Raw genomic sequence first — 115,343 nt, forward strand, 5'->3', positions numbered from 1 at the left:
GCGGTTTCGGCCGCGCCGCGCAGTGCCGCTTCGAGCGCAACCGGCTCGTCGCGCACGATGCCGAGGTCGATGGCGTCGACGTTCAGCCGGCGCAGCATCGCGCCGAGCGTGTAGCGGTTGCTGTCGTAGATCGCGCCGGGCGCGAGCGGCTCGCCGGGCGAGCGCAGCTCGTCGCCGGTCGAGAAGTACGCGACGCGCAGGCGTCGCCGCACCGCGACCTCGACGATGCCGAGCGACGCGAGCAGGCCGATGTCGGCCGCGCGCAGCATGCGGCCAGCGGCGAGCGCCGGGCGGCCGGCCGCGAGATCCTCGCCCTTGTGGCGGCGGTTCGCGCCGCGCGCGACCGCGTCGGCCGCGAACGACACCGCGTCGCCGGCGCGCTCGACGCGCTCCTGCGGGACTACCGTGTCGCAGCCGGCCGGCATCGGCGCGCCGGTCATGATGCGCACGCACGCATCCGGCGCGACGCCGCCGTCGAACGGATGACCGGCGAACGCCTTGCCCGACACGGTCAGCCGCAGCGCGCCGCCGGCGCCGGCCGACGCAAGCCGCGCGCCGTCGAACGCGTAACCGTCCATCGCGGCGTTGTCGTGCGCGGGCACGTCGATCGGCGATACGACGTCGTCCGCGAGCACGCGGTCGAGCGCGTCGCGCAGCGGCACCCGTTCGCTCGCGGCGAGCGGCGTCACCCACTGAAGCACGATGGCCTGGGCGGCGCTGACGGGTAAAGCCTGAGGGTCGAACTGGGCGACGCAGCCGTTGAGGTTGTTAAGCGTGGTCATTGATTGGAGAAGCGTCGCATCCGCACGGAAGGCGGTCGTCCTGATGGGGGTGCAATGCGAGCGACGGCTGGCGGGCCGGACGCGCTGTCAGGCACGGTCGAGGTCGGCGAGTTCCTGTAAGGAATTGATATTGTAAAACGCACGTCCATCGGCAAAGGCGACTTCGGCGGTCCTGTGGCGCGCGTACCACGCGCGGACCTTGCGTTCGCCCGCGCCGAGAAAGGCCGCGAGATCGGCGGCGAGCGACGTGCGCAGCAGCACGAACACCGGATGCAGCGACACCTCGCCGGACGCGTCCGGCGCGAGCACAGTCGCGATGTCGGCATGCTGTGCGACGGCTTCCGCGCCGAGTTTCGCGGCGAGGTCGGTGCGCAGGTACGGGGAGTCGCACGGCGCGGCGAGCAGCCATTCGGTGTTCGCCGCCTGAAGGCCCGCGAGCAGGCCGGCGAGCGGTCCCGGAAAGTCCGGCAGCGAGTCGGCGAGCACCGTCGCATGCCATCGCGCGCCGAGCGCCGCGTAGGCGTCGCGGTTGCGGTTCGCGCTGATCGCGAGCGCGCCGGTCTGCGGTGCGAGCCGCGCGAGCACGTGCGCGGCGAGCGGTTGTCCGTGCAGCTTCTGCAGGCCCTTGTCGACGCCGCCCATGCGCAGCCCGCGGCCGCCCGCGAGCACGAGGCCGGTGATCGACTGGATGGGGATCGTCATTGATGCAGTGGGACCTAGCCGCCGATGTACGACATCTCGACGCGGCGCTCGGCCGCCGACGGCGTCGTGGCCGCGCTGCCGCGCAACTGCGAGTAGCGGTCCGCGCGTCCTTCCCAGATTTGCGCGATCGCGGCGGAAATCCCTTCGTCGGTCGCGCCGTTGCGCACCAGCGCGCGCAGGTCGTAGCCCATCGACGCGAACAGGCACAGGTACAGCTTGCCTTCGGTCGACAGCCGCGCGCGCGTGCAGTTGCCGCAGAACGCGCGCGTCACGCTGGAGATCACGCCGATCTCGCCGGCGCCGTCCACGTACCCCCAACGCTGCGCGGTTTCGGCCGCGGTGTGCGCTTCGAGCGGCGCGAGCGGGTAGTGCGCGTCGATCCGCGCGACGACGTCGGCCGACGGCAGCACCTCGGTCATGTTCCAGCCGTTCGACGTGCCGACGTCCATGTACTCGATGAAGCGCAGCGTGACGCCCGAGTTCCGGAAGTGACGCGCCATCGGCACGATTTCCTGGTCGTTCGTGCCGCGCTTGACGACCATGTTGACCTTCAGCGGCGCGAGGCCGACGGCCTGCGCGGCCTCGATGCCGTCGAGCACGTCCGAGACCGCGAAGTCGGCGTCGTTCATCCGGCGGAACAGCGCGTCGTCGAGCGCGTCGAGGCTCACCGTCACGCGCGTGAGGCCGGCGTCCTTCAGTGCGCGCGCCTTGCGCGTCAGCAGCGAGCCGTTGGTGGTCAGCGTGAGGTCGAGCGGTTCGCCGTCCGGCGTGCGCAACGCGGCGAGACGCTCGATCAGGAATTCGATGTTCTTGCGCAGCAGCGGCTCGCCGCCGGTCAGGCGGATCTTGCCGACGCCCTGTGCGACGAAGAGTCGCGCCAGGCGCTCGATTTCTTCGAGCGTCAGCAGCGCGGCGTGCGGCAGGAACGGATAGTCCTTGTCGAACACCGCGCGCGGCATGCAGTACACGCAGCGAAAGTTGCAGCGGTCCGTGACCGAGATGCGCAGATCGCGCAACGGCCGCTCCAGCGCGTCGAGAACCAGGCGCTGCGGCTTGCGCACGCGAGCCGTCGTCGGGAGGGGCGGCAGCGAGCGGGCGTCGGTCAAGGGGATGATGCGTCGGGACATGATGATTCTGATCAATCGTTGGCCCTATTCTATCCGAACCCCCGATCGGGCACGGACAAGGGAGAACGCTGATATATCTGCGCAACGAAAAAAGCCCGCCTTGCGGGCGGGCTTTCGGGCAGCGTCGCCGGGCTTTTCACCCGGCGACGTTCGGACCGGGCCGTTACTGCTGCGGCTGACGGACCGTTTCGACCTGCTGCATCGGCGTCGAATCCGCCGGCGGCGGCGCCTTGCGTTCGCGCGGCGCATGCGCGGGTTTCACGACGCGGGCGGCGGCTTCCTGCGCGTCGCGCAGCTTGCTCTCGTCCGTGTTGACCCACACGAGACCCGCCGACTCCAGCATCGGGCGCAGCGTGTCAGCCGCCGGCGCAGTCGTGGCGGCCGGTTGTGCCGCCGGTTCTGCGGCCGCCGTTTCGACCGGTTGATACGCGGCGGCTTGAGCGACCGGCTCCGGCGCAGGCTGTGCGACCGGTTCGCTGACCGGCTGCGGTTCCGCTTGCGGCGCGGCGGCGGCTACTGCTGCTGCCGGTTCCGGCGTGGACGGCGCATCGACGCGATCCTCGCGGGCGACCGGCAGTTCGGCCGGATGTTCGTCGGCGACGACCACCGGAGCCGCTTCCGTTACGGACGGCGCAGCCGTTTCGACTGCCACCGGCGCTTCGACGGCGAGCGGCGCGGTGTCGACCGGAGCCGCCGGCGCTTCAGCCTTCGGCTCGACCTCGACCGGGGCCGGAGCGATGGTTTCGACCGGCGTTGCGATCACGGCGGCGGGCGCTTCGAACGTTGCCGCGGCGACCGGCAACGCGGTCACGACGACCGTTTCGCTGACCACCTGGGCGACGACTGCCTCGGCTGCTTCGACCGGCTGCTGCGCGGGCCGGGTTTCGATGGGCGCGGCGGTGGCTTCAGCCGGCGTTTCGACCGGCGCTTCGGCGGAGGCCGGCTCTTCGGTGCCGGTGCCGCCTTCGAGCACGTCGGCAGCCGACGTCACGGCGCCTTCACCATCGCGCTCGCGACGGCCGCCACGGCGGCCGCGACGGCGACGGCGGCGTTCCTCGCCGTCACGCGCGGCGGCTGCGTCGTCGCCGGTCGGCGGCAAGCCTTCCGCGACGTCGGTGGCCAGAGCCTCGGCGTTTTCCGGCGTCACGGCGTCGTTGCGGACGTCGAGCGCGTCGGCCGTTTCCGGCTGCTGGCGACGGCGTTCGCGACGCTCGCCGCGTTCCTGGCGCTCGGCGCGCGATGCGGCGGCTTCCGCCGACTCGACGCGCTCCTGGCCGCGTTCGACCCGCTCGATCCGCTGTTCGCGCGGCTCGCGGGCTTCACGATTGTCGCGGCCTTCGCGGGCCTCGCGCGGTTCGCGGTTGCCGCGCGGTTCACGCGGCTCACGACCTTCGCGGGTTTCGCGAGCCTCGCGCGGTTCACGGGCTTCACGCGGCTCGCGTTCGTCGCGGCGCTGCGACGGCTGGCCCTGGCGTGCGCCCGGTGCCGTTTCGCTGCGCGCGGCCGCGTCGCGGCCGTTGCCGCGGCGGTTGCGGTTGTTGCGATCGCCATTGCCGCCGCCGGTGCGCTCTCCGCGTTCGGCTCGCTCGCCGCGCGCTTCGCGCGCCGGGCGGGTCGCGGCCTTCTCGGGCTGCGCGGCCGGCGCCGGTGCGGGTTGCGGCGCCGGGCTGCCGCCGAACAGGTTCTTCAGCCAGCCGAAGAGGCCGCCGCTCGCGGCCGCCGGAGCGGCCACGGCCGGAGCCGGCGCGGCGGTCGCGGCGACCTCGACGGGCTTGACCGGTGCGCTCGGCGCCGGACGCTCGGGCGTGATGCCCTTGACCGCCGCTTCCTGCTTCGGCTTCGCGTCGGCGGCCGTGCGCTTGCTGTAGCCGGTTTCCGACTCCAGTTCGCGCGCGGCTTCCTCGGCCATCTTCCACGACGCGCGCGGATCGTCGAGGCGCGCATCGTCGTGACGCAGGCGTTCGAGCTTGTAGTGCGGCGTTTCGAGGTGCTTGTTCGGGATCAGCACCACGCCGACCTTGAAGCGCGACTCGATCTTGTTGATCTCCGAGCGCTTTTCGTTCAGTAGGAAGGCGGTCACCTCGACCGGCACCTGGCAGTGGATCGCCGCGGTGTTCTCCTTCATCGCCTCTTCCTGAATGATCCGCAGCACCTGCAGCGCGGACGATTCGGTGTCGCGGATGTGGCCGGTGCCGTTGCAGCGCGGGCACGTGACGTGGCTGCCCTCGGACAGCGCCGGACGCAGCCGCTGGCGCGACAGCTCCATCAGCCCGAAGCGCGAGATCTTGCCCATCTGCACGCGCGCGCGGTCGTGGCGCAGCGCGTCCTTCAGGCGCTGCTCGACTTCGCGCTGGCTCTTGGCCGACTCCATGTCGATGAAGTCGATCACGATCAGGCCGCCGAGGTCGCGCAGGCGCAGCTGGCGCGCGACTTCGTCGGCGGCTTCGAGATTCGTGCGCGCGGCGGTTTCCTCGATGTCGGCGCCCTTGGTCGCGCGCGCGGAGTTCACGTCGATCGCGACCAGCGCTTCCGTGTGGTCGATCACGATTGCGCCGCCCGACGGCAGCGGCACCGTGCGCGAGTACGCGGTCTCGATCTGGTGCTCGATCTGGAAGCGCGAGAAGAGCGGGACGTCGTCGTGGTAGCGCTTCACCTTGCTGACGTTGTCCGGCATCACGATGTCCATGAAGGCGCGCGCCTGGTCATGGATTTCGGTCGTGTCGATCAGGATTTCGCCGATGTCCGGCTGGAAATAGTCGCGGATCGCGCGGATCACGAGGCTCGATTCCAGATAGATCAGCATCGGCAGGCCGTTCTGCCCGCTCTGCGACGCGGCTTCGATCGCGCGCCACAGTTGCAGCAGGTAGTTCAGGTCCCACTGCAGTTCCTCGGCGCTGCGGCCGATGCCGGCCGTGCGGGCGATGATGCTCATGCCGTCGGGCAGTTGCAGCTGCGCCATCGTCTCGCGCAGTTCCTGGCGGTCGTCGCCCTCGATCCGGCGCGACACGCCGCCGCCGCGCGGATTGTTCGGCATCAGCACGAGGTAGCGGCCGGCGAGCGAGATGAACGTGGTCAGCGCCGCGCCCTTGTTGCCGCGCTCTTCCTTCTCGACCTGAACGATCAGTTCCTGGCCTTCCTTCAGCGCGTCCTGAATGCGCGCGGAGCGCATGTCGACGCCGTCACGGAAATACTGGCGGGCGACTTCCTTGAACGGCAGGAAGCCGTGGCGGTCCTCGCCGTAGTTGACGAAACACGCTTCGAGCGACGGCTCGATGCGGGTGACGATGCCCTTGTAAATATTGCCTTTGCGCTGCTCGCGCCCGGCGGTTTCGATGTCGATGTCGATCAGCTTCTGACCGTCGACGATGGCGACGCGCAATTCTTCCTGCTGCGTCGCATTGAACAGCATGCGTTTCATTGAACGGCTCCAGAGCGGCTTCGCGTGCTGCCCGCGCCGCGCGGACGGACCGCGGGCAAGTCGGGCAGCGGCGTACCGCGCCTTGTTGTGTTGTCACAAGCACGCTGGAGCAGGAACGATGGCGGGGAGAATTGCCTTCAGGGCGCCCGGTCCAGGTAATCCGACCATGGACGGGTCGCAGGGCACATGCGAAATACGGCTTCAGCGAGCGGCGCGACATGCCGCGGGAACGCGGGGCCTGGCCTTCCTGCATCTTCGATCCGCCTGCGGGCCGCGCGGCCGGGGCCACGGGCAGATCGCAGACGGCAGCGCCTTTATGCGCGCTGCCGGCGGAATCGAGACTCGCGGCCTGGCCGCGCACGGGAAGCTGTCAGTACGCCCGTCTTCCCCCTCGGGTGTCTCGCCACACTTTGACGTCGCCCCATACCCGCACGATGCTGCGGGACGTTTCGGGCGCTCGCCGTATTTTCGCCACCGGCGCGTTCCGGAACGGTCGCCTCGACCGCCCGGCGGAACTCGCCAGATTAAATTCTTTATACCAACCTTCCGTTACCGTCGAAGCCTGTGCCGACCGAACGTGCCTGTGGGCGCCGTCCCTGCCGGATAAGGGCTCCGTGCGTGCAACTCGTTGCTTCTCGTGATGCGGGGTGAGCAACCAGCCCCGGGCGCAAGTAAAATAACCGTTTATCGCTTGCAGCCTGCGCAAGCCACGCGGTTCCCGGTCCTCCGGGGCCGGCCAGCCGTTCGGCTGGTCGGCAGTTCGGTCAACCGCCGCGGTGCGCTCGGCAAATTATATTCAGAATGAAAGGGTTAGGCAAAATATCCCAGAATCAGGTCGCAAGCGACGAGGTTTCGTATGTCGAAATCGACGACGGAGCCGCGGGTCAGCGGATCGACAATTTCCTGCTGCGCGTCTGCAAGGGCGTGCCGAAGAGCCATATCTACCGGATCCTGCGCAGCGGGGAAGTGCGGGTCAACAAGGGACGCGTGGACGCGCAATACCGGTTGGCCTTCGGCGATATCGTGCGGGTGCCGCCGGTCCGCATCGCCCAGACGGGGCCGGATCAGGCCGCCGCGCCGGTGCCGGCCGCGCACTTCGACATCCTGTTCGAGGACGATGCGCTGCTCGTGATCAACAAACCGGCGGGCGTCGCGGTCCACGGCGGCAGCGGCGTCGCGTTCGGCGTGATCGAGCAGATGCGCGGAATGCGCCCGCAGGGCCGTTTCCTCGAACTCGTGCACCGGCTCGACCGCGAGACGTCCGGCGTGCTGATGCTCGCGAAGAAGCGTGCGGCGCTGGTCGGCCTGCACGAGCAGATCCGCGAAAACCGGATCGACAAGCGTTATTACGCGGCCGTGCACGGCGAATGGGCGAGCGACTGGGGCCGCCGCCGCGCGGTCAAGGAGCCGCTGCACAAGTTCTTCACACCGGACGGCGAACGGCGCGTGCGCGTGCAGCCGGACGGCATGCCGTCGCATACGGTCTTCAATCTCGTCGACCGCTGGCCCGGCTACGCGCTGCTCGAAGCCGAACTGAAGACCGGCCGCACGCACCAGATCCGCGTGCATCTCGCGCATCTGGGCCTGCCGATCGTCGGCGACGCGAAATACGGCGACTTCGCGCTGAACAAGGCACTCGCGCGCGCGAACGCGAACCCCGGCATCAAGCGGATGTTCCTGCACGCGCACCGGCTGAAGCTCGTGCACCCGCTGACCGGCGACACGCTGCAGTTCGACGCGCCGCTGCCCCCCGAGTGCCGCCGCTTCGTCAACGAGCTGAACGCGCTGCGCGACGCGGGCGGCGCGGTGGGCGAGGCCGTTGCCGGCCTGGATTGACCCGACAGAATCGAACCTACGTTTGGAGAAGGACCGCATGGCCCGACAGCAATTTGACCTGATCGTGTTCGACTGGGACGGCACGTTGATGGACTCGACCGCGCACATCACGCGCAGCATCCAGGCCGCCTGCCGCGACCTCGGCCTGCCGGTGCCGGCGGACGAGGCCGCGAGCTACGTGATCGGCCTCGGGCTGCGCGAGGCGTTGCAGATCGCCGCGCCGTCGCTCGATCCGGCCGGGTATCCCCGGCTCGTCGAGCGGTACCGGTTCCACTATCTGGTCAAGGACCCGGAGATCGAGCTGTTCGCCGGCGTGCGCGAGATGCTCGCCGAGTTGCGCGACGCCGGTTACCTGCTCGGCGTCGCGACCGGCAAGAGCCGCGTCGGGCTGAACCGCGCGCTCGACCAGGTGCATCTGACCAGTGTGTTCGACGGCACCCGCTGCGCGGACGAGACGTTCTCGAAGCCGCACCCGGCGATGCTCCACGAGTTGACGCGCGAACTGGGGCAGGATCTGTCGCGCACGGTGATGATCGGTGACACGACGCACGACCTGCAAATGGCGCTGAACGCGGGTGCGGCCGGGGTCGGCGTCGCGTACGGCGCGCATCCGTCGGATTCGTTGCAGGCGCTGACGCCGCGCTTCGTCGCGCCGGACGTCGCGTCGCTCGCCGGCTGGCTGCGGGAGCACGCATGACCGGCACGGCGCCCGCGCCGGTTCGCGTGTGCGCGTCCGACGAACTGGTCGATGGCGGCGCGGGGCGGCGGGTGGCCGCGTCGTATGCGGGCGGCGACGCGGTCGTGTTTTTCGTGCGCTTCGGCGGCGACGCATACGGCTACCTGAACCGCTGCGCGCACGTGCCGATGGAGCTGGACTGGGTCGAGGGCCAGTTCTTCGAGTCGTCCGGGCTTTATCTGATGTGCGCGACGCACGGCGCGATCTACGCGCCGGAAACCGGCAAGTGCGTCGGCGGCCCGTGCCGCGGCGGACGGCTGCGCGCGGTGCGTGTCGAGGAGCGGGACACGCCCGACGGCCGTGCGGTATTCTGGCTGCCGGACGCCGACCTGCGTCCGCTCGAACCCTGATTTCCGTCCCCCTTCCGCATGTCCGACAATCTGCCCCCTGAATCGAACGAGCCTTCCCAGACGCCACGCGCCGCCGGCAACGCCGCGGCCGCGCCGGGCTGGGAGCGCGACGCGCTCGAACGCATCGCGCTCGCCGCGATCCGCGAGCAGCGCGCCGCCCGCCGCTGGAAAATCTTCTTCCGCTTCGCGTTTCTCGTCGTGCTGCTGATCTTGGTGTGGGGCGTGTTCAGCGTGCTCGGCACGCGGGTCGAGAGCAGCGGACGCCATACGGCGCTCGTGTCGCTCGACGGCGAGATTTCGTCCGGCACGGGTGCGAACGCCGATGACATCGGCACCGCCCTGCAGAACGCGTTCGAGGACGACGGCACGGTCGGCGTCGTGCTGCACATCGACAGCCCCGGCGGCAGTCCGGTGCAGGCGGGCATCATCAACGACGACATCCGGCGGCTGCGCGCGAACCATCCGGCGATTCCGCTGTACGTGGTCGTCGGCGACATGTGCGCGTCCGGCGGGTATTACGTCGCGGCGGCGGCCGACCGGATCTACGTGAACAAGGCGAGCATCGTCGGCTCGATCGGCGTGCTGATGGACAGCTTCGGCTTCACCGGGCTGATGGACAAGCTCGGCGTCGAGCGGCGGCTGCGCACGTCGGGCGAGAACAAGGGCTTCTATGACCCGTTCTCGCCGGACACGCCGAAGATGGACGCGCATGCGCAGCAGATGCTCGACGAGATCCACCAGCAGTTCATCGACGCGGTCCGCGCCGGGCGCGGCAAGCGGCTGCACGAGACGCCGGACCTGTTCTCGGGGCTGTTCTGGACTGGCCAGAAGAGCGTCGACCTGGGACTCGCCGACGGTTTCGGCGATACCGACTACGTCGCGCGCGAGGTCATCAAGGCGCCCGACATCGTCGATTACACGGTGAAGCCGAGCCTGAGCGACCGGGTCGCGCGGCGTTTCGGCACGGCGGTCGGCACGGCGGCGGTGCATACGCTGATCAGCAGCGGGCGGGTCGCGCTGCACTGAGCCTGGTTTTCCCGCTTCGTCAAAACGGCGGCCGCCCGATGCCGGGCGGCCGCCGTTTCGTTTGAGGCTCGACGCTTTTTCAGATTGCGAGCAGCAGGAAAATCGCCGGACGCTTGTGCAGGTCTGGCACCGGCCCCTTTTTCCAGTCCGATGCCGCGCGGCTCACGATGGTCTCGGTCGGCAGCGTCAGGTCCGCGGCGACGCAAATCAGCGTCGACGGCGCGCAGGTCGCGAGCAGCGTGTCGAGCAGCGCGCGGTTGCGGTACGGCGTTTCGATGAAGATCTGCGTCTGCTTCGCCTTGCGCGACTGCTGTTCGAGGTCTCGCAGGCGCTTCGCGCGCTCGGCCGCATCGACCGGCAGATAACCGTGGAACGCGAAACTCTGGCCGTTCAGCCCGGACGCCATCAGCGCGAGCAGGATCGAACTCGGCCCGACGAGCGGCACGACGCGGATGCCGCGCTCGTGCGCGCGCCGCACGAGCAGCGCGCCCGGATCGGCGACGGCCGGCACGCCCGCCTCGGACACGAGGCCGGTATCGATGCCCGCGTGCAGCGGCGCGAGCAGCCGGTCGATCGCGGCCGGCGGCGTGTTCACGTTCAGTTCGTGAATCTCGATTTCCTGGATCGGCCGCGTCGTGCCGATGCGCTTCAGGAACGCGCGCGTGGTCTTCGCGTTTTCGCCGATGTAGCTCGCGAGCGTGCCCGCGCGCTCGCGGACCGGCACGGGCAGCACGGCTGCGAGCGCCGCTTCGTCGCCGTCGCCGAGCGTGTTCGGGATCAGGTAGAGCGTGCCTTTCATTGCGCCTCCAGCAGCGGATAACCGGCGGCGATCAGCATGTGCGTCAGCGCGATCAGCGGCAGGCCGACCAGCGCGGTCGGGTCGTCGGATTCGATTGCGTCGAGAAGGGCGATCCCCAAGCCTTCCGACTTCGCGCTGCCGGCGACGTCGTACGGTTCTTCGGCGCGCAGGTAGGCGTCGAGCGCGGCGTCGGACAGCGAGCGGAAGCGGACCTTCGTGACGACATCGACGGTATCCGTTCGGCCAGTAGCGGTGTCGAGCAGTGACAGCGCACTATGGAACAGCACTTCGCGGCCGCGCATCGCCTGCAGTTGCGCCAGCGCGCGTTCGTGCGTGCCGGGCTTGCCGATCTGCTGGCCGTCGAACGTCGCGACCTGATCGGAGCCGATCACGAGCGCGCGGCCGGCCTGCGGCGGCCGCGCGGCCGCGACGGCGCGCGCTTTCGCTTCGGCGAGGCGCTGCGCGGTTGCTTCGGGCGTTTCGCCGGCGTGCGGCGTTTCATCGATGGCCGGCACCGCGATGTCGAACGGAATGCGCAGCCGCTCCAGCAGTTCGCGGCGGTAGCGCGAGCTGGAAGCGAGAATCAGCGCGGGGCGGCCGTCGTTCGGGCGGTCGGCGGTAATGGAATCCTGCATGGTCGTCTGGAATGAGGCTAAAAGCGGGCGGAAAACGGCGGAATCCGGGGCTGTGCGGGCTGTTGCGCGCACAGGGTTAAGTGTTTGACTCGTAAAGACAAAGGCGATATCATCTCGGGCTTTTCATCGGCACGTTCTTTCGCGCGCGTGGGTTGGCGTGCGGTGGTTGCGGTGGGCGGGCTGGTTTGCGGCGGGACTGAAGTCGGGCCTGTGAGCCAGCGCGATGGGTGCCTGGGTGCCGTAATGCGGTACAAGCTACTTGCTACTTGCACGAACCACTGCACCGGTGCGGTACTCGCTGTTTTTCCGCGCGAACCCCGGAGCTGGCAGTTTCACTGTCTCACTGCCAGCCTCCACCGCCCGAAAGCGTAGCCGGCTTTTGCCGGCTTCCGCCCCGGAGCGGGCCGATCCGGCCAGACCCTTTGCCCCACGCAGGAGCGCACATGACTGAACATCCTGGCAAACCTGCTGGCGCCGTCGATCCGCGCGATCTCGACCTGTTCGAATTCGCGCGCAGCGGCCGCGACGCAGCGGGTGCCGTGCGCGTGTCGCAACTGCCGCGCATGTTAGCCGAAGTCCCGGCCGACGCGCCAGACCGCGATACCGCGTTCACCTGGCAGGCGGAAGGGGCGACGCAGCCGGAATTGCAGGACGATGGCACCGAAGGCCGTCAGCCGTATCTGCGGCTGGCGGTTCACGGTAGCGCGTGGCTCGAATGTCAGCGTTGTCTCGCTCCGTACGAGCAGGCGTTCGATGCCGACGCGGCCTACCGGGTCGTGGCCACGGAAGAAGAGGCGGACGAGTTTCCGCTTGACGACGATGAAGTCGAGGTGATCGTGGGCTCGCGCCATTTCGATCTCGTCGACTTGATCGAAGAGGAGTTGTTGCTGTCGCTGCCGCTCGTGCCGAAGCACGACGTTTGTCCGGAAATTCACGAAAGCCTCGCATCGGGTGCCGATGGCGCGGACGGCGTGGATTCCGTCGACGACGTGCCGGAGCAGGAAGTCGAGCCGGATCGCCCGAATCCGTTCGCGGCGCTCGGGTCGCTCAAGAAGGACGATCCCGGCAGCTCGCACTGATTCGCGCTCGTCGGGTTGCGCCTGGTGGGCTCGGCCCCGGTTTTGCCCATCGTACAGGTGGCGGAGGCCGGATCGGGCTGTGTTAGAATTCGGAAAATTTTCAGGAGTTAGTCATGGCTGTTCAACAAAACAAGAAGTCGCCGTCGAAGCGCGGCATGCACCGTTCGCACGATTTCCTCACCGGCGCGCCGCTCGCCGTCGAACCGGCTACGGGTGAAGTGCATCTGCGTCACCACATCAGCCCGAACGGCTACTACCGCGGCAAGAAAGTCGTCAAGACCAAGAACGACTAAATCGTTCCGTCGCGCCGCGCCTCAATGGCGCTGCGCCCGGCGATCCGTTCGCTTGACCCTCTCCCGGCTCGGCACAAAAGGCGGCATTCAACTGCCGCTTTTTTATGCCTGAAATCCGTCGCATTCCATGACTGTTACGCTCACGATAGATTGCATGGGAGGCGACCACGGTCCGTCCGTGACGGTGCCTGCCGCAGTCCATTTCGTTCGCTCTCACCCCGATGCGCACCTGCTGCTGGTCGGCATCGAGTCGGCGATTCGCGCCCAGCTGAAAAAGCTGAAGGCGCTGGATAATCCCGCGCTTTCCGTCGTTCCCGCGTCCGAGATCGTCGCGATGGACGATCCGGTCGAGATCGCGCTGCGCAAGAAAAAAGACTCGTCGATGCGAGTCGCGCTCAATCGCGTGAAGGAAGGCGAGGCGAAGGCCTGCGTGTCCGCGGGCAACACCGGCGCGCTGATGGCCGTGTCGCGCTACGTGCTGAAAACGCTGCCGGGCATCGAGCGTCCGGCGATCGCGTTCGCGCTGCCGAATCCGACCGGCTACACCACGATGCTCGACCTCGGCGCGAACGTCGACTGCGAGCCGCAGCATCTGCTGCAGTTCGCGGAGATGGGGCATGCGCTCGTCGCCGCGCTCGAAGGGAAGGAGCGCCCGACAATAGGGCTCCTGAACATCGGCGAAGAGGTGATCAAGGGCAACGAGACCATCAAGCGCGCGGGCGAACTGCTGCGCGCGAGCACGCTGAATTTCCGCGGCAACGTGGAAGGCAACGACATTTACAAGGGCGCCGTCGACGTGATCGTCTGTGACGGCTTCGTTGGTAATGTCGCGCTGAAGACGTCGGAGGGCCTCGCGCAGATGCTCAACGACATGATCAAGGAAGAGTTCGGCCGCTCGTGGCTGACCCGGCTGATGGCGCTCGCCGCGATGCCGGTGCTGCTGCGCTTCAAGAAGCGCGTCGATCATCGTCAATACAACGGCGCGGCGCTGCTCGGGCTGCGCAGTCTCGTGATCAAGAGCCACGGTTCCGCCGACGCGTACGCGTTTGAGTGGGCGATCAAACGCGGGTATGATGCCGTCAAAAACGGCGTGCTGGAGCGCCTCGCACGAGCGATGGACGAGAACGCCGGTTCGCTCGAACAGGCGGCGCGCGAGACCGGCGGCGGTCAGTCCGGCCCGCTTTCAGGTCCGCTCCCCGGCCCGCTGGCGGCGCCAGGCGCCACATTATCCTCGAAGGCATAATGGCTCAATCGACTCTCTATTCCCGCGTGCTCGGCACAGGCAGTTATCTTCCGCCCGAGCGCGTCACCAATCAGGACCTCGCAGATCGTCTCGCCGCCACGGGCGTGGAGACGAGCGACGAATGGATCGTCGCCCGCACGGGCATCCATTCGCGCTACTTCGCCGCGCCGGACGTGACGACGAGCGACCTCGCGCTGAATGCGTCGCAACGCGCGATCGAAGCGGCGGACATCGATCCGCAGTCGATCGACCTGATCATCGTCGCGACGTCCACGCCGGACTTCGTGTTCCCGAGCACCGCGTGCCTGCTGCAGAACAAGCTCGGCATCCGCAATCACGGCGCCGCGTTCGACGTGCAGGCGGTCTGCTCCGGCTTCGCGTACGCGGTGTCGATCGCGGACACCCTGATCCGCAGCGGCCAGCATCGCACCGCGCTGATCGTCGGCGCGGAGACGTTCTCGCGCATTCTCGATTTCAAGGACCGCACGACGTGCGTGCTGTTCGGTGACGGCGCCGGCGCAATGATCCTGTCGGCATCCGACACGCCGGGCGTATTGTCGAGCGCACTCCACGCGGACGGCAGCTACGCGCACATCCTGTGCACGCCGGGCAACGTGAGCGGCGGCGTGGTCGCTGGCAGCGCGTTCCTGCACATGGACGGCCAGGCCGTGTTCAAGCTCGCGGTCAACGTGCTGGAAAAGGTCGCGCTCGAAGCGATCGAAAAGGCGCAACTGACGCCCGACCAGATCGACTGGCTCATTCCGCACCAGGCGAACATCCGCATCATGCAGGGCACCTGCCGCAAGCTCGGGCTGCCGCAGGAACGGATGGTCGTGACTGTCGGCGAGCACGGCAACACGTCGGCCGCGTCGATTCCGCTCGCGCTCGACGTCGCGATTCGCGACGGCCGCATCAAGCGCGGCCAGAACGTGCTGATCGAAGGCGTCGGCGGCGGCTTCACGTGGGGCGCGTCCGTCATCCGCTATTGATGGGGCGTCGCGGCGCGCCGTCCGATGCAGCCACTGCGCCTGCGGATCGGCGCGGCGCGTGTCGCGCTCATGCATCAGCCTCTGAATTGATCGAAGTGGGGAAGTCATGAAATTCGCGTTCGTTTTTCCCGGGCAGGGCTCGCAGTCGGTCGGCATGCTCAATGCATTCGCCGACAACGCAGTCGTGCGCGAGACGCTTGAGGAAGCCTCCGACGCGCTCGGCCAGGATCTCGGCAAGCTGATCGCCGAAGGGCCGGCCGACGAGCTGAACCTGACCACCAACACGCAGCCGGTGATGCTGACCGCCGCCTACGCGGTGTATCGCGCATGGCAGCAGGCGGGCGGTCCGGCGCCGGCGATCGTCGCCGGTCACAGCCTGGGTGAATACACGGCGCTCGTCGCGGCCGGCGTGCTCGCGTTCCGCGACGCCGTGCCGCTCGTGCGTTTTCGCGCGCAGGCGATGCAGAGCGCGGTGCCGGTCGGCGAGGGCGGCATGGCCGCGATCCTCGGTCTCGACGACGACACCGTGCGCGCGGTGTGCGCCGAAGCGGCCGCTGCGGGCGGCGTGGTCGAGGCGGTGAACTTCAACGCACCGTCGCAGGTGGTGATCGCCGGTCACAAGGCGGCGGTCGAGAAAGCGTGCGAAGTCGCGAAGGCGAAGGGCGCGAAGCGCGCGCTGCCGCTGCCGGTGTCCGCGCCGTTCCATTCGTCGCTGCTGAAGCCGGCGTCCGATCAGCTGCGCGACCATCTCGCTGGCGTGACGCTCAATGCGCCCGCGATTCCGGTCGTGAACAACATCGACGTCGCGATCGTCAGCGATCCGGCCGCGATCCGCGATGCGCTCGTGCGCCAGGCCGCCGGCCCGGTGCGCTGGGTCGAATGCGTGCAGGCGATCGCCGCCCAGGGCGTCACGCACGTGCTCGAATGCGGGCCGGGCAAGGTGCTCGCGGGTCTCACGAAGCGGATCGACGGCAGCCTGACGGGCGTGTCGGTCGCCGATCCGGCGTCGCTCGACGAAGCGCTGAAGCTCGTCGCCTGACCCCAGCCGCAACGACGGCCGCCGCATCGACGCGGCCGCATACCACCGGATTTCAACGATGGAAAAGATTCTCGACAAACAGACCGCACTCGTGACCGGCGCTTCGCGCGGGATCGGCCGTGCGATCGCCCTCGAACTCGCGCGTCGCGGCGCGACGGTGATCGGCACCGCGACGAGTGAAGCCGGCGCGCAGGCGATCGGCGCGGCGTTCGAAGCCGAAGGCCTCGCGGGCCGCGGCGCGGTGCTCAACGTGAACGACGCGGCCGCGGCCGAGGCGCTGATCGACGGCATCGTGAAGGAGTTCGGCGGCCTCGCGATCCTCGTGAACAACGCGGGCATCACGCAGGACCAGCTCGCGATGCGGATGAAGGACGACGAGTGGGACGCGGTGATCGACACGAACCTGAAGTCGGTGTTCCGCCTGTCGCGCGCGGTGCTGCGCCCGATGATGAAGGCGCGCGGCGGCCGCATCATCAACATCACGTCGGTGGTCGGCTCGGCGGGCAATCCCGGCCAGGCGAACTATGCGGCGGCGAAGGCCGGCGTCGCGGGCATGGCGCGCGCGCTCGCGCGCGAGATCGGCAGCCGCGGCATTACCGTGAACTGCGTCGCGCCGGGCTTCATCGACACCGACATGACGAAGGACCTGCCGGAAGAGCAGCAGGCCGCGCTGAAGACGCAGATTCCGCTCGGCCGCCTCGGCAGCCCCGAGGATATCGCGCACGCGGTCGCGTTCCTCGCGTCGCCGCAGGCCGGCTACATCACCGGGACCACGCTGCACGTCAACGGCGGCATGTATATGTCTTAACCGGATTGAGGTAGTATCCGCGCGTCGCAGCACCCGCTCGGGGCGTCGCGCGGACTGCCGGTCTGGAACCTTGAGCGCCGCTTTTTTGCCGGAACAAACCTGATAAAATGCGCGCACTCGCATTTCTGAACTAACTTTCCCTTGGAGGGGTAATGGACAACATCGAACAGCGCGTCAAGAAGATCGTCGCCGAACAACTGGGCGTCGCGGAAGCGGAAATCAAGAACGAAGCGTCGTTCGTGAACGATCTGGGCGCCGACTCGCTCGACACCGTCGAACTGGTGATGGCCCTCGAAGACGAATTCGGCATGGAAATCCCCGACGAGGAAGCCGAGAAGATCACGACGGTTCAGCAGGCGATCGATTACGCGCGCGCGAACGTCAAGGCGTAACAGGCGTTCGCGTCTGTCCGGGCTGGCGTCGGCAATGGGCCGGCACCGCCCGCCAGCACATTCGCCAGTGAACCCGCGAGCGTCTGTTGCAGTTGCTGCACGCGCCCTCCGCCGGTTAACTAGCCACAGGGCTCACAGGAGCATTTCCTGTGGCTTCTGTGGCTTTTGCTTTTGTCATTCTATGGAAAAGGGGTTACCGTGAGCCGTCGTCGTGTTGTTGTTACAGGCTTGGGACTGATTTCGCCTGTTGGCAATAATGTTGCCGACGGGTGGGCCAATCTGGTCGCCGGTCAGTCCGGCATCGCCAACATCACCCGCTTCGACGCGTCGAACTACTCGACCCGTTTCGCCGGTGAAGTGAAGGGCTTCAATATCGAGGACTACATCCCCGGCAAGGAAGCCCGCCACATGGATACGTTCATCCATTACGGCGTCGCTGCCGGCATCCAGGCGATGCGGGACAGCGGTCTCGATATCACCGAACAGAATGCGGAGCGCGTCGGCGTCGTCGTCGGCTCGGGCATCGGCGGCCTGCCGATGATCGAGATCACGCAGACCGAACTGCTGAACCGGGGGCCGCGCCGCATTTCGCCGTTCTTCGTGCCCGCGTCGATCATCAACATGATTTCCGGCCACCTGTCGATCAAGTACGGCCTGAAAGGTCCGAATCTCGCGATGGTGACCGCGTGCACGACCGGCCTGCACTGCATCGGCGAGGCGTCGCGGCTGATCGAGTACGGCGATGCGGACGTGATGATCGCGGGCGGTGCGGAAGCGACGGTGTCGCCGCTCGGCGTCGGCGGCTTTGCCGCCGCGCGCGCGCTGTCGCAGCGCAACGACGATCCGGCGACGGCAAGCCGTCCATGGGACAAGGACCGCGACGGTTTCGTGCTCGGCGAGGGCGCGGGCGTGATGGTGCTCGAAGAGTACGAGCATGCGAAAGCGCGCGGCGCGAAGATCTACGCGGAAGTGTCCGGTTACGGGATGAGCGGCGACGCCTATCACATGACCGCGCCGGTCGAAGACGGCGACGGCGCGCGCCGCTGCATGCTGGCCGCGCTGCGCAACGCGGGTATCAACGCGGACGAGGTGCACTATCTGAACGCGCACGGCACGTCGACGCCGCTCGGCGACCTCGCGGAGACGACCGGCATCAAGCGCGCATTTGGCGACCACTCGAAGAAGATCGTCGTGAATTCGACGAAGTCCATGACCGGGCACCTGCTCGGCGGCGCGGGCGGTCTGGAATCGGTGTTCACGGTGCTGGCCGTGCACAACCAGGTGTCTCCGCCGACGATCAACATCTTCAACCAGGATCCGGCGTGCGATCTCGACTACTGCGCGAACACCGCGCGGGAGATGAAGATCGACGTCGCGCTGAAGAACTCGTTCGGGTTCGGCGGCACGAACGGTACGCTGGTTTTCAAGCGCCACGCTTGATTTCGTTGCCGCGGACAGCGGCCGCGCCGGCAGGTCCGGGCGGCGGCCGCGACTCCCTTTCTCCGGCGGGGCGCTCCGGCGCCCCGCGCATCTCTCTGCGTCCTTCCGCGACGCTCGTCGTTTTTCCCGTCGTTAGCCTGCTGGTCGCAGCCGCCGCGCTGTGGACCGCGCTCGCGCCGTGGCTCGGCGGCTGGCGTGCCGCGCCGGCAACGCTTGCATTCGCCGCTGCGGCCGGGCTCGGCGCCGTGGCCTGGTGCCGCAGGCAACCGCACAGCATCGAAATCGGGCCGGATGGCGTCGAGGCGTTCGCGCGCGACGGCGCACGCCTCGCGAGCGGCCGGCTGACCGGCTGCGCGCAGTGGGGCGGGGCGCTTCTCGTGCTGGCCGTCGGCGTTGGGCGGAGTCGTCGCACGCTGCTGGTCGCCGCCGACGCGATCGCGCCCGAAGCGTTTCGCGAACTGGCCGTCCGGGGCTGCTGCGCGTCCGGCCGGTGAGCGTCGCCGCCGCATTCCCGCGGCGCTGTAACGGCTGTAACCGCTGTTACGCGCGTAACGTGAGCCGATGACGGGAACGCTACAATGGTGCCCCCGCGTCCACTTACTAGCTAACGGATTCTCAGGTGAGCGAAAAAGAAATCGACCAGATTCTGGTCGAACGCGTGCAGAAAGGCGACAAGGCCGCGTTCGAACTGCTGGTCTCCAAATACCACCGCAAGATCATCCGGCTGATCTCGCGCCTCGTGCGGGACCCCGCGGAGGTCGAGGACGTGGCCCAGGACGCGTTCATCAAGGCTTATCGCGCGCTGCCGCAGTTTCGCGGCGAGTCCGCTTTTTATACGTGGTTGTACCGTATTGCGGTCAATACGGCGAAGAACTACCTTGCGACGCAGGGTAGGCGGGCGCCCACTTCCACCGAAGCGGATGCAGAAGAGGCTGAAACTTTCTCGGACGCCGATCAACTAAGGGATATCAATACGCCCGAATCGATGCTGATGAGCAAGCAGATCGCGGAGACGGTCAATGCCGCGATGGCGGTTTTGCCGGAAGAACTGCGCACTGCAATCACGCTTCGGGAAATTGAAGGTTTGAGCTATGAGGAAATCGCGGAGATGATGGGTTGCCCGATCGGCACTGTCAGATCGAGAATTTTCCGCGCTCGCGAGGCCATTGCGGCAAAATTGCGTCCGCTGCTGGACACACCGGAAGGCAAGCGCTGGTAAACCAGTGGCCGGCCGGGCACGGATGCGATTCACAGGGGTGGTTGGTGTCACTACGGGGCGTCTGAAAGGATTGGGGAGCATCATGGGGTCGATCTCGATGCAATCGGTATCAGGTTCGCGCGGCGAGCGTCTGTCCGCATTCGTGGACGGCGAGTTGTCCGGCGACGGGCAGCCGAACGGTATTTTTTCTGACTTGAATCGCGACGATCGCGCGGCGTGGTCGAGTTATCACCTGATTGGCGACGTGCTGCGCTCGGACGATCTGGCGCTCAGCCCGGCGGCGAGCAGCGCGTTCATGGCCGGCTTTGCCGCGCGCCTCGACGCCGAGCCGCACGTGCTCGCGCCGGCTGCGATCGCGCCGGCGGTGTCGACGACGCGCCGGCTGCTGAATCTGCGTCGCCGCGTCGTGCCGACGCTCGCGGTCGCCGCGGCGGCTGCGACGCTCACGTGGATCGTCGTGCCACAGATGCACGGCGTTGGCGTCGGCCAGAGCGGCGTGCAGGTCGCGTCGGTGCAACCGTCGCACGTCGACGCGATGCAGCGCGTCGCGATGCCGGCCGTCGCGACCCAGGACGGCAACATCATCCGCGACGCGCGGCTCGACGAATATTTCGAAGCGCACCAGCAGTTCGCGCAGCAACCGGTGATGTCGGACTCGATGCCGCTTATCCGCGCTGCGGCGCTTACCACGCAAGGCCAGTAAGTCTGATGCAGACACAGCGGTTGAATAAAACGACGATCTGGGGGCGGCTGCCGGCATTCCTGTACTGCGCAGCCGTGTTGTTAACCGCTCTGTCTGTCGCCCCCCGCGCGGATGCGCAGTCCGCATCCGCCGCCGATCCCGCGGCGCGCGAAACGGCCGCCCAATGGCTCGACCGGATTCACGTCGCAGCCCAGCAGCAGAACTACGAAGGAACCTTCGTCTATCAGCGCGGCGCATTCGTGCAGTCGTCGAAGATCGCGCATTATGCGACGCGCAACGACGGCGAATACGAGCAGCTCGAAAGCCTCGACGGCAAGCCGCGCAAGATGCTGCGGCATAACGACGATCTGTACACGTTCGTGCCCGAGCGGCATCTGTGCGTCGTCGAGAAGCGGCAGAACAAGGACTCGTTCCCGGCGCTGCTCGCGACGAGCGGCGATCAGGTGCTGTCGGTCTACGAGCCGAAGCTGCTCGGTTCGGACCGCGTCGCCGGCGTCGACAGCCAGGTGATCCAGCTCGATCCGAAGGACGCGTATCGCTTCGCGTACCGGCTGTGGGCGGACGCGAAAACCGGTTTGCTGCTGCGCGCGCAGACGCTCGATACGAACGGCCAGGTGCTTGAACAGATGGCGTTCACGCAGATCCGCATCGGCGTGCCGGCCGACAAAACCCCGATCGTCAGCGGCATGCGCGACACCGCTGGCTGGACGGTCGTGCGGCCGCCGCTGGAGTCGGTCGACATGGAAGCGCAGGGCTGGACGTTCCCGTCTGCCGTGCCGGGCTTCCGCAAGATTCGCGAGCTGCGCCGGCCGATGGCCGCGCGCGATGCGAACGAACCGCCGATTCCGGTCGATCAGGCGGTGTTCTCCGATGGCCTCGCCGCGATCTCGATCTTCATCGAACCGGTCGAGCACAACAGCCGCAAGGAAGGCGCGGGCAGCAGCGGCGCGACCCACGTGCTCGTGAAGCGGCGCGGCGACTACTGGATCACGCTGCTCGGCGAAGTGCCCCAGAGCACGTTGCAGCAATTTGCGTCTGCCATAGAATACAAGGCTCCCAGGTAACCCCCTTCGGCTGACTACGATATGACGATCTTCACGGTGCGCAAATTCTTCGCGGCCGCGGTGGTGGCGGTTTGCCTGCCGTTCGCCCCGCACATGGCGTCGGCGGCTCCCGCCGCCAATCTGCCCGACTTCACCGATCTCGTCGACAAGGTCGGGCCGGCCGTCGTGAACATCCGCACCACCGCGCGCGTGCCGACTTCGCAGCGCGGGCTGCCGCCCGGTCTCGACGACGGCGACATGTCCGAGTTCTTCCGCCGCTTCTTCGGCATTCCTCTGCCGCAGGGTCCCCAGGGACCGCAAGGCCAGATTCCGCGCGGCGCGCCGGACACGTCGCCGCCGGACGGCGGCAACGACACCGAACAGAACAGCGGCGTCGGCTCCGGCTTCATCCTGTCGGCGGACGGCTACGTGATGACCAACGCGCACGTCGTCGACGACGCGGACAGCATCTATGTGACGCTGACCGACAAGCGCGAATTCAAGGCGAAGCTGATCGGCGTCGATGACCGCACCGACGTCGCGGTCGTGAAGATCAACGCGTCGAACCTGCCGGTCGTCACGATCGGCGACTCGAACAAGGTGCGCGTCGGCGAATGGGTCGTCGCGATCGGTTCGCCGTTCGGCCTCGAAAACACGGTGACGGCCGGCATCGTCAGCGCGAAGGGGCGCGACACCGGCGACTATCTGCCGTTCATCCAGACCGACGTCGCGGTGAATCCCGGCAACTCGGGCGGCCCGCTGATCAACATGGACGGCGAGGTGATCGGCATCAACTCGCAAATCTACAGCCGCACCGGCGGCTTCATGGGGATCTCGTTCGCGATTCCGATCGACGAGGCGATGCGCGTCGCGGATCAGCTCAAGACGTCCGGCAAGGTCGTGCGCGGCCGCATCGCGGTCGCGATCGGTGAAGTGACGAAGGACGTCGCGGACTCGCTCGGCTTGCCGAAGGCGCAGGGCGCGATGGTCAGCAGCGTGGAGCCGGGCGGTCCGGCTGAAAAGGCGGGCATCCAGCCGGGTGACATCATCCTGAAGTTCGGCGGGCTGCCGGTCGAGGCGGCGACGGATCTGCCGCGCATGGTCGGCGACACGAAGCCGGGCACGAAAACGACGGTCACCGTGTGGCGCAAGGGCCAGACGCGCGACCTGTCGATCACCGTTGCCGAGATGCAGGCGGACAAGGCGGCGAAGGACGGCCAGAAGAAGGCGCCGGAGCCGAAGCCGCGCGCGTCGAACGCGCTGGGCCTTGCGGTCAGCGACATTCCGGCCGACCAGCAGAATGCGCAGAAGCTGCACGGCGGCGTGCAGGTGGACGCGGTCGAAGGGCCGGCGGCGCGCGCCGGTCTGCAACGCGGCGACATCATCATGCGGGTTGGCGATGTCGATATCACCAGCGCGAAGCAGTTCGAGGAAGTGACGTCGAAGCTCGATCCGCAGAAGATGGTCGCGGTGCTCGTGCGGCGCGGGGACAACACGCAGTTCGTGCCGCTGCGGCCGCGCACGCCAGGCCAGAAATAAATGGCCGGCGCGCAGGCCGCTGCGGGCGGCCCGGACCAGCGTGCCAGTCCGGGCGCACCGCATCTGGTGTTGTACGGCCGCGCGTGGTGTCATCTTTGCGACGACATGCGCGCGGCGCTCGAACCGATGCTGGCCGGGACCGGCGCGCGGTTCGACGTGATCGACGTCGACTCCGACCCCGCGCTTCAGGCCCGCTACGACGAACTCGTGCCGGTGCTGGTTTGCGACGGCGTCGAGCTGTGTCACTACCATCTGGACGAGGTCCGCGTGCGGGCCGCGTTGCTGCCCAGGCCGGCATAACCGCGGCGCGGCGGCTTTCAGCCTTCCGCAATGCGCCCGGCCGCACCCCTTTTCGGCTAAAATAGCCAGGTTTTTCATCTGCTTACAAGGCGTGCTCTGCATTTCGTCTGGGCGCGCCTTTTTGCTTGATCGGCACTGAATGGATCATATTCGTAACTTCTCGATCATTGCGCACATCGACCATGGCAAGTCGACGCTCGCCGATCGCATCATCCAGTTGTGCGGCGGCCTGTCCGACCGCGAAATGGAATCGCAGGTGCTCGACTCGATGGACCTTGAGCGCGAGCGCGGCATCACGATCAAGGCGCAGACTGCTGCGCTGAGTTATCGCGCGCGCAACGGCGAGGTCTACAACCTGAACCTGATCGACACGCCGGGGCACGTCGACTTCTCGTACGAGGTCAGCCGTTCGCTGTCCGCGTGCGAGGGCGCGCTGCTCGTCGTCGATGCGAGCCAGGGCGTCGAGGCGCAGACGGTCGCGAACTGCTACACCGCGATCGAACTCGGCGTCGAGGTCGTGCCGGTGCTCAACAAGATCGACCTGCCGGCCGCCAATCCCGAAAACGCGATCACCGAGATCGAGGACGTGATCGGCATCGACGCGACCGACGCGACGCGTTGCAGCGCGAAGACCGGCGTGGGCGTCGAGGACGTGCTGGAGGCGCTGATCGAAAAAGTGCCGCCGCCGAAGGGCGACCCGGACGCGCCATTGCAGGCCCTCATCATCGACTCGTGGTTCGACAACTATGTCGGCGTCGTGATGCTCGTGCGTATCGTCAACGGCACGCTGCGCCCGAAGGACAAGATCAAGATGATGGCGACCGGCGCGCAGTATCCGGTCGAGCACGTCGGCGTGTTCACGCCGAAGTCGCGCAATCTCGATGCGCTGTCCGCGGGGCAGGTGGGCTTCATCATCGCGGGCATCAAGGAACTGGCGGTCACGAAGGTCGGCGACACCGTCACGCACGTGACGAAGCCCGCCGCGGAACCGTTGCCCGGCTTCAAGGAAGTGAAGCCGCAGGTGTTCGCGGGCCTGTATCCGGTCGAGGCGAACCAGTACGACGCGCTGCGCGAATCGCTCGAAAAGCTGAAGCTGAACGACGCGTCGCTGCAATACGAGCCGGAAGTGTCGCAGGCGCTCGGCTTCGGCTTCCGCTGCGGCTTCCTTGGTCTGCTGCACATGGAGATCGTGCAGGAACGTCTCGAACGCGAGTTCGACATGGACCTGATCACGACCGCGCCGACCGTCGTGTACGAAGTGGTGCGCAGCGATGGTTCGGTGCTGATGGTCGAGAATCCGGCGAAGATGCCGGTCGACCCGTCGAAGATCCAGGAAATCCGCGAGCCGATCGTCACCGTGAACCTGTACATGCCGCAGGACTACGTCGGTTCGGTGATCACGCTGTGCACCCAGAAGCGCGGCAACCAGATCAACATGCAGTACCACGGCCGCCAGGTGCAGCTCACGTACGAAATCCCGATGGCGGAGATCGTGCTCGACTTCTTCGACCGGCTGAAGTCGGTGTCGCGCGGTTACGCGTCGATGGACTACGAGTTCAAGGAGTATCGCGCGTCGGACGTCGTGAAGGTCGACATGCTGATCAACGGCGACAAGGTCGATGCGCTGTCGGTGATCGTGCACCGGTCGCAGTCGCAGTATCGCGGCCGCGAGGTGGCGGCGAAGATGCGCGAGATCATTCCGCGCCAGATGTACGACGTCGCGATCCAGGCGGCGGTCGGCGCGCACATCATCGCGCGCGAGAATATCAAGGCGCTGCGCAAGAACGTGCTCGCGAAGTGCTACGGCGGCGACATCACGCGCAAGAAAAAACTGCTGGAAAAGCAGAAAGAAGGCAAGAAACGGATGAAGCAGGTCGGCTCCGTCGAGATTCCGCAGGAAGCCTTCCTCGCGATCCTCCGGGTCGAAGATAAATAAAACAGAACACTGGACCGTCTAATGAATTTTGCGCTGATTCTTTTTGTGCTCGTCGTCGTGACGGGCATTGCATGGGTAGCGGACAAACTGGTTTTCATGCCGCGCAGGCGGCTCGCAGCGGACGCCGCCGTCGACGAGTTCGACCGGCAGCAGGCGCGTGTCGGCGAGCGTTTCGCCGACGAGAACGCGCCGGTCACGCGGCAGCAACTGCGCAACGACAAGCTGCGTCAGCCGTGGTGGCTCGAATACACCGCGAGCTTCTTTCCGGTGATCCTGGTCGTGTTTTTCGTGCGCTCGTTCATCGTCGAGCCGTTCAAGATTCCGTCGGGCTCGATGGTGCCGACGCTGCTGGTCGGCGACTTCATCCTCGTCAACAAGTTTCACTACGGGATCCGGCTGCCGATCACGAACACGCGGATCACGCAGGGCGCGCCGGTGCAGCGCGGCGACGTGATCGTGTTCCGCTATCCGAAGGACGAGTCGGTCGACTACATCAAGCGCGCGATCGGCCTGCCGGGCGACGTCGTGGCGTACCAGGACAAGAAGCTGACGGTCAATGGCCAGCCGGTGCCGGAAACGCCGCTGCCCGATTATTTCGACGAAGAGCGCATCGGTTATGCGAAGCAGTTCGAAGAGACGATCGACGGCCGCAAGAACGCGATCCTGAACAACCCTGCGGTGCCGCCGTACGTGATCGGCGCGGAAGACTTCCCGTATCACGACAACTGCCAGTACAACGAGCGCGGCGTGATCTGCAAGGTGCCGCCGGGCCATTACTTCATGATGGGCGACAACCGCGACAACAGCGCGGACAGCCGCTACTGGGGCTTCGTGCCCGACGCGAACATCGTCGGCCGCGCGTTCTTCATCTGGATGAACTTCAGCAGTCTGCGGCGCATCGGCTCGTTCCAGTGATCGCAACAGCGAACCGGTCTGCCCATTGATCCCGACGGTGCTTCGCAAGCATCGAAGCACCGTCGGATCGCCATCGAAGAAACGGCGTCACGTCGCCGTATCAGGCTTTTTCACCGACCGCCCCGCGTTTTCGCCGGGGCTGGCCGGCGCGTTATACTCTCCCCATGCCCCAATCTCCGCTGGAAAGCCGTTTGCGCTACGAATTTCGCAATGCGGAATTGTTGCGCCAGGCTCTCACTCACCGCAGTCACAGCGCCACGCATAACGAACGCCTCGAATTCCTTGGCGATTCGGTCCTGAATTGCGCGGTGGCGGCCCTATTGTTTCAACGCTTCAGCAAACTCGACGAAGGCGATCTGTCGCGCGTGCGAGCGAATCTGGTCAAGCAGCAGTCGCTGTACGAAATTGCTCAGGCCCTGAATATCGCGGACGGCCTGCGTCTCGGCGAAGGAGAACTGCGCAGCGGCGGTTTTCGCCGTCCGTCGATTCTGGCGGACGCGCTGGAGGCGATCTTCGGCGCGATTTTCCTCGACGGCGGTTTCGAGGCTGCGCAGACGGTAATCAAGCGGCTGTACGTGCCGATTCTCGATCACATCGACCCGCGCACGCTCGGCAAGGACTCGAAGACGCTGCTGCAGGAATACCTGCAAGGCCACAAGATCGCGCTGCCGACCTACACGGTGGTCGCGACGCATGGTGCGGCGCACAATCAGCAGTTCGAAGTGGAATGCACGGTGCCGAAGCTGGACGTGAAGGTGTCCGGTTCCGGCGCGAGCCGTCGCGCGGCCGAGCAGGCCGCCGCGAAGAAGGCGCTCGACGAGGTGATGGCGGCCGCGCCGGCGCTCGTCGCGAAGCCGAAGCGGTCGAAGGGCGCGCGGGCGGCGAAGGCCGAGCCCGAAGTCGTGCCCGGCGTGACCGGCGTGCAGGGCGCGCTGGATCTGCGCTCGCCGGAACGGCGCGAACGCGCGGCGCGCGGCGAACGGGCGGCGTCTGGGCAGCCGCCGGCTGTGGTGGACGCGGGCGAACCGGCGACCGCGGCAGCCGCGCCGCTGGCGATGATCCGCGCGTCGCATGTCGAGTACAGCCCGGAGCGGGCACCGGCGGCGGGCGTGGACAAGGACAAGCCGGCGCTGGTCGAATCAGCGTCGGCGGAGAAGTCCGACGCGACTTCCCGAGCCGCCGTGGCCGAAAAGGGCGCTGCCCGACCGGCCGACAAACCCGACGCCGCCGGCACCGCCGCTTCTACCCAACGCCATCCGGCCGGAAAGACTGAACCCGCACTGCGCGCGGTCGAACGGGACGCGCCTTCGCAACCGGCCGACCGCTCGTCGCACCGCGGCCGCGATGCGGCAGCGAGCCCGTCCGAGCCGCCGGCATCGTCCGGCGACGGCACGGCGGAAACCGCTGCCGCAGCGGCCGTGCCGGTGCGCGCCGCCGATGCCGGCCATTGATTCAACCAGCGCACGCGACGCGTGCGCTTCCTCCATTCTTCGCGCGGTCCGATCATGAACGACGCTCTCACCCCCACTCCTGCCGGCTTCCGTTGCGGCACGGTCGCGATCGTCGGTCGTCCGAACGTCGGCAAGTCGACGTTGATGAACGCGCTCGTCGGCCAGAAGATCAGCATCACGTCGCGCAAGGCGCAGACCACGCGGCACCGGATCACCGGGATCAACACGGTCGATGACGCGCAATACGTGTTCGTCGACACACCCGGCTTCCAGACCCGCCACAGCACCGCGCTGAACCGCTCGCTGAACCGCGCCGTGACGTCGACGCTGACGTCCGTCGACGCAGTGCTGTTCGTGATCGAGGCTGGCCGTTTCGGTCCCGACGACCAGAAGGTGCTCGACCTGATCCCCCCGTCCGCGCCGACGATCCTGATCGCGAACAAGATCGACCGCGTCAGCGACAAGGCGACGTTGTACCCGTTCATCCAGCAGGTGCAGGCGCTGCGCGAATTCCGCGAGATCGTGCCGCTGTCCGCGAAGAATCCGGACGACATCACGCGGCTGCTCGCGACGCTGAAACCTTATCTGCCCGAGGGCGATCCGATCTACGGCGAGGATGACCTGACCGATCGCAGCGAACGCTTCCTCGCGGCCGAAATCCTGCGCGAGAAGGTGTTCCGCTGGACCGGCGACGAACTGCCGTACACGAGCACCGTGCTGATCGAAAAGTTCGAGACCGAAGGGCGGCTGCGCCGGATTTTCGCGACGATCCTCGTCGAGCGCGACGGCCACAAGGCGATGGTGATCGGGCAGAAGGGCGCGAAGCTCAAGCAGATCAGCACCGAGGCGCGGCTCGACATGGAGAAGCTGTTCGACGGGCCGATATACCTCGAAACCTTCGTGAAGGTGAGAAGCGGCTGGGCCGACAACGACGCCGGGCTGCGCGCCTATGGTTACGAGTGACGAGACGGTCACCGGTACGCGCGACGTGACGCTCGATGCGTCGGACGACGTCGGCGCGGCCTTCGGCGGCGGCGAACCCGCGCCGGACGATGCACCGCTCCCCGCCGCCGCGCCGCGGCGCGCCCGCGGCAAGTCGCGGCCATCGGCCGGCGAAGCCTCTGCCAGCGAAGCCCGAACGAAATCGGCGTCGCGCCGCGCGCCTCGTGCGCCGTCGGTGCCCGACTACCGGATCGCCGAGCAGCCGGCGTTCGTGCTGCACAGCTACCCGTATCGCGAGACCAGTCTGATCATCGACGTGCTGTCGCGCGATCACGGCCGCGTCGCGCTCGTCGCGAAAGGCGCGAAGCGTCCGCATTCGGCGCTGCGCGGCGTGCTGCAGACGTTCCAGCCGCTGTCGTTGTCGTGGACCGGCAAGGGCGAAGTCCGCACGCTGACCGGTGCCGAATGGGTCGGCGGGATGCGGCCGCTCGCCGGCGACGCGCTGCTGTGCGGCTTCTACGCGAACGAATTGCTGGTGAAGTTCCTCGCGCGCGAGGACGCGCATCCGCAACTGTTCCATCACTACGTGGTCACGCTGACTCGCCTCGCGTACGACGAGCCGCCGGTGCAGGTGCTGCGCTCGTTCGAACGCGTGCTGTTGCGCGAGACCGGCTACGCGCTCGCGCTCGACCGGACCGTCGCGCGCCGCGCGGTCGTGCCGGAGGGGCGCTACGTGTTCGACCCGGAGCGCGGCGTGCGCGACGCGTCGGACGAGTTTCCCGCGCAGTGGCCGGTGCTGTCCGGCCAGACGTTGCTCGACATGGAGCAGGACGATTACCATCGCCCGCAGACCGTCACGCAGAGCAAGGCGCTGATGCGTTTCCTGCTGAACACCTACCTTGGCGGCACGCCGCTCGCGACGCGCCAGATCCTGATCGACCTGCAGAATCTATGAGCTTCTTCCTGACCTCGCCCCACGTGATCGAACTCGGCGTCAACATCGACCACGTCGCCACGCTGCGCAACGCGCGCGGCACGTCCTATCCCGATCCGGTCCGCGCGGCGCTGCAGGCCGAGGAGGCGGGCGCCGACGCGATCACGCTGCATCTGCGCGAAGACCGCCGGCACATCGTCGATGCGGACGTGCGCACGCTGCGGCCGCAATTGCGCACGCGGATGAACCTCGAATGCGCGGTCACCGCCGAGATGCTCGACATCGCGTGCGAGATCAAGCCCCACGACGTGTGCCTCGTGCCGGAGAAGCGTCAGGAGTTGACGACCGAAGGCGGCCTCGACGTCGCCGGCCAGTTCGATGCGGTCAGCGCCGCGTGCCGGCAGCTCGCGGACGCGGGCATCCGCGTGTCGCTGTTCATCGACCCGGACGAGACGCAGATTCGCGCGGCGCACGAAACCGGCGCGCCGGTCGTCGAACTGCACACCGGCCGTTATGCGGAAGCGCACGACGCGGGCGAGCAGGAGCGCGAATACGAGCGCGTCGTGCGCGGCGTCGATTGCGGGATCGGCCTCGGCCTGAAGGTCAATGCGGGCCACGGGCTGCACTACACGAACGTCCAGCCGATCGCCGCGATCGACGGCATCGCGGAACTGAACATCGGCCATGCGATCGTCGCGCACGCGATCTTCGCGGGTTGGGACAACGCGGTCCGCGAGATGAAGGCGATCATGGTGGCCGCGCGTCTCGGCGCGCGCGCCTGAGCCGGACCGGAACGGACCCACGCGACAGGGAGCGGCATGGCGATCTACGGCATCGGCACCGACATCATCCAGATCAGCCGCGTCGCGGCCGTGATGGAGCGCACCGAAGGGCGTTTCGCGTCGCGCGTGCTCGGCCCCGACGAACTGCGCGTGTACGAGGCGCGCAACGCGCGCTCGGCCGTGCGCGGACTCGCGTATCTGTGCACGCGTTTCTCCGCGAAAGAAGCGTTTTCGAAGGCGATCGGCACCGGCATGCACTGGCCGATGACGTGGCGCGCGGTGCAGACGCTGAACGAGCCGAGCGGCCGGCCGGTGATGGTCGCGTCCGGCGAACTCGCGCAATGGCTCGACGCGCGCGGCATCAGCGTGCGCGTGACGATCAGCGACGAACGCGACTACGCGGTGTCGTTCGTGATCGCGGAGACGGTGGACGCCGCCAGTCCCGCCGCATGATTTCCCCCGCCGCGCGGCGACGTTCGCGCGGCTTCATTCCTCCTTGTTTCTCCCGATGAAAAACAGTCCCGGACCCGTAATGCTGGACGTGGTCGGCAAGACGCTGACCGACGACGACGCGCGCCGTCTCGCGCATCCGATGACAGGCGGCGTGATTCTTTTTGCACGCCATTTCGAGAGCCGCGCGCAGCTCGTTGCGTTGACCGATGCGATCCGCGAAGTGCGCGACGACCTGCTGATCGCGGTCGATCACGAAGGCGGCCGCGTGCAGCGTTTCCGCACCGACGGCTTCACGTTGCTGCCCGCGATGCGGCGCGTGGGCGAGCTGTGGGACAAGGACGTGCTGCTCGCGACGAAGGTCGCGACCGCGGTCGGCTACATCCTCGCGAGCGAACTGCGTGCCTGCGGGATCGACCTCAGCTTCACGCCGGTGCTCGACCTCGATTACGGCCAGTCGAAGGCGATCGGCGACCGCGCGTTCCATCGCGATCCGCGTGTTGTCACGCTGCTCGCGAAGAGCCTGAACCACGGGCTCGCGCTCGCCGGCATGGCGAACTGCGGCAAGCATTTCCCCGGACACGGTTATGCGCACGCAGACTCGCACGTCGCGGTGCCCATCGACGACCGGCCGCTCGACGCGATCCTCCGCGAGGACGCGATGCCGTACGACTGGCTCGGGCTGTCGCTCGCGGCGGTGATGCCGGGTCACGTGATCTACCCGCAGGTGGACCCGAAGCCGGCCGGCTTCTCGCGGATCTGGGTGCAGGAGATCCTGCGCGGCAAGCTGCGGTTTGGCGGCGTCGTGTTCAGCGACGACCTGTCGATGGAGGCGGCGCGCCAGGGCGGCACGCTGACCGAGGCGGCGCAGGCGGCATTGGCCGCCGGCTGCGACATGGTGCTCGTGTGCAACCAGCCGGACGAAGCGGAGAAGGTGCTGAACGCGCTGCACGTCGAGCCGACGAAGGCGTCGCGCCGGCGCATTCGCAGGCTGCGTCCGCGCGGCAAGGCGCTGCGCTGGAACAAGCTCGTTGCGGATCCCGCGTATCTCGCCGCGCAGGCGCTGTTGAGGGAAACGATGCCCTGAGCGGTTCGCGTGCACGCATCCGGCGGACTCATGATCCGCTTCCGCAAAGGCAAGGGCCGCTCGATGAAAGCGGCCCTTTGTTTTGCTGCCCGGTCGTCTCGATCTAGTTCGGCCGCATCCGTTGCAGCTTGTTGTACAGCGTCTTCGGGCTGATGCCGAGCAGCGACGCCGCGCGATGGCGCGTGCCGCCGACCGCGTCGAGCGTCGCGCGGATCAGCATCTCCTCGACGTCCGCGAGCGGCGTGCCGACCGTCACCTGCACGCGGCCGCCGTTCAGTTCGCGTGTGCCGTTGCTGGCCGCTTCGTCGGCCTGCAACGTCTCCAGCACGTCGCCGGACGCGTAATACGCGCGCTTCACGCGCTCCTGCAGTTCGCGCACGTTGCCGGGCCAGTCGTACGCGAGACATTCGCGGACGAACGACGGCGCGATGAGCCGCGTGGTCCCCGTGAGCCCGCGCGCGTGGGTGGCCTGATTCAGTTCGTCGACGCACGCGGTCGCGAGCAGCGCGGCGTCGTCGTCGCGCTCGCGCAGCGGCGGCAGCGCGAGCGCGGCCGCGTCGAGACGCAGCCACAGGTCCTCGTGCAGTTTGCCGTTGGCGACCGCGTCGCGCGGGACGGTGCGCGTCGCCGCGATCAGCCGGAAATCGGTGCCGACCTCGCTGCTGCCGCCGACGCGCATGAACGTCTGCGAATCGAGCGCGCGCAGCAACGCTTCCTGTTGCCCGCGGTCGAGTTCGGTCAGTTCGTCGATGAACAGCGTGCCGCCGCACGCCTGATCGACGAGTCCCGGCTCGCGCTGGTCCGCGCCGCTGAACGCGCCGCGCTCGTGGCCGAACAGCACGCTCGCGAGCGGCCGGCCGAGCGCCGATTCGTTGGCGACCAGACGCGTGTCGCAGACGACGAACGGTCCTTTGCGACGGCGGCTCAACTGATGCAGCGTGCGCGCCGCGACTTCCTTGCCGGTGCCGGACTCGCCGTGGACGAGGATCGCGGCCTCGGTCGGCGCGAGTTGCTCGATCGTGTCGTAGACGATCTGGACCGCGCCGCTGCGGCCGATCATCGGACCGAAACGGCCCAACTGGCGCAATGCGGCGCGCAGCGCGCGAACCTCTTCGCTCAGTTCGTAAGGACGCGGAATCCGCGCGAGCAGGCTGCGCAGGCGCGGGATGTTGACCGGCTTCAGCAGGTAGTCCCAGATGCCGTGCCGCAAGCCCTCGATCGCGCTTTCGACGGTCGCGTTGCCGGTCATCACGATCACCGGCAGCGAGCCGCCCGGCGGCTGCGCGGGCAGATGGTGCAGCAGGTCGAGGCCGCGGCCGTCCGGCAGGTTCAGGTCGACGAGCACCACGTCCGGAATGAAACGCGCCAGCGCGGCGCGGGCGTCGGTCAGCGTGGGCGCGGTGTCGACCGAAAAACCGTCGGCCGCGAGGATCGCGGACAGGCCGGACAGGCTGTTGGGATCGTCTTCGACAATCAGGGCGTGTGGCATGGCGGAAGCGGCTTTCGACAGGGTGATCGGGACAGGTCGCCGCGTCGCGCCCGGTGACCGGACGCGACGCGGCAAGGGGGTGATTCACCGTGCAGTTCAATGCATGTTGTTCCGGTCCTCGCAGATGCGGCGCCGGACCACGCGTGGCGGCGCCTTCAGACTCGTCCCGCGGCGGACGCCGCGGGACGCTTCATCTCCACATCGGGCAGAGGCCGGTTTTGCCGCAGGCCAGGCTAGTCGCGCGGACGGTTCGCTTCCATGAAGCGCCGCACTTCCAGCTCCGCCTCGTCACGCGTCTTGCCGTAACGTTCCTGGATCATTCCGGCGAGCCGGTCGGCGCGACCCTCGGCCTTGACGAGATCGTCGTCCGTCAGCTCGCCCCATGCGGCCTTGGCTTTGCCCATCAACTGCTTCCACTTGCCTTCAGCGATGTCGTTATTCATCGTGCATCTCCTGGTTCGGAAACAAAGGCCTCGCGAGGGGCTGAGCCTTGAACCAGCAGAAAGCGTGCCGCGGGAAAACGGTCGGCGGCCGGCTTTCATGCGCGCCGGATGGAACCGGCAGTACCGGTAAGTTTTTCCCGTGACAGTCCTAAACATACACGTTCGGCAAAAAAAGAAAAAGCGCCCCAGCGGGGCGCTTTCACGGGAGCCGCGCCAGCCGGGGCGGCGGCGCGAAATACCGGCTGCGCGTGTTATGCGCGGCTGCGGTATTCGTTGGTGCGGGTGTCGATTTCGATCTTGTCGCCGATGCTGCAGAAGAGCGGCACTTGGAGTTCGAAACCGGTGTTCAGCTTCGCGGTCTTCAGCACCTTGCCCGACGACGTGTCGCCCTTGACCGCCGGCTCCGTGTACGTGATTTCGCGGACGAGCGTGGTCGGCAGTTCGACCGAGATCGCCTTCTCGTTGTAGAACACGACTTCGCAGGCCATGCCGTCTTCGAGGTAGTTCAGCGCGTCGCCCATCATTTCCGCTTCGACTTCGAACTGGTTGTAGTCGGCGTCCATGAACACGTACATCGGGTCGGCGAAATAGGAGTACGTCACTTCCTTGCGGTCGAGCACGACGACGTCGAACTTGTCGTCGGCCTTGTACACGGTTTCCATACCCGCGCCGGTCAGCAGGTTCTTGAACTTCATCTTCACGACGGCGGCGTTACGGCCCGACTTGTTGTATTCGGCTTTTTGCACGACCATCGCGTCGCTGCCGATCATCACGACGTTGCCGGTGCGGAGTTCCTGTGCGGTCTTCATAAAAAAACTGTCCTGTCCAGATTAAGTAGCTTCGAGAGTGCTCGACGGCAAACGTCGCAAGCGGGTTCATGCGACGCGGCGATCGCACCACGCGCGCCGCGCCGGGCGTTGTCGCGCGGTTCAGAGCCTGCCGCGTTCGTTGCCGCGTTCGTTTTTCGCCGCGTTCGTTCGGAGCGAATCCGCCCGCTTTGAATCCGCTTTGAATCGCTTGAGACGGCTGCCGTCGGATAACCGCTTATTTTAACTGACTTTTTGCGAATTCCGCCAGATTTCCCGCGAGGTCGCCGATCGCGGCCAGTTCGGCCGCCCAGTCGCGCGCGCGGACGGCGAGTTGCGGCAGCGCACAAGCGAACTCGCTCCAGTCCGGCGCGCCGCGGCCGTTCCACGCGTGCCAGAAGCGGGCGAGCGCCGCGCGCGGCGCGGCCGGCAGCGCGCGCGCGTAGTGGTCGAGCGCCGCGTCGAGCTTCGGCAGATGCGCGTCGTCCGCCTGCGGGTAGATGTGCCACACGAACGGCCGCGCGGCCCACTGCGCGCGTACGAACGAGTCCTCGCCGCGCACGAAGTTCAGATCGCTCGCCCACAGCAGGCGGTCGTAACCCGCCTGATCGGTGAACGCGAGCCCATGCGCGCGCAGCGCGCTGCGTTCCGCGTGCGCACCCGCGCCGAACGACGGCATCCCGAAAAAGCGCGCGACCGCGCCGGAGATGCGGCCCTCGGGAACCAGCAGCACGACCGGCGTCGCGCTGTCGCACCATTGTGCGAGCAGGCCGTCCACCGCGGGGTTCTCGTAGGCGAACAGCGAGATCACCGTCGCATCGGGCGTGGGCGGCGGGCCGCCGGTCGCGCGCTGCCACCATTCGGCGCGCGCCTGTGGCGAGTCCTCGAACGCGGTCCGCGCGGCGTCGAGGCCGCGCTCCTTCAGCACGCCGCCGGTGCCGGCGCCGAGGCCAGGGAAAAAGAACGTCTTCGTCAGCGGATAACGCGGATGCGGCGATGGCCGCAGATGGAAATCGGCGACCCAGTCCTCGGCGCTCAGGTATTCGAGGTTCAGCCACACCGGCTTGCGCGCACGTTCGGCCATCGCCGCGACATAGGCGGGCGGCAGTTCGCACGCGAACGCCTCGATCACGACGTCCGCGATCCGCAGCGTGTCGCCCGCATGCGCCGGGTCGTGCCAATGCTCGACGACGATGCCGTCGACGGTCTGCGTCGCGCGCCCGATCGAGAGCGCCGGACATAGCCGCTGGAACGTATGCAGATCGTCGACGAACACGCGGACCTGCCAGCCGTGCTCGTCCGCGAGCTGGCGCGCGAGCCGCCAGCAGACGCCGATGTCGCCGAAGTTGTCGATCACCGCGCAGAAGAGGTCGCACGCGATCGGCGCGCAGAGGGGGGACACGTTGGCGTCGGACATGGCGGCTTCGCGCGGGCCTTCCGGCGAGCCGCCGGCGGGTCGGCTCAAGCCCGCGCGGTGCGCTGCGCGGGCGCTGGCGAGGCCGCGGCGGCAGGTTCGGACCCGCGCGGAATGATCTAAACTGGCGATTCTAAAGCACACCCTGCCGCCGCGTCCGCCGCCTGCGCGATTCCCGCGCGCCGCCGCGCGGCCGGCCCGAGCCTGGATGACCGATTCCGAAGTTTTCGACCCGAAGAAGGCGCTCGCGCAGTTGCCGCATTTGCCCGGCGTCTATCGCTATTACGACGCGCAGGGCGCGGTGCTGTACGTCGGCAAGGCGCGCGACCTGAAGAAGCGCGTGTCGAGCTATTTCACGAAGACGCAACTGTCGCCGCGCATCGCGATGATGATCACGCGGATCGCGCGCATCGAAACGACGGTCACGCGCTCCGAAGCCGAAGCGCTGCTGCTCGAAAACAACCTGATCAAGGCGCTGACGCCGCGATACAACATCCTGTTTCGCGACGACAAGTCGTATCCGTTCCTGAAGCTGACCGGCCACCCGTTTCCGCGGATGGCGTATTACCGGGGCGCCGTCGATCGGCGCAACCAGTACTTCGGGCCGTTCCCGAGCGCGTCGGCGGTGCGCGAGAGCATCCAGATCCTGCAGCGCGTGTTCCAGTTGCGGACCTGCGAGGACTCGGTGTTCAACAACCGCACGCGGCCTTGCCTGCTGCATCAGATCGAGCGCTGCACCGCGCCGTGCGTCGGCGCGATCAGCGAGGACGATTACGCGCGCGACGTCAGCAACGCGTCGCGGTTCCTGCTCGGCCGCCAGAACGAGGTGATGAAGGAGCTGGAGACGAAGATGCACGCGTTCGCCGGCGAGCTGAAGTTCGAGCAGGCGGCGGCGGTGCGCAACCAGATGAGTTCGCTCGCGACGGTGCTGCATCAGCAGGCGATCGAGACGGGCAGCGACAGCGACGTCGATATCCTCGCGGTCGTCGCGCTCGGCGGGCGCGTGTGCGTGAATCTCGCGATGGTGCGCGGCGGCCGGCATCTGGGCGACAAGGCGTATTTCCCGACGCACGTCGAGAGCGCGCTGACGGGCGAGGAAGGCGGCGTCGCGGAAGAGGTGGACAGCGAGACCGTGCTGGGGGCCACCGTGCTGTCCGGCGTGCCGTCGCGGGCGGCACGCGTGCATGTCGAAGCCGACGGGTACGACGTGTCGGCGGATGGAGCGGAGGACGGCGAAGAGGCGTCTTCCGATGCGGGCGCCGAGAACGGTCTGTCCGATGCGCTGGCGCTGGCGCGCGATCTGCCGCCGGAGGCCGATGACGGGGATGAAGCGGACGAAGCGGTCGAAGCCGAGGCCGTCGAAATCGAGACCGAAGCAGCCGAAGCGAACGGCCTGTCGACCACCGACGATCCCCCATCCCGCGCATCGTCCGCTCGCCGTCGCCCCGGCATCGAATCCGACGTGCTCGACGCGTTCATCGCGCAGCACTATCTCGGCAATCGCGTGCCGCCGGTGCTCGTCGTCAGCCATCCGCCCGCGAATCGCGAACTGATCGACGTGTTGAGCGAGCAGGCCGGCCACAAGGTCGCGCTGCTGCGCCAGCCGCAGGGCCAGAAGCGCGCGTGGCTCGCGATGGCCGGGCAGAACGCGCGTCTCGCGCTCGCGCGGCTGCTGTCCGAGCAGGGCTCGCAGCAGGCGCGCACGCGCTCGCTTGCGCAGTTGCTGTCGATCGAACTGGATGATCTTGCGCATCTGCGCATCGAGTGCTTCGACATCAGCCACACGATGGGCGAGGCGACGCAGGCGTCGTGCGTCGTTTATCACCATCACAAGATGCAGTCGGGCGAGTACCGGCGCTACAACATTACTGGGATCACGCCCGGCGACGACTACGCGGCGATGCGCCAGGTGCTCACGCGCCGCTACGAGAAGATGGTCGCGCAGTCCGCGCGCAACGAGGCCGACGAGGCGCAGACGCTGCAGACCGCCGACGCCGCGGACCCGAACGCGACGCCGGACGGCGCCGGTCCGGCCGCGGCCGGCGGCACGCTGCCGAACATCGTGCTGATCGACGGCGGCAAGGGGCAGGTCGAGATCGCGCGGCAGGTGTTCGGCGAACTGGGTCTCGATCCGTCGATGCTGGTCGGCGTCGCGAAGGGCGAAGGGCGCAAGGTGGGGCTCGAAACGCTCGTGTTCGCGGACGGCCGCACGCCGCTCGAACTCGGCAAGGAGAGCGCGGCGCTGATGCTGGTCGCGCAGATCCGCGACGAGGCGCACCGTTTCGCGATCACCGGGATGCGCGCGAAGCGCGGCAAGACGCGGCAGACGTCGCGGCTCGAAGAACTCGAAGGCGTCGGCGCGAAGCGCCGCCAGCGGCTGCTCGCGCGCTTTGGCGGGTTGCGCGGCGTGATGTCGGCGAGCGTCGAGGATCTTGCGAGCGTGGACGGCATTTCGCGCTCGCTTGCCGAGCAGATCTACCGGCAATTGCACTGACGGGCAGCGCTGGCGGCGCGCGTGCGGCGCCGGCCGCCTTACGGTTGCTTGTGGCGCTTGCGGCGACGCGGCACAATTGCATCTCCCTTGACAGCCAGCGCCCCGCCAATGCCGTTCAATTTTCCGATCTTCCTGACGTGGCTGCGGATCGTGCTGATCCCGCTCGTGGTCGGCGTGTTCTACCTGCCGGATACGATGCTGAGCCCGATGCAGCGCAACGTTGCGGCGATGCTGATCTTCGTGCTGGCGGCGCTGACCGACTGGTTCGACGGTTATCTCGCGCGCAAGTGGAACCAGACGTCGTCGTTCGGCGCGTTCCTCGACCCGGTCGCGGACAAGCTGATGGTGACCGCCGCGCTGCTGATGCTCGTGCAGCTCGCGCGCGTCGATGCGGCGATCGCGCTCGTCATCATCGGGCGCGAAATCGCGATCTCGGCGCTGCGCGAGTGGATGGCGCACATCGGCGCGTCGAAGAGCGTCGCGGTGAATTCGCTCGGCAAGTTCAAGACCGCGTGCCAGATGGTTGCGATTCCGATGCTGCTGTTCTACGCGCCGCTGACGGTCGCCGGCGTGACGCTCGACGCGCGTGTGTGGGGCGCGTGGCTCATCTACGTCGCCGCGTTCCTGACGATCTGGTCGATGATGTACTACATGAAGCTTGCGTGGCCGCAGATCCGCGAGCGTGGCAGCCTGTGAGTGCGCGGCCCGTGGCGGCTGAAAAGAGATGCGCGTGGGGGCTTGACACGATTCTGCACCTTATACATAATCTCACTTCTCCGGTGCACGCGGATTTGAGCGAAGCGCCGGATGGGGTAAAAAAGCAGTAAGCAGTAGCAAGGCAGCAGCAAACGCGGGAGTAGCTCAGTTGGTAGAGCGCAACCTTGCCAAGGTTGAGGTCGCGAGTTCGAGACTCGTCTCCCGCTCCAGATTTCAGGTGCGGCGTTTGCAGTAGAAGCAGTAACCGGCGCCGCGCCACAGGCAGGACCATGCGGGAGTAGCTCAGTTGGTAGAGCGCAACCTTGCCAAGGTTGAGGTCGCGAGTTCGAGACTCGTCTCCCGCTCCAGACATCCGGGGAAGCAGCGCTTCCCCTTTTGTTTGGCAGGCCGTGAGGCCATAGCACCAATCTGTCCGGTCGTGGTGGACGCAACGGGTTCGCGACGTATCGACAATCCGCTTCTGGCGCGATAGCAAAGCGGTTATGCAGCGGCCTGCAAAGCCGTCCAGGCCGGTTCGACTCCGGCTCGCGCCTCCAGACGAAAAGAAAAGCCACCTTCGGGTGGCTTTTCTTTTTTCCGCGCACGGTTTCGTGCACGCGGCTTGCCGCACGCCCGGTCGCGTTTGTCCGTTGCCGATACCACGCGGCATAATCGTTGCCTTCCCCGACCTTCCGATCAGGACTTCCGTGATGAACGAGCCGACTTCCACGCCGCACGCCATGAACTTCGACTGGCGCTGGAAGCCGTTCGCCGCGCTCGATACGAAAGAGGTCTATGAACTGCTCGCCGCGCGCTCTGCGGTGTTCGTCGTCGAGCAGAACTGCGCGTACGGCGACATCGACGGACTCGATCTCGACGCATGGCATCTGCTCGCGTATGCGACGAGCGGCGAGCGTGCCGGACTGGCCGGTTATCTGCGCGTGCTGCTGCCTGACGCGGCCGATGCCGACGTGCGCATCGGCCGCGTGCTGACCACCGACGGCTTTCGCGGCATCAAGCTCGGCAACGCATTGCTCGAACAGGCGCTCGCTCACATCGCGCGTCAGTGGCCCGGCGTGCCGGTGCGGTTGCATGCGCAGGCGCATCTGCAACGCTTCTATGGCGCATTCGGCTTCGAGCCGGTGTCGGACGTGCATGACGAGGACGGCATCCCGCACGTGTGGATGCGGTCGATACAGCGGACCGTTTAAACCGCTTTCGCAGCATCACTGCGCCTGCGCCGGGGACTTCACCGCGAACGGCGCATCGAGCACCGCGCCATCGGAGAAGTGCAGCTTCAGGTGAACCGTTGCGCCCGGCGCGACCTGATGCTTCGGCGCCTGAAGCATCAGGTGATAACCGCCGGGCGCAATCGACGCCGAACCGTGCGCCGGCACCGTCAGCCTGTCGGCCATCATCATCTTCTGCGTCGAACCGTTCGATACCGTTTGATGCAGCATCACGCTGCCGTAGTCGTCGCTCGTCACGCGCACGAGATCGACCGGCTGACTGCCTTCGTTCTTCAAGGTGACGTAGCCCGCGGCCGGCAGATCGCCCGGCAGCCAGCGCACCCATGCGTCGTGCGCGCTGACCGTCGTTTCCGCAGCATGCGCACCGGTCGCGAGCGCCAGCGAACAGAGGAGTGAGGCAGCGAGGGATTGAAGCTTCATCGTCGTGATGTTTCCGGTTGCGAGGGTTTCGAAATTCAGCGCGTCTCTTCGATCACGCGCCGCACGTCCTGGGCGATCACGTCGGGCGCATCGTTGTCGGTCGCGAGCAGCCGCGCGCGGCCGCGCGCATCGAATACGTAGACCGCCGAACTATGCGTGACTTCATAACCGCCGTCAGGGTCGCGCTGTTCCGTCTGATACGCCACACGGTAGCGTCTTGCGATCGACTCGATCTGCCGGTCGGTGCCGGTCAGCCCGACCGCGTGCTGCGGATCGAACGCGTCGACGTAGGCGTGCAGCGCCTGCGGCGTGTCGCGCGCCGGATCGACCGAGATGAACAGGATCCGCACGTTCTTGGCATCGGGGCCGAGCTTTGCTATCACCTGCATCAGGCGCGCCATCGTTTCCGGGCAGACGTCCGGGCAATGCGTGTACCCAAAGTAGACGAACGCGGTATGCCCGCTGAAGCTGTCGCCGGAGACAGGGCGTCCGTCGTCCGCGGTGAGCGTGAAATCGAGGTTCGGCAGATGGCCGCTGACGTCCGCGAGTCGATATGGGTGCGCGTCACGCGAGCACGCGCCGAGCAGCGCCGACACCGCGACGAACACGAGCGCCGCAGTCCGCCGCACGATGCGGCCGCGCGCCGTCATGCGTGACGCAGGGCGTGGCGAAGATGCGGGTCTGGGGAACAAAGGTCGTCTCGTTGACTCGGTTATCGGGCAGAGGGTCGTTGCGTGAGCGCGGTGCTTCGCAGCGACTGTAGCAAATAAACCGGCCGGGGCTGCGCCGGATCGTTCGATGCGGCCGGTGTGCGGTCGATCCGGCGCAACGTCCCGAAAACCGTACGGACGCGCGTCGCAGGCAGTCGGGCCGCCTCTGCGCGAATGCGCATGAATGGCCCCAAACAGGCCCGCCTGCCGTCACTTTCTCGAAAAAGTAGTGGAGGCGCGGTAAGATTCGCAGACTTCCCGGCGGCCGGCCGCACGTCGCCGGACCAACCCGGCCCGATGGCCGAGGGGCGAAAAACACGCAATGCAAGTACTTCCGGCAGTGCTGCCGCCTGATCAGACGGCATTTTTCTTCGACTTCGACGGCACGCTCGTCGAACTGGCGCCGACACCCGACGGCGTGCTGGTGCGCCCGGACATGCTGGCGCTACTGGGCGAGTTGCGGCGGCTCACGCACGGCGCGGTCGCCGTCGTGTCGGGGCGCGGGATCGACAGCATCGACGCGTTTCTCGGCATGCCCGATCTGCCGGTCGCCGGCCTGCATGGCGCCGAGCGGCGCGACGCGAACGGCGACACGCAGCGCATCGGCTTCCACGATCAGCGGTTGCTCCACATGGAGCAGGTCCTGGCCGAAGTGGTGCGCACGCATCCCGGCATGCTGCTGGAGATCAAGGGCGCGTCGCTCGCGCTTCATTACCGTAATGCGCCCGAGCACGAGGGCGTCGCACGCGAGGCCACGCAGAAGCTCGCGGCCGACTACGCGGACGCATACGTGCTGCAACCCGGCAAGATGGTCTACGAGATCAAGCCGAAGGACGTGGACAAGGGTCGTGCGCTGCGCGCGTTTTTCGACGAGCCGCCGTTCGCGGGGCGCCGTCCGGTGTTCGCCGGCGACGACCTCACGGACGAAAAGGGCTTCGCGGTCGTGAACGCGCACGGCGGTCTGTCGATCAAGGTCGGCGGCGGCGATACGATCGCGCGCACGCGGATCGAGTCGGTCGACGCGCTGCTCCAGTGGCTCGATTCGATCGTCGCGGCGATGCGCGGCGCATGATGGCGGCCGTTTTCGCACGGCGCAGCGCGCGCCGGCATCCAGTCTTGCGCGGAGCGGGGAATTCATGAGCCGATTGATCATCGTGTCGAACCGGGTGGCGCCGATCTCGGAAGGCGGCCCGGCCGCCGGCGGCCTCGCGGTCGGCGTGTACGACGCGCTGAAGGAAACGGGCGGCATGTGGTTCGGCTGGAGCGGCGACGTGCTGTCGAGCGGCCAGCCGCAGATCGCCGTCGAGGAGCGCGGCCCGGTGACGTTCGCGACCATCGGGCTGCTGCGGCGCGACTACGACCAGTATTACCGCGGATTCTCGAACGCGACGCTGTGGCCCGCGTTCCACTATCGCGCGGATCTCGTCCAGTACGATCGCCATGACTTCGAAGGCTACCGCCGCGTGAACGCGTGGCTCGCGCAGCAACTCGTGCCGCTGCTGCGCGACGACGACGTGATCTGGGTCCACGACTATCACCTGATTCCGTTCGCGCAGGCGTTGCGCGCGGCGGGCGTGCACAACCGGATCGGTTTTTTCCTGCACATTCCGTTTCCGGCGTCGCAGGTGCTGCTCGCGGTGCCGCCCCATCGCGAACTGGTCGAGGCGCTGTGTTCGTTCGATCTGCTCGGCTTCCAGACGAAGCCGGATCTGCGTGCGTTCTGCGATTACATCGTCAACGAGGCGGGCGGCTCCGTCGAGCGGCTCGACGACGGCCTCACGCGTATCGATGCGTTCGGGCAGACGCTGCGCGCGGGCGACTATCCGATCGGCGTTTATCCGGACGAGATCGCCGAACTCGCGAAGGCCGGCGAGCGCGGCAAGCCGGTGCGCACGCTGAAGGCGACGCTGCACGGCCGCAAGGTGATCATGAGCGTCGACCGGCTCGATTATTCGAAGGGGCTGGTCGAGCGCTTCCGCGCGTTCGAGCGGCTGCTCGACCAGGCGCCGTCGCAGCGCAACCGCGTGTCGTTCGTGCAGATCGCGCCGCCGACGCGCGCGGACCTGCATGCGTACCAGGACATCCGGCTGCGGCTCGAAGCGGAGTCGGGCCGCATCAACGGCCGTTTCGCGGAACTCGACTGGACGCCGATCTGGTACATCCACCGACAGTACGAGCGGGCGGTGCTCGCCGCGCTGTTCCGCGCGTCGCACGTCGGTTACGTGACGCCGCTGCGCGACGGGATGAACCTCGTCGCGAAGGAGTACGTGTCGGCGCAGGACCCGGACGATCCCGGCGTGCTGGTGCTGTCGTGCTTCGCGGGCGCGGCGCAGGAACTGACCGGCGCGCTGATCGTGAATCCGTTCGACACCGACGGGATGGCCGACGCGCTGGCGGTCGCGCTCGCGATGCCGGTCGCCGAGCGCCAGGCGCGGCATCGGGACATGCTCGCGCAACTGCGCCAGAACAACGTGTCGGTGTGGCGCGACCGCTTCATGCGGGATCTGTCGCGGGTCGGCAAGCGGGAGGCGGGTGCGTCGGCGGCGGCGGGCGTCGTGCCGATGCCGCTGGCGGACTGACCCGACCGGCCGGAGGTCAAGCCCGCTTCTGAACCATCGACCAATAAAAAAGCCGCTTCGGTCGACGAAGCGGCTTTTTCGTTTCCGACACAGCTCGGCTGGCTTATGCGACGTGTTTCTCGTCGCTCTTCTTGCTGCCGAGATGCAGCGTCGAGCCTTTGCCGTACTGCTTCGCGAGCAGCTCGCGATAAAGCCCCGGCCGGTTGCGCAGTTCGTCGGGGCTGCCGTCGTCGATCACCTTGCCCGTGCTCATCACGATGATGCGGTCGAAGTTCTGCAGCGTGGACAGCCGGTGCGCGATCGCGATCACCGTGCGGCCGACCATCAGCCGGTCGAGCGCCTGCTGGATCGCTTCCTCGGACGCGCTGTCGAGCGCCGACGTCGCTTCGTCGAGCAGCAGGATCGGCGCGTTCTTCAGGATCGCGCGCGCGATCGCGATGCGCTGGCGCTGGCCGCCGGACAGCTTCACGCCGCGGTCGCCGACGATCGTGTCGTAGCCTTCCGGCATCGCCTCGATGAAGTCGGTGCAACGCGCTTCGCGCGCGGCCGCGAGTACTTCTTCGCGGCTCGCTTCCGGGCGGCCATAGGCGATGTTCTCGTAGATCGTCCGGTGGAACAGCGAGATGTCCTGCGGCACCAGCGCGATCGCATGGCGCAGGCTGTCCTGGGTGACCGCCGCGATGTCCTGGCCGTCGACCTTGATCGCGCCGCCCTGGACCTCGTAGAAACGTTGCAGCAGCGCGAGCACGGTCGTCTTGCCCGCGCCCGACTTGCCGATCAGGCCGACGCGCTGGCCTGGCTCGATGCGCAGGTCGAAGTGGTCGAGGATCGGCTTGCGGTGCGGATACGCGAACGTGACGCCCTCGAAATCGACGCGGCCGCCTTGCGGCACGAGTTCGGTCGCGTCGGAGCGGTCCGGCATGCCGTGCGGCTCCAGCAGCGTCTGCACCGCTTCCGCGAGCCGCGCGATGTGCTGCGTGACGTCCACCAGCGCGACCGCGAGGTCGCGCGTGCCGTGCAGGATCGTGAAGCCGAGCGAGCTGACGAGCACGATGTCGCCGGACGTCGCCTTGCCCTGGTCCCACAGCCACAGCGCCCAGCCGAGCAGGCCGGCGGACAGCAGCGCGGTGATCACCGCGTGCAGCAGCCGCAGCTTTTCCAGATACAGCAGGCTCGCCTGGCGCGCGTCCATCTCGTGCTTCACGGTGAGGCCGAAGCGCCGCTGCTCGCGGAACGTCATGCCGAACGCGCGCACGAGCGCCATGTTGCTGATCACGTCGACGAGTTCGCCGTCGACCGACGCCGCTTTTGACGCGAAGAAGTGGTGCCGCGCGGAGCCGCGCCCGGCGAGCTTGTACAGGATGATCGACAGGATCGCCGAGCAGATCAGCAGGCCGGCCGCCATCAGCGGATTCACGGCGACGATCATCACGATCGCGCCCATCACCGCGATGCACGGCGGCAGCACGTTCCACGCGGTCGTGTTCTCGGCGGTGTAGACGGCGTTCGACGTCGCGGTGATGCGGCTCGCGAGCGTGCCGGGCTGTTTCTCCGCGTAATACGTCGGCGAATGGCCGCTCAGATACTGGAACAGGTCGCGGCGCAGGTCGCCGGTGACCGTGACGAACGTGCGGGCGGCGACCCAGCCGCCGACCCGCCACAGCAGGTTGTCGGCGGCGATCAGGCCGACGAGGATCGCGAACGCGCTCCACAGCGGGCCGGGATGGTGCCGGCCGGCGCCGAGCACGTCGATCAGATGCTTGATCGCGTACTGTGAGGCGAGCGCGCAGCCGACGGCCGCGAACACGCTGCACAGCACGATCGCGTGCGCGAGCGGGTGGCGCTGGATGTAACGAAACAGGAACGCGAGCGGCCGCCGCGCATAGCTCGCGAGCTTGGCGTTATGGGCGTTACGCTGGGCGATGGTCAAATGTTCCAATTGATCGGTGGTCGGTCTGGCGGACAGGCTGTCCGTGAGAGGTCAAAGGGAAAAGAATTGCGCGCAGGCAATGGCGGACTTCCCGCATTGTAAACACCCCTTGCGCATGACGCACCGCCTGCCGTTCGACGGGCGGCGCATCATATCGCGATGGCGCGTCTGCCGCGACGTCCGCGTCCGGCGTTGTTGCGGCAAAGGTTCAAGCGAAATCCCGGCCCTTTTTAGAGATACAATTACGGATTGCATTCAGCCCGGAAGCCAGTGGCCCGAGCTTGCGCAACGGGTTGCCGGTCGTCGAGGGTGCGCGTTGCGGCTTTGCACAAAACATTCGTCCCAATCTAGAACTGTCTTTTAAAACAGGGGGTTGTCGAGTGTTTCCGGTCTGTAACAACGTAAAGCATTTGAAATGTCTCGTCCGCAGGTGGTGCGCAGCAACGATAATGCCGACTCGGACGATAGCGTAGGGAATCTGACAGCTTGTGTGTCAACGACCGCGACCCCTGCGCGTTTACCGCATGTGCCGTTTCGTCCAGCAACTGCAACGGCTCGTGTACCGGCAATGCCGGTGCGGTAGCGGTACGGAACGCCTCGTGTGGCGCACGGCCGGGTGGCCGGCGCGGCGAAGGTCGATTGTCAAACATATTGCAGTGCCTGAATTTTTGAGGAAGGAGTTCACCAACTATGCGAATCGCTCAAATCGCTCCGTTGCACGAGGCGGTTCCTCCCAAGCTGTATGGCGGTACGGAACGGGTGGTCTCCTACCTGACCGAAGCGCTCGTCGAGCAGGGCCATGACGTCACCCTGTTCGCCAGCGGCGATTCGGTGACCTCGGCGAAGCTGGAAGCGTTCTGGCCGCAGGCGCTGCGCCTCGATCCGACGATTCGCGACGTGATGGCGCCGCATATGCTGCTGCTCGAAGAAGTGCGCCGCCGCGCGGACGAATTCGACGTGCTGCACTTCCACATCGACTATTACCCGTTCTCGCTGTTCGCGCGCCAGCCGGTGCCGTTCCTGACGACGATGCACGGCCGTCTCGACCTGCCGGAACTGCAGCCGATCTTCAACACGTTCAGCGACGTGCCGGTCGTCTCGATCTCGGACAACCAGCGCATCCCGCTGCCGCAGGCGAACTGGCTGTCGACGGTCTATCACGGCCTGCCGGAAAACCTGCTGAAGCCGATTCCGGACGTGAAGCCGGGCTACCTCGCGTTCCTCGGCCGCATCTCGCCGGAAAAGCGTCTCGACACCGCGATCCGCATCGCCGAGAAGGCCGGCATGAAGCTGAAGGTCGCCGCGAAGCTCGACAAGGCCGACCGCGCGTACTACGAGGAAGTCATCAAGCCGCTGATGGCGCTGCCGCACGTCGAGTACATCGGTGAAATCAGCGAAGCCGAAAAGACCGAATTCCTCGGCAACGCGCATGCGCTGCTGTTCCCGATCGACTGGCCGGAGCCGTTCGGCCTCGTGATGATCGAGGCGATGGCGTGCGGCACGCCGGTGATCGCGTTCAACCGCGGCTCGGTGCCGGAAGTGATCGAGAACGGCGTGTCCGGTTTCGTCGTCGAGGACGAAATCAGCGCGGTCGCCGCCGTGAAGCGCCTGTCGTCGCTGCCGCGCGAAACCGTGCGCGCCGCGTTCGAAAAGCGTTTTTCGTCGAAGGTGATGGCGAAGAACTACGTGGCCGTCTACGAAGAGCTGCTGCGTCAGAAGCGCCGCACCGTGCTGCGCGAAGTCGCGGCAGGGTGATCGCGGCGGACTCCTTGGCGCGCAGCCCGCTTGTGGGACCGGCGCCGATGGTGGCGCGGTAGTTCCGACTCTGCGCCTCATCCCGAACAACGCCCCGTGTGCGAAAGCACCGGGGCGTTGTCGCGTCCGTGCTGTTCGCCGCTGTTGTACCAGCGCGTCGAGCGTGAGGCGGCGCAGCAATGTCCCTATAATGGCGGCCGTGCCGCAACATCCCGCGGCGCGATCGGGGCGGCAACCATCTGCATGGGATCGGGGTTGGCGCTGAAGCGCTAACTCCGGTCGACAGCTTTGCATGGGAACCCACCAGGCGCTAAAGCGCCAAGCGGGTTCGACACAGGAGAAAGGCCTTGGCGAGGACGAAAGAGACGCGCGCAGCAGCGATTCCCGGTGCGGGAACGCTGTTCGCATTGCGCGCGATCGGTCTCGTGATCCTCGCGCGGTGGTTGTTCTCGATGTCCCAGATGAACTTCGTCGCGGCGCTGACCGGCATGGCGTCGTCGCCGTGGGCGTGCATCAATCTCGTTTTTCTGTTCCTGCTGATCTTCCTGCCCGGCGCGAGCCCGCGCGCGGAGCGGCCGTTTCATCCGCTGCCGCAGTGGTTGCGCCAGGCGCTGCGCCTCTTCGCGGCGCTCGGTTTCCTGTTCGCGGTCTGGTCGGTCGGCGCGTTCGTGTGGAGCGCCGGCTGGCGGCGCACCGTTCACGCGATCGCCGCGACCAACGGCTGGCTCGTCGTCGCGCCGGCGCTGTATGCGGCCGTGGTCTGGATCTGCCGGCCGCGCGCGCTGTGGCGCACCAACATCGCCGCGCGACGCTTCGCGATCGGGCGTTATGCGGTGTCGGTCGATGCGGCGACGCGCACGACGGTCGTCTGGGCCGAAAGCCGCAAGGTCGGGCAATACGACGCGCGCGAGTTGTCGGTGCGCTGGCCGCTGGAGGGCGCGGCGGCACAGGCCTCGGTCGATGTGTCCGGCGAGGTCGGCGAGGTCGACGTATCCGCCGCGCCGGAGGCGTCGGGCACGGCGGTCGTCGTGCGTCCCGTCGCGTCTTCTTCCGCCGTGCACGCGGCCGGGCTGCGGCGCTTCGCATGGGGGCGCCGGCCGAACGTGGAACTGCTGTGGGACTCGCCGGCGGCGGCCGGTCATAATCGACAGACTGTGTTTCGCGTGCCGCTCGCGACCGAGGGCGATCGCGTGGCCGCGCGCGCGCTCGACGCGGCGCTCAGGCAGACGTAACAGAATCCGTAGTAGCCGTACCGGCTGTCCCGCGCGCCGCGCCCACACGCTTCGCGGACCCGCTTGCCGATCCCGTCGCGCTTTCGAAGGAGTCGCCATGCTCGCCAGTTGGTTGCTTGCCGCCGTTCATCTGCTCGCATTCGGCTACGCGTTCGCGTCGATCCTGCGGCGCTCGCGCGGTCTGCGCCGCTGCACCACCACCGAGGATTTGCCCGCCGTGTTCAGCGCGGACAACGGCTGGGGCGTTTCCGCGCTCGTGCTGATCGTGACCGGCGTGATGCGCGCCTTCGGCGGGTTCGACAAGGGCGCGGACTACTATCTGCACGAGCCGCTGTTCCATCTGAAGATGGGCGCGCTGGTGCTGATCCTCGCACTGGAAGTCGCGCCGATGATGGCGCTGCTGCGCTGGCGTCTTGCCTGCCGGCGCGGCGACGTGCCGGATCTGACCGCCGCGCCGAAGTATTCGCGGATCGGCGCGGTGCAGGCGGTGTTGCTGGTCGTGATGCTGTTTGCCGCGTCCGGGATGGCGCGGGGCATCGGGGCAGGGGCGGGTGTGGAGTAGCGGCTTGCCGCGCGCGTATCGCGTTGATCTGGCAGATAAGGAAAGGCAAAGAAAAAGGGCTTGCTCATTGCTGAGCAAGCCCTTCGTTCTTCGGTGTCTTGTCTTTACCAACACCAGAAATTCTGGTGGGTAGTACTGGGATCGAACCAGTGACCCCTGCCGTGTGAAGGCAGTGCTCTACCGCTGAGCTAACCACCCGAAGAGCTTTGAATTATGTCAGGACTTGGCCGTCTCGTAAAGCACTTTTTAAACAGCCTGCACATCCGCCGGATTCGTCGTGTCGGCGGCGACCGGTTGGGTCCGCCACACGCTCGTGCCTTTGAGCGCCTTGTCGAGACCGTCGAGCACCGCCTGGTGCGCGGCCAGTTCGTCGTCGTTCGCGGCGATCACCGGCAGCGCGAGCATGTCGATTTTCACGCCGGGCGTCGCGATGTCGTTCTTCTCGGCCGTCTCGTTCAGCATGTCGATCACGAGGCTTTCCTGGCCGCGCGTCATCGCGAGATAGACCTCGGCCAGCAGTTCCGAGTCGAGCAGCGCGCCGTGCAGTGTCCGGTGCGCGTTGCTGACGCCCAGGCGGTCGCATAGCGCATCTAGCGAATTGCGTTTGCCGGGGAACAACTGCTTTGCCTGCACGAGCGTGTCGATGATCTCTCCGCAGTGGTCGCGGAAGCCGGGCAGCCCGAGCAGCGCGAGTTCGGCGTCGAGGAAGCCGATGTCGAACGGCGCGTTGTGGATGATGATGTCCGCGCCGCGGACGAAGTCCAGCACCTGGCCTGCAATCTCGCCGAACTTCGGCTTGTCGCGGAGGAACTCGGTCGTGAGGCCGTGCACCGCGAGCGCGCCGGGGTCGCTGTCGCGTTCCGGGTTCACGTAGAAGTGCAGGTTGTTGCCGGTGAGCCGGCGGTTCACCAGCTCGACGCAGCCGATTTCGATGATGCGGTCGCCGGTGCGGGCGTTCAGGCCGGTGGTTTCGGTATCGAGGATGATCTGGCGCATGGTCGGATGAGTCGAGATTTCTGTTCGTGCGGTCGGGCGGCGGCGCGGCGGCCGGTCAAAGCTGGGCGAGCGTCGCGACGCCGCGGTTCGCGAGCGCGTCCGCGCGTTCGTTTTCCGGGTGGCCGGCGTGGCCCTTCACCCAGCGCCATTCGATCTCGTGTTGCGCGACGAGCGCGTCGAGCCGCTTCCACAGGTCGTCGTTCTTCACCGGCGTTTTGGCTGCCGTCATCCAGTTTTTCTTCTTCCAGCCGTGAATCCACTCGCTGATGCCTTTCTGCACGTACTGCGAGTCGGTATGGACGATCACGCGGCACGGGCGCTTCAGCGCGTCGAGCGCGGCGATCACCGCCATCAGTTCCATCCGGTTGTTGGTCGTGGCGGCTTCGCCGCCGAACAGTTCCTTTTCCTGTGCGCCGAAGCGCAGCAGCGCGCCCCAGCCGCCCGGGCCGGGATTCCCTTTGCAGGCGCCGTCCGTGAAGATTTCGACGAAGTCGGGAGCAGTCATGAGTCCTTGTTGCGTGTGGTCGAGGGAGTGGCGGCCTTCAGGCTCGGCGCGAGCACCGGTTTTTTCACCTTCACCGGGCCGACGAGCCGCATGCCGCGCACGCGCTTGATTGCGGTCACGATGTACACCGCGCCGAAGATCGGCCACCAGCGGTCGCCGGCGGCTTCCATGAACGCGTAGCGCGTGTACCACTTGTCGGTTGCGAGCGGCGGACGATAGCAGCCGAAGCGTCCGCGTTCAAGCTCGAAGCCGAGCAGCTTGATCCAGTCCTTCAGCCGGGTGAACGCAATCAGGTCGTGGCGCGCCGGAATGAACGGCCGCCCGGTGAGGCGGCCGGCCGACTGCCGCGCGCCCCACAGGCTGAGCGAGTTGAAGCCGACGATCAGCAGCCGGCCTTCGGGCATCAGCACGCGCTCCGCCTCGCGCAGCAGCCGGTGCGGATCGCTCGTGAATTCGAGCGTGTGCGGCATCACGATCAGGTCGACGCTCTGCGCCTCGAACGGCAGATCGAGCAGGTCGCACCAGACCGCGCTGCGTCCTTCCGGCGCGTGCTGTCCCGGCAGCGCCGGCAACCCGCCGTTCGCGCGCGCGAGCGGCGGCGTGTACGGCGCGCTGGACGCGACCGCCGCGTCGAGCACCAGGCCGCGACACGGCATCCGGTTTTCGCGCAGTGCGTCGAGCTGCGGCATGCCGAGCTGCAGCGCATGGTAACCGAACACGTCCGATACGACGCGGTCGAGCTGCCGCTGCTCCCAGCCGAGCACGTAGCGTCCGGCGGGCGAGGCGGTCCAGGCGGCCCAGTCTATAATCGTTCGGTCAGACATAATGAAGAATGCGTCGCCCCATGAATTCGCTTGCGTATGTGCCGGTGCCGGCTTTCGAAGACAACTACATCTGGGTCGTGTCGGACGGAGCGAATGCGGTTGCCGTCGATCCGGGCGATGCCGCGCCGGTTCGCGCGTATCTGGCGAAGCGGGGTTGGCGGCTCGTCGCTATTTTACTCACCCATCACCACAACGACCACGTCGGCGGCGTGGCCGATCTGCTGAGCGATGCGCGCGTGCCGGTCTATGGTCCGGCAACCGAGGCGCTCGGCGCACTCGATCCGTTCGTCACACGCGTGAAGGGCGGCGATCGCGTGCATCTGGATGCGCCGTCGCTCGACTTCGACGTCATCGACGTGCCGGGCCACACGCGTGGCCATATTGCGTACTTCCAGGCAGCCGATCCGTCCGGCACGCCGCACCTGTTCTGCGGCGACACGCTGTTCGCGTGCGGCTGCGGACGCCTGTTCGAAGGCACGCCCGCGCAGATGCTGACGTCGCTCGACGCGCTCGCCGCGCTGCCCGGCGCGACCCACGTGCATTGCGCGCACGAGTACACGCTGTCGAACATCCGCTTCGCGCTCGCGTGCGAACCGGGCAACGACGCGCTGCAGGCATGGAGCCGCGACGCGGCCGCGCTGCGCGAGCGCGGCGAGCCGACGCTGCCGACGACGATCGCGCACGAGCGCGCGGTCAATCCGTTTTTGCGCGCCGGCGAGCCGGCCATTCAGGCGACGCTCGCCGGACAGTTGCACGAAACGGTGACGGATCGGCTTGCCGCGTTCGCGTTGATGCGCGAATGGAAAAACCGGTTCCGCTGACCAGGAGAATCGCGCGGGTATGCTCATCCCAAAAGTATGGAATGACACCCAAGCTATGGATTTGCATGGTTTTTTTGGATTTTTTTCGTTGACGGGAACGGTTCGCTTCCGTACTATCGGCTGCAAATTCCAGCCATGCGGAAGTCGAGACGTTCATGCGATTCATCTTTAGTGCGCTGCTGGTCCTGCTGCTCGCCGCCTGCGCGAGCGGGGGGCCAACTGCGAGCAACCCCAGCAGCAAGGCGGCCTTAGCCGACCCTCAAGCCTTAGCCGATACCCTCCGCAAGACCTCCGCCGCGAAAGAAACCATCGATGTCGACAACAGCTCGGTCGCTCAACTGACGAGCGCCGACGCCGATCTGTGGGCGCGCATTCGCCGCGGTTTCCAGATGCCCGATCTGCAGAGCGACCTCGTCGACATGCAGGCGAACTGGTACGCACAGCGCCCGGACTACGTCGCGCGGATGACCGAGCGGTCGCAAAAATATCTGTATCACATCGTTGAGGAGCTCGAAGCGCGTCACATGCCGACCGAGCTGGCGCTGCTGCCGTTCATCGAGTCCGCGTACAACCCGCAGGCGCTGTCGGTCGCGAAGGCTGCGGGCATGTGGCAGTTCGTGCCGGGCACCGGCCGCACGTACAACCTGAAGCAGAACATGTGGCAGGACGAGCGGCGCGACGTGCTCGCGTCGACGAGCGCGGCGCTCGACTATCTGTCGCGCCTGCATGACATGTTCGGCGACTGGTATCTGGCGCTCGCCGCGTACAACTGGGGCGAGGGCAACGTGCAGCGCGCGATCGCGCGCAACGAGGCCGCGGGTCTGCCGACCGACTACCAGAGCCTGCGCATGCCGAACGAAACGCGCAACTACGTGCCGAAGCTGCAGGCGGTGAAGAACATCGTGATGAACCCGCAGCAGTTCGGGCTCGCGCTGCCGTCGATTCCGAATCACCCGTACTTCGTGACCGTCACCACGTCGCACGACATCGACGTCGACGTCGCGGCGCGGCTGTCGAACATCTCCACCGACGAGTTCCGCACGCTGAACCCGTCGTTCAAGAAGCCGGTGATTCTCGGCTCGACGCAGATCCTGCTGCCGTTCGACAACGCGAGCGCGTTCGAGCGCAACCTGAAGTCGTATGCGGGGCAACTGTCGTCGTGGACGACCTACACGGTCGATCAGCGCGCGACGCCGACGGCGATCGCGCAGAAGATCGGCGTCGATGCGGACACGCTGATGTCGGTGAACAAGATCCCGGCCGGCATGCGGCTGAAGGCCGGCTCGACGATCGTCGTGCCGCGCACCGACGATGGCGACGACGAGGACATCAGCGCGGATGTCGCCGAAAGCGCGGTGCTCGCGATGGAGCCGGACGTGCCGGACACGCGCAAGATGCTGATCCGCGTGCGCCGCAAGCAGTCGATGGTCGCGGTCGCGAGCCGCTACGGCGTGTCGGTCGGTCAGTTGAAGGCGTGGAACAAGACGCGCCGCGACGCGGTCGCGCCGGGCCAGGTGCTGGTGCTGCACGTGCCGGTCGGCAAGGCGATGCCGAGCGAGCCGGGTCCGGAGCGGATCGCGACGAACGTGCGCGGCGGCGGGGTCCAGCGGATCGGAACCCGGATGAACGACAACAGCGGTTCCAGATCGCGGTACGATAAGAATCATGGTCGCGCGCGAACCGGGGTCGTGAAGGTGGCGGAGCCGGTGAAGGGCAAGTCGTCGGGCGCGGCCAGCAAGGCGTCGAAGGACGTGGCAAGCCGCCCGAAGGCCGCGGCCCAGGCGCAAAAGAGCAAGTAACAAGAAAAGCGGCTCGCGAAGGGTGACCCCATGCGTTGCGGGGGCAACGCGTGAATTGCGCTCCGATCACTCATCGTTTTCCTGATGCGCCGTCGCCTCCGGGCGGCGGCGTTTTTCGTTTTCAGGCCGTCGAAGCGCCCGGTGCAAGGCCTGGCGAAGGCAGGCGGCACAGCGGCGCCGGTGCCGCGCCGGAGCCGGTATCCCTGACGGCTGGCCCATCTCCGGTTTGAAGAAAAGGGTACTTTCGCGCTATAATTTCAAGGTTTGAGCTTATCAACCCGCACCCCTAGCGCCTACCTTCTCCCATCCGTTCATCCGCCCGCGCGTTGCGCGCATTCCGCGGGTTGCCGGGCCAGCCGCCGGGTCGTTCGACCGCTGTGCGAGGCTTGCGCGATACCCCGGAATCGACGCTGCGAACCGCGAGCGAGCCTGCCGCGAGCATTCCCCGCAATGCCCACGCCGCAAGCCGCACGGTCGGATAAACAGGTCGGCACAGGGTGTTCCCCAAGGAGTCTCCCGTGTTGCCGTCTTTCTCTCCCGCTCTGCTCGCGCTCGCCGACGGCACGGTCTTTCGTGGTTACTCGATTGGCGCTCCAGGTCATACGATCGGTGAAGTCGTGTTCAACACGGCGATCACCGGCTATCAGGAAATCCTGACCGACCCGAGTTATGCACGCCAGATCGTTACCCTGACGTACCCGCACATCGGCAACGTCGGCGTCAACGCCGAAGACGTCGAGGCGACGAAAGTCCATGCCGCCGGGCTCATCATCCGCGACCTGCCGGTGCTCGCGTCGAATTTCCGGATGGAGCGCACGCTGGCCGACTATCTGCGTGACGAAGGCGTGGTCGCGATCGCCGGCATCGACACGCGCAAGCTGACGCGCGTGCTGCGCGACAAGGGCGCGCAAAACGGCGCGATTCTCGCCGGTTCCGGCGACGAAGCAAAGGCGCTTGAGCTCGCGCGCTCGTTCCCGGGCCTCGCCGGGATGGATCTCGCGAAGGTCGTGTCCACGCAGCAGCCGTACGAGTGGACGACGACCGAATGGCGTCTCGGCGAAGGCTACCGCCAGCAGGCCGCGCCGAAGTATCGCGTCGTCGCGTTCGACTACGGCGTCAAGCACAACATCCTGCGGATGCTCGCGGAGCGCGGCTGCCACGTGACCGTGCTGCCCGCGCAGGCGAGTGCCGCCGACGCGTTCGCGCTGAATCCGGACGGCGTGTTCCTGTCGAACGGCCCCGGCGATCCGGAGCCGTGCGGCTACGCGATCCGCGCGACGCAGGAGTTCATCGCGCGCGGCATCCCGACGTTCGGCATCTGCCTTGGCCACCAGATCATGGGCCTCGCGGTCGGCGCGAAGACGATGAAGATGAAGACCGGCCACCACGGCGCGAACCATCCGGTGAAGGATCTCGCGGACGGCCGCGTCGTGATCACGTCGCAGAACCACGGTTTCGCGGTCGATGCGGCCACGCTGCCGGCGAACGCGCGCGTCACGCACATCTCGCTGTTCGACGGCACGCTGCAAGGCTTCGAACTGACGGACAAGCCCGCGTTCTGCTTCCAGGGGCACCCGGAAGCGTCGCCCGGCCCGCACGACATCGGCTATCTGTTCGATCGCTTCACCGCATCGATGGACGCGGCGAAAAACGGCAAGCGCGGCAGCGCGGCCGCCTGACGCGAACGCGCAGGCCAATAAAAGCACACGGCGCGCCGGCGGGAACCGGTCACGGTTCTTCCCGGCGCCTACCCGGCGGTACGCATATAGCGTCCGGCGCGGCCTCGAAGGCGCACGAGTTGCGACGCGGGCTGCCAACGGACGAACGACACAAAGCAATACATTAGCGAGAGCGTTATGCCCAAGCGGACAGACATCAACAGCATCCTCATCATCGGCGCGGGTCCGATCATCATCGGCCAGGCGTGCGAGTTCGACTATTCGGGCGCGCAGGCATGCAAGGCGCTGCGTGAGGAAGGCTACAAGGTCATTCTCGTCAACAGCAATCCGGCGACGATCATGACCGACCCGAATACGGCGGACGTGACGTACATCGAGCCGATCACGTGGGAAGTGGTGGAGCGCATCATCGCGAAGGAGCGCCCGGACGCGATCCTGCCGACGATGGGCGGCCAGACCGCGCTGAACTGCGCGCTCGACCTGCATCACCACGGCGTGCTCGAAAAGTACGGCGTCGAACTGATCGGCGCATCGCCGGAAGCGATCGACAAGGCCGAGGACCGCCAGAAGTTCAAGGACGCGATGACCAAGATCGGTCTCGGCTCCGCGAAATCCGGCACCGCGCATTCGATGGAAGAGGCGCTGAAGGTCCACGCGGAAATCGCGGTGGCGACCGGCTCCGGCGGTTATCCGGTCGTGATCCGTCCGTCGTTCACGCTGGGCGGCTCGGGCGGCGGCATCGCGTACAACCGCGAGGAATTCGAGGAAATCTGCAAGCGCGGCCTCGACCTGTCGCCGACGCGCGAACTGCTGATCGAAGAATCGCTGCTCGGCTGGAAAGAGTACGAGATGGAAGTGGTCCGCGACAAGAAGGACAACTGCATCATCGTGTGCTCGATCGAGAACCTCGACCCGATGGGCATCCACACCGGCGACTCGATCACCGTCGCGCCTGCGCAGACGCTGACCGACAAGGAATACCAGATCCTGCGCGACGCGTCGCTCGCGGTGCTGCGCGAGATCGGCGTCGATACCGGCGGCTCGAACGTGCAGTTCTCGATCGACCCGCGCACCGGCCGCATGATCGTGATCGAGATGAACCCGCGCGTGTCGCGCTCGTCGGCGCTCGCATCGAAAGCGACCGGCTTCCCGATCGCGAAGGTCGCCGCGAAGCTCGCGGTCGGCTACACGCTCGACGAACTGAAGAACGAAATCACTGGCGGTCAGACGCCGGCGTCGTTCGAGCCGACGATCGACTACGTCGTGACGAAGATTCCGCGTTTCGCGTTCGAGAAGTTCCGCGAAGCCGACCCGCGCCTCACGACGCAGATGAAGTCGGTCGGCGAAGTGATGGCGATCGGCCGCACGTTCCAGGAGTCGTTCCAGAAGGCGCTGCGCGGTCTCGAAGTCGGCGTCGACGGGCTCGACGAAAAGACCACGAGCCGCGACGAGATCGTCCGCGAGATCGGCGAAGCCGGTCCGGACCGCATCTGGTACGTCGGCGACGCGTTCCGCGTCGGCATGACGCGCGAAGAAGTGTTCGAGGAAACGTCGATCGACCCGTGGTTCCTCGCGCAGATCGAAGAGATCGTCCGCAAGGAGAAGGCGCTTGCGGGCCGCACGCTCGCGAGCCTGACGACGGACGAACTGCGTTATCTGAAGCAGAGCGGCTTCTCGGACCGCCGCCTCGCGAAGCTGCTCGGCGCGAAACCCGCCGACGTGCGCGCGCGCCGTATCGAACTGAACGTGCGCCCGGTGTACAAGCGCGTCGACACGTGCGCGGCCGAGTTCGCGACGAAGACCGCGTACATGTACTCGACCTATGAGGAAGAGTGCGAGGCGAACCCGACGGACAACAAGAAGATCATGGTGCTGGGCGGCGGCCCGAACCGGATCGGCCAGGGTATCGAGTTCGACTATTGCTGTGTGCACGCGGCGCTCGCGATGCGCGAGGACGGCTACGAAACGATCATGGTCAACTGCAATCCCGAGACCGTTTCGACCGACTACGACACGTCCGACCGCCTGTACTTCGAGCCGCTGACGCTCGAAGACGTGCTCGAAATCGTCGACAAGGAAAAGCCGCTCGGCGTGATCGTGCAGTACGGCGGCCAGACGCCGCTGAAGCTCGCGCTCGATCTGGAGGCGAACGGCGTGCCGATCGTCGGCACGTCGCCGGACATGATCGACGCGGCCGAGGACCGCGAGCGTTTCCAGAAGCTGCTGCAGGACCTGAACCTGCGCCAGCCGCCGAACCGCACCGCGCGCGCCGAGGACGAGGCGCTGAAGCTCGCCGACGAAATCGGCTATCCGCTCGTCGTGCGGCCGTCGTACGTGCTCGGCGGCCGCGCGATGGAGATCGTCCACGAGCCGCGCGACCTCGAACGCTACATGCGCGAGGCGGTGAAGGTGTCGAACGATTCGCCGGTGCTGCTCGACCGCTTCCTGAACGATGCGATCGAGTGCGACGTGGACTGCATCTCGGACGGCGACGCGGTGTTCATCGGCGGCGTGATGGAGCACATCGAGCAGGCGGGCGTGCACTCGGGCGACTCCGCGTGCTCGCTGCCGCCGTACTCGCTGTCGAAGGAAACCGTGGCCGAGCTGAAGCGTCAGACTGCCGCGATGGCGAAGGCGCTGAACGTGGTCGGCCTGATGAACGTGCAGTTCGCGATCCAGCAGGTGCCGCAGATGGACGGCTCGAAAGAGGACGTGATCTACGTGCTCGAAGTGAACCCGCGCGCGTCGCGCACGGTGCCGTACGTGTCGAAGGCGACGAGCCTGCCGCTCGCGAAGATCGCGGCGCGCGCCATGGTCGGCCAGAAGCTCGCCCAGCAGGGCGTCACGAAGGAAGTGGTGCCGCCGTATTTCAGCGTGAAGGAAGCGGTGTTCCCGTTCATCAAGTTCCCGACCGTCGATCCGGTGCTCGGGCCGGAGATGCGTTCGACCGGCGAAGTGATGGGCGTCGGCCAGACGTTCGGCGAGGCGCTGTTCAAGTCGCAGCTCGCGGCCGGCTCGCGTCTGCCGGAGTCGGGCACGGTGCTGATCACGGTGATGGACGCGGACAAGCCGAAGGCGGTCGAAGTCGCGCACATGCTGCACGAACTCGGTTATCCGATCGTCGCGACGAAGGGCACCGCGGCCGCGATCGAAGCCGCCGGCGTGCCGGTGCGGGTCGTGAACAAGGTGAAGGACGGCCGTCCGCACATCGTCGACATGATCAAGAACGGCGAGATCGCACTCGTGTTCACGACGGTCGACGAGACGCGCGCGGCGATCGCCGATTCGCGTTCGATCCGGATGAGCGCGCAGGCGAACAAGGTCACGTACTATACGACGATGTCCGGCGCGCGGGCCGCGGTCGAAGGTCTGCGCTATCTGAAGAACCTGGAAGTCTATGATTTACAAGGCCTCCACGCTCGCCTAAACTAAGGTTTCGATTGCCTGTCCAACCGCGTTGAAACCCCGGTGACGCAGGCATCAACCGCTAACTGCCGCGGTTAAGCGGCGTCCCTGACAGGAGCGGCTGGACGCATTGGATTGCGCGTCCGCCCCCATCGGGATGCACTTAACCGCGGTGATTTTTTTTATGGCCGGTTTCGGCCGCATGAGTTGTCTATGAGCACGATTCCCTTGACCAAGCGAGGCGCAGACCAGCTGCGCGACGAACTGCAGCGCCTGAAATCCGTCGAGCGTCCGTCCGTCATCAATTCGATCGCCGAAGCGCGTGCGCAGGGCGATCTGTCAGAAAACGCGGAATACGATGCGGCGAAGGAGAAGCAGGGCTTCATCGAAGGCCGCATCGCCGAAATCGAATCGAAGCTGGCGGCCGCGCAGATCATCGATCCGTCGTCGATCGACGCGGACGGTCGCGTGGTGTTCGCGTCGACCGTCGATCTCGAAGACCTCGAATCGGGCAAGAAGGTCACCTACCAGATCGTCGGCGACGACGAGGCCGATCTCGAACACGGACTGATCTCGGTCAGCTCGCCGATTGCGCGCGCGCTGATCGGCAAGTCCGAAGGCGACGTTGCCGCGGTGCAGGCGCCCGGCGGCGTACGCGAGTACGAGATCATCGAAGTGCGGTATGTCTGAACTGCGGTCCGAACGGCGGCCCGACGTGGATTCTGGAACCTCAGCGCCTCATGGCCTGTTCGGGTTGCTCGCGATGCTGTGGGTCGGCGGGCAGGTGACGATCGGTTATGTGGTCGCACCGGTGCTGTTCGCGTCGCTCGACCGGATGACGGCGGGCTCGGTCGCCGCGCAACTGTTCCGGATCGAGGGCATTGCCGGCGTGCTGTTCGGTGTGTTGCTGCTCATGCTGTGCAACGGGTTGTCGCGCCGCGGCGTAGTTGCGTACCGGCGGCTGCGCTGGCTGCTCGTCGGGATGCTCGCTTGCGTGCTGATCGGCTATTTCGCACTGCAGCCGTTCATGAACGCGCTGCGCATCCAGGCGATGAGTGCGGGGATGGACGTCGGCAGTTCGCCGTATGCAAGCCGCTTCGGCATGCTGCATGGTGTGTCGAGTCTTTTTTATCTGATCGAGAGCCTGCTCGGGATTGCGCTGGTCTGGCTGCTGCCGGCGCATGGGCTACAGGCTCGTCCCGCTGACGACGCGGCTCGTTGAAGCGTTTCGCTGTCGCGGCGCGCGGTTTTTTACCGCGCCGTTGAGCGTGGGCGGCGGTCGAACCGCCGCCTCACACCGCTTGGCTTCACACCGCTTATTTCGTTCCCTGATGCTGACGCTTCGCGCTCGTCTGGCGCTTCTTCGCGCGCTTGACGTTACCGCCCTGGGTCACGCGCTCGTTGCCGCGCACCACCACCTTCTGCGGCTTCGGGCGGCGCATCGGGTTGTCGCTCGGTTTGACGACCTTGACGACGCGCGGCGCGGCGCCTCGCTTGCCCGCTTCGCGGGCCTCGCGTGCACCCGGCACGTCGGCCGCGGGGCGCTTCACGGTGCCGCGTGCGCCGGCGCGTGCGGTGGTCGTCGTCGGCGCGGGTTCCTCGGGTTTCCAGATCACCAGCAGCTTGCCGATGTGCTGGATCGGCGCGGCGTTCAGCCGATCGCAGATTTCCTCGTAGATCGCGATGCGCGTTTCGCGCTCGTCGCCGAACACACGGATCTTGATCAACTGATGCGCGGAGAGGTGAACCCCGATTTCCTTCAGCACGGCGTCGGTCAGCCCCTCGGCGCCGACGAGCACAACCGGTTTGAGCGCATGAGCCGCGGAGCGCAGTTCGGCGCGCTGTTCGGCAGACAGTGAGAGGGCGGGCATGGGATGTGGCAGACTCGACTAAAATGACGGCGCCCGCGCGGTCCGTCAATCGGACCGTCCGGCAGGCAGCGCGTCGGAAACAACGGAAAACCGTGAAGAAAAGCGGCGCGCGGGCGGCATCCGGAGGCAAAAGCCGGGCGGGCCGCGGCGACCGCACGAATGAAACGCGTATTATCCGCTAAAAGCGCGGCATCACGCAGCAAGAGTTCACCTTTAATGGCAAAAAACCGCTTCAACCAGTCGTGGCTGCACGACCATATCAACGACCCGTACGTGAAGCTGGCGCAGCGGGAAGGCTACCGCGCCCGCGCCGCGTACAAGCTGAAGGAGATCGACGAGCAGGACAGGCTGATCCGGCCGGGCATGGTGATCGTCGATCTCGGCGCGGCGCCCGGTAGCTGGAGCCAGTACGCGCGCAACAAGCTCGCGCAGAGCGCGCGGCGCGACGCGGAGCAGCAGGGCGGCGGCATCGACGGCACGATCATCGCGCTCGATCTGCTGCCGATGGAGCCGATTGCCGATGTCCAGTTCCTGCAAGGTGATTTCCGCGAGGACAGCGTACTTGCGCAACTCGAAGAAGCAGTGGGCGGCCGTCCGGTGGACCTTGTAATTTCCGATATGGCGCCCAATCTGTCGGGGGTCGCATCGGCCGATGCGGCGCGCATCGAGCACGTATGCGATCTCGCGCTCGAATTTTCGCAGAATCATCTGAAGCCGGATGGCGCCCTTTTAGTCAAGTGCTTTCACGGCAGCGGATACAGCCAGATCGTCGAGAAATTCAAGCACCAGTTCAAGGTCGTGGCCGCCCGCAAGCCGAAGGCTTCGCGGGACAAGTCGGCCGAAACGTTTATTTTGGGCAAACAGTTGAAGCGGCCCGGCTGACGAAGCGATCCAGGGCTCTCGTCAAGCGCGGTTGGGCGGTCCGGAAAGCGGCTCCGACAGGCGTCGGAGGCTATTCTTGCGGTAGCTAATCGTTATGGCAGGGGCCTTCGGACTGGATTAGAATGCTTTGGTGGTGCCGCAAGGCAAATGTAGGCGCCCGTCTATGAGTGAAGGAGTGGTGCTTTGAACAACAACATGTTTTCGAAAGCAGCAGTGTGGCTGGTTATCGCACTGGTGCTGTTTACGGTGTTCAAGCAATTCGACAAGCCCCGTGTCCAGGAAGGCGTTTCCTATTCGCAGTTTATGGACGACGCGCGGAACGGCAAGGTCAAGAACGTCGTGGTGCAGGGGCGGAACCTCACGGTCACTCCGGCGGACGGCCAGAAATACCAGATCGTGTCGCCCGGCGACATCTGGATGGTCGGCGATCTGATGAAGTACGGCGTGCAGGTGAGCGGCAAGGCGGATGAAGAGCCGAACGCGCTCGTGTCCGCGCTGTATTACCTCGGGCCGACGATCCTGATCATCGTGTTCTGGTTCTACATGATGAGGCAGATGCAGGGCGGGGGCAAAGGCGGCGCGTTTTCGTTCGGCAAGTCGCGCGCCCGCCTGATCGACGAGAACAACAACGCTGTCAATTTCTCCGACGTCGCCGGCTGCGACGAAGCGAAGGAGGAAGTGTCGGAACTCGTCGATTTCCTGCGCGATCCTCAGAAATTCCAGAAACTCGGCGGCCGCATTCCGCGCGGTGTGCTGCTCGTCGGTCCTCCGGGTACCGGCAAGACGCTGCTCGCCCGTGCGATCGCCGGTGAGGCAAAGGTGCCGTTCTTCAGCATCTCGGGTTCGGACTTCGTCGAAATGTTCGTCGGCGTCGGTGCGGCCCGCGTGCGCGACATGTTCGAGCAGGCGAAGAAGCATGCGCCGTGCATCGTGTTCATCGACGAAATCGACGCGGTCGGCCGTCATCGCGGCGCCGGCATGGGCGGCGGCAATGACGAGCGCGAGCAGACGCTGAACCAGATGCTCGTCGAGATGGACGGCTTCGAGGCGAACTCCGGCGTCATCGTGATTGCCGCGACGAACCGTTCGGACGTGCTCGACAAGGCGCTGCTGCGTCCAGGCCGCTTCGACCGTCAGGTGTATGTCGGCCTGCCGGACATCCGCGGCCGCGAGCAAATCATGAAGGTGCACCTGCGCAAGGTGCCGATCTCGAACGACGTCGACGCGGCGGTGATCGCGCGCGGCACGCCGGGCTTCTCGGGTGCGGATCTCGCGAATCTCGTGAACGAGGCGGCGCTGTTCGCCGCGCGTCGCGGCAAGCGCATCGTCGAGATGCAGGACTTCGAAGATGCGAAGGACAAGATCTTCATGGGTCCGGAGCGCAAGTCGGCGGTGATCCGCGAGGAAGCGAAGCGGGCAACCGCGTATCACGAGTCGGGCCACGCGGTGATCGCGAAGCTGCTGCCGAAGGCCGATCCGGTCCACAAGGTCACGATCATCCCGCGCGGCCGTGCGCTCGGCGTCACGTGGCAGTTGCCGGAGCACGACAACGAGACGTATTCGAAGGACTATCTGCTCGACCGTCTCGCGATCCTGTTCGGCGGCCGTGTTGCGGAGGAACTGTTCCTGAACCTGTTGAGCACCGGCGCATCGGATGACTTCAACAAGGCGACGCAGACGGCCCGTGCGATGGTTGCGCGCTTCGGGATGACCGATGCGCTCGGACCGATGGTTTACGTGGACGACGAAAACGACGCCAGCCCGTTCGGCCGCGGCTTCACGCGCACGATCTCGGAAGCGACGCAGCAGAAGGTCGACGCGGAAATTCGCCGCGTGCTCGACGAGCAGTACAACCTCGCCAGGCGTCTGCTTGAAGAGAACCGCGACAAGGTCGAGGCAATGACCACCGCGCTGATGGAGTGGGAGACGATCGACGCCGACCAGATCAACGACATCATGGCCGGCCGTCCTCCGCGCTCACCGAAGAGCGCGCCGCCGGCCAGCGACGCATCGTCGTCGGGCGGCAGCACCGGTAGCGAAGTCAAGTCCGGCAGCGCCGCGGCGCCGGCATAAACGAAATCGCTTCGAATCGCGGGCCGGTGTGAATTCACATCGGCCCGTTTTGCTTTTCCGGGTCCTTTGGGACTGATCGACGTGTCCGACTTCTCCGTATCCGTTCTTCCACTTCCCGAGCCGCTTCAGTGCGGCCGTTTTACGCTGACCTTCGAGCGGCCGCTCGTGATGGGCATCCTGAACGCGACGTCCAATTCGTTTTCTGACGGTGGCCGTTATCTGTCGCGCGACGACGCATTGCGGCGCGCGGACGACATGATGCGCGAAGGCGTCGACCTCATCGATATCGGCGGCGAGTCCACGCGTCCCGGCGTCGAGCCGGTTCCGCTCGACGAGGAACTGGAACGGGTGATTCCGCTCGTCGAGCAGTTGCGCGGCGCGAATGTGCCGCTGTCCGTCGACACGTACAAGCCCGGCGTGATGCGCGCCGCGATCGCGGCCGGCGCCGATCTGATCAACGACGTATGGGGCTTCCGGCTGCCGGGCGCGATCGATGCAGTGCGCGACAGCCAGTGCGGGCTGTGCGTGATGCACATGCTCGGCGAGCCGCAGACGATGCAGGCGCACGAACCCGAATACGACGACGTCGTCGCGGACGTGCGGCATTTTCTCGAACAGCGCGTCGCGGAGCTTCAGGCGGCGGGCGTCGCGAAGGCGCGGATCAGCGTCGATCCGGGTTTCGGTTTCGGCAAGTCGGTGATCGAGCACAACTACGCGTTGCTCGCGCATCTGCCGGATATCGCGCCGCGCGCGGCGCCGCCATATCCGATCCTCGCGGGGATGTCGCGCAAGTCGATGCTCGGCTCGCTCGTCGGGCGCAAGGCGCCCGAGCGCGTCGCCGCGAGCGTCGCGGCGGCGGTCTGCGCGGCGGAGCGGGGTGCGGCGATCATCCGCGTGCACGACGTCGCGCCGACCGTCGATGCGCTGAAGGTCTGGGCCGCCGTGCGCGACGCGGCGCGCGCCTGACCGGCGCCGACCGCGAGCAGATTAATGTCGGCCGGCGTCGCGCCGGCCATCAAAACAGACAAGGGAGACGACCAGATGGGACGTCGTTATTTTGGTACCGATGGGGTGCGCGGCAAGGTCGGCGAGGCGCCGATCACGCCCGATTTCGTGTTGCGGCTCGGTTATGCGGCCGGCAAGGTGCTCGCGTGTTCCGCGGCGACGTCGGGGCCGCGTCCGGCCGTGCTGATCGGCAAGGACACGCGCGTGTCCGGCTACATGCTCGAAGCCGCGCTCGAAGCGGGGCTGTCCGCGGCGGGTATCGACGTAATGCTCGCCGGCCCGATGACCACGCCGGGCATCGCGTACCTGACACGTGCGCTGCGGCTCGCCGCCGGCGTCGTGATCAGCGCGTCGCACAACCCGTATTACGACAACGGGATCAAGTTCTTTTCGGCCGACGGCAACAAGCTGCCTGACGACGTCGAAACCCAGATCGAAGCGCAGCTCGACCAGCCGCTCGACTGCGCGCCGTCCGAGCAGCTCGGCAAGGCGCGGCGTCTGCACGACGCGGGCGGCCGCTACATCGAGTTCTGCAAGAGCACGTTCCCGCAGGCGTACAACCTGCGCGGCCTGAAGCTCGTGATCGATTGCGCGAACGGCGCCGCATACGACATCGCGCCGCATGTGTTCCACGAACTGGGCGCGGACGTGATCCCGATCGGCGTGTCGCCGAACGGCTTCAACATCAACGACGGCGTCGGCGCGACGGCGCCGGACGCGTTGGTCCGCGCGGTGCGCGCGAATCATGCGGATCTCGGCATCGCGCTCGACGGCGACGCGGACCGCCTGCAGATCGTCGACTCGGCGGGCCGGCTGTACAACGGCGACGAACTGCTCTACGTGCTCGTGAAGGACCGGATCGCGACCGACGGCAAGGTCGACGGCGCGGTCGGCACGCTGATGACGAACCTCGCGGTCGAACAGGCGCTTGGCCGTCTCGGCACGAAGTTCGTCCGCGCGTCGGTCGGCGACCGCTACGTGCTCGAACAACTGCGCGAGCACGGCTGGCTGCTGGGCGCGGAGGGTTCCGGCCACATCCTGTCGCTCGACCGGCACACGACCGGCGACGGCATCGTGTCCGCGCTGCTCGTGCTCGCCGCGATGAAGCGCAGCGGCCAGACGCTCGCGGAACTGCTCGACGGCGTCGCGCTGTTCCCGCAGAAGCTGATCAACGTGCGGATCGCGCAGGGCGCCGACTGGAAGGGCAACGAGACGATCCGGCGCGCGATCGGCGACGCCGAGGCCGCGCTCGACGGCAAGGGGCGCGTGCTGATCCGCGCGTCCGGCACCGAGCCGGTGCTGCGCGTGATGGTCGAGGCCCGCGACGAGCACGACGCGGTTCATCACGCGGAATCGATTGCGGGGTCGGTGAAGCGGGCGATCTCCTGATCGATCCGTCCCCGCGCGGCGGGCGCGGCGCATCGGCGCGGCCCGCCGCACCCCGTTCCGTCCGGGTAAAAACTGCAAAACGGCGGCGCAAACGCTTTCGATCGGCTGAGGCACCCCTTCCCCTTACGGCTCCCCGCCGGCCCGTCCCAGCGGCCGCACAGGCCCGTCCGTCGCGGCTTTCCCGGTTCCCGAACGCCCGCCTGGCGCGCCGGCGCCACCCTTTCAGGCGTAATGCGTTTGTCACGTTGCCTTCATGAATCGTCACGGTACTGTCACATAGAGACCCTAAGCTTCGCGGTGTCGTTCATCCGCTCACACACTGGAGGTCTCATGAAATTGATGCAAACCGCGCTCGCTGGCGTTGCTGGCGCGCTCTTCGCGATCGCCGCGCAAGCGGCCGACATCACCGGCGCGGGCAGCACCTTCGCGGCACCGATCTACACGAAATGGGCGGACGCCTATCAAAAGTCCGGCGGCGGCAAGGTCAACTATCAAGGCATCGGTTCGTCGGGCGGCATCAAGCAGATCGTTGCGAAGACCGTTGACTTCGCCGGTTCGGACGCGCCGCTGAGCGACGAAGACCTCGCGAAAGACGGCCTGTTCCAGTTCCCGACGGTGGTCGGCGGCGTGGTGCCGGCGATCAACGTGCCGGGCGTGAAGGCCGGCGAACTCGTTCTGTCGGGCCAGGTGCTCGGCGACATCTACCTCGGCAAGATCAAGAAGTGGAACGATCCGGCGATCGTTGCGCTGAACCCGAAGCTGAAGCTGCCGGACCTCGACATCGCCGTCGTCCGCCGTGCTGACGGTTCGGGCACCAGCTTCATCTGGACGAACTACCTGTCGAAGGTCAACCCGGACTGGAAGTCGAAGGTCGGCGAAGGCACGACCGTCAACTGGCCGGTCGGCACGGGCGGCAAGGGCAATGACGGCGTCGCCGCGTTCGTCCAGCGTCTGCCGGGCGCGATCGGTTACGTCGAATGGGCGTACGCGAAGCAGAACCACATGACCTACACTTCGATGAAGAACGAGGCGGGCACCGTCGTCGAGCCGGCGACCGACACGTTCAAGGCCGCAGCGGCCGGCGCGGACTGGAAGAAGTCGTTCTACCAGATCCTGACGAACGAGCCGGGCAAGAACGCATGGCCGGTCGTCGGCGCGACGTTCGTGCTGCTGCACACCGCGCAGGACAAGCCGGATCAAGGCAAGGAAACGCTGAAGTTCTTCGACTGGGCGTTCAAGAACGGCACCCAGGCTGCGGACGACCTCGACTACATCTCGCTGCCGGCATCGGTCGTGACCGAAATCCGCACGCAATGGAAGGAGAAGGTCAAGGACGCAGGCGGCAAGGCCATCGCCGCCGACTGACTCCGGTAGTACGCATCGAGGGCCGTGCCGCGTCGTGCGCGGGCGGCCCGCATCCGATGTGCCGCGCGATGTCCGGCCGCAAGGCCGGGCGTCGCGCGGCCTGAAGCATTCGCGGTATCACGCCGTCCGACCTTCGTGTCGCGCGGCAAACGGAAACAGGTCACCATGTCCGACGTCCCGCTCGTGTCGAATCCTCCCGGCAGCACCGCGCAGAAAGCGCCGAGCCCGGCTGGCGACATCATCTTCGGCGGCCTTGCACGCCTCGCCGCCATCATTACGTTGCTGCTGCTCGGCGGCATCATCGTTTCCCTGGTCGTCGCGTCGATGCCGTCGATCGAAAAATTCGGGTTCGCGTTCCTGTGGACCGCGGACTGGGATCCGCCCAGCGAGCAGTTCGGCGCGCTGGTGCCGATCTACGGCACGATCGTCACGTCCGTGATCGCGCTGATCATCGCCGTGCCGGTCAGCTTCGGCATCGCCCTGTTTCTGACTGAACTGTCGCCCGCGTGGCTGCGCCGTCCGCTCGGCATCGCGATCGAACTGCTCGCCGCGATTCCGTCGATCGTGTACGGCATGTGGGGCCTGCTCGTGTTCGCGCCGATCTTCGCGCAGTGGTTCCAGAAGCCGCTGCAGTCGATTCTCGGCGGCATGCCGATCGTCGGCACGCTGGTGCAGGGTCCGCCGATCGGCATCGGCATCCTGTGCGCGGGCGTGATCCTCGCGACCATGATCATTCCGTACATCGCGTCGGTGATGCGCGATGTGTTCGAAGTCACGCCGGTGCTGCTGAAGGAATCCGCTTACGGGATCGGCTGCACGACGTGGGAAGTGATGTGGCGCATCGTGCTGCCGTTCACCAAGACCGGCGTGATCGGCGGCGTGATGCTCGGCCTCGGCCGCGCGCTTGGCGAAACGATGGCCGTGACGTTCGTGATCGGCAATACCAACCTGCTCGACAACATCTCGCTGTTCTCGCCGGGCAACAGCATCACGTCCGCGCTCGCGAACGAGTTCGCGGAAGCGAGCCCCGGCCTGCACACGGCCGCGCTGATGGAACTGGGCCTGATCCTGTTCGTGATTACGTTCATCGTGCTGGCGATCTCGAAGCTGATGCTGCTGCGCCTCGAAAAAGGGGAGGGCGCGCGATGAGCGAGCCGACCATCAAGATTCCGGGCGCGATCTACGGCCCGAAGCTCGAAGCCATGCGCGCGCGGCTGCAAGGCCGCCGTCGCGTGAAGAACGCGATCGCGCTGACCGCGTCGCTCCTCGCGATGGCGTTCGGCCTCGTGTGGCTCGTGTGGATCCTGTACACGACGCTGAAGCTCGGCGTGGGCGGGCTGTCGGTCGAGCTGTTCACGCAGTCGACGCCGCCGCCGAACACCGATGGCGGCGGCCTCGCGAACGCGATCGTCGGCAGCCTGCTGCTGGTCGTGATCGCGACGCTGGTCGGCACGCCGATCGGCATTCTCGCGGGCGTGTATCTCGCCGAATACGGCCAGAAGTCGTGGCTCGCGAGCGTCACGCGGTTCATCAACGACATCCTGCTGTCGGCGCCGTCGATCGTGATCGGCCTGTTCGTCTATGCGCTCGTCGTCGCGAAGCTCGGCCATTTCAGCGGCTGGGCGGGCATGGCGTCGCTCGCGCTGCTGCAGATCCCGATCGTGATCCGCACGACCGAGAACATGCTGAAGCTCGTGCCGAACGCACTGCGCGAAGCGGCGTTCGCGCTCGGCACGCCGAAGTGGAAGATGGTGACGGCGATCACGCTGAAGGCGTCGGTGGCGGGCATCGTGACCGGCGTGCTGCTCGCGATCGCGCGGATTGCCGGCGAAACCGCGCCGCTGCTGTTCACCGCGCTGTCGAACCAGTTCTTCTCACTGGACATGAATCAGCCGATCGCGAACCTGCCGGTCACGATCTTCAAGTTCGCGATGAGCCCGTTCGCGCAGTGGCAGTCGCTTGCGTGGGCTGGCGTGTTCCTGATCACGCTGGGCGTGCTGGGTCTCAACATCCTCGCTCGCACGGTCTTTTCGAAAAAATAAGGGCGGAAGTCACCGATGAACATGGCAGAAAGTCACCTCAATACGACGGGTACGGCCGCCTCGGCGCCGACCGGTCAGGACCCCGCCCAGGGCTCGCAATCGCCGGTACAGGGCAAGCCGAAGATCGAAGTCAAGAACCTGAACTTCTTCTACGGCAAGTACCACGCGCTGAAGAACATCAACCTGCTGATTCCGGAAGGCAAGGTGACCGCGTTCATCGGTCCGTCCGGCTGCGGCAAGTCCACGCTGCTGCGCACGTTCAACAAGATGTACGCGCTTTATCCGGAGCAGCGCGCGGAAGGCGAGATCCTGATGGACGGCGAGAACCTGCTCGCCGCATCGCGCGACATCTCGCTGCTGCGCGCGCGCGTCGGCATGGTGTTCCAGAAGCCGACGCCGTTCCCGATGTCGATCTACGACAACATCGCGTTCGGCGTGAAGATGTTCGAGACGCTGTCGCGCCCGGAGATGGACGACCGCGTCGAGTGGGCGCTCACGAAGGCCGCGCTGTGGAACGAAGTGAAGGACAAGCTGGGCCAGAGCGGCTACGGCCTGTCCGGCGGTCAGCAGCAGCGGCTGTGCATCGCGCGCGGCATTGCGATCCGTCCGGAAGTGCTGCTGCTCGACGAGCCGTGCTCGGCGCTCGACCCGATCTCGACCGGCCGCATCGAAGAGCTGATCGCGGAGCTGAAGAGCGACTACACGGTCGTGATCGTCACGCATAACATGCAGCAGGCCGCGCGTTGCTCGGACTACACTGCCTACATGTATCTCGGCGAGCTGATCGAATTCGGCGACACCGAAAAGATCTTCATCAAGCCGGTCCGCAAGGAAACCGAAGACTACATCACCGGCCGCTTCGGTTGATGGCGCATCAGGGAGCCTCACATGTCCGATAAGCATCTGTCCAGCCAGTTCGACGCCGACCTCAACCTCGTTTCGTCGAAGGTCCTCGAAATGGGCGGCCTCGTCGAGTCGCAGATCGTCTATGCGATGCAGGCGCTGAACGACTTCGACGGCGAAGCCGCCGACCGCGTGATCACCGCGGAAGAGCGTCTCAACGCGATGGAAGTCGAGATCGACGAAGAGTGCAGCAACATCATCGCGCGCCGCCAGCCGGCCGCGCGCGACCTGCGTCTGCTGCTCGCGATCTCGAAGTCGATCACCAACCTCGAACGCGCCGGCGACGAAGCCGAAAAGATCGCCAAGCGCGTGAAGCGTCTGATGGAAGACGGCACGTCGCGCACGGTCAACATCGCCGAAATCAAGGTGTCCGGCGAGATGGCGGTGACGATCCTGCGCCGCGCGCTCGACGCGTTCGCGCGTCTCGACACGGTGGCCGCCGCGCAGATCGTGCGAGACGACAAGGCGATCGACGAGGAATTCCGTGCGTTCGTGCGCAAGCTCGTCACGTACATGATGGAAGACCCGCGCACGATCTCGGCGGGCCTCGACTTCCTGTTCATCGCGAAGGCGATCGAGCGGATCGGCGACCACGCGAAGAACATCGCCGAGTTCATCATCTACATCGTGAAGGGCACCGACGTGCGGCACAAGTCGCGCGACGCGCTCGAACGCGAAGCGCTCAGTTAATTTCGTCCAGGAAAGGTCAAGAGGTGCCGATGCCCAGCAGCATTCTCGTCATCGAAGATGAGCCCGCGATTTCGGAGTTGATTTCCGTGAATCTCCAGCACGCGGGCCACTGCCCGATCCGCGCGTACAACGCGGAGCAGGCGCAGAACCTGATCAGCGACGTGCTGCCCGACCTGATCCTGCTCGACTGGATGTTGCCGGGCAAGTCGGGTGTCGCCTTCGCGCGCGATCTTCGCAACAACGAGCGTACCAAGCACATTCCGATCATCATGCTGACCGCTCGCGGCGACGAGCAGGACAAGGTGCTCGGCCTCGAACTCGGCGCCGACGACTACGTGACGAAGCCGTTTTCGCCGAAGGAGCTGATGGCGCGGATCAAGGCGGTGTTGCGCCGGCGCGCGCCGCAGCTGACCGAGGACGTCGTCGCGATCAACGGCCTGAAGCTCGACCCGGCGACGCATCGCGTCGCCGCGCATGCGGACGGCAGCGAGATCAAGCTCGACCTCGGCCCGACCGAATTCCGCCTGCTGCATTTCTTCATGACCCATCCGGAGCGCGTGCACAGCCGCACGCAACTGCTCGACCAGGTGTGGGGCGATCACGTGTTCGTCGAGGAGCGCACGGTGGACGTGCACATCAAGCGCCTGCGCGCCGCGCTCAAGCCCGCGGGGTGCGATGCTATGATCGAGACCGTGCGCGGCAGCGGCTACCGGCTCGCGAAGAGCGCCTGATCTGCGTCGTCGTTCGTTCCGTCCGATGTCCACGCAGCATCGGCCGTCGCGGAGCGGGGTCGCGTCCGCGGCGCGTACCGTCCTTTCTTCGATCGCTCGAACATGAACATCATCTGGGCGCGCTCCCTCGTATCGATCGCGCTGCTGGCCATCGCCTGCACGGCGATCGGTGCGATCTTCGGCGTGAAGGCGGCGCTGGCGCTCGCCGTCGTCGTGCTGCTCGCGCAGAGCATGTTCGGCGTGTTTCACAAGCAGCGGCTGTGGCGTCTGCTCGACGCGCCGGTCTACGGCGAGGTGCCGAGCGCCCCCGGCATCTGGGGCGAAATCTACTACCGTCTGCACAAGCTCGCGAAGCGCTGGCACGCGCAGGTGCGCCAGGTCGAGCAGCAGCACTCGCGCTTCATCCAGGCGATCCAGGCGTCGCCGAACGGCATCGCGATGCTCGACGACCACGACCAGATCGAGTGGTGCAACGCGATCTCCGAACTGCACTTCGGCCTCGACGCGAAGCGCGATCTGCGGCAGCACATCACGCACCTCGTGCGCCGTCCCGAGTTCATCCGCTATCTGAATTCGCAGCAGTACGCGGAGATGCTGATCATGCGCGGGATGGGCGAGAAGCGGCAGAACGTGCTGTCCGTGCAGGTGTTCCCGTACGGCGACAACCGCAAGCTCGTGCTGTCGCAGGACATCACCGAACTCGAACGCACGGATGCGATGCGGCGTGACTTCGTCGCGAACGTGTCGCATGAACTGAAGACGCCGCTCACGGTGCTGTCCGGCTTCCTCGAAACGATCCGCGAACTGCCGCTGTCCGAGTCCGAGCGCCAGCGTTATTTCGAGTTGATGGAGCAGCAGGCGGCGCGCATGCGCCATATCGTGAACGACCTGCTGGTGCTCGCGAAGCTCGAAGGCGAAGGGCATCCGCCGGGAGACCACACCGTCGACATGCGCGCGGTGCTGTGCCACGTGCGCGAGGATGCGGAGAGTCTGTCGGGCGGCCATCACCGGATCAGCGCCGACCTCGACGATTCGCTCAGCGTCACGGGGGCCGAAAGCGAGATCATGAGCGCGCTCGGCAACCTCGTGACCAACGCGATCCGCTATACGCCGAACGGCGGCAGCGTGCATGTGCACTGGCGCAGCGAGGCGGGGTGCGCGGTGTTCTCGGTGACCGACACCGGCCTCGGCATTCCGGCGAACGACATTCCGCGGCTGACCGAGCGGTTTTATCGCGTCGATCGCAGCCGTTCGCGCGACACCGGCGGCACCGGCCTCGGTCTCGCGATCGTCAAGCACGTGCTGCAACGGCACGACGCGGCGCTCGAAGTGAAGAGCGACGAAGGGCGCGGCAGCACGTTCACCGTGCGTTTCCCGGCGTCGCGGACCACGAGGCGGCATCCGACGCCGGCGTGACGCGTCGCGAAGACGCTCCGGAAAGACGCCTCTGGGCAAACGCAAAAGCCGCGCATCGATGCGCGGCTTTTGCGTGGTGCGACGGAAAACGATAGTCAGCGACCGGTCACGAACAGAACTTCGTCAGCAAACTCAACTGCGCGTTGCGCGACGCCTTGCCCGGACGGCGACGCCGGTAGTGACCGTCGCTCTGCATCAGCCATGCGGACTGGTTGTCGCCGAGGAGCGCGGACAGCCCTTCGGCGATCACGCGCCGCTTCAGGCGCCGGTCGTGGATCGGGAACGCGACTTCGACGCGGCGGAACAGGTTGCGATCCATCCAGTCGGCGCTCGACAGGTACACGTTTTCCGCGCCGCCCGCATAGAAGTAGTAGATGCGGTGATGTTCGAGGAAACGCCCGACGATCGAGCGCACCGTGATGTTCTCCGACAGCCCCGGCACGCCCGGTTGCAGCGAGCACACGCCGCGCACGATCAGGTCGATCTTCACGCCGGCCTTCGACGCCTCGTAAAGCTCGTCGATCACCGTCGGCTCCAGCAGCGCGTTCATCTTCGCGACGATGCGCGCCTTCCGGCCGGCGCGCGCCGCTTCCGCTTCGGCGCGGATCGATTCGACGAGGCGCGGATGCAGCGTGAACGGCGACTGCCACATCTCGTGCAGCTGCAACTCGCCGCCGATGCCGGTCAGTTGCTGGAACACGTGATGCACGTCCTCGCAGATGCGCTGCTCGGACGTCATCAGGCCGAAGTCCGTGTACATCCGCGCGGTGCGCGGATGGTAGTTGCCGGTGCCGAGGTGCACGTAGCGGCGCAGCGTCATGCGGCCGTCGACCGGCACGCGCCGCACGATCAGCATCATCTTCGCGTGGCACTTGTGGCCGACCACCCCGTACACGACGTGCGCGCCGACTGCTTCGAGCTGCGACGCCCAGTTGATGTTCGTCTCTTCGTCGAAGCGCGCGAGCAGTTCGACGACCACCGTCACTTCCTTGCCGTTGCGCGCGGCCTGCATCAGCGCGTCCATCAGCGGCGAGTCGGTGCCGGTGCGGTAGATCGTCTGCTTGATCGCGACCACGTTCGGATCGTTCGCGGCCTGCAGCAGCAGTTCGAGCACCGGCTGGAAGCTCTCGTACGGGTGATGCAGCAGCACGTCGCCCTGGTCGATCACGTCGAACAGGTTGCCGCCGGTCGCGATGCGCTTCGGAATCGCCGGAATGTGCGGCACGAACTTCAGCTCGGGCCGGTCGACCTTCTCCGGCAGCTGCATCAGCCGCACCAGGTTGACCGGACCATCGACGTAGTAGCAGTCCTTGTCGCTCAGCGCGCTTTCGTCGAGCAGACGCTTGACCAGATGAACCGGCGTGTCCGCCGACACTTCGAGCCGCACCGCGTTGCCGAGGTGGCGCGCGGGCAGTTCGCCCTGCAGCGCGACGCGCAGGTTGGTGATTTCGTCCTCGTCGACGAACAGTTCGCTGTTGCGCGTGATGCGGAACTGGTTGCAGCTACGCACGACGAGGCTCGGAAACAGTTCGCCGACGAAGCGTTGCAGCAGCGAGCCGAGCAGCACGAAGCCGTGCTGGAAGCCGGACAGTTCCTGCGGCATCCGCACGAGCCGCGGCAGCGCGCGCGGCGCCTGCACGATGCCCATCATCGCCTGGCGGCCGAATGCGTCCTTGCCTTCCAGTTCGACGACGAAGTTCAGGCTCTTGTTCAGCACGCGCGGGAACGGGTGCGCGGGATCGAGGCCGATCGGCGTCAGCACCGGCAGCAGTTCGTCGAGGAAGTATTGGCGCGCCCAGGCGGTCTGCGCTTCGTTCCACGAGTCGGTGCCGTGGAAGTAGATGCCTTCCTGTTCGAGCGCGGGCAGCACGATGTCGTGCAGCATCCTGTATTGTCGATGCACGAGCCGCTGCGCGCGCTCGACGACGAGTTCGTACACGTGCTGCAGCGACATCCCGTCAGGGGACAGTGCGCCGGGATTGTCGCGCATCTGCTCCTGCAGACCCGCCATGCGGACTTCGAAGAATTCGTCGAGATTGCTGCTCGTGATGCAGATGAAGCGCAGGCGTTCCAGCAACGGGACGGCGGGATCGGCCGCCTGCGCGAGCACGCGCTCGTTGAAACCCAGAATGCCCAGTTCGCGATTGAGTAGGGGGTAGCGGATGGACATCGGCGGTGAGAATGGAAGGTCGTGTAAAGACTCGAAAGGACGCTCGGAAATTCTCACAGTAAGATGACATTATGATGAAAACCGGACTGTCATAAATTCTACGCTGCATTTTCACGGTATCGACAGCGTAGGCCGTAATCATGCAAAGTGGTTCATGCCACGCCCGCAGGAGCGACAACATGACGGCCGGTACGCTTAAAATGCAGAATTTGAACAGCGCGGCCGCTGCGAGAGCGGCCGCGCTCGCACGCATGGAGCCCGCACAATCGATGGTAAATAATCCGCAACTGCTCGCCGCGGTCGATCTCGGTTCGAACAGCTTTCGCCTGATCGTGGGTCGGGTCGAAGAGTCCGGAGCGGGAACCCAGATCTATCCGGTCGACGCGCTGCGCGAGCCGGTCCGGCTCGCGGCCGGGCTGTCGAGAGACAAGATGCTCGATCGCGCGTCGCAGGTGCGCGGCTGGGACGCGCTGCGCCGCTTCGGCGAGCGGTTGCGCGACTTCCATCCGGATCACGTGCGCGCGGTCGCGACCAACACGCTGCGCATCGCGAAGAACGCGCGCGAATTCCTGACGGAGGCCGAAGCGGCGCTCGGGTTCCCGATCGAGGTGATCGCCGGCCGCGAGGAAGCGCGGCTCATCTATGCGGGCGCTGCGCATTCGGTGCCGGCGAGTCCGGGCAAGCGGCTCGTGGTCGACATCGGCGGCGGCTCGACCGAATTCATCATCGGCTCGCACTACACGCCGATCCGGATGGAGAGCCTGTACATCGGCTGCGTGAGCCACAGCCGTCAGTTCTTTCCGTCGGGCAACGTCGATGAATACACGATGCGCCAGGCCGAACTCGCGGCGACGCGCGAAATCCAGCTGATCTCCGCGGACTACAAAAAAACCGGCTGGGATCAGGCGATCGGCTCGTCGGGCACCGCGCGCGCGCTCGCGGAACTGGTCGAGGCGAACGGCTTCAACGATCCGGGCATCACGCACGGCATCTCGCGCGGCGGCCTCGAACGGCTGAAACGCGCGCTGATCAAGGCCGAGAACGTGAACCGGCTGAAGCTCGTCGCGCTGAAGCCGGACCGCGTGCCGGTGCTCGCGGGCGGGCTGTCGATCATGATCGCGGTGTTCGAGGAACTGGGCATCGATTATGCGGACACCACCGACGCCGCGCTGCGCCTCGGCGTGCTGTACGACCTGCTCGGCCGGGCGCAGCACGAGGACATGCGCACGGTGACAGTCGGCGCGTTCATGCGGCGTTATGGCGTCGATCGCGCGCAGGCCGCGCGGATCGGCGCGCTCGCGACGAAGTTCTACGACCAGTTCGACGAACCGGACGACGAGCGCCGCGAGGAGAACCGGATGTTCCTCGGCTGGGCCGCGTCGCTGCACGAGATCGGGCTGTCGATTTCGCACAGCGCTTACCACAAACATTCGTCGTATATCGCGAGCAACGCCGACATGCCGGGTTTCTCGCGTACCGACCAGGCGCGGCTCGCGGCGCTGGTGCTCGGGCACGTCGGCAAGCTCGGCAAGCTGTCGCAGACGCGCGACGTCGAATGGCCGCTGCTGTTCTGCCTGCGGCTCGCGGTGCTGCTGTGCCGCCGCCGCACGGACGTCGGGCTGCCCCACATCACGGTCGCGCGCGAAGGCAACGGCTTCGAAGTGCTGCTGCCGAACGCGTGGGTCGGCAACAACCCGCTGACCGACTACAACCTCGTGCAGGAAGCGGCGGAGTGGGGGAAGGTCGGCATTCCGTATCGCGTCGTTTATACCGACGAGTGACGGTGTGGTCTGCGAGGCGCGGATGAAAAAAGCCCGGCAATCGCCGGGCTTTTTGCTTGAGACCGAACAGCGGTTCGCTTACGCGTCGGCGAGGAAATGCCGCGCGTAACGCGCGTTGATTTCCGACAGGCGGAACAGCGTCAGGAAATCGGCCGTGTTGAAGTCCGGGTCCCATGCGGGCGCGCCGCAAATCTTCGCGCCGAGGCGCAGATAACCCTTGATCAGCGGCGGCGGCACCGCGGTCGTGCCGGTGCGCAGTTCGTCGACCGGCAGCGGCGTATGCGGGAACGCGCGGTACTCGGGGTCCGTCAGCGCGCTTGCGTCGAGCGAGCAGTACAGGTTCGCCGCGTAGTGGCCGCCGTCGGCCATCGCGACGCTCGCGCAGCCGAGCATCGTCTCGTAGCCGTTGTACGTCATGTACGCGCCGAGGCCGCCCCACAGCGACATGATCACCGAGCCGCTGCGGTAGTCCGGATGCACGCACGAGCGGCCGACTTCGACCATCTTCGGGCGCAGATGCGCGAGCCGCGACACGTCGAATTCGCTTTCCGCGTACAGACGGCCGGCGCGCAGCGCCTCGTGCGGCGGCAGCACGCGGTAGGTGCCGACGACCTTCAGCGTGTCGAGGTCGCGGACCAGCAGGTGATCGCAGTAGTGGTCGAACGTATCGACGTCGAGGCCGGCCGGGCCGGTGAGGCGCGCGCCCATTTCCTCGGCGAACACGCGATAGCGCAGCCGCTGCGCTTCGCGCAGCTCTTCGTCCGTGCGCGCCCATGCGACCTGCAGACGATGCTGCGCGGTCACCGTTTCCGCGGCGCGCGGGAGCCGCCGGTGCGACTCGAACGGGTTCGAAACGAGGGGCGGGGTGGGCGTCGGCAAATCTCGCATGGTGCGTTCCTCGTCGAAAGGTAATTAAACTTTTTCGGCAAATGTAGTAACGCGCGGTTACCGTCGGATGGCAAGCCGGTGACGGTTTGATGACGGTGTGTAAGGATGAGCCAGTTCGCGTGTCGCGTCAAATACGGGGCGCATCGAATCGTGACGGATATCGTTGCGCAATGGCGCGGCAGCGCGGGATGGGGCAGGATGGCCGGGAGCAATTGTCGCAGGTTTGAGATCGTGTTGACGGCCTTTCGGGTGATGATCGAGTGCGTTGCAGAAATGCCGCATTGCCGCGAATCGGCCGTGGGCGGGCGTCGATCGCATAACCGGTCGGCCCATTTCCGGCAGGGAATTAATCCGTCATCCGTATTGATTGTGAGTAAATCGGATTCCGTTTATTCGGGCGAGTGAATAGCGGCGTGAATATGCCATTCGTTTAACTGGATTCACGCCGATCGTTTGCGGATTACCGCGTGACTAAAAGCATTCCGGCCAACAGGTCGGCATCCCGGTCCCGTCTCATCGCAAAATTTCTCACATATCGGTGAGAATTGCTCGTTATGCGCCGCGCCGCCCGACGCTTACGATTACCCCACGCGTCTCCTTCGGCGCGCACCACCGCTCATTCCATGAATCCCGCAGACATCGTCCAGTTGCTCGTCCTCGCCGCCGTGTGGGGCGGTTCGTTCCTGTTCATCCGCGTCGGCGTGACCGACTTCGGCGTCGCGCCGCTCGTTGCGCTGCGCGTCGGCGTCGGCGCGCTGTTCCTGCTCGCGGTCCTGTTCACGCGGCGGCCGGCGCGCGAAGTGCTCGCGACACTGCGTTCGCGTGCGAAGCCGCTGCTGATCGTCGGCATCCTGAACTCGGCCGCGCCGTTCAGCCTGTTCGCGTGGGCCGAATTCACGCTGTCGGCCGGCGTCACGTCGGTGCTCAACGCGACCACGCCGCTGTGGGGCGCGCTCGTCGCGTATCTGTGGCTGAAGGACCGGCTCGGCGGGATGCGGATCGCGGGCCTCGCGATCGGCTTCGCGGGCGTCGTCGCGCTGGTGTGGGACCAGGTCGCCGCACCGCCGCCCGGCGGCGCGACCGCGACGACGACTGCGCTCGCGGCCGCCGCCGGCCTCGCGGCGGCGCTGCTGTACGGCGTTGCGGCGACCTATACGAAGCGTCACCTGACCGGCGTCGAGCCGCTGACGGTCGCGGCCGGCACGATGACCGGCGCGTCGCTCGTGCTGCTGCCGTTCGCGGCGTTCACGTGGCCGAGCGGGCCGGTGTCCGCGCAGTCGTGGGGCGCGGTGCTCGCGCTCGGCGTCGTGTGCACCGGCCTCGCGTATCTGATGTTCTTCCGGCTGATCGCGTCGATTGGTCCGTCGCGCACGATCACCGTCACGTTCGTGATCCCGGTGTTCGGCATCCTGTGGGGCGCGCTGTTTCTCGGCGAGCACGTGTCGGCCGGCATGGTCGAGGCGTGTGCCGCGATCCTCGCGGGGACGGTGCTCGCGACCGGCTTCGTGTCGCGGCTGCCGGGCCTGCGGGTCGGCCGTCGCGCGGACGCGAAGCGTTAGCCGTTATGGGCGGGCCGCACGCCGTGTCGGCCCGCCCATCGGCAGCGTGACGACGATCGCCGCGCCGATTGCGAGCAGGATCGCCGCATAGAACAGGCTCGCCGCGTAGCTGTGCGTGACGTCCTTCAGCCAGCCGACGACGAGCGGATTCGCGGCCGAGCCGAGGTTGCCGATCGCGTTGATCACCGCGAGCCCGACCGCGCGCGCCTCGATGCTGAACGCCTGGTCGGGCGTGGTCCAGAAGATCGACATCGCGGTATAGGCGCCCGCCGACGCAAGGCACACGCCGAGCAGTTGCAGCGACGGCAGCGTTCCCTGTGCGGTCAGCACGCAGCCGACGGCGGACAGCAGCATCGGCGCGACGAGGTGCCCTTTGCGCTCCTGCCGGCGGTCGGAGCGGCGTCCCCACACGATCTCGCGGCGATCGTCGCGATCTGGGGCATCGTCGCGAGCAGGCCAACTGTCAAGTTGTTCGCGCTGGCGCTGATGCTCTTCACGATCAGCGGCGCCCACACCGCGAGCGGTCCGCGCGAAACCCCACGCCACGACCGCATTCGCCAGCCCATCGCCGCTCATATCCATATCAGCATGTCTTCGTTCGTCGCGCGTGCGCGCGTTGCTACGATCTGCGTTCCGCACGCCCGCCGCATGCGCATCGTGTGATTCACGACGCCGCGATGCGCCTCCCGATCGAACAGGAATCCTCCCGATGTCCGGCTTCACCCGACGCGAATTCATTCTTTCCTCCGGCGCCGCGCTCGCGGCCGCCGGGCTGCCGGCGCTCGCCCGCGCGCAGGACGCCGCCCAGACGCCGCGTCGCGGCGGCACGCTGAACGTGCTGATCAACCCCGAGCCGCCGGTGCTCGTGTCGATCTTCCAGACCACCGGCCCGGCGCTCGCGGTCAGCTCGAAGGTGATCGAAGGGCTGCTCGCATACGACTTCGACATGCGTCCGAAGCCGCAGCTCGCGACCGCGTGGCAGACGAGCCCGGACGGCCTCAAATACACGTTCACGCTGCGCGACAACGTGAAGTGGCACGACGGCAAGCCATTCACGTCGGCGGACGTCGCGTTCTCGATCGACCTGTTGAAGCAGGTGCATCCGCGCGGGCGCAGCACTTTCGCGAATGTCGTGCGCATCTCGACGCCGGACGCGCGGACCGCGGTGATCGAACTGTCGAAACCCGCGCCGTATCTGCTGAAGGCGCTGTCGGCCGGCGAGTCGCCGATCGTGCCGAAGCATCTGTACGCGAACGGCGACCCGCTGACGAACCCGCACAACAACGCGCCGGTCGGCACCGGCCCGTATCGCTTCAGCGCGTGGCAGCGCGGCTCGAACATCGTGTACGAGCGCAACCCCGACTACTGGGAGCCGGGCAAGCCGTACATCGACCGTCTCGTCTACAAGGTGATTCCGGACGGCGCCGCGCGCTCGGCCGCGTTCGAAACCGGCGCGCTCGATCTCGGCGGCGAGAACCCGGTGCCGCTGAACGACCTCGAACGGCTGTCGCAACTGCCGCAACTGAGCGTCGAGACGCGCGGCTATCGCTTTCTCGAACCACTGTCCGAAATCGACTTCAATCTTCAGCATCCGGTGCTGAAGGACGGCCGCGTGCGCGAGGCGATCGCGCATGCGATCGATGCGCGCGTGATCCAGCGCACGATCGCGTATGGCTACGCGGATGTGTCGCCGACGCCGATCACGCCCGCGTCGCCGTATCACGACGCCGCGCTGAAGCCGTATGCGTTCGACGTCGCGCAGGCGGAAAAGCTGCTCGACGCGGCCGGTTATCCGCGCAAGGCGGGCGGCGTGCGCTTCACGCTCACGCACGACTATCTGCCGTACGGCGACCTGTATCGCCGCCAGGCCGACTACGTGAAATCCGCGCTCGCGCGCGTCGGCATCGACGTGACCGTGCGCGCGCAGGACCTGCCCGCGTTCCTGAAGCGCGTGTACGCGGATCGCGACTTCGACTTCACGAGCATCGGCGTGAACACGCTGTTCGACCCGAGCGTCGGCGTGCAGCGGCTCTACTGGTCGCAGAGCATCCGCCCCGGCGTGCCGTTCTCGAACGCGCCGCACTACAGCAACCCGCAGGTGGACAAGCTGCTCGAACAGGCGTCGATCGAGACCGACGAAGGCAAGCGCGTGCAGCTTTACACGCAGTTCCAGCAGATCGTCTATCAGGACCTGCCGATCCTGCCGCTCGTCGCGCCGCGGATGGTCACGCTCGCGAACCGCCGCGTGCGCAATCACACCGTTTCCGCGCAGGGCCTCGAAGGCAACCTCGCGGACGTGTGGCTCGCGTCCTGACCGCCATGACCCGGGAGTCCCGATGAACCGCTCTTCGCGTATCGCGTCGGTGCTGCGCCGCACCGCATGGCAGGCGCTGCCGACGGTGCTCGGCATCGTCGTGCTGAACTTCCTGCTGCTGCGGCTGATGCCCGGCGACGCGGCCGACGTGATGGCGGGCGAGGCGGGTTCCGCGACCGCCGAGACGATGCACGCGCTGCGCGCGAAGTTCGGTCTCGACCAGACGCTGCTGCATCAACTGGGCGCGTACCTGAACGGGCTCGCGCATCTGAGCCTCGGGTACTCGCCGCGCTTCGACACGCCGGTGATGACGCTGATCCTGTCGCGGCTGCCGAACACGCTGCTGCTGATGGGCGTCGCGCTCGGTTTCGCGATCGTGGCCGGCATCGCGCTCGGCGCGGTGATGGCGCACTGGGCCGGCAAATGGCCGGACCGCGTGCTGTCGGTGCTCGCGCTCGTGTTCTATTCGACGCCGGGGTTCTGGATCGGGCTGCTCGCGATCGTGCTGTTCTCGGTGCGGCTCGGCTGGCTGCCGAGCGGCGGCAACCTGACGATCGGCGCATCGCTGACCGGTTTCGCATATTTCGTCGACGCCGCGAAGCACGTGGTGCTGCCGGCCCTGACGCTGTCGACGTTTTTCATCGCGATCTACGCGCGCCTGACGCGCGCCGCGATGCTCGAAGTGCAGCGCCAGGACTTCGTGCGGACCGCGCAGGCGAAAGGGCTGTCGCCCGCGCGCGTGACGGTGCGGCACGTGCTGCGCAACGCGCTGGTGCCGCTGACGACGCTCGCGGGCCTGCACTTCGGCACGCTGCTCGGCGGCGCGGCCGTCACCGAGACGGTGTTCAGCTGGCCGGGCCTCGGCCGCCTCGCGCTCGACGCGGTGATGGGCCGCGACTTCAACGTGCTGCTCGGCGTGCTGCTGCTGTCGTCGCTGCTGGTGATCGCCGCGAACGTCGCGGTCGATCTGGTGCAGGCGTGGCTCGATCCGCGCATCGGCTGACGCGCTTTTTCTTGCGCGTTTTCTCTCACATTTTTCCCGCCGTTCGTTTTCGAGGAGAACCCCGATGTCCTCCGAATCCTCGGACCTGCTTTCCGCCGACGACGCGCCCGCCGGCGCGTCGCCGTGGCGTCGCCAGCTGTTCGGCGTGCTGGCCGGCTCGCGCGCCGTGAAACCGGCGCAGACGTCCCGCGCGTCGCGCCGCGTGTGGTCCGCGCTGTGGCGCAATCCGTCCGCGCTTGCCGGACTGATCCTGCTCGCGGCGATCGTGCTCGTCGCGGCGTTTGCGGGGAAGCTCTTTCCCGGCGATCCGCTCGACATGGTCGCCGCGCCGTTCGAATGGCCGGGCGCCGATCCGCAATACTGGCTCGGCACCGATTCGATGGGCCGCGACGTCGCGGCCGGCATCGCGCACGGCGCGCGCGTGTCGCTGCTGATCGGCGCGTCGGCCGCGCTGGTCGGCCTCGCGATCGGCACGCTGGTCGGCGCGCTCGGCGGTTTTTTCGGCGGCGTGCTCGACAACGTGCTGGTGCGGATCACCGAATTGTTCCAGACCGTGCCGTCGTTCCTGCTGGTGATCGTGATCGTCGCGATCGGGCATCCGGACGTCACCGTGATCGCGCTTGCGATCGGCGTCGCGTCGTGGCCGACCGTCGCGCGGATCGTGCGCGCCGAGTTCCGCACGCTGCGCCACGCGGACTTCGTGCTCGCCGCGCGCACCCAGGGTTTCGGCAACGCGCGGATCATCTTCGGCGAGATCCTGCCGAACGCGTTGCCGCCGGTGATCGTCACCGCGTCGGTGATGGTCGCGAGCGCGATCCTGATCGAATCGTCGCTGTCGTTCCTCGGCATGGGCGACCCGAACGTGCAGAGCTGGGGCGCGATGATCGGCGCGGGCCGCGAGTCGCTGCGCACCGCGTGGTATCTGACCGCGATTCCGGGCGCGGCGATCGTGCTCGCGGTGCTCGCGCTGAACCTGCTCGGCGACGGGCTGAACGACGCGCTGAATCCGCGCCTGAACCGGCGCGGCGGGGAGTGAGCGTGAGCACGACGAATCTGCTCGAAGTCCGCGACCTGCGCGTGTCGTTCGGCGCGCATCATGCGGTGCGCGGCATCGACTTCGACATCGCCGCCGGCGAGACGCTCGCGCTGGTCGGCGAATCGGGGTCCGGCAAGTCCGCGAGCGCGCTGTCGCTGATGCAACTGGTGCCCGCGCCGGGCATCGTGACCGGCAGCATCCGCTTCGACGGCCGCGAACTGCTCGGCCTCGCGCCGCGCGACGTGCGCGCGATGCGCGGCCGCGACATCTCGATGATTTTCCAGGAGCCGATGACGTCGCTGAACCCGGTGCTGTCGGTCGGCGCGCAGATCGTCGAGACGCTGCGGCAGCACGAGCCGGTATCGAAGGCGGTTGCGTGGCGGCGCGCGGTCGAACTGCTCGACCTCGTGCGCGTGCCGGAGCCGCAGCGGCGCGTGCATAGCTATCCGCACGAACTGTCGGGCGGCCAGCGCCAGCGCGTGATGATCGCGATGGCGGTCGCGTGCCGGCCGCGCCTGTTGATCGCGGACGAGCCGACCACCGCGCTCGACGCGACGATCCAGGCGCGCATTCTCGAACTGCTCGATACGCTGCGGCGCGAGTTGTCGATGGCGCTGCTGCTGATCACGCACGACCTCGGCCTCGTGGCCGGCCACGCGGATCGCGTCGCGGTGATGCTCGACGGCGAGAAGGTCGAGGAGGCGAGCGTCGAGCGGCTGTTCGATGCGCCGGGACATCCGTACACGCGCGCATTGCTCGGTGCGTCGCTCGGGCTGGACGACGCACTGCATTACCGCAGCGCGAAGCTGCCGGAGATTCGCCACGAAACGGCGGCCGACGGCAAACGCACGTTCACGGTCGTGCCGCGCAGCGTGCGCGTGCCGGCCGACGCCGATCACGGCGACCGGCGGAACGCCAACGCGCCGCTGCTCGACGTGCGCGACCTGTGCGTCGAGTATCCGCAACGCGGCGGTCACGCGCCATTGCGCGCGGTCGATCGCGTGTCGCTTTCGATCGGGCGCGGCGAGACGGTCGGCCTTGTCGGCGAATCGGGCTGCGGCAAGTCCACGCTGTCGCGCGCGATCGTGCGGCTCGTGCCGGCCGCGCAAGGGCAGATCGTGCTGGACGGCGTCGATCTCGCGCCGCTGGGCGAACGCGCGCTGCGGCCGCTGCGCCGGCGCGTGCAGATGGTGTTCCAGGACCCGTATGCGTCGCTGAATCCGCGCCGCACGGTCGGCGACATTCTGGACACCGTGCTTGTCGTGAACGGTCTCGCCGACGCGGCGGCGCGCGCGAAGCGCATCGCAACGATCCTCGACCGCGTCGGCCTCGCGCAGACCGCGTCGCGCCGTTTCCCGCACGAGTTTTCCGGCGGTCAGCGGCAGCGGATCGGCATTGCGCGCGCGCTGATCGTCGAGCCGGACCTCGTGATCTGCGATGAGCCGGTGTCCGCGCTCGACGTGTCGATCCAGGCGCAGATCCTGAATCTGCTGGTCGAACTGAAGCAGGACCTCGGGCTGTCGTATCTGTTCATCTCGCACGATCTGTCGGTGGTCCGCTACATCGCGGATCGCGTGCACGTGATGCAGCAAGGGAAGATCGTCGAGAGCGGCACGTATCCGGGTTTGTGGCGCGCGCCCTCGCATCCGTACACGCGGGCGCTGCTCGACGCCGTGCCGGGCAGGGCGCAGCCGGTCGGCCAGGCTGCGTAGGGTTTCGCGACGAAGCGAATCGTCGTCGCATCGCGTAAAAAAGCGCCGGCTGCATTCGATGCAGCCGGCGCTTTTCGCATGGATTGCCGCGTGTGTTATCGAGCGGGCCGCTCGACGTTGAACCGCTCGTTGTGGCCTTCGCCGTTCAGATAAAAATGGCCGATCGCGGCCTCGCGCAGCGTCGCCGGATTATGCGACGCGAGCACGCGCGCATTGCGCCAGTAGCGGTCCAGACGCAGCGCCTCGCTGGTCGCCGACGCGCCGCCCGTTTCGAACAGCAGCGTCGCCGCTTCGAGCGTCTGGTCGATCACGATCTGCTGCGCCTGGAACGTCTGGATGTCGAGGCGCACGTAGGTGTCGGTGTCCGCGCGGCCTTCGGCGCGCGCGGCGGCCACGTCGTCGAACCCGCGCGCGAGCGTCGCGACGATGCTCTGCGCCGAATATGCGAGGCTCGCGATGCGGCCGACCACGCGCTGCACGAGCGGGTTGTCGCGCGGACGCGATTCGCCCGGCACGCCGAACGTGCGGGTCTTTGCACGCGTGAACGCCACCGCGTCGCGCAGCACCGCGCGCGTGATCCCCGCGAGGTTCGCGAGATGGAGCGTCTGGTAATAAGGCGTGAGAATCGAGTTGCGGCGCGGCTGCGAGCCGTCGAAGCGGCGGTACAACTGGTCGGCCGGCACCTCGACGCCGTGAAAGCGCGTCGTGCCGCTGCCGGTCAGCCGCTGGCCGAAGCCGTCCCAGTCGTCGACGCGCTCGACGCCCGGCGCGTTCGCATCGACGAGGATGCGCACGTCGCTCTGGCCGTCGTTCGCGGACACGTCGATCCAGTCCGCGTACAGCGTGCCGGTCGTGTAGTACTTTTCGCCGTCGAGCTGCACGACATCGTCGCGATGCGTGACCTTCACGCTGTTGCCGGTGACCGCCGTGCGCTCGGACACCGCGCCGCCGATGATCTCGCCGCGCGCGATCCGCGCGAACCAGCGCTCGCGCAATGCTTCGTCGTCGCTCTCCAGCAGCGCCTCGACGAAACCGCCGTGCACGCGCAGGATTTGCGGCAGGTTCGAGTCCGCTTCGCCGAGCCGGGCGACCAGCGCGAAATAGTCCGCAAAGCCGATTCCCTCGCCGCCGTATTTGCGCGGCACGCGCAGCCGCGTATAACCGGCGTCGCGCAGCCAGCCGACCGCGTCGAACGCGAGCGTGCGCTGCTGCTCGCGTTCGACCGCGCCTTCGGCGATCCGCTCGAAGACCGGCGCGAAGCGGCGCGTCAGTTCGTTGTCCCCCGCGATGCGGGCGGCGTCGGCGATGTCTTGTGCGCTGGTCGGCGCAACGGAAGTGTCGTGTGAGGTCATGGTGACACGCGCAGAAAGGGAAAGCCGTTAGCGTGGGGGATTCGGCGTTCCGCAGGCAACCAAGCATTTGTCGAATCGTTATCACCGGCCTTGTTTGCGTGACCGGCGCCCATGACCGCTTCGGTCTTGCACGTGGATCGTCGGTAAAAAAGCAGCGCCGTTTGACCGATGCCCGGAAAACGATACCGTTCGTAAGGTCGATGTTGGCATTGGTTGATGCAACGGCAGCGAGCGCGCCGCGTGATTGCCGGAACGCGCCCCGTGATCCGGTTTTCCCGTTTAAACTGGCGAACTTGATCGCAGCGTCGATCGTAGCGGTTTCGCTCGCGGCTCGACTGGCCGCGCAATGTTGTTCGTGTTCATGGCCGGAGACGCTTCACTGCAATGGCTTGAGCAGTGCCCCGTCCGTGTCACTGGCGTAATGATGAATTGCGGCATTGAAGCTTTATCGGTTGCGGCTCGACCGGTAGCTTTTAGCCCCTCGCGGGCGTGCGGCCTTGACGGCGAACGTCATGGTCCCGCGCGCTGTGGACTTCGGTTCGTATCGGGGAATTTTTTCATGACGGAAAAAAAATCGATCTGGCAGGGACTGGCCGTGCGCGGCGCACTCGTCACCCTGCTTTCCATCGGTTCCGCGGGAGCGTACGCGGACCAGTTCGGCGTCCAGTTCGCGGCCGGCGTTGCCGACCATGACGTGAAGAAACTGGATCTCGGCGGCGTGTGGGACCCGGGCCTCCAGTGGTGGCACTTCGCCGGCTTCCATTTCACCGTGGTCGGCGAGGCGCACGTGTCGTACTGGGACCTGCAGGCCGACGACGCCGTCCGGCGCAATATCTGGGAATTCGGCTTGACGCCGGTATTCCGCATCATCAAGGACACCGGGTGGATTCGCCCGTACTTCGAGGCCGGCGCCGGCGTGCGGCTGCTTTCGCATGCGCGGCAGACCCCGGATCGCACGATGTCCAGTTCCTTCCAGTTCGCCGATATGGTCGGCGTCGGCGCGCAGTTCGGCGAACACCAGAACTACCAGGCCGGCTTCCGCTTCCAGCATCTGTCGAACGCCGGCATCAAGAAGCCGAACCCCGGCATCAACTTCAGCCAGATCTACGTGCAGTACAACTTCTGAAGCCGGCCGCGCGGGTGGCATACTGTGGCGCAGGGTGCATCAGGCGCCGCCGGCCGCCCGCGAACGCGATGGCCGGCCGCGCCGCCGAACCGGCAGGAGAAGGGCATGGCAACCGGCAGTCAACTCACGCTGTACGCGAACCGCAACCAGCGCAGGGGCAATCACACCGTCGTCGAGTGGATCCTTGAGACCGCGAAGACGGCCGGCGTGCACGGCGCGACCGTCGTCGAGGGCAGCGAGGGCGTCGATGCGCGCGGCCGTTTTCATGCGGCGCGTTTCTTCGAACTCGCGGACGAGCCGGCGGTGGTCGTCGTCGTGTCCGACGACGCGGCCATCGACGCGCTCGTCGCGAAGCTCGCGCAGGGCGGCGTCAAGCTGTTCTACACCCGCACGCCGATCGAGTTCGGCCATCTAGGCGACGCCTCCTGAGCCCGGCGCTGCGCGCATTGCCGCGCAGCCGCTTTCTTTCCTCGCGACCCGCTACACTTGTCGGCGATCGATGCGGCATGGCAGCATGCCGCGCGTGACGACGTCACAGGCAGGTGTCATCAATGGGCGATGCGCGGCATCGCGGGAATGGAGTGGGGAGCAGCGAATGGCAATCGAATCCGTAGGTATCGTCGGCGCGGGCACGATGGGTAACGGCATCGCGCAGGCCGTCGCCGTCGCCGGCCTGAAGGCCGTGATGATCGACGTCAGCGACGACGCGTTGAAGAAGGGCGTCGCGACGCTCGCGCACAGCATGGAGCGGCTCGTGTCGAAGGGCAAGCTCGACGCGGCCGTGCGCGACGCGGCGCTCGCGCGCATCGAGACGTCCACCGACTATCAGCGTCTGGCGAGCGCCGACCTCGTGATCGAGGCGGCGACCGAGAACGCGGAACTGAAGACGCGCATCCTGAAGCAGATCGAGGCGGCCGCGCGGCCGGACGCGATCATCGCGTCGAACACGTCGTCGATCTCGATCACCGCGCTCGCGACGACGCTCGCGAACCCGTCGCGGTTCATCGGGATGCACTTCTTCAACCCGGTGCCGATGATGCCGCTGGTCGAGGTGATTCGCGGGTTGCAGACCGGGGCGGATACTTTTGACGCGGTGCGCGAGCTGGCGCTGCGGCTGGAAAAGACGCCGATCGGTGTCAAGAACGCGCCGGGGTTTGTCGTGAACCGGATTCTGGTGCCGATGATCAACGAGGCGTTTTTCGTGCTGGCGGAAGGGACCGCGTCTGCCGAGGAGATCGACGCGGGGATGAAGCTCGGCGCGAATCATCCGATCGGGCCGCTGGCGCTGGCGGATCTGATCGGGCTCGATGTTTGTCTGTCGGTGATGGACGTGTTTTTGAAGGACTTCGGGGATTCGAAGTATCGCGCGTGTCCGCTGCTTAGGGAGATGGTGGCGGCGGGGCGGTTGGGGAGGAAGACGGGGCACGGCGTTTACGATTACGGGAAGGGGGCTTGAGAGCGGGACAGTTTTAGAGAGAACGCGGCGGGTAGGTGACGGCCGCGTTTGTTTTTCGCGTGGGCACTTGCTTCGTATGCTCACCATGTCCGAGAGTTGGGCGTTATGGCCATCTTCGGCGCAACGGCACATGATGTTGACCCATCGCAGACACTGGGTTCACCGCTACACTAGCGATCGTGTACATATTGGCGTTGACCACGCATGCATTGAAATCCTCAGGCTATGTTTTGAGAGATTGCATGCGGCTTCTTGTTTCGTGCGTCCCCGGCCTCTTCGGCGTCAAGGCGAGAGTCTAGCCACGAAGCAACATTCAGTACCGCTTCCGGGTGCGAATGCGTTGAGTGAACCATTGTGCCATCGGTTTGAGGCGCGAATTTCAGTACCTGATGAGGTCCTGCCGGTGTTTCGGACGAGGAAACGAGGATCTCCGGACAGAAGATCAGACGCCAGTCGCCGAAAGCTATCGCTTTCGCAGCAGCCAGCCAAAATGAGAACGTGACAATCGGCAGGGCTGCCGCCACCAGCACCGGCGGATCGTCTGTAGACGAGTGAAACCTCTGCATTACGTGAACCGCGATAGTTACTCCCAGACCTATCAAATTCACCGCCATCCAAATCTTCGATACCGATGGAAAAAAAGCCACATAGCCGATAGTGCAGATAAAAAAGACGTAGGCCGCCACATAAGGCCAGTGAAACTTGCTCTTGGCCAACTTCGCGGCGGCTTTGAGCTGGGATAGGACGCCAAAGCAGGCTTCGTGCAGAAAACTCACGAATCTTAGCCCAGAGTCGGCCTCGTCACCGATAGCGTGGTAGATCTGGACATCCCGTAAGTCCATCATTTCGTTCGCCACCTTCAATTCTTGGGCATACGAACGGCGACAGTATTTTGACAGTACCAATTCCACAATAAACGCGATAATTGAAGCTATGATTAGCGCGTCCGGTAAATATGCGTTGAAACGAAAGAGCAGGGTCGCGGCGGTGACCGGAATCAAGGTGGCAAATATAAAACCGATGCTGTTCAGGTAGATGAAATTCCCTGCCGTACGATTGATTTCCCTGCGGAAAATAAACGGCGTCGATAGCAAACAGACCCCATGAATTTTGCTCGCGATCTCAGGGTATAAGTGGGACATTTCACGGACAATGTTGCCGCCATGGCTGTGCGCGACGATGTAGTGTCGCCTGCTAGGCGAAGCTTTTAGCTTTTGGGCCAAGGCCTGAGCAGCGCGACTGCGTGCTGCAGGAGAGTTTTTTCCGCTCCAGGAGAAGCGCGCAATTTTCACCTTGTGTTTGATGCCCTCGATCGCCTTTCGCATCTCCGATCCAGGCAGCGTCCACGGCGCGCGGCGTTCAAACGTGCCATGCACGAGATGAACGGTCACCTCTGCTGTATCCGCGGGATCGTCGTCGCATGTGTCCTCGGTTGGCTTGAATCCGAATATCCGTCGCGAAACGGCACCGACGACTCGAAGACTCTTGCGTGCCGCCATAGTTACCACATAAGAAGCAGACGCTAGTGTTAAAAGAATCGCCACAGGAACGGTCAACAGACCGATAACAACGGTCTTCGCCGCGTAGCCTGCGGTACCGGCGCGATGCATGGAGATGAAATAGATAATTGAAGCGCCGAAGAGAGCGCCTATGGCGAAAATAATACCCATCCACAGCACTAGAATAGACTCTATTAATAATATTATTAAGCTCGTCACGGAATGGTCCCTATTTGCCAATTTATATAAATATTAACGATTGTATGTAAAATACTGCGTAATTAATTGTGGGGGAACTTTTCTGTCAATCTGTAAGGAATTATCTTTTTTATGCTTACCCGGTAAGCAAGTGCTCAGAAAAGGCATGCGGCTCCACTACAGAACCACGTGTTCGGTCTGATAGAGCCTGACGGCGGAATCCAAAGCTCTCTATTTGCCAGCAACCTGGATATCCCTCACCCCCGCACCCCCACCCGATACTGCGTAACCTGCCGATAAGTCATCCCAGGCCGCAGAATCACTTCGTCTTTGAGCGGCGCATCCATATTGACCTGATCGGGAAACCCCCCGGCTTCGAGACACATCCCCGCATGCTTCACGCAAGCCGCGCCATGCCTGCCAGGCGCACCGGCAAGATAGTTACCCGTATAACACTGCAACCCCCGCTGATCCGTAGCGACGGTCAACTCCCTCCCGCTCCCAGGCTCGTAAACCCGGGCGACAGTCCGCACGGCCTCGCCGCCGCGCCGATCCCGCAACACATAACAATGATCGAACCCACCGGCCCTGGCCAGTTGCGCATGCGGCCAATCGAGCCTCGCGCCAAGCGGCGCCCCATGCCGAAAATCAAACGCACTCCCTGAAACATCCGCGACCCGCTGCGGAATCATCTGCGCATCGACTTCAAAAAACGCATCCGAATCGATCATCAGCATATGCCCGCGAATATCGGTCCCCGGCTCCCCGGTGAGATTGAAATACGGATGACTCGTCAGATTCAACGGCGTAGGCGCATCCGTAACGCCTTCATAATCGATCGTCAGCGTGCCGTCGTCGTCGAGCGAATACCGCACCCGCACGCCGACGTTCCCCGGAAACCCCGCATCCCCCTCCGGCGATTCGAGCCGCATCACCAGCGCCCCCTGATCCTCCTCGACCTGCCACAACGCGCGATGAAACCCGCTCGCGCCGCCATGCAGCAGATTCCCGCCTTCGTTGCGGTCGAGCGCGTGTTCGATGCCGTCGAGCGTGAAGCGCGCCGCCCTGATGCGGTTCGCCCAGCGGCCGATCAGGCCGCCCATGTAGGTCGACGCGGCGCAGTAGTCGGCCGGCGTGTCGTGGCCGAGCACGATGTCCGCGAGGCGGCCCGCGCGGTCCGGCGCGTGCCACGACACGAGCGTCGCGCCGAGGTCGCTGATCGCGACTTTCATCCCGTGCGCGTTGCGCAGCGTGTAGAGCCGCACCGGGTCGCCGCCGGGCAGCGCGCCCCACGGTTCGGAAGAGAGTCGGGCAGTGCTGATCATGGGAGCGAGAGGTTCGGACGGAATCATCGGACGCGGGACGATTTCAGTTGGCGGAGGACGGGGCGACCTGTTCCTGGTATTCGCGCGGGGTGCAGCCGAGTTCGCGCTTGAACACCGCGTACATGTATTGCAGCGAAGTGAAGCCGCAGCGGATCGCGACTTCGGCGCTCGACGCGTCGCGGCTCGCGAGCAGCGCCTTCGCGGCGTCGAGCTTGTGGCGCAGGATCTCCTGGTGCACGGTGCATTGCAGTTCGCGGCGGAAATGCTCTTCGAGCGACGAACGCGACACGCCGACGTAATCCGCGACCTGTTCGGTCTTGATCCCCTGGCACGCGTACTGGCGGATGAAGTGCCGCGCGCGCATCACGTGCGGGCTCGACAGCGGTTCGTGCCGCGTGGATTCGAGCACGTTGATGCCGACTGGCGGCACGAGGATGCGCTGGCCGGGAAACCGCGCGCCGCGCAGCATCTGGTGCAGCAGGTGCGCGGCGGTGCGGCCCATTTCCTCGGTGCCCTGGATCACGGACGACAGCGGAATGCGCGTCAGCGTGCGCGTGAGCGGATCGTTGTCGATGCCGATGATCGCGACCTGCTCGGGCACCGGAATGCCGGCGGTCAGGCACGCCTGCAACACGTGCCGCGCGCGGCCGTCGGTGACGGCGATCACGCCGACGGGTTTCGGCAGCGCGCGCAGCCACTCGGTCAACTGCTCGATCGACTGGTTCCAGACCGGCGCGCTGGTCGGCAGGCCGCGATGGATCTGCGCGTCGAGTCCTTCCGCGCGCAACAGCTTCTCGAACGCGAGTTCGCGCTGCTGCGCCCAGCGGTTCTCCTGCGCGGCGGGCAGGCTGTACATCGCGAAGTTCTGCAGGCCGGCGCCGATCAGATGGGTCCAGGCGAGCGACACGAGTTTCTCGTTGTCGGTCGCGATGTACGGCACGTCGGACGGATAGTGCGACGGGTCCTCGAACGACGAGCCGACCGCGACGACGGGCAGCGGCGAGCCGCGCAGCGCGTCGGCGACGGCGGGGTCGTCGAAGTCGGCGATGATGCCGTCGCCGGCGAAGCGTTCGATGCCCGCGAGCCGGCAGCGGAAGTCCTCTTCGAGAAAGAGATCCCACGCGACGCGCGTCGAGCGCAGGTAGTGGCCGATCCCGGTGATGATCTCGCGGTCGTACACCTTGTTCGCGTTGAACAGCAGCGCGATGCGGTGCGGCGTCTGGGCGGAAGGGGCGCGGTTCATGTCCTCTCCTGCGCGGGTTTGCCCTGGGTGTTCGCGGGGCATTGGGTGTCCGCGCAATCGTCTCCGTATGTAGGCTGATGCGTCGCGCGCGGCGCTTGTCTGCCGCGCGGCGCGGCCGGCACGGCGGCCGGCGTTTTTTAAGCGTCCGGTTATTCTAGGCCGACAATCGTCGCCGCGTGCAGCGCATCGCAGTGCGCTGGCAAGAAACATTAGCGTCGCCGCGCAATTTCGCAATTGCCCCCTGTTACGGGGCGCGGGCAGTATGGCGTCGAACGACAGGCGGGTATCGCTCGCGTGCAGCGCACGATGCGCCGCGACAAGAAAATCAATCAACCTGCATGGGATCAGGGTAAGCACCAAGGCGTCAACCCGGATCGACACGGCAATCATTTACGTGGGACCGGAGTAAGCGCTGAAGCGCTAACTCTGATCGACAGCTTTACATGGGATCAGAGTAAGCGCTGAAGCGCTAACTCTGATCGACAGGTTTTACATGGGACCGGAGTAATCGCTAAAGCGATAACTCCGGTCGACATAGGAGACAACACAGCATGTCGTACTTCGAACACATCCCGGCCATCCGCTACGAAGGCCCGCAGTCGGACAACCCGCTCGCATTCCACTACTACGACCGCACGAAGAAGGTGCTCGGCAAGACGCTCGAAGAGCATCTGCGCATCGGGGTCTGCTACTGGCATACGTTCGTGTGGCCAGGCCTCGACATTTTCGGTCAGGGCACGTTCCATCGTCCGTGGCAGCAGCCCGGCGACGCGATGGAGCGCGCGAAGCAGAAGGCCGACGCGGCGTTCGAATTCTTCTCGAAGCTCGGCGCGCCGTACTACACGTTCCACGACACCGACGTCGCGCCGGAAGGCAAGGACCTGAAGGACTACACCGAGAACTTCGCGCGGATGGTCGATTACCTCGAAGCGCGTCAGCAGGCAACCGGCGTCAAGCTGCTGTGGGGCACCGCGAACCTGTTCTCGCATCCGCGCTACGCGGCGGGCGCGGCGACGAGTCCCGATCCGGAAGTGTTCGCGTATGCGGCGACCCAGGTGCGCCACGCGCTCGACGCGACGCAGCGGCTCGGCGGCGAGAACTACGTGCTGTGGGGCGGCCGCGAAGGCTACGACACGCTGCTGAACACGGACCTCGCGCGCGAGCGCGAGCAGTTCGCGCGGTTCCTGTCGATGGTGGTCGAGCACAAGCATCGCATCGGCTTCAAGGGCACGCTGCTGATCGAGCCGAAGCCGCAGGAGCCGACCAAGCACCAGTACGACTACGACGTCGCGACGGTGCACGGCTTCCTCACGCAATACGGGTTGCAGAATGAGATCCGCGTGAACATCGAGGCGAATCACGCGACGCTCGCGGGCCATTCGTTCCATCACGAGATCGCGACGGCGTTCGCGCTCGGCGTGTTCGGCAGCCTCGATGCGAACCGCGGCGATCAGCAGAACGGCTGGGACACGGACCAGTTTCCGAACAGCGTCGAGGAACTGACGCTCGCGTTCTACGAGATCCTGCGCCACGGCGGCTTCACGACCGGCGGGATGAACTTCGATTCGAAGGTGCGCCGCCAGAGCGTCGACCCGGAGGATCTGTTCTACGGCCATATCGGCGCGATGGACGTGCTCGCGATCGCGCTGGAACGCGCGGCGGCGCTGGTCGAGAACGACCGCCTCGAACAGTTCCGTCGCCAGCGTTATGCGGGCTGGGACACGGAGTTCGGCCGCAAGATTCTCGCGGGCGGCTACTCTCTTGAGACGCTTGCCGCCGACGCCGCCGCGCGCGGCGTGAATCCGCAGCATGCGAGCGGTCAGCAGGAACGGCTCGAAAACGTCGTGAACCAGGCGATCTACGCGCCGCGCTGAACGTCGCGCGGCACGCGCCGGGCCATGAGCGGTCGAGCGGTCCGGCGCGAACGAAGTGGGTCCGTCGGCCGTCGATCTCGCGACAGGGCGAGATCGAACGGCCACGGCGCGCAGCAGCGCGAATAAAAAGGATGGAGACATGTTCATCGGTATCGACCTCGGTACGTCCGGCGTCAAGGCGGTGCTGCTCGACCGCGACGGCGCGGTGCGCGGCAGCGCAGTGGCGCCGCTCGTCGCGAGCCGGCCGCAGCCGCGCTGGTCCGAGCAGAAACCCGCCGACTGGTGGGACGCGACGCGCAGCGCGCTCGGCGCGTTGCTGACGGGCGCGCGCGCCGAAGGCATCGACGCGGCGCAGATCGAGGCGCTCGGCCTGACCGGCCAGATGCACGGCGCGACGCTGCTCGACGCGCAAGGCAACGTGCTGCGCGACGCGATCCTGTGGAACGACGGCCGCTCGGACGCCGAATGCGTCGAACTCGAACGCGCGGCGCCGGAGCTGCATGCGATCGCGGGCAATCTCGCGATGCCGGGTTTCACCGCGCCGAAGCTGCTGTGGGTGCGCCGTCACGAGCCGGATGTGTTCGCGCGGATCGCCCACGTGCTGCTGCCGAAGGACTACCTGCGCTACAGGCTGACCGGCGGTTTCGCGACCGATCCGTCCGACGCGGCCGGCACGCTGTGGCTCGACGTTGCGAAGCGCGACTACAGCGACACGCTGCTCGCCGCGTGCGGGCTGTCGCGCGAGCAGATGCCGGCGGTCTACGAAGGCAACCGCGTGACCGGCACGCTGCTGCCGCAGGTCGCGCGCGAATTCGGGCTGCGCGAGATTCCGGTGGTCGCCGGCGGCGGCGACAACGCGGCGGGCGCGGTCGGCGTGGGCATCGTGCGGCCGGGGCAGGCGATGCTGTCGCTCGGCACGTCCGGCGTCTATTTCGCGGTGTCGGACGGCTTTCTCGCGAATCCGGCGTCGGCGGTGCACAGCTTCTGCCACGCGCTGCCCGACACATGGCATCTGATGTCGGTGATGCTGAACGCGGCCGGCTGCATCGACTACACCGCGCAACTGACCGGTTATCCGGACGTCGCCGCCTTGCTCGCGGACGCCGAGGCGAACGCGCGCGACGCGCGTCCGTGGTTCCTGCCGTATCTAAGCGGCGAGCGCACGCCGCACAACAACGTGAACGCGAAGGGCGTGTTCTACGGCCTCGCGCCGCAGACGACCCGCGCGGACCTCGCGAACGCGACGCTCGAAGGCGTTGGTTTCGCGCTGCTCGACGGGATGGACGCATTACACGCGGCGGGCCTCGTGCCCGACGACATCACGGTGATCGGCGGGGGCTCGCGCAGCGCGTGGTGGACGCAGATGCTCGCGGACTTGAGCGGCCGCTCGCTGACGCTGCGCGCGGGCGGTGAAGTCGGCCCGGCGCTCGGCGCGGCGCGGCTCGCGCATCTGGCGCTCGCGCCCGATGCGCCGCTCGACGCGGTGTGCCCGCAGCCGCCCATCGTCGCGGTGCGCGAGCCGGACGCCGCGCGCCATGCGTGGTATCGCGACGCGCGCCGTCCGACCTTCCAGGCGCTCTATCGCGCGCTCGAACCAGTATTCGCAACCGGCGCATGACGCGACGCGCGAGCGTCGCCGTGCGCCGGTGAAGAGAAGCCGCGCGGCCTTATGCAGCCGCACGGCAAACGGGCAGTCCTGTGGAATCGCCGCAGCGTGGCGAAGCGTGAACGACCTCCGGTGGTTCGCGTCCTCGCAGCAGTCGTCGCGCCGGCCAATGATCTGGTTGTTCCGACCATCAAGAGGAGTGGAGACATGAAATTCGCAACACGTCGTTCGGTTCTGGGGTCTCTCGTCGCCGGCGCGGTGCTCGCCAGCCTGTCGCTCGCCGCGCCGCTCGCGCACGCGAGCAAGGACAAGCCGGAGATCGGCTTCTGCATCGACGACCTGCGCGTCGAGCGCTGGTCGCGCGACCGCGACTACTTCGTCGCGGCGGCCGAGAAGCTCGGCGCGAAGGTGTCGGTGCAGTCGGCCGACGCGAGCGAGGAGCGGCAGATCTCGCAGATCGAAAACCTGATTTCGCGCGGCGTCGACGTGATCGTCATCGTGCCGTTCAACTCGAAGACGCTCGGCAACGTCGTCGCGGAAGCGAAGAAGGCGGGCATCAAGGTCGTGTCGTATGACCGGCTGATCCTCGATGCGGACGTCGACGCGTACATCTCGTTCGACAACGAGAAGGTCGGCGAACTGCAGGCGCAGGGCGTGTACAACGTGCAGCCGAAGGGCAACTACTTCCTGCTCGGCGGCGCGCCGACCGACAACAACGCGAAGATGCTGCGCCAGGGCCAGTTGAAGGTGCTGAAGCCGGCGATCGACCGCGGCGACATCAAGGTGGTCGGCCAGCAGTGGGTGCCGGAGTGGAGCGCGTCGACCGCGCTGCGCATCACCGAGGACGCGCTGACCGCGAACAACAACAAGATCGATGCGATCGTCGCGTCGAACGACGGCACCGCCGGCGGCGCGATTCAGGCGCTCGCCGCGCAGCACCTCGCGGGCAAGGTGCCGGTGTCGGGCCAGGACGCGGACCTCGCGGCGGTGAAGCGCGTCGCGGCCGGCACCCAGACGATGACGGTGTACAAGCCGCTGAAGCTGATCGCGGGCCAGGCCGCGAAACTCGCGGTCGATCTCGCGAAGGGCGACAAGCCGGACTTCAACGCGCAGTACGACAACGGCAAGAAGAAGGTCGACACGGTGCTGCTGCAACCGACGCTGCTGACGAAGAGCAACGTGGACATCGTCGTGAAGGACGGCTTCTACACGCAGGCGCAACTGGCGAGCCAGTAAGCGCGCCGCCGTCGGCGGACGAACGCGCGCGGGCGGTTGCGCCGCGCGCGTTTTGTCCGCGGACGGTGAACCGGCATGAAGCCGAACCTGCAGCCCGGCATGTAACCGGGAATGCAAGCGGCCTGGAAACGCAAATAAGCGGACACAGGCGGACACAAGCGGACACAAGCGAATGACCGAACCCCTGCTGACGATGCGCGGCATCGTCAAGTCCTTCGCCGGCGTGAAGGCGCTCGACGGCATCGACCTCGTCGTGCATCCCGGCGAATGCGTCGGGCTGTGCGGCGAGAACGGCGCCGGCAAGTCGACGCTGATGAAGGTGCTGTCCGGCGTGTACCCGCACGGCACCTGGGACGGCGAGATCCTCTGGGAAGGCGCGCCGCTGAAGGCGGCGAGCGTGCGCGACACCGAGCGCGCGGGCATCGTGATCATCCACCAGGAACTGATGCTCGTGCCGGAACTGTCGGTCGCGGAGAACATCTTTCTCGGCAACGAGATCACGCTGCCGGGCGGCCGGATGAACTACGCGGCGATGTACCAGCGCGCGGACGAACTGCTGCGCGAGCTGCGCATCGACGCGATCAACGTCGCGCAGCCGGTGATGAACTACGGCGGCGGCCACCAGCAACTGATCGAGATCGCGAAGGCGCTGAACAAGCGCGCGAAGCTGCTGATTCTCGACGAACCGTCGTCGTCGCTGACGTCGACCGAGACGAAGATCCTGCTCGACATCGTGCGCGACCTGAAGCGGCGCGGCGTCGCGTGCGTGTACATCTCGCACAAGCTCGACGAAGTGGAGGCCGTCTGCGACACGGTCACGGTGATCCGCGACGGCCGGCACGTCGCGACCGAACCGATGAAGGACCTGACCACCGACCGCGTCATCTCGATGATGGTCGGCCGCGAGATCCGCAACCTGTTTCCGCGCGAGCCGCACGAGATCGGCGACGTCGTGTTCGAGGCGCGCAACGTGACCTGCTACGACATGACGAACCCGCGCCGCAAGCGCGTGGACGACGTGTCGTTCAAGCTGCGGCGCGGCGAGATTCTCGGCGTCGCGGGCCTCGTCGGCGCGGGCCGCACGGAGCTGATGCAGGCGGTGTTCGGCGCGTATCCGGGCGCGAGTTCGGCGACCGTGCTGCTCGACGGCCGGCCGCTCAACATCCGCTCGCCGCTCGACGCGATCCGCGCGGGCATCGCGATGGTGCCCGAGGACCGCAAGCGCCACGGGATCGTGCCGCAACTGGGCGTCGGCCACAACATCACGCTGTCGGTGCTGCACCGCTTCGCGAAGCGCGGCCGCATCGACGCGGCCGCCGAACTCGACACGATCCACACCGAGATGCAGCGGCTCGCGGTGAAGGCCGCGCATCCGATGCTGTCGATCGCGAGCCTGTCGGGCGGCAACCAGCAGAAGGCGGTGCTGACGAAGATGCTGCTGACCGACCCGCAGGTGCTGATCCTCGACGAGCCGACGCGCGGCGTCGACGTCGGCGCGAAGTACGAAATCTACAAGCTCGTGTTCATGCTCGCGAAGCGCGGCGTCTCGATCATCGTCGTGTCGTCCGAGTTGCCGGAAGTGCTCGGCCTGTCCGATCGCGTGCTCGTGATCGGCGAGGGCGAGTTGCGCGGCGACTTCGTCAACGACGGACTCACGCAGGAACACATTCTCGGCGCCGCGATCCAGAGCGCGAAGCGTCCCCCGCATCCAACCGCAGCGAGTGCAGCATGACACCCGACGTCACTTCCCGGCCGGCGGCCGGCGCGCAAGGCCGCCCAGGCGGTTCCCGGCAATTCCAGCAACTGTTTTCGCGCTACAAGATCCTCGCGCTGCTGCTCGCGGTCGCCGCGATCTGGGTCTTCTTCTCGGTGCTGACGAACGGCGCGTTCATCACGCCGCGCAACGTGTCGAACCTGCTGCGGCAGATGTCGATCACCGGCATGCTCGCGTGCGGGATGGTGTTCGTCATCATCGCGGGCGAGATTGACCTGTCGGTCGGCTCGCTGCTCGGGCTGCTCGGCGGCGTCGCGGCGATCCTCGACGTGCAGCGGCAATGGCCGATCGGCGTGACGGTGCCGGCCGTGCTGCTGCTCGGCGTGCTGGTCGGCCTCTTCAACGGCTGGTGGTCGACGTACCGGCGCGTGCCGTCGTTCATCGTCGGGCTGGGCGGGATGCTCGCGTATCGCGGCATTCTGCTCGGCGTGACCGGCGGCTCGACCATCGCGCCGGTGTCCGATCCGTTCGTGTTCCTCGGCCAGGGCTACCTGCCGCGCCTCGTCGGCGATTCGCTCGCGGTCGTGCTGTTCCTGCTGCTCGCGGTGCTGACCGTGCGCCAGCGCGCGAACCGCCGACGTTATCAACTCTCCGTCGTGCCGGTGTGGCAGGACGCGGTGAAGATCGTCGCGGCCGGCGTGGTCGTGTTCGCGTTCGTCGCGACGCTCGACCGTTACGGCGGCATTCCGGTGCCGGTGCTGCTGCTGCTCGCGCTGCTCGGCATCTTCTCGTGGATCGCGACGCAGACCGTGTTCGGCCGCCGCATCTACGCGGTCGGCTCGAACCTCGAAGCGACCCGGCTCTCCGGCGTGAACACGAACCGCGTGAAGCTCGCGATCTTCGCGCTGATGGGGCTGATGTGCGCGTTCGGCGGGATCGTGAACACCGCGCGGCTCGCGGCGGGGTCGCCGTCGGCCGGCTCGATGGGCGAACTCGACGCGATCGCCGCGTGCTTCATCGGCGGCACGTCGATGCGCGGCGGCTCGGGCACCGTGTACGGCGCGCTGATCGGCGCGCTGGTGATGGCGAGCCTCGACAACGGGATGTCGATGCTCGACGTCGACGCGTACTGGCAGATGATCGTGAAGGGCGGCATCCTCGTGCTCGCGGTGTGGATCGACGTGGTGTCGGGTTCGAACCGCCGTTGAGCGGGTCGCAGGTTCGCATTTCACGATTCTCCGGCCGGTTTTCCACATGAATTTTGTATGCGGAAAACCAGCCGGATTACGGATTTTATGATTGATGTTTTATGAATCCGGAAGCAATTAAGATGCCGAAAACGTCGGCCGCGAATAAAGCACTTCTTTATTTTTAACCGGATTGGGCCGGTCACTTAAATAAAACGATCTTCTGACAAATTTCCTACAATAATTTACAGTTCTCCGATCTTAAAAATCCGGCGTACTGATTAACATCGGCAGGCGAAGCAGCGAGCGGCCAGTCCGGTGTCGAACGGTTATCGAAAAAACCTGTTGGTTTCAGGCCCGCCTGCCGTGCGGATGCACGGTTGCTCTCCCTTCGCATTCGAAACGGATTGGGGAGCGAGATCGTGGGACATTCCAGCAATTTCAGTGATTTTTATGCGGCGGTATCGGAGACCGCGCGCCGCATGCGCGGCGGCAGGTTATCCGGTATTGTGTCGATCCGGCATTTGATTGTGCATGCGGCATTCGTCGCATTACAGGGCGGCGTTGCGGCTGCGCACGCGCAGGTTCTTCACAATTACAGCGTGAATTCGACCAGTCCGTCCACCGACACCAATTACAACAACGGCGGCGCAACCGGCGCGAATGCGCTCGCGGCCGGCACGAACGCGGGCGCGACGGGCGCGGGCAGCGTGTCGGTCGGCAACGGCGCGAGAACGTCGCAGGCCGGCGACGTCGCGCTCGGGCAGGGCGCGACCGCGAGCGGCGCGAGCGGGGGCTCGCCGCAGACCGGCGCGGTCGCGCTCGGCAACGGCGCGCGCGCGGTCGGCTCGGCCGTGATCGCGATCGGCGCGGGCGCGGGCGTCGGGGCGAGCGCGCTGAACGCGTACAACGTGTCGATCGGCCCGTCGGCCGGCATCAACGTGAATGGCAGCTACAACCTGCTGACCGGCAACAACGCCGGCGCGAACACGGTGGGCAGTTACAACATCGCGTCGGGCGACGGCGCGGGAACCGGCATCACCGGCAATCACAACCTGTCGAACGGCAACTTTTCCGGCGCGAACACGGTCGGCAACCTGAACATTGCGACCGGCTACCAGGCGGGCACAGGCGTGCGCGGCAGCTACAACCTCGCGAGCGGCTACTCGGCCGGCTACAACGTGGCCGGCAACCACAACCTCGCGAGCGGCATCTACGCGGGCCTGTCGGGCAACGGCAGCTTCAACACGATCAGCGGCGCGGGCGCCGGCGTGTTCGTGACCGGCAGCAACAACGTGGCGCTCGGCAGCGGGGCGGGTACGCGCTCGTCGTTCACGTATGCGGCGGACGGCACCGTGATCGGCAGTTCGATCACGTCGCTTGTGGTCAGCAACACGGTCGCGGTCGGCAACGCGGCGGTCGCCGGCAGCGACGAAGCGGTCGCGATCGGCGACGCCGCGGCCGCGAACGGCGCGGGCGACATCGCGCTCGGCCAGCGCGCGCTGACCGGCGCGGTCGGCGGCAGCGCGGCGAACAACATCGCGATCGGCGTCGGCGCGCAGGCGACCGGCGGCGGGTCGATCAGCATCGGCGCGGGCAACGTCGTGAGCGGCGCGAACTCGGGCGCGTTCGGCGACCCGAGCGTCGTGTCCGGCAGCGGGTCGTATTCGGTCGGCAACGACAACACCGTCGCGACCGACAACACGTTCGTCGTCGGCAACCACGTGACGACGACCCAGGCCAACAGCGTCGTGCTCGGCAACGGCTCGACGGACCGCGCGGCGACCACCGTCAGCAGCGGCACGATCAACGGCACCACGTATGCGTATGCGGGGCCGGGGTCGGCGGCGAACGGCGTGGTCAGCGTCGGCGCGGTGGGGGCGGAGCGGCAGTTGATCAACGTCGCGGCGGGGCAGGTCAGCGCGACGAGCACCGATGCGGTCAACGGCTCGCAGCTGTACGCGACGAACCAGGCCGTGGACAGCCTCGGCACGACCGTGAACGGGATCATGACCGGCGGCGGCATCCGTTATTTCCACGCGAACTCGACGCTGGCCGATTCCAACGCGGCGGGCGCGAACTCGGTCGCGGTCGGGCCGGCCGCCGCCGCCTACGGCGACGACAGCATCGCGCAGGGCCGCGATGCGGTGGCCGGCCTCGCCGGCGCGCCGGCCGCCGCGACTGGCGACGTCGCGATCGGCGCGGGCGCGAGCGCGACCGGCGGGTCGTCGACCGCGCTCGGCACGAACGCGGCGGCGTCCGCGGCGGGCGGCGTCGCGCTGGGTGCGGGGTCGGTCGCGACGCGCGCGGCCGGCAGTTACGTGGACCCGGTGACCGGCGCGAGTTTTTCGACGCTGATGGGCGCGGTGTCGGTCGGCGCGCCCGATGCGCTGCGGCAGCTCGTGAACGTCGCGCCCGGCACGCAACTGACCGACGCGGTGAACCTCGGCCAGTTGCAGGGCGCGGTTTCGTCGGTGAACGAAACGTTCGAGACGCGCATCCAGCAGATCATCAACCAGGGCGGCAGCGGCGGGGGCGGCGGGTCGTCGTCGAACACGACGATCGCGGGCAATCCGGAGAACTACGTGCCGCCGTCCGCGACCGGGACCAACTCGGTGGCGGCCGGCAGCGGCAGCGTCGCATCGGGCAACGGCAGCACCGCGCTCGGCGACAGCGCGCGCGCGACCGGCGCGAACTCGGTCGCGATCGGCGCGAATTCGGTCGCCAGCCAGGCGAACTCGGTGTCGGTGGGCGCGCCGGGTTTCGAGCGCACGATCACGAACGTCGCGCCGGGCGTGAACGGCACCGACGCGGTGAACCTGAACCAGTTGAACAGCGGCCTCGGCAATCTGCAGAACCAGATCACGGACAACCGGAAGGCCGCGTATGCGGGCGCGGCGGCCGCGATGGCGGTCGCGGGGCTGCGCTACGACGAGCGGCCGGACAAGATCTCGGCCGCGGCGGCGACCGGGTATTACCACGGGCAGGTGGGCGTCGCGATCGGGGTCGGCGGCACGTCGAGCAACGGGTTATGGCGCGTGAACGGCGGGTTGACGCTCGCGCCGACGCTCAGTTCGCCGGATGTGGGGTTCGTCGTGGGGGTGTCGCGGACGCTTAATTGAGCGGTGGCGCGCGTGTCCGGTTCGCGGCGTGACGGGGGAGGTCACGCCGCCGGTGCGGGTTTGCGTGTCGTTGTCTTTGGCGCTGGCGGTATTCGTCTATCTCGATCGTGCCGCCTGACCAGTCCATCAGCGCGCCGAGGTCCCGGACGCGCTTTCCCGCTTTCGTTGTTCCGGTAGCAGAAGCATTGCATCTGCGCGGCAAGCGCGTTCAAGCTGTTTGCACAAGTGCTCAATCGCTCGCGCAGCGAATGCAGCGGCGTGACGAACCGCGACGTCAAACATCGCCGCCCCGTCCTCCTTCGATCCTCCACCACCCCGGCAACAACGCCCGCACCTCCGCGCGCGCAAACCGGTCGTCGAGCAGATGCACGACTCCGCGATCGCGCTCGGTGCGGATCACGCGGCCCGCGGCCTGCACGACCTTGCGCAGCCCCGGAATCAGATACGTGTAGTCGAAACCCGCGCCGTACAGCGTGTCCATCCGCGCGCGCAACTGCTCGTTGACCGGATTCACCTGCGGCATCCCGAGCGTCGCGATGAACGTGCCGATCAGCCGCGTGCCGGGCAGGTCGATCCCCTCGCCGAACGCGCCGCCGAGCACCGCGAAGCCGATCCCGCAGCCGTCCTCGACGAAACGCGCAACGAACGCGTGCTGCGCGGCTTCGTCCATCGTGCGCGACTGCCGCCACGTAACCACTTGCGGATGGCGCGCGACGAACGCGTTCGCGGCCCGCTCCAGGTAGTCGTAGCTGCTGAAGAAGCACAGGTAATTGCCCGGCCGCGCGTCGTACTGCGTCGCGATGCGTTCGACCAGCGCGTCGAGCGAACGCTCGCGGTCGCGATAGCGCGTCGAGATCCGGCGCGCGACGTGCACTTCGAGCTGGTCCGCGGCGAACGGCGCGTCGATGTCGAGATGGACGGTGTCGGCGGGCAGCCCGAGCATGTCCGCGTAGTAGTGCGACGGCGCGAGCGTCGCGGAGAACAGCGTGACGCTGTGCGCGGCCGCGATCCGCGCGCGCAGCGCGCCGGCCGGCACGACGTTGCGGATGCATAGCGTCGTGCGCGGCCCGCGCCGTCCGCGTGTCGTTGGCGCGGCGATGGGCGTCACGTCGAACAGCGACTGCGTATCGAAGCGTTCGGCGATGCGCACGAAATGCAGCGCGTCGAAATAGAAGCGTTCGAGTTCGGGATCGCGGAGCAGGGCGGGCTCGGCGGGTTCGGCGAACTGGTCGCCGAGCGCCGCGATCAGTTCGCCGAGCGCGGCGAGCAGGTCGGACGGCAGCATGTCGGTCGCGCGATAGACGCCGGGCTGCACCGCGTTCAGCGTATTCCAGTGACGTTGCAGCCGGGTCAGCGCGCGTTTCACCGGCGCATTCGCGCTGTGCCGCACCGCGTCGATCTGCGTCTGCGCGAGTTCGGCCGAATACATTGCGCGCGCCCGTTCGGGCAGGTTGTGCGCCTCGTCGACGAGCAGCGCGGTGCACCACTGGTTGTGCGCGGCGAGCATGAACAGAATCGCGCTCGTGTCGAAGTAGTAGTTGTAGTCGCCGACGATCACGTCGCTCCAGCGCGCGAGTTCCTGGCCGAGGTAATACGGGCAGACGCGATGCTCGCGCGCGACGTCGGCCAGTGTCGATCGATCCAGACGCCGATGTTCGAGGGCGGCCGCGCGCGCGGCGGGCAGGCGGTCGTAGAAGCCGCGCGCGAGCGGACACGATTCGCCATGACACGCGAGGTCCGGGTGCTCGCAGGACTTGTCGCGCGCGACGAGTTCCAGCACGCGCAGCGGCAGCGTCGCGCCGTCCGGCTGCGCGGCGGCCAGCGTGTCGAGCGCATCGAGCGCGAGTTGCCGGCCGGAGCTTTTCGCGCTCAGGAAAAACACCTTGTCGAGCGCCGCGCGCGGCGCGGCCTTCAGCATCGGGAACAGCGTGCCGATGGTCTTGCCGATGCCGGTCGGCGCCTGCGCGAGCAGGCAGCGTCCTTGCGACGCCGCACGCCACACCGCCTCCGCGAGTTCGCGCTGGCCGCGCCGGAACGACGGATGCGGCAGCCGCAGTTGCGCGAGCGCCGCGTCGCGCGTCGCGCGATGCGCGCTTTCCTGTTCGGCCCACGCGACGAAGCGGCGGCACTGGTCGTCGAACGCGCGCTTCAGTTCGGCGGCGCTCGCGTGTTCGACGAGGGCGGTTTCGCGTCCGGAGCCGACGTCGTAATAGACGAGCGCAAGCTCGATCGAATCGACGCGCTGGCGCTCGCACATCAGCCAGCCGTAGACGCGCAACTGCGCCCAGTGCAGCGCGCGCTGGTTCTCGCGCATCGAATCGAGGTCGCCGCGATAGGTCTTGAACTCTTCGAGCCGGTGCGCGGCCGGATCGTAGCCGTCCGCGCGGCCGCGCACGGTCAGCGCGCCGAACGTGCCGCTGAGCGCGATTTCGGTTTCGTAGCCATTGGGGCGGCGGCTCGCGATCGCGAGGTGTCCCGCGCGTCCTTCGTTCGCGTCCGGCGACGGCGTGAAGCGCAGGTCGAGGTCGCCGCGCTTCGCAGTGAATTCGCACAGCGTGCGCACCGCGACCGTGTACGTCATCGCGCGGCTCCGGCGGGTTCGCGATGCGCGTCGGCGGCGTCGTGCACATCCTCCGCATATGGGTCTGCTTCGGACCAGCGCACCTGCAACACGGACACCGGCATCCGATGCGCGACGCAGTACGCGAGCCAGCGCCGCTGGTTGTCCTGCAGCCGGTCGCCGGGGCCTTTCACCTCGACGAATTCGTAGCGGTGTTCGCGCGGCCAGAAACGCACGAGGTCGGGCAGGCCCGAGCGGTTCGTCTTGAGGTCCGCCAGCAGCCGCGCGAACCACAGCCGCAGATGCGCGGCCGGCAGGCAGTCGAGCGCGAGATCGAGCAGAGCGGGCGTCAGCGCGCCCCACGCGACGAACGGCGACTGGGTGCCGGCCTTGTCGCGATGGCGGCGCACGATCGTGTCGCGGTATGCGTCGCTGTCGAGTTCCGCGAGACACGCGTCGAACAGCGCCGCGCGGCGGGCGACGAAGTCGGGCGCATGCAGGTCGGCGGGACCGCGCTGGAACGGATGGAAGAACGCGCCGGGCAGCGGCGCGAACAGCGCGGGCCAGCACAGCAGGCCGAACAGCGCGTTGATCAGCGTGTTCTCGACGTAGAACGCGGGCGAGTCCGCGGACGACAGCCACGCGCGCGCCGCTTCCTCGACGCGGATCGCCGGGTCCGGCGCGGGCAGCACGATTTCGCGGATCACCAGCGATGCTTCGTTCGCTGCGGGAGCGGCGTCCGCACGATCCGGCGCCGCGCCGCCGCCGTGTTTGCCGTGTTTGCCGCGCCTGCCGTGCAGGCGGCCGAGCGTGCGCGTCGCGCGTTGCGCTTCCTCTTCGTTCGCGGGCGACGCCGCGATCTGTTGCGCGAGTTCGAGCGCGTCGTCGCGCCGGCCGAGTTGTTCGAGCACGCGGATGCGCCGGTAGCGCGCGTCGGGGTGCGCGCAGTCCGCATACGCGCGCCACGCGATCGACGGCTCCCGCAGCCGCTCCGCGTGCTGGCCGGTCGCGTAGCGCAGCCTGTCGTGCCGCGCGCGCAGCCACGCGTTGTCGTGCGTTTGTGCGGCGAGGCGGTCCAGCGTGTCGAGCGTGGCGTCGAGCGCGCTCGCGACGTTCGACGGTGCCGCCGGCGCGGCCAGAACGGTTTCCAGCGCGTCGCGGCAGTCGCGCAGCGCGAGATACGCGTCGATGTCGTCGCGCCGGCGAAACGCGCGCGACGCGTCGTCGAACGCGACGCGCTCGTAGCGGAATACGCCGAGATCCGCGAGCACGAATTCGGACCAGTCCTGATGCAGATTGCCGAAGAACATCAGCCGCAGCCGTTCGCACAGCGGCGCGACCGCGAGATGCAGCACCGCGTCGGCGGAATCCGGATACCAGTGTTGCCACGCGCGCGGCGCGAGGTTCGCGGCGCTCAGCGTATCGACGAGTTGCGCGCGCGTGGGGCGCGGGCCGGTTTCGATGCGGAGGTTCGCGGCGAGCGTCTGCAATTCGGCTTTCGTGACGAGCGGCGCGAGCGCGTCGAACGGGAGCGCGGGCGCGTCGTCGAGCCAGCCCGCCGCGACGAGCGGCGCGGCTGCGCTCAGAGGGCAGCCGATTTCGGCGTAGTCGAGGCGGGATACGCGGAAGCACGGCCCCTTGCGCATCAGCATCCGCACGAGCAGCGCCTGCGCGGCGCGGGGCGTGTCCGCGAAACCGTCGGCGAAGCGGCGCTCGGCGTCGTCGAGCAGGTCCGCGCAGCGCGCATCGAGCCACGCGAGCGCCCGCTGGAAGTTCGCAAGGTAATAGAACGGATCGGGCGGCGGAGCGTACACGCGAGGCACTGTATGGATATACAGGCGCGATGATAGCAGGCGGGAAGCGGAGCGGTGGGGCGGGTGAGTTACGAGGAATCGGCGGAACACGCTAACCCGTGGATCGGGATGGGCGTGAAGCCGAAAGGCCCGCTGACCGGCGATGTAGCCTGCGGCGGGCGAGTTTGACGACGCAACCGGGTACGAAGAGCCGGCGGAGCGGGGCGGCCCGCAGCCGGAAAGGGCCGTTGGAGAGCGCTCGAAGCGATAACCCACTGCCCGGCGACCGGCACGGCAGGCCGGAGCGGCGCGGAAAGCGATAGCGCAAGCCTGTGCGATGCCCCCTGCCGCCTGCCATCGGCCGCCGATACCGCCCGGCCCCAAACGACCCGTAGGCTACAATTGCGCGAGCCTGAAAACGGAACCTTCATGATCAAACGGAACGCCAGCATCGTCGGCCTCGCGGCCGCTGCCGCCCTGCTCACGGGCTGCGCCGCGCAGTATCGCAATCCCGCTTCGTGCGTCGCGGAGATGCGCAGCCGGCTCGGGGATACGTCGCTCGGCGAGTTGTCGGTCACGAATCGCGCGGTGTCGTATCGCGGCCAGCGCGTGGTGATCGAAGGGACGCTCAAGCCGGCGGCCGCGTCTGCAACCGCTTCGACCGGCGGGGCCACGGCGGCGAAACCGGCGTCGGCCGCGCCGGGACAGCCGGCAAGCGGCACGGCCGACGCGGGCGCGCCCGCGAGCGGCGCGGTCAGTCATGCGGATGGTTCGTCCGGCGCGACTCGCGCGGCGACTGCCGCCGGCGCCGCAAGCGCGACGGCTTCGACCGGGTCTTCGACTACGCCGCTCGCTACGACCCGCGCGGCCACGCCCACCGCCGCGTCGCAACCCGCGCCGGCTCACCCGAGGACGCCGATCGGCGCGCTCGTCGCGCATTTCTCGCAGCCGCGCAAGACGACGCCGACCGCGGCGGAGTGCACGTTCGACGAGTCCGGCCTGACGTCGTTCCGGTGGATCGCGCCAGCGGATCTCGCGAAAACGACGGCCGCGCGTCCGGCAAGCCGCAACGACTGACCGCCAGGCGCGGTGACGCCCCGCGCGGACGACCGGTCCGCCCGCGCGGGAACGCCAGCGTCAGCAACACCACGCCGAAACAATGCTGCGCGCCTACCCGCGCGGCAGCGCAGGAAAGTGCGGCGAACGACGAAGCTGCCGCACGAACGACGCGAAACAGCCCCGAACCCAGGCCGCCACTCCACCCCGACCCACCGACGCCACGCCAGCTTCTCCTGTCCAAACGGCCAATAACCCCGCAGTTTTTGCACAGCGCGCCGCCGCGCCGGTAAAATGGCTGGTTGATCCACGGAAACTGGCCGTGGGCGTAGCCGAAGCGAAGGATTACCCGAACATGAGTGATTTTCATCAACGTCTTGCCAGCCGGGCCGCAGCACTCCTGATGGCGGGCGGGCTGGTCGCCGGCTGCAGCTCGCCGTCGCCGGGCAAGATCGATTACCGCAGCGATTCGAGGACGAAGCAGGTCTCGCTCGCCGTTCCGCCGAACATGCTGGACGAGAACCCCGACCAGCGCTCGCTGCCGCCGGCAGGCGGGCAGACGTCGCTGTCCGCGCTGAAGGAAGTGCAGGAGGCCGCGCCGGCGGACGACAATTCCGTGCTGCCGCCGGTCCCGGGGATGCACATCCAGCGCGACGGCACCGAAAGCTGGCTCGTGATCGACAGCCGCACGCCGGGCGACGTGTGGGCGCAGGTCCGCCGCTTCTGGCAGGAGCAGGGTTTCCTGCTGGTCGTCGACCAGCGCGACAAGGGCGTGATGGAAACCGACTGGAACGAGACCCATCCGAAGATCAACGACGGCCTGATCCGCAACACGCTGACGTGGGCGACCGGCAACTCGTACGTGACCGCCGAGCGCAACAAGTACCGCACGCGCCTCGAAGCGGCGCCGGGCGGCGGCACCTACGTGTTCATCAGCCAGAAGGGTCTGCGCGAGGCGTTGAGCGGCAACAACAACGACACCAGCACATGGCAGCCGAAGCCGAACGACCCGGCGCTCGAAACCGAATACCTGAAGCGCCTGATGATCACGCTCGCGCGCGCGAAGCCGGGCGTGCCGGACGCGCAGATCGCGGCCGAGGCCGACGCGCCGGCGTCCGGCGCGAAGGCGGCGGGCGCGCCCACTGCGGCGCCTGACACGGCCGCGGCCGCGACCGCCGCGCAGAACGTGATCGCGTCCGCCCAGCCGCAGCGCGGCAACGCGTCGTCGCGCGACGCGTCGGGCCAGTACTCGCACACTGAGCTGACGCTCGGCGAGCCGTACGACCGCGCGTGGCTGCGCGTCGGCGTCGCGCTCGACCGCGCGAACTTCACGGTGGACGATCGCGATCGCACGAAGGGTCTGTACTACGTGCGTTACGTCGATCCGCGGGACATGACGTCGGCCGAGCAGGGCTTCTGGAACCAGGTGTTCCACGGCCGCAAGGAAAAGGTCGCGAAGCAGTATCTGCTGAACGTGCGCGCGGTCACCGAGAGCCAGACCCGCGTCGCGATCGTCGATACGAAGGGCAATGTCGACACGTCGCGTCCGGCCCAGGAGATCATGGCGCTCGTCGTCGATCAGCTGCACTGAGTTCGCCCGGCGTCAGCCGGAACGAAAAACCCGCCTGCGCGCAGAAACGCACAGGCGGGTTTTTTATTGCCGTCGCCGCGGCGGCGATAGCCATCGAAAGCCGCGCGGCGCCGCCCCGCTCAATGCGGAATCATCCACGTCAGCACGTTCTGCTGGAGCCACACGAGGATGCCGAGCACCACCGTCAGCAGGATCGAGTGCTTGAACGTCTTCGCGAACACGTGGCCTTCCTTGCCCTTCAGTTCGGTCGTCGCCACGCCGGTCGAGATGTTCTGCGGTGAGATCATCTTGCCCATCACGCCGCCCGACGAGTTCGTCGCGGCCATCAGCACCGGGTTCAGGTTCAGTTGCTGTGCGGCGACGACCTGAAGGTTGCCGAACAGCGCGTTGCCCGACGTATCGCTGCCGGACAGGAACACCGCGACCCAGCCGAGGAACGCGGACACCAGCGGGAAGAACGGCCCGACCGACGCGACGCCGAGGCCGAGCGTGTACGTGAGCCCCGAATAGTTCATCAGGTACGCGAGGCCGACGATCGTCGCGACGGTCAGGATCGCGATGCGCGTCTGCACCCACGTGTCGCCGATCGCGCGGAAGAAGTCCGACGGCTTCAGCTTCACGACGAAGGCGGTGATGATCGCCGCGACGAGGATCGCGGTGCCGGTCGCGAGCGGCTGGAAGTCCCAGATCGCGCCGTACGGCGTGTTGTACAGCGTGATGAACACGGCCTTGTCGAGCCCCGGCCACGGAATCTTCACGTCGCCGATCATGAACACCTTCGCGACCGTCCACACGATCACGACGACCGACACGATGATCCACGGATACCAGCCCTGCGCGCCGCTGATCTCGCCGCGCACCTCCTTCGCGCGGTCGACGCGAATCTCGTAGCGCGGGTCCGGTGCGGGTTTCCACACGCGCAGGAACGCGATGGTCAGGATCAGCGACACGAGCGACGACAGCACGTCGGTCAGGCTGTAGTTCACGAAGTTGGACGTGACGAACTGCGTGAGCGCGAAGCTGCCGCCCGCGACCAGCAGCACCGGCCAGATCCGCAGCATGTCGCGGATGCCCGCGTAGAAGCCGATCACGTAGAACGGCAGCAGCAGCGCGAAGAACGGCAACTGGCGGCCGACCATCTGCGCGAGCGCGTCGGACGGCAGGTGCGTGACCGCGCCGAGCACCGTGATCGGCACGCCGAGCGCGCCGAACGCGACTGGCGCGGTGTTGAAGATCAGCGTGTAGGTCAGCGCCTCCAGCGTCGGGAAGCCGAGCATGATGAGCAGCGAACTGGTGATCGCGACCGGCGTGCCGAAGCCCGAGATGCCTTCGAGCAGCGCGCCGAACGAGAAGCTGATGACGACGAGCACGATGCGCCGGTCGTTCGGCAGGTTGTCGAGCAGCCACATGCGGAACGCGGCGAAGCGTTGCGAGCGTTGCGCGATGTTGTACAGCAGGATCGCGTTCACGACGATCCACATCACCGGCCACAGCGCGAACACCGCGCCGGCGACGACCGAATTGATCGCGAGCCCGGCCGGGAACTGCCAGCCGAAGATCGCGACGATGAGACCGACCAGCAGCCCGGCGAGCGACGCCTGCCACGCGGGGCGCCGCGCCCAGCCTAGCAGTACGAGCACCGTTGCGATGGGCAGCGCGGCGACGATGAAGGAAGGCAACAGCGCGTTGCCGATGGGGGTGAGCAACTGATGGAACATCGCGTCTCCTTTGTGCTGGTTCGAATCGGCGCGTTGCCGCTGCGCTGCTGCGCCGGACGGCGTGCAGGGCGGGTAGCCTCGCGTGCCCGCTTCGCGCGAGGCCGGCTTTTAAGACGATGCTTCACTACGGTGCCATCTAGCAGCATAGAAAACCGCGCCCCCGCGTCAAGGAGGGAAAGTACGGTCGGATACTCAATTCGGGCGGAAAAGGGCGAGCGGACGCGGCCCGGCATGGCGCGCGGGCGAGGCGGACTGACTCAGGAGGCGGGACGGAAAGGAACGGAGGGAAGGGCCGCTTAACGACGCCAGCGCCGGCCGCCGCCGCCCCAGTAGCCGCCGAAGCCGAGCGATACGGACGGATACGCGTAGTAGCCGGGATAGGCGGGATACACGGCAGGGTACGCGGGATAGGCCGGATAAGCCGGATACGCGGGCGCGACCGCTACGCCGGCCGGCGCGGGCGCGGTTGCGTAATAGGGCGACGAATCGTAGCCGTATCCGTACGCGGGCGGATAGTAGTAGCAGCCGGACAGCAGGAACAGCGACGCGCCCACGCAGACGGACGCACGCAGCGATGCACGGACAATGCGCGAACGGGGGGAGGGTGACGCGGTACGACGGGACGAACGGTTCATGGAGCAACTCCGCGGATCGGCCAGCTTCGAGCGGCCGGCGACGAGGATATTACGCCGCTGCCCGTCTACGCGGCGCATAACTATGTTACGGCGCGTTGCATGCGCAGCGCATCGGCGCCGATGCTGCGTTGGCCGGACCGCACGCACAGCACGCCAATAAAAACGCGGCGCGCTTCCGGACGGAAACGCGCCGCGTAGTCCCGTGAGGCCATGGCCTCGAAGCCTCAACGCACGACAACAACAATGCGCCGCGATGCGCAACGCGCCGGCGCGTCACGTCACTTGCCGACCTGGTTGCCGATCACGCCGCCGACGGCCGCGCCGCCGAGCGTCGATAGCGCGCCGCCGCCGATCACCGCGCCCGCGACGCCGCCGACGCCCGCGCCGATCGCGGTATCGCGCTGGCGTCTCGTCATGT

98 protein-coding genes, 4 tRNA genes and 1 pseudogene (2 of these 103 running past the window's edge) are annotated in these 115,343 nt (G+C 66.8%); 73 read left to right on the plus strand and 30 right to left on the minus strand.

Annotated features, from left to right (window positions below; genetic code table 11):
* From moeA to BLV92_RS06155, 4 genes and pseudogenes are all read right to left on the minus strand, one after another.
* A protein-coding gene (gene moeA / locus BLV92_RS06140) for a molybdopterin molybdotransferase MoeA (RefSeq protein ID WP_090543184.1) crosses the window boundary here: on the minus strand, positions 1-782 show its 5' portion. 520 nt of this gene lie to the left of the window's left edge; 782 of the gene's 1,302 nt are visible here — the first part of the coding sequence; its start codon is at positions 780-782; its stop codon lies beyond the left edge, outside the window.
* An 87-nt stretch (positions 783-869) separates the two neighbouring features.
* A complete protein-coding gene (gene mobA / locus BLV92_RS06145) occupies positions 870-1,484 on the minus strand; it encodes a molybdenum cofactor guanylyltransferase MobA (RefSeq protein WP_090543186.1) in 615 nt (204 codons plus the stop codon).
* Between the two features lie 14 nt (positions 1,485-1,498).
* Positions 1,499-2,512, minus strand: a pseudogene (moaA, locus tag BLV92_RS06150) (GTP 3',8-cyclase MoaA); the annotation flags it as partial.
* A 262-nt stretch (positions 2,513-2,774) separates the two neighbouring features.
* A complete protein-coding gene (locus tag BLV92_RS06155; RefSeq protein ID WP_090543190.1) occupies positions 2,775-6,029 on the minus strand; it encodes an Rne/Rng family ribonuclease in 3,255 nt (1,084 codons plus the stop codon).
* Between the two features lie 801 nt (positions 6,030-6,830).
* On the opposite strand from BLV92_RS06155, the gene BLV92_RS06160 reads away from it, so the two are divergent.
* From BLV92_RS06160 to BLV92_RS06175, 4 genes are read left to right on the plus strand one after another with little or no spacing between them, the layout of a single operon-like run.
* On the plus strand, positions 6,831-7,865 hold the full coding sequence (locus BLV92_RS06160; RefSeq protein WP_090543192.1) for an RluA family pseudouridine synthase: 1,035 nt from the start codon (positions 6,831-6,833) through the stop codon (positions 7,863-7,865).
* Positions 7,866-7,902: 37 nt separating this feature from the next.
* On the plus strand, positions 7,903-8,562 hold the full coding sequence (locus BLV92_RS06165) for an HAD-IA family hydrolase (RefSeq protein ID WP_090546866.1): 660 nt from the start codon (positions 7,903-7,905) through the stop codon (positions 8,560-8,562).
* Positions 8,559-8,951 (plus strand): Rieske (2Fe-2S) protein, encoded by a 393-nt coding sequence (locus BLV92_RS06170; RefSeq protein ID WP_090543194.1) that lies wholly within the window; start codon positions 8,559-8,561, stop codon positions 8,949-8,951. Before BLV92_RS06165 ends, BLV92_RS06170 begins: the two co-directional genes overlap by 4 nt.
* 18 nt (positions 8,952-8,969) lie before the next feature.
* A complete protein-coding gene (locus BLV92_RS06175; protein WP_090543196.1) occupies positions 8,970-9,977 on the plus strand; it encodes a S49 family peptidase in 1,008 nt (335 codons plus the stop codon).
* 79 nt (positions 9,978-10,056) lie between these two features.
* Here the strand turns inward: BLV92_RS06175 and BLV92_RS06180 are convergent, their stop codons facing one another.
* A complete protein-coding gene (locus BLV92_RS06180; protein WP_090543198.1) occupies positions 10,057-10,776 on the minus strand; it encodes an SAM-dependent methyltransferase in 720 nt (239 codons plus the stop codon).
* Positions 10,773-11,411, minus strand: coding sequence for a Maf-like protein (locus BLV92_RS06185; RefSeq protein WP_090543200.1), 639 nt, complete (start codon positions 11,409-11,411; stop codon positions 10,773-10,775). The genes BLV92_RS06180 and BLV92_RS06185 overlap by 4 nt, the downstream gene beginning before the upstream one ends.
* Before the next feature lie 443 nt (positions 11,412-11,854).
* On the opposite strand from BLV92_RS06185, the gene BLV92_RS06190 reads away from it, so the two are divergent.
* From BLV92_RS06190 to nagZ, 22 genes are all read left to right on the plus strand, one after another.
* A complete protein-coding gene (locus tag BLV92_RS06190; RefSeq protein WP_090543202.1) occupies positions 11,855-12,490 on the plus strand; it encodes a DUF177 domain-containing protein in 636 nt (211 codons plus the stop codon).
* Between the two features lie 113 nt (positions 12,491-12,603).
* A complete protein-coding gene (gene rpmF, locus BLV92_RS06195) occupies positions 12,604-12,783 on the plus strand; it encodes a 50S ribosomal protein L32 (RefSeq protein WP_090543204.1) in 180 nt (59 codons plus the stop codon).
* A 127-nt stretch (positions 12,784-12,910) separates the two neighbouring features.
* Complete coding sequence (gene plsX / locus BLV92_RS06205; protein WP_090543208.1) at positions 12,911-14,026, plus strand: phosphate acyltransferase PlsX; 1,116 nt, start codon at positions 12,911-12,913, stop codon at positions 14,024-14,026.
* Positions 14,026-15,015, plus strand: coding sequence for a beta-ketoacyl-ACP synthase III (locus BLV92_RS06210; RefSeq protein WP_090543210.1), 990 nt, complete (start codon positions 14,026-14,028; stop codon positions 15,013-15,015). The genes plsX and BLV92_RS06210 overlap by 1 nt, the downstream gene beginning before the upstream one ends.
* Before the next feature lie 106 nt (positions 15,016-15,121).
* Positions 15,122-16,054 carry an ACP S-malonyltransferase gene (gene fabD / locus BLV92_RS06215; protein WP_090543212.1) on the plus strand — a complete coding sequence of 311 codons (933 nt, stop codon included), beginning with the start codon at positions 15,122-15,124 and terminating at the stop codon, positions 16,052-16,054.
* 58 nt (positions 16,055-16,112) lie between these two features.
* On the plus strand, positions 16,113-16,862 hold the full coding sequence (fabG, locus tag BLV92_RS06220; RefSeq protein WP_090543214.1) for a 3-oxoacyl-ACP reductase FabG: 750 nt from the start codon (positions 16,113-16,115) through the stop codon (positions 16,860-16,862).
* A 152-nt stretch (positions 16,863-17,014) separates the two neighbouring features.
* Positions 17,015-17,254, plus strand: coding sequence for an acyl carrier protein (gene acpP, locus BLV92_RS06225; RefSeq protein ID WP_004197638.1), 240 nt, complete (start codon positions 17,015-17,017; stop codon positions 17,252-17,254).
* A 198-nt stretch (positions 17,255-17,452) separates the two neighbouring features.
* Entirely contained in the window at positions 17,453-18,694 is a 1,242-nt protein-coding gene (gene fabF / locus BLV92_RS06230) for a beta-ketoacyl-ACP synthase II (RefSeq protein WP_090543216.1), read from the plus strand.
* Entirely contained in the window at positions 18,691-19,188 is a 498-nt protein-coding gene (locus BLV92_RS06235) for a hypothetical protein (RefSeq protein ID WP_208325454.1), read from the plus strand. Before fabF ends, BLV92_RS06235 begins: the two co-directional genes overlap by 4 nt.
* A 125-nt stretch (positions 19,189-19,313) precedes the next feature.
* Positions 19,314-19,913, plus strand: a complete 600-nt coding sequence (gene rpoE / locus BLV92_RS06240) for an RNA polymerase sigma factor RpoE (RefSeq protein WP_090543218.1) — start codon at positions 19,314-19,316, stop codon at positions 19,911-19,913.
* 82 nt (positions 19,914-19,995) lie between these two features.
* Entirely contained in the window at positions 19,996-20,616 is a 621-nt protein-coding gene (locus tag BLV92_RS06245; RefSeq protein ID WP_090543220.1) for a sigma-E factor negative regulatory protein, read from the plus strand.
* Between the two features lie 5 nt (positions 20,617-20,621).
* Positions 20,622-21,680, plus strand: coding sequence for a MucB/RseB C-terminal domain-containing protein (locus BLV92_RS06250; protein WP_090543222.1), 1,059 nt, complete (start codon positions 20,622-20,624; stop codon positions 21,678-21,680).
* Between the two features lie 21 nt (positions 21,681-21,701).
* A complete protein-coding gene (locus BLV92_RS06255; protein ID WP_090543224.1) occupies positions 21,702-23,198 on the plus strand; it encodes a DegQ family serine endoprotease in 1,497 nt (498 codons plus the stop codon).
* Positions 23,199-23,498 (plus strand): glutaredoxin family protein, encoded by a 300-nt coding sequence (locus tag BLV92_RS06260; protein WP_090543226.1) that lies wholly within the window; start codon positions 23,199-23,201, stop codon positions 23,496-23,498.
* Positions 23,499-23,637: 139 nt separating this feature from the next.
* Complete coding sequence (lepA, locus tag BLV92_RS06265) at positions 23,638-25,434, plus strand: translation elongation factor 4 (protein ID WP_090543228.1); 1,797 nt, start codon at positions 23,638-23,640, stop codon at positions 25,432-25,434.
* A 21-nt stretch (positions 25,435-25,455) separates the two neighbouring features.
* Positions 25,456-26,349, plus strand: a complete 894-nt coding sequence (lepB, locus tag BLV92_RS06270) for a signal peptidase I (protein WP_090543229.1) — start codon at positions 25,456-25,458, stop codon at positions 26,347-26,349.
* A gap of 164 nt (positions 26,350-26,513) precedes the next feature.
* A complete protein-coding gene (rnc, locus tag BLV92_RS06275) occupies positions 26,514-27,800 on the plus strand; it encodes a ribonuclease III (protein ID WP_090543232.1) in 1,287 nt (428 codons plus the stop codon).
* 54 nt (positions 27,801-27,854) lie between these two features.
* Positions 27,855-28,763 (plus strand): GTPase Era, encoded by a 909-nt coding sequence (gene era, locus BLV92_RS06280; protein ID WP_090546869.1) that lies wholly within the window; start codon positions 27,855-27,857, stop codon positions 28,761-28,763.
* A complete protein-coding gene (recO, locus tag BLV92_RS06285; protein WP_090543233.1) occupies positions 28,750-29,697 on the plus strand; it encodes a DNA repair protein RecO in 948 nt (315 codons plus the stop codon). Before era ends, recO begins: the two co-directional genes overlap by 14 nt.
* Positions 29,694-30,458, plus strand: coding sequence for a pyridoxine 5'-phosphate synthase (pdxJ, locus tag BLV92_RS06290; RefSeq protein ID WP_090543235.1), 765 nt, complete (start codon positions 29,694-29,696; stop codon positions 30,456-30,458). The genes recO and pdxJ overlap by 4 nt, the downstream gene beginning before the upstream one ends.
* 36 nt (positions 30,459-30,494) lie before the next feature.
* Positions 30,495-30,911 (plus strand): holo-ACP synthase, encoded by a 417-nt coding sequence (gene acpS / locus BLV92_RS06295; RefSeq protein WP_090543237.1) that lies wholly within the window; start codon positions 30,495-30,497, stop codon positions 30,909-30,911.
* 55 nt (positions 30,912-30,966) lie between these two features.
* Positions 30,967-31,995: a beta-N-acetylhexosaminidase gene (gene nagZ / locus BLV92_RS06300; RefSeq protein WP_090543239.1), complete on the plus strand. Its 1,029-nt coding sequence runs from the start codon at positions 30,967-30,969 to the stop codon at positions 31,993-31,995.
* A gap of 103 nt (positions 31,996-32,098) precedes the next feature.
* Here the strand turns inward: nagZ and BLV92_RS06305 are convergent, their stop codons facing one another.
* From BLV92_RS06305 to earP, 4 genes are all read right to left on the minus strand, one after another.
* On the minus strand, positions 32,099-33,484 hold the full coding sequence (locus BLV92_RS06305) for a sigma-54-dependent transcriptional regulator (RefSeq protein WP_090543241.1): 1,386 nt from the start codon (positions 33,482-33,484) through the stop codon (positions 32,099-32,101).
* Positions 33,485-33,717: 233 nt separating this feature from the next.
* Positions 33,718-33,927, minus strand: a complete 210-nt coding sequence (locus BLV92_RS06310) for a CsbD family protein (protein WP_090543243.1) — start codon at positions 33,925-33,927, stop codon at positions 33,718-33,720.
* Positions 33,928-34,178: 251 nt separating this feature from the next.
* The gene (efp, locus tag BLV92_RS06315; RefSeq protein ID WP_090543245.1) at positions 34,179-34,736 is read right to left on the minus strand and encodes an elongation factor P; all 558 of its coding nucleotides are present in this window, start codon (positions 34,734-34,736) and stop codon (positions 34,179-34,181) included.
* Between the two features lie 235 nt (positions 34,737-34,971).
* Positions 34,972-36,150, minus strand: coding sequence for an elongation factor P maturation arginine rhamnosyltransferase EarP (gene earP / locus BLV92_RS06320; RefSeq protein WP_090543247.1), 1,179 nt, complete (start codon positions 36,148-36,150; stop codon positions 34,972-34,974).
* A gap of 205 nt (positions 36,151-36,355) precedes the next feature.
* On the opposite strand from earP, the gene uvrC reads away from it, so the two are divergent.
* The 6 genes from uvrC (at position 36,356) to BLV92_RS06350 (ending at position 40,548) form a co-directional block, all read left to right on the plus strand.
* A complete protein-coding gene (gene uvrC / locus BLV92_RS06325; RefSeq protein WP_090543249.1) occupies positions 36,356-38,641 on the plus strand; it encodes an excinuclease ABC subunit UvrC in 2,286 nt (761 codons plus the stop codon).
* 108 nt (positions 38,642-38,749) lie between these two features.
* The gene (gene pgsA / locus BLV92_RS06330) at positions 38,750-39,337 is read left to right on the plus strand and encodes a CDP-diacylglycerol--glycerol-3-phosphate 3-phosphatidyltransferase (protein ID WP_090543252.1); all 588 of its coding nucleotides are present in this window, start codon (positions 38,750-38,752) and stop codon (positions 39,335-39,337) included.
* Between the two features lie 154 nt (positions 39,338-39,491).
* A tRNA-Gly gene (locus tag BLV92_RS06335) sits at positions 39,492-39,567 on the plus strand.
* A 62-nt stretch (positions 39,568-39,629) separates the two neighbouring features.
* Positions 39,630-39,705, plus strand: a tRNA-Gly gene (locus BLV92_RS06340).
* Between the two features lie 115 nt (positions 39,706-39,820).
* Positions 39,821-39,894: transfer RNA gene (locus tag BLV92_RS06345), tRNA-Cys, on the plus strand.
* A 153-nt stretch (positions 39,895-40,047) separates the two neighbouring features.
* A complete protein-coding gene (locus tag BLV92_RS06350) occupies positions 40,048-40,548 on the plus strand; it encodes a GNAT family N-acetyltransferase (protein WP_090543254.1) in 501 nt (166 codons plus the stop codon).
* A gap of 15 nt (positions 40,549-40,563) precedes the next feature.
* Here the strand turns inward: BLV92_RS06350 and BLV92_RS06355 are convergent, their stop codons facing one another.
* Together BLV92_RS06355 and BLV92_RS06360 are read right to left on the minus strand one after the other, a co-directional pair.
* Positions 40,564-41,007, minus strand: coding sequence for a copper chaperone PCu(A)C (locus BLV92_RS06355; protein ID WP_090543256.1), 444 nt, complete (start codon positions 41,005-41,007; stop codon positions 40,564-40,566).
* A gap of 35 nt (positions 41,008-41,042) precedes the next feature.
* Positions 41,043-41,657 carry an SCO family protein gene (locus tag BLV92_RS06360; RefSeq protein ID WP_090543258.1) on the minus strand — a complete coding sequence of 205 codons (615 nt, stop codon included), beginning with the start codon at positions 41,655-41,657 and terminating at the stop codon, positions 41,043-41,045.
* A gap of 382 nt (positions 41,658-42,039) precedes the next feature.
* Here BLV92_RS06360 and otsB point away from each other — a divergent pair, with 382 nt between their 5' ends.
* Together otsB and otsA are read left to right on the plus strand one after the other, a co-directional pair.
* The gene (otsB, locus tag BLV92_RS06365; RefSeq protein WP_090543260.1) at positions 42,040-42,789 is read left to right on the plus strand and encodes a trehalose-phosphatase; all 750 of its coding nucleotides are present in this window, start codon (positions 42,040-42,042) and stop codon (positions 42,787-42,789) included.
* Positions 42,790-42,853: 64 nt separating this feature from the next.
* Positions 42,854-44,296, plus strand: coding sequence for an alpha,alpha-trehalose-phosphate synthase (UDP-forming) (otsA, locus tag BLV92_RS06370; protein ID WP_090543262.1), 1,443 nt, complete (start codon positions 42,854-42,856; stop codon positions 44,294-44,296).
* Between the two features lie 103 nt (positions 44,297-44,399).
* Here the strand turns inward: otsA and BLV92_RS06375 are convergent, their stop codons facing one another.
* Complete coding sequence (locus BLV92_RS06375; protein WP_090543264.1) at positions 44,400-46,235, minus strand: ABC transporter ATP-binding protein; 1,836 nt, start codon at positions 46,233-46,235, stop codon at positions 44,400-44,402.
* Positions 46,236-46,916: 681 nt separating this feature from the next.
* Here BLV92_RS06375 and BLV92_RS06380 point away from each other — a divergent pair.
* The 3 genes from BLV92_RS06380 to BLV92_RS06390 all read left to right on the plus strand — a co-directional run bounded on the left by BLV92_RS06380 (position 46,917) and on the right by BLV92_RS06390 (position 49,775).
* Positions 46,917-47,981 carry a glycosyltransferase family 4 protein gene (locus tag BLV92_RS06380; RefSeq protein ID WP_090543266.1) on the plus strand — a complete coding sequence of 355 codons (1,065 nt, stop codon included), beginning with the start codon at positions 46,917-46,919 and terminating at the stop codon, positions 47,979-47,981.
* A gap of 347 nt (positions 47,982-48,328) precedes the next feature.
* The gene (locus BLV92_RS06385) at positions 48,329-49,213 is read left to right on the plus strand and encodes a hypothetical protein (protein ID WP_090543269.1); all 885 of its coding nucleotides are present in this window, start codon (positions 48,329-48,331) and stop codon (positions 49,211-49,213) included.
* A gap of 97 nt (positions 49,214-49,310) precedes the next feature.
* Positions 49,311-49,775 (plus strand): DUF2214 family protein, encoded by a 465-nt coding sequence (locus tag BLV92_RS06390; RefSeq protein WP_090543272.1) that lies wholly within the window; start codon positions 49,311-49,313, stop codon positions 49,773-49,775.
* Between the two features lie 123 nt (positions 49,776-49,898).
* Here the strand turns inward: BLV92_RS06390 and BLV92_RS06395 are convergent.
* The 4 genes from BLV92_RS06395 to BLV92_RS06410 all read right to left on the minus strand — a co-directional run bounded on the left by BLV92_RS06395 (position 49,899) and on the right by BLV92_RS06410 (position 52,100).
* Positions 49,899-49,973 (minus strand) — tRNA-Val (locus tag BLV92_RS06395).
* 48 nt (positions 49,974-50,021) lie between these two features.
* Positions 50,022-50,771 (minus strand): DNA polymerase III subunit epsilon, encoded by a 750-nt coding sequence (gene dnaQ / locus BLV92_RS06400; RefSeq protein ID WP_090543274.1) that lies wholly within the window; start codon positions 50,769-50,771, stop codon positions 50,022-50,024.
* A 55-nt stretch (positions 50,772-50,826) separates the two neighbouring features.
* Positions 50,827-51,276, minus strand: a complete 450-nt coding sequence (rnhA, locus tag BLV92_RS06405) for a ribonuclease HI (RefSeq protein ID WP_090543276.1) — start codon at positions 51,274-51,276, stop codon at positions 50,827-50,829.
* Positions 51,273-52,100, minus strand: a complete 828-nt coding sequence (locus BLV92_RS06410; protein ID WP_090543278.1) for a class I SAM-dependent methyltransferase — start codon at positions 52,098-52,100, stop codon at positions 51,273-51,275. The genes rnhA and BLV92_RS06410 overlap by 4 nt, the downstream gene beginning before the upstream one ends.
* A 20-nt stretch (positions 52,101-52,120) precedes the next feature.
* On the opposite strand from BLV92_RS06410, the gene gloB reads away from it, so the two are divergent.
* The 6 genes from gloB (at position 52,121) to BLV92_RS06440 (ending at position 61,026) form a co-directional block, all read left to right on the plus strand.
* Positions 52,121-52,921 carry a hydroxyacylglutathione hydrolase gene (gene gloB / locus BLV92_RS06415; RefSeq protein WP_090543280.1) on the plus strand — a complete coding sequence of 267 codons (801 nt, stop codon included), beginning with the start codon at positions 52,121-52,123 and terminating at the stop codon, positions 52,919-52,921.
* A gap of 155 nt (positions 52,922-53,076) precedes the next feature.
* Positions 53,077-54,720: a transglycosylase SLT domain-containing protein gene (locus BLV92_RS06420; RefSeq protein WP_090543282.1), complete on the plus strand. Its 1,644-nt coding sequence runs from the start codon at positions 53,077-53,079 to the stop codon at positions 54,718-54,720.
* A 518-nt stretch (positions 54,721-55,238) separates the two neighbouring features.
* On the plus strand, positions 55,239-56,399 hold the full coding sequence (gene carA, locus BLV92_RS06425) for a glutamine-hydrolyzing carbamoyl-phosphate synthase small subunit (RefSeq protein ID WP_090543284.1): 1,161 nt from the start codon (positions 55,239-55,241) through the stop codon (positions 56,397-56,399).
* 177 nt (positions 56,400-56,576) lie between these two features.
* Positions 56,577-59,831, plus strand: a complete 3,255-nt coding sequence (carB, locus tag BLV92_RS06430; protein WP_090543286.1) for a carbamoyl-phosphate synthase large subunit — start codon at positions 56,577-56,579, stop codon at positions 59,829-59,831.
* 186 nt (positions 59,832-60,017) lie between these two features.
* On the plus strand, positions 60,018-60,494 hold the full coding sequence (gene greA, locus BLV92_RS06435) for a transcription elongation factor GreA (RefSeq protein WP_090543288.1): 477 nt from the start codon (positions 60,018-60,020) through the stop codon (positions 60,492-60,494).
* Positions 60,487-61,026, plus strand: coding sequence for a DUF4149 domain-containing protein (locus tag BLV92_RS06440; RefSeq protein WP_090543290.1), 540 nt, complete (start codon positions 60,487-60,489; stop codon positions 61,024-61,026). Before greA ends, BLV92_RS06440 begins: the two co-directional genes overlap by 8 nt.
* Before the next feature lie 94 nt (positions 61,027-61,120).
* On the opposite strand, the gene BLV92_RS06445 is transcribed toward BLV92_RS06440, so the two are convergent.
* The gene (locus BLV92_RS06445; RefSeq protein ID WP_090543292.1) at positions 61,121-61,675 is read right to left on the minus strand and encodes a YhbY family RNA-binding protein; all 555 of its coding nucleotides are present in this window, start codon (positions 61,673-61,675) and stop codon (positions 61,121-61,123) included.
* 216 nt (positions 61,676-61,891) lie between these two features.
* On the opposite strand from BLV92_RS06445, the gene BLV92_RS06450 reads away from it, so the two are divergent.
* From BLV92_RS06450 to phoR, 11 genes are all read left to right on the plus strand, one after another.
* A complete protein-coding gene (locus BLV92_RS06450) occupies positions 61,892-62,557 on the plus strand; it encodes an RlmE family RNA methyltransferase (RefSeq protein WP_090543294.1) in 666 nt (221 codons plus the stop codon).
* 183 nt (positions 62,558-62,740) lie between these two features.
* On the plus strand, positions 62,741-64,630 hold the full coding sequence (ftsH, locus tag BLV92_RS06455; RefSeq protein WP_090543296.1) for an ATP-dependent zinc metalloprotease FtsH: 1,890 nt from the start codon (positions 62,741-62,743) through the stop codon (positions 64,628-64,630).
* Positions 64,631-64,711: 81 nt separating this feature from the next.
* A complete protein-coding gene (gene folP / locus BLV92_RS06460; protein ID WP_090546871.1) occupies positions 64,712-65,596 on the plus strand; it encodes a dihydropteroate synthase in 885 nt (294 codons plus the stop codon).
* 75 nt (positions 65,597-65,671) lie between these two features.
* Positions 65,672-67,024, plus strand: coding sequence for a phosphoglucosamine mutase (glmM, locus tag BLV92_RS06465; RefSeq protein ID WP_090546872.1), 1,353 nt, complete (start codon positions 65,672-65,674; stop codon positions 67,022-67,024).
* Between the two features lie 330 nt (positions 67,025-67,354).
* The gene (gene pstS, locus BLV92_RS06470) at positions 67,355-68,389 is read left to right on the plus strand and encodes a phosphate ABC transporter substrate-binding protein PstS (protein ID WP_090543298.1); all 1,035 of its coding nucleotides are present in this window, start codon (positions 67,355-67,357) and stop codon (positions 68,387-68,389) included.
* A gap of 165 nt (positions 68,390-68,554) precedes the next feature.
* Positions 68,555-69,538, plus strand: coding sequence for a phosphate ABC transporter permease PstC (pstC, locus tag BLV92_RS06475; protein ID WP_090543300.1), 984 nt, complete (start codon positions 68,555-68,557; stop codon positions 69,536-69,538).
* Positions 69,535-70,431 (plus strand): phosphate ABC transporter permease PstA, encoded by an 897-nt coding sequence (gene pstA / locus BLV92_RS06480; protein WP_090543302.1) that lies wholly within the window; start codon positions 69,535-69,537, stop codon positions 70,429-70,431. The genes pstC and pstA overlap by 4 nt, the downstream gene beginning before the upstream one ends.
* A gap of 15 nt (positions 70,432-70,446) precedes the next feature.
* On the plus strand, positions 70,447-71,298 hold the full coding sequence (pstB, locus tag BLV92_RS06485; protein ID WP_090543304.1) for a phosphate ABC transporter ATP-binding protein PstB: 852 nt from the start codon (positions 70,447-70,449) through the stop codon (positions 71,296-71,298).
* Positions 71,299-71,319: 21 nt separating this feature from the next.
* On the plus strand, positions 71,320-72,024 hold the full coding sequence (gene phoU / locus BLV92_RS06490) for a phosphate signaling complex protein PhoU (protein WP_090543306.1): 705 nt from the start codon (positions 71,320-71,322) through the stop codon (positions 72,022-72,024).
* Between the two features lie 29 nt (positions 72,025-72,053).
* Complete coding sequence (phoB, locus tag BLV92_RS06495; protein WP_090543308.1) at positions 72,054-72,755, plus strand: phosphate regulon transcriptional regulator PhoB; 702 nt, start codon at positions 72,054-72,056, stop codon at positions 72,753-72,755.
* Between the two features lie 102 nt (positions 72,756-72,857).
* On the plus strand, positions 72,858-74,171 hold the full coding sequence (phoR, locus tag BLV92_RS06500) for a phosphate regulon sensor histidine kinase PhoR (protein WP_090543310.1): 1,314 nt from the start codon (positions 72,858-72,860) through the stop codon (positions 74,169-74,171).
* 106 nt (positions 74,172-74,277) lie between these two features.
* On the opposite strand, the gene ppk1 is transcribed toward phoR, so the two are convergent.
* Positions 74,278-76,341, minus strand: a complete 2,064-nt coding sequence (gene ppk1 / locus BLV92_RS06505; RefSeq protein WP_090543312.1) for a polyphosphate kinase 1 — start codon at positions 76,339-76,341, stop codon at positions 74,278-74,280.
* A 179-nt stretch (positions 76,342-76,520) separates the two neighbouring features.
* On the opposite strand from ppk1, the gene ppx reads away from it, so the two are divergent.
* The gene (gene ppx / locus BLV92_RS06510; protein WP_090543314.1) at positions 76,521-78,122 is read left to right on the plus strand and encodes an exopolyphosphatase; all 1,602 of its coding nucleotides are present in this window, start codon (positions 76,521-76,523) and stop codon (positions 78,120-78,122) included.
* Positions 78,123-78,200: 78 nt separating this feature from the next.
* On the opposite strand, the gene BLV92_RS06515 is transcribed toward ppx, so the two are convergent.
* Positions 78,201-79,010, minus strand: a complete 810-nt coding sequence (locus BLV92_RS06515) for a GNAT family N-acetyltransferase (protein ID WP_090543316.1) — start codon at positions 79,008-79,010, stop codon at positions 78,201-78,203.
* Positions 79,011-79,115: 105 nt separating this feature from the next.
* On the opposite strand from BLV92_RS06515, the gene BLV92_RS31405 reads away from it, so the two are divergent.
* Positions 79,116-79,415, plus strand: coding sequence for a hypothetical protein (locus tag BLV92_RS31405; protein WP_143040649.1), 300 nt, complete (start codon positions 79,116-79,118; stop codon positions 79,413-79,415).
* A gap of 218 nt (positions 79,416-79,633) precedes the next feature.
* Complete coding sequence (locus tag BLV92_RS06520) at positions 79,634-80,569, plus strand: DMT family transporter (protein WP_090543318.1); 936 nt, start codon at positions 79,634-79,636, stop codon at positions 80,567-80,569.
* Between the two features lie 3 nt (positions 80,570-80,572).
* Here the strand turns inward: BLV92_RS06520 and BLV92_RS06525 are convergent, their stop codons facing one another.
* Positions 80,573-80,923, minus strand: coding sequence for an MFS transporter (locus tag BLV92_RS06525; RefSeq protein WP_090543320.1), 351 nt, complete (start codon positions 80,921-80,923; stop codon positions 80,573-80,575).
* Positions 80,924-80,935: 12 nt separating this feature from the next.
* On the opposite strand from BLV92_RS06525, the gene BLV92_RS06530 reads away from it, so the two are divergent.
* From BLV92_RS06530 to BLV92_RS06550, 5 genes are all read left to right on the plus strand, one after another.
* Positions 80,936-81,232, plus strand: coding sequence for a hypothetical protein (locus BLV92_RS06530; protein WP_090543323.1), 297 nt, complete (start codon positions 80,936-80,938; stop codon positions 81,230-81,232).
* A gap of 46 nt (positions 81,233-81,278) precedes the next feature.
* Positions 81,279-82,883, plus strand: coding sequence for an ABC transporter substrate-binding protein (locus BLV92_RS06535; RefSeq protein WP_090543325.1), 1,605 nt, complete (start codon positions 81,279-81,281; stop codon positions 82,881-82,883).
* Positions 82,884-82,905: 22 nt separating this feature from the next.
* Positions 82,906-83,886 (plus strand): ABC transporter permease, encoded by a 981-nt coding sequence (locus BLV92_RS06540; RefSeq protein ID WP_090543326.1) that lies wholly within the window; start codon positions 82,906-82,908, stop codon positions 83,884-83,886.
* 64 nt (positions 83,887-83,950) lie between these two features.
* Positions 83,951-84,922 (plus strand): ABC transporter permease, encoded by a 972-nt coding sequence (locus tag BLV92_RS06545; protein WP_090543328.1) that lies wholly within the window; start codon positions 83,951-83,953, stop codon positions 84,920-84,922.
* 2 nt (positions 84,923-84,924) lie between these two features.
* A complete protein-coding gene (locus tag BLV92_RS06550; protein WP_167627000.1) occupies positions 84,925-86,634 on the plus strand; it encodes an ABC transporter ATP-binding protein in 1,710 nt (569 codons plus the stop codon).
* A gap of 95 nt (positions 86,635-86,729) precedes the next feature.
* Here BLV92_RS06550 and BLV92_RS06555 read toward each other — a convergent pair whose 3' ends face one another.
* On the minus strand, positions 86,730-87,986 hold the full coding sequence (locus BLV92_RS06555; protein WP_090543330.1) for an acyl-CoA dehydrogenase family protein: 1,257 nt from the start codon (positions 87,984-87,986) through the stop codon (positions 86,730-86,732).
* Between the two features lie 559 nt (positions 87,987-88,545).
* On the opposite strand from BLV92_RS06555, the gene BLV92_RS06560 reads away from it, so the two are divergent.
* The 3 genes from BLV92_RS06560 (at position 88,546) to BLV92_RS06570 (ending at position 90,568) form a co-directional block, all read left to right on the plus strand.
* Positions 88,546-89,112 (plus strand): acyloxyacyl hydrolase, encoded by a 567-nt coding sequence (locus BLV92_RS06560; RefSeq protein WP_090543332.1) that lies wholly within the window; start codon positions 88,546-88,548, stop codon positions 89,110-89,112.
* 105 nt (positions 89,113-89,217) lie between these two features.
* Positions 89,218-89,541 (plus strand): DUF190 domain-containing protein, encoded by a 324-nt coding sequence (locus BLV92_RS06565; protein WP_090543334.1) that lies wholly within the window; start codon positions 89,218-89,220, stop codon positions 89,539-89,541.
* Positions 89,542-89,707: 166 nt separating this feature from the next.
* On the plus strand, positions 89,708-90,568 hold the full coding sequence (locus tag BLV92_RS06570) for a 3-hydroxybutyryl-CoA dehydrogenase (protein WP_090543336.1): 861 nt from the start codon (positions 89,708-89,710) through the stop codon (positions 90,566-90,568).
* Positions 90,569-90,786: 218 nt separating this feature from the next.
* On the opposite strand, the gene BLV92_RS31410 is transcribed toward BLV92_RS06570, so the two are convergent.
* The 3 genes from BLV92_RS31410 to BLV92_RS06585 form a co-directional block, all read right to left on the minus strand.
* Entirely contained in the window at positions 90,787-92,238 is a 1,452-nt protein-coding gene (locus BLV92_RS31410; protein WP_143040650.1) for a lipase family protein, read from the minus strand.
* Positions 92,239-92,522: 284 nt separating this feature from the next.
* Positions 92,523-93,590, minus strand: a complete 1,068-nt coding sequence (locus tag BLV92_RS06580) for an aldose epimerase family protein (protein WP_090546876.1) — start codon at positions 93,588-93,590, stop codon at positions 92,523-92,525.
* Positions 93,591-93,633: 43 nt separating this feature from the next.
* Positions 93,634-94,833 carry a XylR family transcriptional regulator gene (locus BLV92_RS06585; RefSeq protein ID WP_090543340.1) on the minus strand — a complete coding sequence of 400 codons (1,200 nt, stop codon included), beginning with the start codon at positions 94,831-94,833 and terminating at the stop codon, positions 93,634-93,636.
* 551 nt (positions 94,834-95,384) lie between these two features.
* On the opposite strand from BLV92_RS06585, the gene xylA reads away from it, so the two are divergent.
* The 6 genes from xylA to BLV92_RS32870 all read left to right on the plus strand — a co-directional run bounded on the left by xylA (position 95,385) and on the right by BLV92_RS32870 (position 105,572).
* On the plus strand, positions 95,385-96,707 hold the full coding sequence (xylA, locus tag BLV92_RS06590; protein WP_090543341.1) for a xylose isomerase: 1,323 nt from the start codon (positions 95,385-95,387) through the stop codon (positions 96,705-96,707).
* A gap of 139 nt (positions 96,708-96,846) precedes the next feature.
* Positions 96,847-98,325, plus strand: coding sequence for a xylulokinase (gene xylB, locus BLV92_RS06595; protein ID WP_090543344.1), 1,479 nt, complete (start codon positions 96,847-96,849; stop codon positions 98,323-98,325).
* A gap of 195 nt (positions 98,326-98,520) precedes the next feature.
* Positions 98,521-99,549, plus strand: a complete 1,029-nt coding sequence (gene xylF, locus BLV92_RS06600; protein ID WP_090543345.1) for a D-xylose ABC transporter substrate-binding protein — start codon at positions 98,521-98,523, stop codon at positions 99,547-99,549.
* A 172-nt stretch (positions 99,550-99,721) separates the two neighbouring features.
* Positions 99,722-101,281, plus strand: a complete 1,560-nt coding sequence (gene xylG / locus BLV92_RS06605; RefSeq protein WP_090543347.1) for a D-xylose ABC transporter ATP-binding protein — start codon at positions 99,722-99,724, stop codon at positions 101,279-101,281.
* Complete coding sequence (locus BLV92_RS06610; RefSeq protein ID WP_090543349.1) at positions 101,278-102,471, plus strand: sugar ABC transporter permease; 1,194 nt, start codon at positions 101,278-101,280, stop codon at positions 102,469-102,471. Before xylG ends, BLV92_RS06610 begins: the two co-directional genes overlap by 4 nt.
* Positions 102,472-103,052: 581 nt before the next feature.
* Positions 103,053-105,572, plus strand: a complete 2,520-nt coding sequence (locus BLV92_RS32870) for a YadA family autotransporter adhesin (protein ID WP_280141392.1) — start codon at positions 103,053-103,055, stop codon at positions 105,570-105,572.
* Between the two features lie 274 nt (positions 105,573-105,846).
* On the opposite strand, the gene BLV92_RS06620 is transcribed toward BLV92_RS32870, so the two are convergent.
* Both BLV92_RS06620 and BLV92_RS06625 read right to left on the minus strand, forming a co-directional pair.
* On the minus strand, positions 105,847-108,153 hold the full coding sequence (locus BLV92_RS06620; protein ID WP_090543353.1) for an ATP-dependent DNA helicase: 2,307 nt from the start codon (positions 108,151-108,153) through the stop codon (positions 105,847-105,849).
* The gene (locus BLV92_RS06625; RefSeq protein WP_090543355.1) at positions 108,150-109,946 is read right to left on the minus strand and encodes a VRR-NUC domain-containing protein; all 1,797 of its coding nucleotides are present in this window, start codon (positions 109,944-109,946) and stop codon (positions 108,150-108,152) included. The genes BLV92_RS06620 and BLV92_RS06625 overlap by 4 nt, the downstream gene beginning before the upstream one ends.
* Positions 109,947-110,354: 408 nt before the next feature.
* On the opposite strand from BLV92_RS06625, the gene BLV92_RS06630 reads away from it, so the two are divergent.
* Both BLV92_RS06630 and bamC read left to right on the plus strand, forming a co-directional pair.
* Positions 110,355-111,002, plus strand: a complete 648-nt coding sequence (locus BLV92_RS06630; protein WP_090543357.1) for a hypothetical protein — start codon at positions 110,355-110,357, stop codon at positions 111,000-111,002.
* A 334-nt stretch (positions 111,003-111,336) separates the two neighbouring features.
* Complete coding sequence (gene bamC / locus BLV92_RS06635) at positions 111,337-112,572, plus strand: outer membrane protein assembly factor BamC (RefSeq protein ID WP_090546878.1); 1,236 nt, start codon at positions 111,337-111,339, stop codon at positions 112,570-112,572.
* A 119-nt stretch (positions 112,573-112,691) separates the two neighbouring features.
* On the opposite strand, the gene BLV92_RS06640 is transcribed toward bamC, so the two are convergent.
* The 3 genes from BLV92_RS06640 to BLV92_RS06650 form a co-directional block, all read right to left on the minus strand.
* Positions 112,692-114,290: an L-lactate permease gene (locus BLV92_RS06640; protein WP_090543359.1), complete on the minus strand. Its 1,599-nt coding sequence runs from the start codon at positions 114,288-114,290 to the stop codon at positions 112,692-112,694.
* Positions 114,291-114,586: 296 nt separating this feature from the next.
* Positions 114,587-114,925, minus strand: a complete 339-nt coding sequence (locus BLV92_RS06645) for a hypothetical protein (RefSeq protein ID WP_167627001.1) — start codon at positions 114,923-114,925, stop codon at positions 114,587-114,589.
* A 278-nt stretch (positions 114,926-115,203) separates the two neighbouring features.
* Positions 115,204-115,343, minus strand: the 3' portion of a protein-coding gene (locus BLV92_RS06650; RefSeq protein ID WP_090543361.1) for a glycine zipper 2TM domain-containing protein. Its footprint extends 82 nt past the window's final position; the window shows 140 of its 222 coding nt (coding positions 83-222); its start codon lies beyond the right edge, outside the window; the stop codon is at positions 115,204-115,206.

The organism is Paraburkholderia caballeronis (assembly GCF_900104845.1).
Taxonomy (GTDB): Bacteria; Pseudomonadota; Gammaproteobacteria; order Burkholderiales; family Burkholderiaceae; genus Paraburkholderia; species Paraburkholderia caballeronis.

Bases quoted from the DNA above. Each gene is read 5' to 3' on its own strand.
- BLV92_RS31405 (WP_143040649.1), top strand. From the start codon at position 79,116: ATGAGCCAGTTCGCGTGTCGCGTCAAATACGGGGCGCATCGAATCGTG.
- rpmF (WP_090543204.1), top strand. From the start codon at position 12,604: ATGGCTGTTCAACAAAACAAGAAGTCGCCGTCGAAGCGCGGCATGCAC.
- uvrC (WP_090543249.1), top strand. From the start codon at position 36,356: ATGACCGATTCCGAAGTTTTCGACCCGAAGAAGGCGCTCGCGCAGTTG.
- fabD (WP_090543212.1), top strand. From the start codon at position 15,122: ATGAAATTCGCGTTCGTTTTTCCCGGGCAGGGCTCGCAGTCGGTCGGC.
- pstB (WP_090543304.1), top strand. From the start codon at position 70,447: ATGAACATGGCAGAAAGTCACCTCAATACGACGGGTACGGCCGCCTCG.
- BLV92_RS06350 (WP_090543254.1), top strand. From the start codon at position 40,048: ATGAACGAGCCGACTTCCACGCCGCACGCCATGAACTTCGACTGGCGC.
- BLV92_RS06585 (WP_090543340.1), bottom strand. From the start codon at position 94,833: ATGAACCGCGCCCCTTCCGCCCAGACGCCGCACCGCATCGCGCTGCTG.
- pdxJ (WP_090543235.1), top strand. From the start codon at position 29,694: ATGAGCTTCTTCCTGACCTCGCCCCACGTGATCGAACTCGGCGTCAAC.
- xylF (WP_090543345.1), top strand. From the start codon at position 98,521: ATGAAATTCGCAACACGTCGTTCGGTTCTGGGGTCTCTCGTCGCCGGC.
- BLV92_RS06260 (WP_090543226.1), top strand. From the start codon at position 23,199: ATGGCCGGCGCGCAGGCCGCTGCGGGCGGCCCGGACCAGCGTGCCAGT.
- bamC (WP_090546878.1), top strand. From the start codon at position 111,337: ATGAGTGATTTTCATCAACGTCTTGCCAGCCGGGCCGCAGCACTCCTG.
- phoU (WP_090543306.1), top strand. From the start codon at position 71,320: ATGTCCGATAAGCATCTGTCCAGCCAGTTCGACGCCGACCTCAACCTC.
- mobA (WP_090543186.1), bottom strand. From the start codon at position 1,484: ATGACGATCCCCATCCAGTCGATCACCGGCCTCGTGCTCGCGGGCGGC.
- BLV92_RS06570 (WP_090543336.1), top strand. From the start codon at position 89,708: ATGGCAATCGAATCCGTAGGTATCGTCGGCGCGGGCACGATGGGTAAC.
- BLV92_RS06620 (WP_090543353.1), bottom strand. From the start codon at position 108,153: ATGACGTACACGGTCGCGGTGCGCACGCTGTGCGAATTCACTGCGAAG.
- era (WP_090546869.1), top strand. From the start codon at position 27,855: ATGAACGACGCTCTCACCCCCACTCCTGCCGGCTTCCGTTGCGGCACG.
- plsX (WP_090543208.1), top strand. From the start codon at position 12,911: ATGACTGTTACGCTCACGATAGATTGCATGGGAGGCGACCACGGTCCG.
- BLV92_RS06380 (WP_090543266.1), top strand. From the start codon at position 46,917: ATGCGAATCGCTCAAATCGCTCCGTTGCACGAGGCGGTTCCTCCCAAG.
- dnaQ (WP_090543274.1), bottom strand. From the start codon at position 50,771: ATGCGCCAGATCATCCTCGATACCGAAACCACCGGCCTGAACGCCCGC.
- BLV92_RS06420 (WP_090543282.1), top strand. From the start codon at position 53,077: ATGCGATTCATCTTTAGTGCGCTGCTGGTCCTGCTGCTCGCCGCCTGC.
- BLV92_RS06245 (WP_090543220.1), top strand. From the start codon at position 19,996: ATGGGGTCGATCTCGATGCAATCGGTATCAGGTTCGCGCGGCGAGCGT.
- acpP (WP_004197638.1), top strand. From the start codon at position 17,015: ATGGACAACATCGAACAGCGCGTCAAGAAGATCGTCGCCGAACAACTG.
- BLV92_RS06640 (WP_090543359.1), bottom strand. From the start codon at position 114,290: ATGTTCCATCAGTTGCTCACCCCCATCGGCAACGCGCTGTTGCCTTCC.
- otsB (WP_090543260.1), top strand. From the start codon at position 42,040: ATGCAAGTACTTCCGGCAGTGCTGCCGCCTGATCAGACGGCATTTTTC.
- pgsA (WP_090543252.1), top strand. From the start codon at position 38,750: ATGCCGTTCAATTTTCCGATCTTCCTGACGTGGCTGCGGATCGTGCTG.
- BLV92_RS31410 (WP_143040650.1), bottom strand. From the start codon at position 92,238: ATGGGTATTATTTTCGCCATAGGCGCTCTCTTCGGCGCTTCAATTATC.
- BLV92_RS06515 (WP_090543316.1), bottom strand. From the start codon at position 79,010: ATGCGAGATTTGCCGACGCCCACCCCGCCCCTCGTTTCGAACCCGTTC.
- BLV92_RS06525 (WP_090543320.1), bottom strand. From the start codon at position 80,923: ATGCTGCTGTCCGCCGTCGGCTGCGTGCTGACCGCACAGGGAACGCTG.
- BLV92_RS06155 (WP_090543190.1), bottom strand. From the start codon at position 6,029: ATGAAACGCATGCTGTTCAATGCGACGCAGCAGGAAGAATTGCGCGTC.
- BLV92_RS06540 (WP_090543326.1), top strand. From the start codon at position 82,906: ATGAACCGCTCTTCGCGTATCGCGTCGGTGCTGCGCCGCACCGCATGG.
- BLV92_RS06450 (WP_090543294.1), top strand. From the start codon at position 61,892: ATGGCAAAAAACCGCTTCAACCAGTCGTGGCTGCACGACCATATCAAC.
- BLV92_RS06535 (WP_090543325.1), top strand. From the start codon at position 81,279: ATGTCCGGCTTCACCCGACGCGAATTCATTCTTTCCTCCGGCGCCGCG.
- recO (WP_090543233.1), top strand. From the start codon at position 28,750: ATGGTTACGAGTGACGAGACGGTCACCGGTACGCGCGACGTGACGCTC.
- BLV92_RS06410 (WP_090543278.1), bottom strand. From the start codon at position 52,100: ATGTCTGACCGAACGATTATAGACTGGGCCGCCTGGACCGCCTCGCCC.
- BLV92_RS06630 (WP_090543357.1), top strand. From the start codon at position 110,355: ATGATCAAACGGAACGCCAGCATCGTCGGCCTCGCGGCCGCTGCCGCC.
- BLV92_RS06555 (WP_090543330.1), bottom strand. From the start codon at position 87,986: ATGACCTCACACGACACTTCCGTTGCGCCGACCAGCGCACAAGACATC.
- carB (WP_090543286.1), top strand. From the start codon at position 56,577: ATGCCCAAGCGGACAGACATCAACAGCATCCTCATCATCGGCGCGGGT.
- BLV92_RS06565 (WP_090543334.1), top strand. From the start codon at position 89,218: ATGGCAACCGGCAGTCAACTCACGCTGTACGCGAACCGCAACCAGCGC.
- lepA (WP_090543228.1), top strand. From the start codon at position 23,638: ATGGATCATATTCGTAACTTCTCGATCATTGCGCACATCGACCATGGC.
- phoR (WP_090543310.1), top strand. From the start codon at position 72,858: ATGAACATCATCTGGGCGCGCTCCCTCGTATCGATCGCGCTGCTGGCC.
- BLV92_RS06210 (WP_090543210.1), top strand. From the start codon at position 14,026: ATGGCTCAATCGACTCTCTATTCCCGCGTGCTCGGCACAGGCAGTTAT.
- BLV92_RS06310 (WP_090543243.1), bottom strand. From the start codon at position 33,927: ATGAATAACGACATCGCTGAAGGCAAGTGGAAGCAGTTGATGGGCAAA.
- BLV92_RS06560 (WP_090543332.1), top strand. From the start codon at position 88,546: ATGACGGAAAAAAAATCGATCTGGCAGGGACTGGCCGTGCGCGGCGCA.
- fabG (WP_090543214.1), top strand. From the start codon at position 16,113: ATGGAAAAGATTCTCGACAAACAGACCGCACTCGTGACCGGCGCTTCG.
- BLV92_RS06520 (WP_090543318.1), top strand. From the start codon at position 79,634: ATGAATCCCGCAGACATCGTCCAGTTGCTCGTCCTCGCCGCCGTGTGG.
- ppk1 (WP_090543312.1), bottom strand. From the start codon at position 76,341: ATGTCCATCCGCTACCCCCTACTCAATCGCGAACTGGGCATTCTGGGT.
- BLV92_RS06645 (WP_167627001.1), bottom strand. From the start codon at position 114,925: ATGAACCGTTCGTCCCGTCGTACCGCGTCACCCTCCCCCCGTTCGCGC.
- BLV92_RS06250 (WP_090543222.1), top strand. From the start codon at position 20,622: ATGCAGACACAGCGGTTGAATAAAACGACGATCTGGGGGCGGCTGCCG.
- BLV92_RS06160 (WP_090543192.1), top strand. From the start codon at position 6,831: ATGAAAGGGTTAGGCAAAATATCCCAGAATCAGGTCGCAAGCGACGAG.
- rnhA (WP_090543276.1), bottom strand. From the start codon at position 51,276: ATGACTGCTCCCGACTTCGTCGAAATCTTCACGGACGGCGCCTGCAAA.
- BLV92_RS06445 (WP_090543292.1), bottom strand. From the start codon at position 61,675: ATGCCCGCCCTCTCACTGTCTGCCGAACAGCGCGCCGAACTGCGCTCC.
- BLV92_RS06255 (WP_090543224.1), top strand. From the start codon at position 21,702: ATGACGATCTTCACGGTGCGCAAATTCTTCGCGGCCGCGGTGGTGGCG.
- xylA (WP_090543341.1), top strand. From the start codon at position 95,385: ATGTCGTACTTCGAACACATCCCGGCCATCCGCTACGAAGGCCCGCAG.
- BLV92_RS06360 (WP_090543258.1), bottom strand. From the start codon at position 41,657: ATGACGGCGCGCGGCCGCATCGTGCGGCGGACTGCGGCGCTCGTGTTC.
- BLV92_RS06545 (WP_090543328.1), top strand. From the start codon at position 83,951: ATGTCCTCCGAATCCTCGGACCTGCTTTCCGCCGACGACGCGCCCGCC.
- xylB (WP_090543344.1), top strand. From the start codon at position 96,847: ATGTTCATCGGTATCGACCTCGGTACGTCCGGCGTCAAGGCGGTGCTG.
- BLV92_RS06390 (WP_090543272.1), top strand. From the start codon at position 49,311: ATGCTCGCCAGTTGGTTGCTTGCCGCCGTTCATCTGCTCGCATTCGGC.
- BLV92_RS06580 (WP_090546876.1), bottom strand. From the start codon at position 93,590: ATGATCAGCACTGCCCGACTCTCTTCCGAACCGTGGGGCGCGCTGCCC.
- BLV92_RS06165 (WP_090546866.1), top strand. From the start codon at position 7,903: ATGGCCCGACAGCAATTTGACCTGATCGTGTTCGACTGGGACGGCACG.
- BLV92_RS06440 (WP_090543290.1), top strand. From the start codon at position 60,487: ATGTCTGAACTGCGGTCCGAACGGCGGCCCGACGTGGATTCTGGAACC.
- BLV92_RS06610 (WP_090543349.1), top strand. From the start codon at position 101,278: ATGACACCCGACGTCACTTCCCGGCCGGCGGCCGGCGCGCAAGGCCGC.
- lepB (WP_090543229.1), top strand. From the start codon at position 25,456: ATGAATTTTGCGCTGATTCTTTTTGTGCTCGTCGTCGTGACGGGCATT.
- rnc (WP_090543232.1), top strand. From the start codon at position 26,514: ATGCCCCAATCTCCGCTGGAAAGCCGTTTGCGCTACGAATTTCGCAAT.
- BLV92_RS06185 (WP_090543200.1), bottom strand. From the start codon at position 11,411: ATGCAGGATTCCATTACCGCCGACCGCCCGAACGACGGCCGCCCCGCG.
- pstA (WP_090543302.1), top strand. From the start codon at position 69,535: ATGAGCGAGCCGACCATCAAGATTCCGGGCGCGATCTACGGCCCGAAG.
- gloB (WP_090543280.1), top strand. From the start codon at position 52,121: ATGAATTCGCTTGCGTATGTGCCGGTGCCGGCTTTCGAAGACAACTAC.
- otsA (WP_090543262.1), top strand. From the start codon at position 42,854: ATGAGCCGATTGATCATCGTGTCGAACCGGGTGGCGCCGATCTCGGAA.
- pstC (WP_090543300.1), top strand. From the start codon at position 68,555: ATGTCCGACGTCCCGCTCGTGTCGAATCCTCCCGGCAGCACCGCGCAG.
- greA (WP_090543288.1), top strand. From the start codon at position 60,018: ATGAGCACGATTCCCTTGACCAAGCGAGGCGCAGACCAGCTGCGCGAC.
- ppx (WP_090543314.1), top strand. From the start codon at position 76,521: ATGACGGCCGGTACGCTTAAAATGCAGAATTTGAACAGCGCGGCCGCT.
- glmM (WP_090546872.1), top strand. From the start codon at position 65,672: ATGGGACGTCGTTATTTTGGTACCGATGGGGTGCGCGGCAAGGTCGGC.
- earP (WP_090543247.1), bottom strand. From the start codon at position 36,150: ATGTCCGACGCCAACGTGTCCCCCCTCTGCGCGCCGATCGCGTGCGAC.
- xylG (WP_090543347.1), top strand. From the start codon at position 99,722: ATGACCGAACCCCTGCTGACGATGCGCGGCATCGTCAAGTCCTTCGCC.
- nagZ (WP_090543239.1), top strand. From the start codon at position 30,967: ATGAAAAACAGTCCCGGACCCGTAATGCTGGACGTGGTCGGCAAGACG.
- BLV92_RS06180 (WP_090543198.1), bottom strand. From the start codon at position 10,776: ATGAAAGGCACGCTCTACCTGATCCCGAACACGCTCGGCGACGGCGAC.
- BLV92_RS06170 (WP_090543194.1), top strand. From the start codon at position 8,559: ATGACCGGCACGGCGCCCGCGCCGGTTCGCGTGTGCGCGTCCGACGAA.
- acpS (WP_090543237.1), top strand. From the start codon at position 30,495: ATGGCGATCTACGGCATCGGCACCGACATCATCCAGATCAGCCGCGTC.
- BLV92_RS06175 (WP_090543196.1), top strand. From the start codon at position 8,970: ATGTCCGACAATCTGCCCCCTGAATCGAACGAGCCTTCCCAGACGCCA.
- BLV92_RS06190 (WP_090543202.1), top strand. From the start codon at position 11,855: ATGACTGAACATCCTGGCAAACCTGCTGGCGCCGTCGATCCGCGCGAT.
- pstS (WP_090543298.1), top strand. From the start codon at position 67,355: ATGAAATTGATGCAAACCGCGCTCGCTGGCGTTGCTGGCGCGCTCTTC.
- phoB (WP_090543308.1), top strand. From the start codon at position 72,054: ATGCCCAGCAGCATTCTCGTCATCGAAGATGAGCCCGCGATTTCGGAG.
- BLV92_RS06355 (WP_090543256.1), bottom strand. From the start codon at position 41,007: ATGAAGCTTCAATCCCTCGCTGCCTCACTCCTCTGTTCGCTGGCGCTC.
- efp (WP_090543245.1), bottom strand. From the start codon at position 34,736: ATGAAGACCGCACAGGAACTCCGCACCGGCAACGTCGTGATGATCGGC.
- BLV92_RS06305 (WP_090543241.1), bottom strand. From the start codon at position 33,484: ATGCCACACGCCCTGATTGTCGAAGACGATCCCAACAGCCTGTCCGGC.